Here is an 81,826-nt window from a genome sequence, read left to right on the forward strand (position 1 = left end):
GGCCTTCGTCACTGCTTACAACTTCGCCAAACACCTCAAGGCGCTCCGATGGCGAACGCCCTATCAAGCAATCTGCAACGCCTGGACAAGGGACCCGTCAATCTTCAAAATCAATCCGCACCATCTCATTCCGGGACCACACACCTAGCCCTTGCGAAAGCGCGCGATCGCGCTGCGCTCGATGGCGGCGCAAGTGAGCTTATCGAGGCCGAGGCGGTCGCGAAGCAGGCTGAGAAGGCGCAGCTCTTCCGCTTTCACCGAGAGATCGGCGGAAGCAATTTCGACCGCGAGCGCATAGGCCGTGTCGTAGAGGCGCGACGGCAGCGTGTCCTTGACGGTTTCGAGCACGATGTCGAGCCCTTCGGGACCAGCCAGCAGTCCCGCGCAATCGCGTGCGATGGAAATCAGCTTTTCGTCGTCGAAATCACGGAAGACCGGCAGGAATCCGATCAGTTGGCCGATGCGCTCCATCTCGCGATCGTTCATCGTGCTGTCGACGGCGGATGCCATCACCATCACGTAGATCAAGGCGTCATGGGCGGAAAGCGGCTTGTTCATGTCTCGATGATCCCTTCGAAGTGAGGCCAGAGTCTAGGAGTTGCCCAGCGACATTACAAGCCGTCGGGCGGCAGATCGGAAGGCAGATCCTCAGGACCGCTGGTTTCTGCGAGGCTGCGAGGGTCGTTGCCATGGATGCCTTTGCCCGCCTGTTTTGCCTTCTCGCCGGCCTCGGCGAGCGCAGATCCCTTCGCCGCCTCTGTCCAGCCGTTTTCGACGAGCCACTGTGAAATGTCCTGCGTGCCGATCCTGCAGGCGGCCGTGACGGTACCGGTCCATTCCGCACTGTCGAGATCGCAGCGGACGGCCCTGAGGCGCAGCAGCAGCCGCAGATTGGTCTTTGCCAGCATCCCGCATGGCCACTCACGGCCCCCGCTGTCGATGCATGTCTTGTCCGCCGGCGTGGGGTCGATGCCGGCAAGCTGCAGGCGACGGTCGCCAAACGCCAGGACACCGGCGCTTTCCGCGATCGGGCGAACAAGGTTCACGCCCCTGTCTTTGGCAGGGTTTGCCGGTTGCTCCGACACAACGGGCGCGATGCGCTCGAGTGGCTTGCCGTCGATGACCGCAGGGTAGAACTGGCTGGCCTCGTCGACACGCCGCGCATTCATGCTGGCTTCGGGATTTGAGGTCGGTTGAGCCGTCGGAGCGGGGGGCGGCACTTGCGCTTCCATCGGCGCTGCCGTTTCCGCCGGATCAATGGCCGAGCTAAGCCGCTGTCCGCCGGCCGCAATCAGGTCGGCAACAATTCCGATCCCTGCAACAGCGGTCAGAATTGCCGCAGGACGCATGGAATATCTTCCTACTGGCTGGCCCAGATGATGCGGGCGATCCAATCCACGTCGGAAAGTTCAATTGTTCGGTTGGGATGCTCCGGGTTGAGCGACATCAATTCGATCGATCGCGGGCTCTGGCGCAACAGTACCTTCGCCATCACTTCGCCTTCGCGCGTCTTGACGACGACGCGATCATTGCGTCGAACCTGCGCGCCAGGCTCGACGATCAAGACGTCGCCGTCGCGGTAGAGCGGCATCATGCTCTCGCCCTGGACTTCGAGCGCATAGACGCCTGCCTTCTGCGAGGGTGCGGCCGGGAACTCCACAACGTCCCAGCCTTGCCCAGCCGGAAAGCCGCCATCATCGAAGAAGCCGCCGGCACCGGCCTGCGCAAAGCCGAGCAGCGGAATCGAGCTGCCCTGCCGCGGGAAGCCGCCTTCCGGAAGACTGGAAAAGCTCCCTGCCGGCCGCATGAACGTCAGGAACTGCTCCATGCTGGCGCCCGTTGCATCCAGCACCTTGGCGATCGATTCCGTCGACGGCCAGCGCAACCGCCCATCGGCGGAGAGCCGCTTGGACTTGTTGAAGGAGGTTGGATCGAGCCCCGCGCGCCGGGCAAGACCTGAAGGCGTCAGGTCATGCCGTTCGGCAAGCCTGTCGATCGCCCCCCAAATCTGCTCGTGTGACAGCATGTCGCCTGATTCCTGCGCGCCTGCGCCATCGTTCAACGACGAAATATTAACCGCAAGCCCAGCGGGAGTAAAGAGAGGAAAGGAATAAAATCCTGTCCCGCCTCAGGCGACCATGGCCATGTTGATCTTGCCGAGCTGGATCACCGCCTGCGTACGGCTGTCGACATCGAGCTTGAGCAGGATCGCCGAGACATGCGCCTTGATCGTCGCCTCGGAAACGCCGAGCTCATAGGCGATCTGCTTGTTGAGAAGACCTTCCGCCAGCATCGTCAGCACACGGCTCTGCTGCGGTGTCAGCGTGTGCAGCCGGTGGATCAGGTCGGCGACGTCAGGATCCTGTTCCTGCCCGTCCCGATAAGTCTCGGGGGTCGCGATGTCGCCGGCAAGGACCGTCTGGATACCGCGGCGAATGTCGTCGATCCCGGAGGATTTGGAGATGAAGCCGGATGCGCCGAGTTCGAGCGCGCGACGGATCGTCGTGGCGTCATCCGTCGCGGAAATGATGACGATCGGCAGCCCGGCGAATTCGGAGCGAAGCGCCATCAGGCCGGAAAAGCCGCTGACACCAGGCATCGATAGATCGAGCAGCATCAGGTCCGCTTCGGGATGTGCTCCAGCCGCCATGCGCGCTGCGGCAAAATCGCCGGCCTCGACGATCTCGGGATGGCCTTCCATACCAATCACTGCCTGGCGCAGCGCATCCCGGAAAAGCGGGTGGTCGTCGGCAATGATGATTGTCTGTTCCTGCATCGATAGCTCCCTCCCAAGAGCTCGATCGCCGAGACATGCCTCGTGCCTCCGCACGACACATGCCTCCATTCGGAGGTGACTATATCAAATCATGTCTTTTGCGGAAGGGCGTTGCGCTCCTCCTCGCTTCGGAATTCCTTGACTATCCCCATGAAGCTCCGCATCCAGCGCTCCATGATGCCGATCGAACGGTTGATCTCCTCGTCGGAGGGAAGCGCCTTGTTGACGATGCTTTTGTTCTCCAGCGCCGTGACGCGGGCCGAAAGCCGGTCGAGTTCCTGCTCATAGGCCGCCCGCTCATCGGCGGCCATCCTGCAGACGAGCGCGCCGTCCTTCTCCTCGCAAAGCGACATGGCGCCGGTCTGCTTGTCGAGCCGCACGAAGTGGTCGCCGCTACGCTCCAATTGAAAGCGCAATGCGTCGGTTTCAGCGGCATGAACGCCGAGCGGCAGGAGAAGCGCGAAAAGGCCGATTGCGATATTTCTCATGGTTTCCTCCGGAAATCTCGGTGGCCACCGCATTTTTCGCGGCGAGGCGTGGACATCGCCGCCGCTTTGCGGCAAAGCCCGGGAAAGACCAGCCATTCTGAGGTTATCATGACCCTGACATCCACGCTTTACAAGATCGTGACGGAAACGCTCTGGCAGGAGGCGAGGGCAGCCGGCGTTTTTCGTGGCGCGCCGATCGACCTTACGGACGGCTACATCCACTTCTCGACAGCCGCCCAGGTCAGGCAGACGGCGGCGCTTCACTTCGCCGGCCAGGCGGGGCTTCTGCTCGTTGCCGTCGATAGCAGCAAGTTCGGCGACGAACTCGTCTTCGAACCCTCGCGCGGCGGCGCTCTCTTTCCACACCTCTATGCGGAATTGCCGATGTCGGCCGTGTTATGGGAGGCGCCGCTGCCGCTCGATGTCGCCGGCCAGCACGTCTTTCCGGATCTTGCGCCATGATCGAGCTTTTCAAGCACGCCGCCCGCAAGGGTCTCTTCCTCTTCGACCCCGAAACCGCTCATGGCATGTCGATTGCCGCACTGAAGGCAGGCGCCGTGCCGGCCTGCCGGATCGCCCCCGATCCGCGCCTGCGGCAGAGCGTTGCCGGGCTCGATTTCGTCAATCCGATCGGCATGGCGGCCGGCTACGACAAGAACGCCGAGGTTCCGGAAGCGTTGCTGAAGATCGGCTTCGGTTTCACCGAGATCGGCACCGTGACGCCGAAGCCGCAGCCCGGCAACCCGCGCCCACGCATCTTCCGGCTGGTCGAGGATGAAGGCGTCATCAATCGCCTCGGCTTCAACAACGAAGGCCACGATGCCGCCTTCGCACGCCTGTCGGTCATTCGCGGCAACGGCATGATCGGCGTCAACATCGGCGCCAACAAGGACAGCGAGGACCGCATTGTCGACTATGTCCTCGGCATCCGCCGGTTCTATTCGGTCGCTGGCTATTTCACCGCCAATATCTCATCACCGAACACGCCGGGCCTGCGCGATTTGCAGGCGCGCGAAAGCCTCGCCGCGCTCTTGTCGGCAGTGCTTGCTGCCCGCGATGCCGAAGCCGAAAAGGCAGGCAGAAAGATCCCCGTCTTCCTGAAGATCGCGCCTGATCTGACGGAAGAGGGGCTGGACGATATCGCCGCCGAAGCGCTGTCGCATGCCCTGGACGGCCTGATTGTTTCGAACACCACGCTTTCCCGCGAGGGCCTCAGGGACCAGCGTCAGGCGAAGGAGACCGGCGGGCTTTCCGGCAAGCCGCTGTTCGACAAATCGACCGCCGTTCTCGCCAAAATGCGCAAACGCGTCGGCCCAGGCCTGCCGATCATCGGCGTCGGCGGCGTCTCGTCCGCCGAAACCGCGCTCGAGAAGATCAAGGCCGGTGCCGATCTCGTGCAGCTCTATTCCTGCATGGTTTATGAGGGGCCGGGCCTCCCGGGCACGATCGTTCGCGGCCTGTCGAAGCTGCTCGATCGCGAGCAGGTCAGATCCATCCGCGACCTCAGGGATACGAGAACGGACTACTGGGCAGGACGGAACGTCTGATCCGCCCGCGGCCGCACGAGCATCGCCAGGAAGACACCGCGAAACAGCAGGAAGCCGTTCATCGCCAGCCATAGGCCATGATTGCCGAACAGCGGCACGAAAACGGCCAGCGCTATGAGATAGCCGGCAAACGACATGAGCATCCGGTTGCGCATGTCGGTCGACCAGGTGGCGCCGATGAAGACACCGTCCATCAGGAAGGCCAGCGCCCCCGTAAGTCCGGTGACGGCGGCCCAGGGCAGGTAGGTTTCGGCCGCCTGTTGCACCTCCGGCGAGGTGGTTAGCACCGAAATCAACCATGGACCGGCCAGCAGGAAGAACAGGGAAATGAGGCCGGCAAGCCCGAAGGACCAGAGCGCCGTCAGCTTCAGGCCACGCTCGAAGGCCGGCCGGTATCGCGCGCCGATCGCCCGTCCGGTGATCTGCTCTGCCGCGTTGGCCAGTCCGTCGAGATAATATCCGGAGAGCAGGAAGAAGTTCATCAGCACGGCGTTGGCGGCCAGCGTGACCGCTCCGAAGCTCGTGCCGATCCGCGTCATCAGAGTGAAAGCGGCGAGCAGCACGAAGGTGCGGATCAGGATGTCGCGGTTCAGCGCGAAAAGCTCGGCGAGGCGATGCCGGGAGAAGATCTCCGTGCGTGTCGGCCGATGCGCGCGATCGAAGCCGCGAAGGACAATCAGCAAGCCGACGACAGCACCGGCTGTCTCGCCGACCATCGTACCCCAGGCGACGCCCGCCACGCCCCAGTCAAGCCAGAGGCCGAGATAGATCGCCAGTATGATGTTGATGCCGTTGATGATCGTCTGCAGCAACAGGCCAACGGTGCCCTGGCCGCGGCCGAGCACGAAGCCGAGGATCGCGTAATTGGCAAGCGCTGCCGGGCCGGCAAGGATGCGGATGGAGAAATAGGTGCTGGTGGCGGCCGCAACGGCGCTCTCCGGTCCCATCAGCTTCAGCCCGGCTGCGAGTAGCAGTGGCGAAAGACAGAGAAGCGCTATGCCGCAGCCGAGCGCGGAGATCAGCGCTCGCCAGAAGACGCCCTGCTGGGCGTGCCGGTCGTGCCGTCCGAAGGCCTGCGCCGTCAGTCCGGTCGTGGAGGCGCGCAGGAAGTTGAAGCTGCCGAGGATAAGGTCGAAGAGCATGGCGCCGATCGCAAGCCCTGCCAGCGCATCCGGCTGACCCATGTGGCCGACGACGCCGGTGTCGACGAGGCCAAGGAGCGGCGTCGTCATGAAGCCGAGCGTCATCGGAATTGCAATCGACAGCACCAGTCGGTGCGTCACGTCGAATGCCAGCCTGTTCTCGTGACCGTGCGTATCCATGTCTGCCTCTGAGGAAGGAGGCAGAATCGCCTCAGCCGGAAAGCACCATTGCCCAATAGGGCACGCTTTTGGAAGCAGAATTGCGTGCTACCGCAACGCCGAGACCATTGTAACGACCGAGCATGTTCTCCAGATGGTGCGGAGAGTTGATCCAGGCGGTCACAACGGCCGGCACCGACTGTTGGCCGGCCGCGATGTTTTCGGCGGCCGGCATCTGTACGCCGCTTGCCTTGACGCGCGGGCCGAAGCCGTCGCCGATCCCCATCACGTGCTTCATCTTGCCTGCCGATGCCATGCGCTTGGCCTGGAACATCGCGGCATCCTTGGCAGCAGGATCCGCCGAAAGCGGCGGCAATCCGTTCTTGGCGCGCAACTGATTGACTAGCGGTAGAGCGTCCGCCGTTTCGTCTTCGCCATCAGAAGGCGTGGAAGCGAACTTGGGCGCGGTCGTGCAGCTTGCAACACCGGCGACCAGCACGAGGCCGGATATGTGTAGTAGCCCACGCCGCGAGAGGATGAGAGAGGTCATATTAGCGCCGATAGCTGAAGAGACGGATGAGGACGAAGACCGGGATCACGACGGTCGCACCAAGCAACAAATAATCGCCGACGCGTCCCAAAGCGGCAAAGCCGCGATGCCAGACTTCCAGAACGAAATTGCGGAAGCCGTAGACGAAATCCAGCGGCGCCCAGCCGAACACGGCCATGATGAAGCCGACGATCAGCGATACGACCAAAAGCTTGACCAATGTGCGGCCGAGGGAATCGCCGAGAAACTTGTTCACCTGATCGGACATGCGCCATCTCCTGTTTGTCCCTGAAATACGGGCGCGGAACGCCGCTCGCAAGCCTTTTTCAGGTCTGGCGTCTCCGCCTCTGAAATAGGACTTGAGTTTTTTTGTGACCGCAGCCAAATGCGGGCCGATCCCAATAGGTCTTCACCATGCAGCCCAACCAACTCACTTCAGGCGACGTGATCGCCGATCGCCGCGCCGACTACGCCAAGATGCTCGACGAAAGCGGCGAACCGGACGCCGCCGCCGAATTGATGGAGCAGGCGTTGGAACTCGTGCCCGGCTGGGCGGCCGGCTGGTATCGGCTGGCCGGCTACCGCGAAAAGGCCGGCGATAAGTCAGGCGCGATCGACGCCTACCGGCGCACTTTGGAGGTCAGTCCGGCCGATATTTTCGGAGCCGAGCTCAAGCTCGCTTTGCTTGGCGACGTCGAGATGCCGGACCAGCCGCCGAGCAGCTATGTCGAGCGATTGTTCGACGACTATGCCGATCGCTTCGAGACGTCACTGGTGGAGAAGCTCGATTACAGCGTTCCCGCCAAGCTTGCGGCGCTCGTCGCGACGACCGGCAGGAACTATGCGTTGGCCGTGGACCTCGGCTGCGGCACCGGCTTGCTCGGACCGGAGATCCGTGATCGCGTTGCGCGCCTCGAGGGATTCGATCTGTCGCAGAACATGCTCGCCAAGGCTGCCGAGAAGCATATCTACGATCACTTGGCGCAAGCCGATCTGTCGCTGGCTCCGGAAGCGACGGGCCTCTTTGTCGAGGGAGCGACGCATCGTGCCGACCTCGTCACTGCCGCGGATGTGTTGATGTATCTCGGCAATCTCGAGAGTGTGTTCGAGGCGGTTTCAGCGCTTGTCTTGCCGGGCGCCGATTTCGCATTTTCGGTCGAGGACGCGGGTGAGGGCGATGGCTTTCATCTCGCGCCGTCGCTGCGCTACGCCCATTCCGAAAGCTATATACGCGCGCTCTGCGCCCGCCACGGTCTCGAGGTCATCGCCGTCAGCAAGACGCCCATTCGCAAAGATGGCTCAAACATCATTTCAGGTATCCTGTTCCTTACGCGCAAGGCGGGATAGCGGAACGATTCTTGCGAAGTCAATAATAGGTCAGCATTGCTTACGTATTTCGCTTGATTGCACTGCGAAAACGCCTGATAATCCCGGCTAATTCGGTAGGGTTCTTTCAGGATTTCGAGGCACCCGGGACCATTCATCACCTACATTTCGTCACGCTCGGGTCTCGCCCTGGCGCATATGAACATGTCTGCCGTTTGGGGATCAACGACAATGGCACAGCTCTTCAATGCCCTCGGTTTCTGGAATACCAGCGCCACTCGCCATACACCGGTCGAAGACGTCCAGGGGATTTTCTCCGGCAGCCTTATTGCGGCGCTCGGGCTTTATGTTCTGGCCAGCGCCGGCCTTCTGACCGGCAGCACCGCCGGCGTCGCGTTTCTGCTCCACTACGCCTTCGGCGTGAACTTCGGTCTCGCCTTCTTCCTGCTCAACCTGCCTTTCTTTTATCTTTCGTGGACGCGGCTCGGCATGGCCTTCACGGTCAAGACATTTATCGCGATCGGCCTGACATCGCTCATGACCAGCCTGCAGCCGAAGGTCATGGACATTTCCGCCATCCATCCGGCCTGGGCGGCTCTTCTCGGCGGTCTGCTGCTGGGTTTCGGCCTTCTGGCGCTCTATCGCCACCGCGCCAGCCTCGGTGGGGTCGGCATCCTGGGCGTCTATATGCAGGAGCGTTTCGGCATCCGCGCCGGCCTCGTGCAGATGGCGATCGACCTTTGCGTGCTGGCCGCAGCCTTCTTTGTCACCATGCCACCGGTGGTTTTCTATTCCGTTCTAGGCGCGGTGGTGCTGAACCTCTTCGTGGCCGTCAACCACCGCGCCGATCGCTACATCGCGCTTTAGGCAGCCCGTGCCGGCTTGTCGATCGGGTGCTGCGAGCGGAAGCCGACTGCCAGCCGGTTCCAGACATTGATCGTGCCGATCGCGACCGTGATCTTGGTGATCTCTTCTTCCGTGAAGTGGGCCTTCAGGGCTTCGAAATCGGCGTCCGGTGCGCCGGTTTCGGCGATACGGGTCACGGCATCGACCCAGCCGAGAAGGGCGCGTTCCTTGGCGTCATAGATCGGCGATTCCCGCCAGACGCACATCAGGTTGATCCACTGTTCGCTAAGCCCGTCATGCCGGGATTCCTTCACGTGCATGTCGACGCAATAGGCGCAGCCGTTGATCTGCGAGGCGCGCAGCTTGATCAGATGGATGAAGCGGCGTTCAAGGCCCGATTCCTGAACATACTGCTCGAGGGCGGCGACCGCCTTGTAAGCGTCCGGCGCGGCCTTGGCGAAGTTGAAACGTGCTTGCATGGTTCATTCTCCTTTTAGGGTTCTGCGGCTCAGCGAGCCGCTCTGCGTTCATTGATCTCAAGGAAGGCGCAGCCGCGGGCGGCGATCCCGCCGTCGTCATCAGCGGCGAGCTGCACCAGGATGTCGGCGATGCTGGTCTTGGCGAGTTCGGCGCGGTAGACGCGCTCGGCCCTCAGCATCGCCGCGCTGATCTGGCACGGTTTGGTGAAATAGCGCCCTGGAAGCTGGTTCGGCCCGCGCTGGCGGATCTCGCCGCAGCGGAAAGCCGGCTCCGGCCCTTCGACAGCAAGGACGATGTCGAGAAGGCTGATCTCCTCTGTCGGCTTCGCCAACTTGTATCCGCCCTTCGGCCCCGGAACCGTGCTCACGATACCTGCGCCGGAAAGCGCCTGCAGATGCTTCAGAAGATAGCTCGTCGAAACGCCATGGAACTCTGCGAGTGCCGCGGCCGAGAGCACCCCGCCTTCGGAAAGGCCGGCCAGCATGGAAACGCTGTGTATCGCCTGCTCGACTCCATCACCCAGTTTCATCAGACCATCCTCAATTCGTGGATAAAAAATATCTATGATTATTGCACCTGTCAAGCGGCTATATGCGAAGGATCGGATAGACGTGCGCATTTTGGTCGTCCGGGGTTGTGAAGCGGGACGGATTCGCTAAAGTCGGCCCCGTTGGGCAAAAACAATTCCAATAAGGGAACAGCAATGAGAAAGACGATTTTCCTGGCGGCCGCTGCCTTGCTTGCGGCGACGCACCTCGCATCCGCCGAGGACACGATCCGCATCGCAACGGAAGGGGCCTATCCTCCATTCAACTATGTCGAATCCGACGGCAGCCTGAAGGGCCTCGACGTCGACATGGCCAATGCGCTCTGCGACGAGATGAAGGCCAAGTGCACGATCGTAGCGCAGGATTGGGATGGCATCATCCCCGGGCTCCTGGCCAAGAAATATGACGCCATCATCGCGTCGATGAGCATCACCGAGGAACGCAAGAAGCAGATCGACTTCACGAACAAATACTACACGACGCCGCTTGCGGTTGCCGTGCCGAAGGACAGCCCGCTCAAGGGCGTTTCGGTCGATGACATGAAGGGCAAGACCGTTGGCGCCCAGGCTTCGACCACGCAGGCCGACTACCTGAACGACGTCTACGCCAAGGGCGGCGCCGAAGCGAAGATGTATCCGACGCAGGATGAAGCCGTCGCCGACTTGCAGAACGGTCGTATGGACGCCCTGATCTCCGACAAGTTCGTGGTGGTCGACTGGCTGAAGAAGGCAGGCAAGGATTGCTGCAAGTTGCTCGGCGACGTCCCCGGTACGGAAACGCAGGCCGGCATCGGCATCCGCCAGGGCGAGACCGAGCTGAAGGAGCGCTTCAACAAGGCGATCGACGCGCTCGTTGCGAACGGGAAGTACAAGGAAATCACCAAGAAGTACTTCCCCTTCGACATCTACTGATCGCTTGCCGATCCAATCGCGCGGAGGCCAAAAGCCTCCGCGCCCTCTGATCAAGTCCATCCTATGAAAACAGATATCCTCGTCCTCGGTGCCGGCATTGTCGGCGTCAGTGCGGCCATTCATTTGCAGGATCGCGGCCGCTCCGTCGTGCTTGCCGACCGCGGCGAACCGGGCGGCGGCACCAGCTACGGCAATGCCGGACTGATCGAGCGTTCCTCCGTCGTTCCCTACGCCTTCCCACGACAGCTCGGCGCGATTGCCAAGTATGCGCTGAACAATTCATCGGATGTCCGTTACGATCCGGCCTACCTGCCGCGCATCGCGAAATGGCTGGCGCGCTACTGGTGGCATTCCTCGCCGACCAATCTGGAAAAGGCGACACGGGCGCTGCTGCCATTGATCGAAGCCAGTGTCACCGAACACGACAAGCTGATTGGCCGCGCCGGCGCCTCCGACCTCATCCGCGAGCGCGGCTGGATGTCGTTCTACAAGAACCCGCGCCGTTTCGAGGCTGCCCGTGCGGAAGCCGAGGGCCTGTCCGCCCATGGTCTGGCGATCCGTATTCTCGATGCCAGCGAGTTTCTGGCGATGGAGCCTGCCTTCGCCGCGCGCGGTGGAAGCATCGCCGGCGCCGTCCACTGGCTCGACCCGAAGACCGTAACCGATCCACAGGCGCTGACGGCAGCCTATGCCAACCTCTTCACGGCAGCCGGCGGCACGGTCGTCCGAGCTGACGCCTCCGCTCTTCGCGAGGAGAAGAACGGCTGGTCGATCACGACAGCCGAAGGCGAGATCATCGAAGCCGGCGAGGTCGTCGTTGCCCTCGGCCCGCAATCCGGCCTGATCTTCCGCAAGCTCGGCTATTCCTTGCCGCTGGCGGTCAAGCGCGGCTACCACCGGCATTATGCGCAGCGCGAAGGCCAGCCGCTCGGCCACTCCGTCGTCGACGAGGAAGCCGGCTACGTGCTGGCGCCGATGGCGCGCGGTATCCGGTTGACGACGGGCATCGAATTTGCTGCGCCCGATGCGCCGCCGAATACCATCCAGCTCCGCCGCGACGAGGCTCAGGCCCGCGCGCTCTTCCCGCTCGGTGAGCCAGTGGAGGCCACGCCCTGGCTCGGCCTGCGTCCCTGCCTGCCCGACATGCGCCCGGTGATCGGACCGGCGCCGCGCCATCGCGGCGTTTGGTTCAATTTCGGCCACGCCCATCACGGCCTGACGCTCGGCCCGGCAAGTGGCCGGCTGCTGGCCGAGCAGATGGCCGGCAACGACACGTTTGCCGACCCGAAGCCCTTCCACCCGCATCGCTTCCTGTAGTTACAAGGTCTGCCATTCTATTTCTGCAGCCGCTGCACTACCTTTAGGGCCGTGGACCAGATCGATTCCGAAGCCCGCGTTGTCCTGCCTCAGCCTTTCACCCGCTGGTTCGCGGACAAGGGATGGCGTCCACGCGCCCATCAGCTGGAATTGCTGGCCCGCGCCGAGGCTGGTGACAGCACGCTGCTGATCGCGCCAACCGGCGCCGGCAAGACGCTCGCCGGCTTTCTGCCATCGCTGACCGACCTGACGCGTCGCGGCAAGATCCTCCCGGGCTCCGCCTTCACCGGTATCCACACGCTTTACATCTCGCCACTGAAGGCGCTTGCCGTCGACATCGAGAGAAACCTGATGAAGCCAGTGGAGGAAATGGTCCTGCCGGTGACGGTCGAAAACCGCACCGGCGACACGCCAGTTGCCAAGCGCCAGCGCCAGAGATTGAGCCCGCCCGACATTCTGCTGACCACCCCCGAGCAAGTGGCCTTGCTGCTCGCCAGCCGCGAGGCAGAGCGCTTTTTCAAGGACCTCAAATACGTCGTTTTCGACGAACTGCATTCGCTCGTCACCTCGAAGCGGGGACACATGCTTTCGCTCGGCCTTGCCCGCCTGCGCCGGCTGGCACCCGCCCTGCAGACGATCGGCCTTTCGGCTACCGTCTCCGACCCGATGGACCTGCAGAAATGGCTAGTCGCGCAGCGGGAAGGCGAGGATCACCACGCCGGATTGGTCATCGTCGAAGGCGGCGCCAAGCCCGACATTTCGATCCTGTCGACCGAGGAGCACATTCCCTGGTCGGGCCATTCGGCGAAATACGCGATCCCCGACGTCTACAAGCAGCTCCTCGACCACCGCACGACGCTGCTCTTCGTCAATACCAGGTCGCAGGCCGAGATGCTGTTCCAGGAACTCTGGACGGTGAACGAGGAAAACCTGCCGATCGCGCTGCATCACGGCTCGCTCGATGTCGGCCAGCGCCGCAAGGTGGAGGCCGCGATGGCGGCAAACCGGCTGCGGGCGGTTGTCGCCACCTCGACGCTCGACCTCGGCATCGACTGGGGCGATGTCGATCTTGTCGTCCATGTCGGCGCGCCAAAGGGAGCCTCGCGGCTTGCCCAGCGCATCGGCCGCGCCAACCACCGCATGGACGAGCCGTCGAAGGCGATCCTCGTGCCCGCCAACCGCTTCGAGGTGATGGAATGCCAGGCAGCACTCGACGCGAACTATATCGGCGCGCAGGACACGCCGCCGGTCGGGAAGGGCGCGCTTGATGCTCTGGCGCAGCATGTGCTCGGCATGGCCTGCGCCGAACCTTTCGATATGCTGGAACTCTTCGACGAGATATTGAGCGCCTCGCCATACGCCGATCTCTCGTGGGAGACCTTCGAGCGCGTCGTTGATTTCGTCGCGACGGGCGGCTATGCGCTGCGCACCTATGAGCGCTATGCCCGGATCCGCAAGACTAAGGAAGGACGCTGGCGCGTCTCAAATCCCCAGGTCGCCCAGCAATACCGGCTGAACCTCGGCACCATCGTTGAAAGCCCGATGCTCAACCTGCGCATGGTCAAGCGCGGCGAAGGCGGCAGGATCGGCCGCGGCGGTGCGACGCTGGGCAAGGTCGAGGAATACTTCCTCGAGCAGCTTTCGCCCGGCGACACCTTCATCTTCGCGGGCAAGGTGCTACGTTTCGAGGGCATCCGCGAGAACGAGGCTGTTGCCTCGCAGGCCTTCTCGATGGATCCGAAGATCCCATCCTATGCCGGCGGCAAGTTTCCTCTTTCCACCTATCTGGCGGACCAGGTGCGCTCGATGATAGCAGATCCCGACCGCTGGCGCCGCCTGCCGGACCAGGTGCGCGACTGGCTGGCGATCCAGCAGGAAAAGTCGATGCTGCCGAAGCGCGACGAGCTCTTGATCGAGACCTTTCCGCGCGGAAGCCGCTGCTACATGGTGATCTACCCCTTCGAGGGACGACTGGCGCACCAGACGCTCGGCATGCTGCTGACCCGGCGCCTCGAGCGAGCCGGCGCCAAGCCTCTCGGCTTCGTCGCGACGGATTATTCGCTCGGCATCTGGGGCTTCGAGGACATGGGGCTGATGATCCGCAACGGCCGGCTCAGCCTTGCCGATCTCTTCGACGAGGACATGCTGGGCGACGATCTCGAAAGCTGGCTCGACGAATCTTTCCTTTTGAAGCGAACCTTCCGCAATTGTGCCGTGGTTGCAGGTTTGATCGAGCGCCGTCACCCGGGCAAGGAAAAGACCGGGCGCCAGGTCACGGTCTCGGCCGATCTGATCTATGATGTGCTGAGAACCCACGAGCCGGATCACATTCTGCTGCAGGCGACGCGGCAGGATGCGGCAAGCGGGCTTTTGGATATTTCCCGGCTTGGCGATATGCTGAGGCGAATCAAGGGCCATATCACGCATCGCGCGCTCGACCACATCTCGCCGCTGGCGGTCCCCGTCATGCTGGAGATCGGCAAGGAGCCAGTGCATGGCGAGGCGCATGATGCCGTGCTGGCGGAAGCCGCCGACGACCTGATCGCCGAGGCGCTGGCTTAGAATAAGTCCCGGATAGGTTTGCGCCGGCTTACCATCCGGAATGCCCGATACGGAGATAGGGAGCGACCCGAAAAGGAGCTTCCGAGACCAAGGACTGACCCGAGTGATGAACCGCCTGGCGCTTGCGCGTGAACTGAACGGACTGGCCGCGCGACCGGGCGTCGAGACTTCGGTCCACGGCGTTGCCGCCGTCTGCGATCCGCTCGGCGCGCTCTACATGCCCGATGCCGGCATTCTCGTCGTGTCCGACCTGCATCTCGAAAAGGGTGCGGCCTTCGCCCGTCGCGGCATGATGCTGCCGCCCTACGATACGCTGGCGACGCTGACTGTGCTTTCGGCCGTCATCACCCGCTACGACCCGAAGCTGGTGGTCTCGCTCGGCGACAATTTCCACGACCGCGTCGGCTCGGCGCATCTGCCCGAGTCGTTCCGCAGCCTGATTGCGGAAATGGCGCGCGGCCGCGAATGGATCTGGATCAACGGCAATCATGATCCTGACGGCACTGTCGATCTGCCGGGTGCTTCCGTCGATGAGATGCATTACGGCGGTCTGACCTTCCGCCACGAGCCGAGAGGCGGGCTGCAGCAGGGCGAGATCGCCGGGCACCTGCATCCGGCCGCAACCGTCCGCCGCCGCGAAAAATCCGTCCGCCGGCCGTGCTTTGCCACCGACGGCGCCCGCCTGCTGATGCCGGCCTTCGGCGTCTTGACCGGCGGCCTCGACCTTCGCCACAAGGCGATGAAGGGCCTGTTCGATCACACTGCGCTCATCGCCCACCTCCTTGGGCGTGACCGGATCTACTCAGTCAGGTTTGGCAACCTGGTGGGTTAAGCGCGCGATAGGCGACAGGCGTGCAAACCGCCGTCGCGCTAGTCGCCGAAATAGTAGAGCGGCTGGCGAGTGAGCTCACCACGGCCGAGATGGCCGTACACATCGTTTCCCAGAATCCAGAAGGCAATCGCCTGCGTCTTCGTGTTGAAGATGTAGTCGCCGGAGATCCAGTGTTCCGCTTTGTTGCCAGAAAGCGCATACAGATAGTCGCCAACCTCATACATGACCGCCCGGTGCGAGTTGTAATCGTATAAGTAGCGCTCGGCCATCTATTCTCCTGATTCTATTTCGGAAAGAATCCCATGGTCCCGAATGTATTGTCAAACAATACTGTAGATGTACGAAGATCGACCCAATTTTGTTTGGTTCGTGTTGTATAGTGTTTCTATTGGACGTTCCCAGTGAAGGCCTTAATTGCACTCCTGCAATTGCCGTTGATAGGTCACTGCCATGTTGTTGAACCGCTGCGCCGTCTTCTGCAGCTGTGCATTCGAGCGCCAGTCGCCGCGCACGTAACCCTTCGGGCCGGAATAGTAGGCGAGATAGAGGTTGTAGGCATCGTTCAGGGGAATGCCGGTCACCTGGCTGTTTTGCGCGTGGTACCAGCCGATGAAGTCGATCGCATCGGCGAAGTTGGTGCGGCGCGCGGCCCAGCTGCCGGTGGCGGATTGGTAGTGATCCCAGGTGCCGTCGAGCGCTTGCGAATAGCCGTAAGCCGTCGAAGGTCGCGTCCACGGAATGAAGCCGAACAGCTTGGTGCGCGGTGGTCGCGCATAGGGCTGGAAGCCGGACTCGGTATACATGGTCGCCATCAGGATCGGAACCGGAACGCCATACTTGCGCTCCGTCTTTTCCGCCGCGCGCTGCCAGCTCGTGAACATCCCGTCGCGCTGCTCGAAGACCGCGCAGATGTTTCGGGTCTGTTTGGGAGCGGTCGCACAGCCGGCAACAAGTGCCAGAAGCACGAGAGCGGGGAGGGCACGGATACGCATTACAAGAACCTCTCGTTTCCGAGAGATTACTAACTCGTAAATATTAACGAGCGGTTTTTAGCGGAATGCGAGTTGCCACCTGCAAATGGCGGCAGTGCCGCTTAGGAGAGCAGCTTTTCCAATCCGGAATTTTGTCAGCGCCCGCCTGCGCTTTTCGACGCTTTGCTGCGTTAAAACGACGAAACCTCGCCGCTCGAAGAACAGTTTGGCCGTCAGGCCCGCTTCCCTTGCCAAACTGCCTGGCCCTGTGAGGCCGCACGAGCGTTGGTTCAAGTGTACTTTGCGCGTGGCCCAAAGGCATTTATTGTCGAAGAATGCCGGGCGCGGTTGGGAGTGTCTGATGTCGGCAGTGCCTTTCTCGAAGATTTCGACGCCGATCAACGCGCTGTTCGCCGCAATTGGTCTCCTGATCGTTGCTGCGCTGACGACGCCCAATCTCGCCGCGGAAGAGCAATTGGCCTTTGAGTTGCTGCTTGCGGCAATTTGGGTGGTCTATGTGCTCCAATTGGTTGGGACGTTGCTCTCACGTCGACAACGCCCGTCGAGCGGGGTGACGGCCCTTGTGATCGATTTGCTTGCCGTTCTGGTTCCGGTCGTTGCATTCCTGTTCGTTGGATCTCGCGATCGGAGCCTGTATTGCGCCATTTGGCTTCTCAAGCCGCTGCGGGACTCGAGCTTCTTCAGGCTGATGGCAAAGGTGGTTGCGAACGAATCGCGCAATCTGCTTGGCGTCACGTCGGTCTTCGGCATCGTTCTCTTTGGTGCCGCGCTGGCCGGTTATGTCATCGAGCGCGACGTCCAGCCAGACAAGTTCGGCAGCATCCCGCAGGCGATGTGGTGGGCCGTCGTGACGTTGTCGACGACCGGCTACGGCGACGAGATCCCGCAGAGCCTCGGAGGGCGGATACTGGCTGGCCTGGTGATGATGAGCGGTATCGGCATTTTTGCGCTTTGGGCCGGTATCCTCGCCACCGGTTTCTACGAAGAGGTTCGCCGTCAGGACTTTGTTCGCAACTGGCAACTGGTCGCCGCCGTACCTCTATTCCAGAAGCTCGGCGCTGCCGCACTCGTCGAGATCGTGCGGGCGCTGCGACCGCGCGTCGTCCCTGCCGGTAGCGTGATCTGTCGCAAGGGTGATATTGGCGATCAGATGTTCTTCATCGTCGAGGGGCGGGTCAGCGTGGCAACCCCCGATCATGCGGTGGAACTTGGCAGCGGAAGCTTTTTCGGCGAGATGGCGCTGATCACGGGCGAGCCGCGATCAGCAACTGTCAGTGCCGCAACTGAGGTGTCGCTGCTGTCGCTCTATGCGGTGGAGTTCCAGATGCTGTCGAGCAGCAGCCCCGAGATCGCAGAGACCATCCGCAAGACTGCGCTTGAGCGACGGGGCGGGCTGCCGAATGCTTGATCCAATCCCGCTGTGGCTGCGGCAGGGCCGCAGCCATTGACGCTCATGCTTGGACCGGCTCGTAGCGAAGGATCACTGCGCCGTTCTTCGTCGTCGTGCTGTCCAGTAGCCTCAGCGGAAGCTGCCAGTCTCCCGGTTTGAAATGTGGGTTGCCGCCGCCGAGGATGACAGGCACAAGGCACATGCGGATCTCATCCACCAGGCCTTCCTTCAGGAGCGAATCCGCCAGTTCGGCGCTGCCGAAAATGAAGATCGACTTGCCGGTTTCGGCCTTCAGCTTCTTGGGTTCCGAGACGGGTTCACTCACGACGCGGGTTGTTCCAGTCGGCCGTCGGCATCGACCTCGATACGGCTATCTTGGCAATGCCGTTCATATAGGCCTTGATCTTCTCGCCTTCCTCGTCCGTGGCGGTCGGCCAATAGGCGGCCATGCCCTCATATGTCTTGCGGCGAAGACGAGCAGGTCGCCCTCTTCGCCAAGACGCTCGGAGTACTGTTGCAGTTCGGGACCCCAGACAAGAGTGTGAAAATCGATATCCCACGGCTTCGTCCCTTCGAAATAGCCGTCAAGCGTCATCAGATTCCAAACGATAAGCTTTCTCATCCCTTCGTCCTCCTCGAAACTGGTTGCGACTCGTAACTGGTTGAACGCTTGGTTGACTGATGGCAAAATGCAAGCAGTTTTTGGAGGTGCTAATGGACGACGCTCATCGCTCCGGCTGCCCGATCAATCTGACGCTCGAGGTCCTCGGCGATCGCTGGAGCCTCATTGTCATCCGCGACATCATGTTCGGCAATCGGCGCCATTTTCGCGAACTGCTGCAGAATTCGCAGGAGAAAATTGCCTCGAACATTCTTGCCGACCGCCTCCGCCGCCTAGTCGACAGGGGATTGCTGACGCGTGAGGATGATCCGACGCACAAGCAGAAGGCAATCTATAGCCTGACCGAAATGGCGATCCAACTCGTGCCCATCTTCGCGCACATGGGTGCGTGGGGTCGCAGGCATCTTCCGGTTACCGAGGAACTCTCCATTCGGGCGGAGCTTCTGGAGGAGGGGGGCACCGAACTCTGGGAGGAATTCATGGACGAGCTACGCGCCAAGCATCTCGGCAAGAAGCTACCTGCCGGAACGCCGTCCGTCCTCGCGCGCCTCACCGAAGCCTATCTCGGCGTCGTCGCCCGCAAGACGAAATCCGCCTGATCAATCCTTGCGGAACACCACGCTGGCACCCCAGCCGGTAATGAGCGCCAGGAAGACAGAAACCAGGCCGTAGGCAATCGGCTGCGAGTGCGCCGCGTCGGTAATCATCTGCTCGATGCCCGTCTTGATGACACGCAACGGCACCGACTTCTCAGTGATGAAATTGCCGCTCTTGAAGAGATAGGCTCGCACGGTATGCACGCCGTTCGGAATGTTTGCCGGCAACCGCAGGCTGGCTTTGAAAAGGCTGGAACTGACGAAACGCACGCCGCTCGGGTCGCGATCRTAGAGGCCGCCGTTTTCCTGCAGTCGGCGAAAGGCCTGCCGGAATTCGCCGAGATTGCTGGCGTTGCCGACGAAGCCGACCGGCGTCAGCGGGATGTGGTCGATGCCGATCCCCCTATCGGTGAGGTCGAGCGGCGTGGTGATGTCGTCAAGCATGCGCGAACTCGACATCGAATAGGAGTGCGGCACCGCCTCGAAGGTCATCGATCGCGTATTCATCCAGACGCCGAACACGCGCTCCTTCCGGCGCACGGTCGCGTTTTCTCGCGGCCCCTCGAGAACGACGACCACGTCATATTGGCCGATTGCCAACAGAAGACTGTCAGTGTTGGTCACGGCTCCAAAGATCGTCAGGTCCGCGCCCCGAAAATCCGAAGTGATGGCGATTTCGCTGGTGGAGGTGCCGATCTCCAGCCCTTCGGTCTTGCTCTGCGCGGCCTGGCCCGGGAGCAGCATCTGCGCCATTGCTGCGGTGGGCAGCAAGAGAACGATAGATAGAAGAGCAGCGAGGAAGCGGCGCATCAATTCGCTCCCATGACGACGGAGTAGACGTCCGCTGGGGTTACGACGAGCGCAACGGCAAGACGAAGGCCGACGGCAAGCACCAGCAGTCCGAGAAGCGCGCGAAGCTGCTCACCGCGCAGCTTCTGTCCGACACGCACGCCATACTGCGCGCCGATCACGCCGGCAATCATTAGGAAAAAGGCGAGCACGATGTCGACCGAGAAGTTCGTCGCCGCCTGCACGACCGTCGTGTAGGCGGTCACGAAGATGATCTGGAACAGCGACGTGCCGACGACCACGTTGGTCGGAATGCGCAGGAGATAGATCATCGCCGGCACCATGATGAAGCCGCCGCCGACGCCCATGACCGATGTCAGGATGCCGATGCCGAAGCCGAGCGCGACGACCGGGATCACACTGAGGAAGATCTTCGACTTCTTGAACCGCATCTTCAGCGGCAGCTTGTGCACCCAATGGTGATGACCGGGGCGCCGCGGTGTCGGCGGCACGTTCTTCGCCGCACGGCGCATGGCACTGACGCTCTCGACCAGCATCAGTCCACCGACCGTGCCGAGAAAGACGACGTAAAGCAAGGAGATGATGAGATCGAGCTGACCGATCCGCCTGAGCAGCGAGAAGATCCAGATGCCGATTGTCGCACCGGTGAGACCCCCAATCAGCAGTACGGTTCCGAGCTTCAGGTCGAGCGATCCACGCCGAAAATGCGTGATGGCGCCGGATATGGAGGAGGCCACGACCTGATTGGCGCCGGTGGCGACGGCAACGACCGGCGGGATGTTGTAGAAGATCAGGAGCGGCGTGATCAGGAAGCCGCCGCCGACACCGAACATTCCGGAGAGAAAGCCGACGGCTGCTCCCATGCCGAGAATGATGAAGATGTTCACCGACAATTCTGCGATAGGCAGATAGATTGTCACAGCAGACCCCAATCTATGAACTGCCCCCACAGGCAGGCGTCTTACATCTTGTTCGAATGGTGCATCATACGGTGAAATCGTTGCCAGAGGATTTCGATTAGCGACACGCGATCCACTCGATAGCGTGATCACTCTCGAATATTCAGGCTTTTTTTGGGTTTTATGACAGACCTTTAGGGGTCGATCCCGACAAAGCGTGCCTAGTGCCGCATCCGGATCGCCGGTTGAATGCGAGACGCCTGCCGACTAGGGTCGGAGCAGGATTGTCCGGGGGATTCGCGTGAAGGCAGGATTGGTTCGTTGGTTGCTGATGGCGTGCGTCCTTCAGCCGGTTGCGGCGAAGGCGGAATGGCAGCCGATCGAAGAGGTGCGGACCTACGCGGTGACGGGCAGTTCCGGCGCAGCCTTGTACGATTCCATCGGCGAGCACGGTCCCGAGCTTGCCGGCGGTCGGGTGGTGGCGCACACGACTTTCAAGCTGACCTGGACCAGAAAATACGAGCGCCGGGGCGATGCCTGCGTGCTAGCCGTGGCGCGGCCGAAGCTGATCATCACCTACACGCTGCCGAAGCCGACCGGCAAGCTTCCCGCTGCCACCCAGGCAAGCTGGGCGACCTTCATTGCCGGCATCGAAACGCATGAGCGGGTGCACGGGGACTATATCGAGCAGATGGTCCGGGACATCGAGGCGATGAGCGTCGGCTTTTCCGCCGACAATGACCCGGATTGCCGCAAGATCCGGGTCGAACTCACCAAGCGGCTCGGCGAACTCTCGGCGCGACAGCGACAGCAGGGCCGCGATTTCGACAAGGCGGAGATGAGCGAGGGCGGCAATATTCGCCGCCTCGTCCTGCAGCTCGTGAACGGCCCCTGAGGGCCGTTCGAACCTATGGCGGTTCAGCCCAAAGCGGCAGCGGCCACCGGCGCGAGGTGCGGCCAGACCTCGAGGGCGCCGCGATAGATCATGCTCAGCGCCACGTAGACGATGATGGCAAGGCCGAGATAGGCGATCCAGTGGTAGCGGTTGAGCAGGCGCGCGATGAAGTTCGCCGCAATACCCATCATCGCAATCGACAGGATGAGGCCGATGACGAGGATCGTCGGATGTTCGCGGGCAGCCCCCGCAACGGCGAGCACGTTGTCGAGCGACATCGACACGTCGGCAATGACGATCTGGCTGGCTGCCTGGAAGAAGGTCTTCTTCGGCGCCGCCGCGTCGCCTTCGGCACCCTCCACTTCGCCGCTGCCGTTGCGCAGATCGCGCCACATCTTCCAGCAGACCCAGAGCAGGAGAATACCGCCGGCCAGCAGCAGGCCGATGATCTCGAGAAGCTGGACGGTAACGCTGGCGAGCGCGATACGCAGCACGGTGGCAGCAAGAATACCGACGAGGATCGCCTTCTTGCGTTGGTCGGCCGGCAATCCGGCGGCGGCAAGACCGATGACGACGGCGTTGTCGCCGGCAAGCACGAGGTCGATGAGAATGACCTGCAAGAGCGCCAGCAAGCCGGCCGAGGTGAAAATTTCCATAATCTGATAATCCCTGACATATGCGAAACGCCCGCCGGCGCGCCGATAACGCATAAATGATCGCTGATCGGCTGATCAAGGGGCGAGGACCTATTGTGGAAAAGTTCTGTCGCCCGTTGCAGTTCCGCCCGGTCGACAAACGACCTTCATTTTCCTGACGTAGAGTTCTTTGCATGGCCTGGGATTGGCCATTGCGCCGCGAACGTGCTAGCGAGAGCCGCAAAAAGCCCCGGCCGGCATGATCGAGGGGCGCAGCAACGCTTTCGGACTCCACGCAGACATGATTCGCATCGAGAATATCAGCAAGCAGAACAGCCACCGCATCCTCTTCATCGAAGCCTCCGCAGCCCTCAACAGAGGCGAGAAGATCGGCCTCGTCGGCCCGAATGGCGCCGGCAAGACGACGCTCTTTCGCATGATCACCGGGCAGGAGCAGCCCGATGAAGGCCAGGTCGCGGCCGAAAAGGGCGTGACGATCGGCTATTTCAATCAGGATGTCGGCGAGATGGCCGGCCGTAGCGCCGTGGCCGAGGTCATGGAAGGTGCTGGGCCTGTCAGCGTCGTCGCGGCCGAGTTGCGTGAACTCGAAGTGGAAATGGTCGATCCCGACAAGCTCGACGAAATGGACCGGATCATCGAGCGCTATGGCGAAGTCCAGGCACGGTACGAGGAACTGGACGGCTACGCTCTGGAAGGGCGTGCGCGCGAAGTGCTGGCAGGCCTGAGCTTCACCCAGGAAATGATGGACGGTGATGTCGGCGGACTGTCGGGCGGTTGGAAAATGCGCGTGGCGCTCGCCCGCATTCTTCTGATGCGTCCGGATGTCATGCTGCTCGACGAGCCGAGCAACCACCTGGACCTGGAAAGCCTGATCTGGCTGGAAGAATTCCTGAAGACCTATGACGGGGCGCTTCTGATGACCTCGCACGACCGCGAGTTCATGAACCGCATCGTTGGCAAGATCATCGAGATCGACGCCGGCTCGTTGAACAGCTACTCCGGCGATTACGGGTTCTACGAACAGCAGCGGGCGCAGAACGAGAAACAGCAGCAGGCGCAGTTCGAGCGCCAGCAGGCGATGCTTGCCAAGGAAATCAAGTTCATCGAGCGTTTCAAGGCGCGCGCATCGCACGCCTCGCAGGTGCAGAGCCGCGTCAAGAAGCTGGAGAAGATCGACCGGGTCGAGCCACCGAAGCGCCGCCAGACGGTCGCCTTCGACTTCCTGCCGGCCCCGCGCTCCGGCGAAGACGTGATCAACCTCAAGAACGTCCACAAGAAGTACGGCAGCCGAACCATTTACGAAGGCCTGGACTTCATGGTCCGCCGCAAGGAGCGTTGGTGCATCATGGGCATCAACGGTGCCGGCAAGTCGACCCTGCTGAAGCTGGTTGCTGGTTCCGCCGAGCCGGACCAGGGCAGCGTTGCCCTCGGCGCCAGCGTCAAGATGGGCTATTTCGCCCAGCACGCCATGGATATCCTCGATGGCGAGCGGACAGTGCTGGAATGGCTGGAGGATTCCTTCCCGCAGGCAGGGCAGGCGCCGCTGAGAGCGCTGGCCGGCTGCTTCGGCTTCTCCGGCGACGACGTCGAAAAGAAGTGCCGCGTGCTGTCGGGTGGCGAAAAGGCGCGGCTTGTCATGGCCAAGATGCTCTTCGATCCGCCGAACCTGCTGGTGCTCGATGAGCCGACCAACCACCTGGACCTCGACACCAAGGAAATGCTGATCAAGGCGCTGTCGCAATACGAGGGCACGATGCTGTTTGTCTCGCACGACCGGCATTTCCTCGCGGCGCTTTCCAACCGCGTGCTGGAACTGACGCCTGACGGCATCCACCAATATGGCGGCGGCTACACGGAATACGTCGAGCGCACCGGTTACGAGGCACCTGGCCTGCGGGGCTGAGGGTAGCGGGGCGCCGGTCGACCTGCAGGTTCGATGCGAGCCGCTATCGTGACGGCCACTGCACGGGCCTCGCCGGGGTCCTTCAAAGGTCGCCGTTACGATCGGCAATTCGGCGCTGCCGGGCAGGCCGTAGCGACCGGGGAAGGCGGCGAGCCGCGGCCGGAGTTCCGGTTGCCGCAGCGCCGCCTCAGCCAGGCGACGTTCCAGATCGCGGAACTCCTCCGTGTCGTCAGCAGTCGTCTGTTGCATCGTTCCCATCATTCGAAGGATGGTGTGGCGCCGGTCCTCATTGGCGCGCGTTCAAGGCGGGAAGTAAGGGTGATAGCCGGCATCGTGGTGCATCTGTGCCGCCGTCAGCCTGCCCCTGCAGGCCCGGGCACGACGGCAGGTGGCGATGGAGCAATCTTTCCAGAAGCCGCACTCGCTGGCGGCCAGCCGTGTGATGACGCATCCGCCGGATCGCGCCTTTTCCTCGCCATCGACCAGTCCGCCATCCTCGAAATTCATGGCCTCGACGACGGCGAGCACGTCGACAACGGGCAGGGCGAGAAGTCTTTTCAGGAACAGGCTGCTTCGCATGCGTCTCCTCCACGGCAGCTCCGCCGCCATGTTTTCGACCATCGATCCGGAGAGCCCACGCAAATGCGGAACCTCACTGGTTAGATTTATTGTGGCTCCGCATTTGCGTGGCCTTCGGCGTTCTTCGGGATATCCCTACCCCTTCAGGCGATCGCCTCGTCTCGCTGCGTCCGAGCAGATCGGCCCGAACTTGCATGGCTGAACCAAACCGGATGCTGGAACATCCGGGGGAGACTTGTGATGGCAGCGGTCTAATGCCGATGCCCGGCTTTCGCCTCCCTGCCTTCGACTACACGTTACAGCCTCCGGCAGGGCGCCGGCTCCCGCCTGCCCGCGAAAGTCTCGCGAAACACCCCGGCGACGGAAGCGGGAGGATTTTAGGCACGGGGCCGGGGAGCGAGGATGAGAGATCGGATAAGTGATTGATATGGCTTAACTCGGCGCTGTTTTGCTCCGTTGAGGCACCATGCACTCGATCGGATATTGCATCAGCATATCCCGATTTCGCATGGTCGGACCCGCCTCTAGTCTGCAGATGGGATACTGGTCACATTTACCGTAACGTACTTCCGTATTGAGCCCCGCAAGCATTCACTCCGGATGACGCATCAAGATCGGAGGAGGCCTGCCATGAGGTCTATCGCGCTACTATGCATGCTGCTGCTCGCCGGTCCGGCACTTTCGGCAGATAGGACCGCACGGCAGGTGTTCGACCAGGAGATCGAGCGGAATGCAGTCCAGGCGGCAGTTTGGGGCATACCCGTCGTCAACTACGATCTGATGCGGCAGGAGATGCTTGAGAAGACGCCCGGCAAGGTCGGACAGGTCATCTATTGGGGCCGCCCGCTCGACTGGATGAACCAGACGCTGACGCCCAATCCGGACGCTCTCTACTTCATGGTTTTCTTCAGCACGAAGGACGGCCCCGTCGTTCTCGATCTGCCGCCGGCGGAGGAAAAGGCCTCCTTCAACGGCAATATCGTCACCGCATGGCAATTGCCGCTCGAGGATGCCGGTCTGCTCGGATACGACAAGGGCAAAGGCGGCAAGTTCGTGGTCCTGCCGCCGGGTTACACGGACAAGCTGCCGGACGGGTTCATTCCGCTGCGGTCCGAGGTCTACGGCGGCTACATGCTGTTTCGTTCGAACCTTGCGAGCCATGGTGATGCCGATGTCCAGGCCTCCATCGACTACGGCAAGAAGCTGAAAATCTATCCGCTGTCGGCCGCCGCCAATCCGACGGAGACCGTTTTCTCCGACGTGAAGGATGTTCTGTTCGATTCCACGATCAGATGGGACGCGAGCTTCTTCGACAATCTGAACCGTGTCGTACAGGAAGAGCCGTGGATCTCCCGCGACCGCGTGATGATCGACCAGCTGAAATCGATCGGCATAGAGAAAGACAAGCCGTTTGAGCCCGATCGCCACACCAAATCCCTGCTGACCAAGGGCATCAAGGAGGCCGAGACCCTACTGGAGGCGAAATACGATGCCGGTCTGCCGCCCTTCTTCAGCGAGAAGAGCCGCTGGACCTTCCCGGCCTATCCCGATCTCATCAAGGCCATGCAATCTGATTTCGTCGAACAGGACGCCTATCCGGTCGATCATCGCGGCGTTGCCTACAGCTATGCCTATATCGGCATCAAGAGGCTCGGGGCCGGTCAGTTCTATGCGATCTCGATCCGCGACAAGGATGGCAATGCCTTCGACGGCGGCAAGACCTATCGTCTCCATGTGCCTGGCAATGTTCCCGTCCAGCAATATTGGTCGGTGACGGCCTATGACCGGCAGACGCACGCGCTGATCAAGAATGTTGCGCGTGCCAGCCGTTCGTCGCAGATTCCGGAACTGGTGAAGAACGGAGACGGATCCGTCGATCTCTATTTCGGTCCCAAGGCCCCCAAGGGCAAGGACACCAATTGGGTGCCGACCGATCCGAAGCGGCAGTTCGAACTGATGTTCCGCGCCTACGGCCCGACGAAGGAGTTTTTTGACAAGAAGTGGGTGTTGTCGGATGTCGTCAGGGTCGCCGCGCCCTAGGTGTCAGCACGAGGGTCCATTTATGACTGGCATCGTGAGCCAAGAGCTCCCATGACGGATACAGAAACGATCATCATCGGTGCGGGACCGGCAGGATTGGCCTGCGCCGTGGCGCTGCAGGCGCGTGGACGCCCGTTTCTGGTGCTTGAGAAAGGCGACACGCTGGCTGCCTCCTGGCATCGCCACTACGACCGCCTTCGGCTGCATACCCACAAGATGCACTCGGCTCTGCCGGGAATGCCAATGCCACGGCGGTTTCCGAAGTATCCCTCGCGGCAGCAGGTGATCGAGTATCTCGAAACCTATAGCTCCTCGAACGACATCGAGGTCAGGTTCGGCGTGCGCGCGACGACGATCCGCAAGGACAAGGCGTGGATTGTCGAGAGCTTCGAGGGGGCATTCGAGGCGAGCAATGTCATCCTCGCGACCGGGCTTTCGAACGCGCCGATAAGGCCGTCCTGGGAGGGGCAGGAGCTGTTTTCGGGCAAGCTTCTGCACTCCTCGGAGTTCCGGAATGCCGCGGAGCTTGCAGCCGAGCGGGTCCTCGTCGTCGGCTTCGGCAACTCCGCCGGCGAGATCGCTCTCGAATGCGCCGAGGCCGGCCTTCATGTCGCCATGTCCGTGCGTGGTCCGGTCAACGTCGTGCCGCTCGAGCTGTTCGGCGTGACGACCGCCAGCATTGCCATCGCCCAGCGGTTCCTTCCCTATCGCCTAGTCGACGCGGTGAACGCGCCGATCCTCAGCCTGCGTTTTGGGGACCTCGGGGCGTTCGGAGTGGAAAGGGCAAAAGGCGGGCCGCTGGCCGGCATTATAGAAAGGGGCCGCACGCCGATGATCAACATCGGCACGATCGAGCGGATCAGGTCGGGGGATATCAAGGTGTTCCCTGCCGTCACGAGTTCCGACGATCGCCAGGTGCAATTCGCGGATGGCCGCTCCGGCATTTTTGACGCGATCGTCCTTGCGACCGGCTATCGGCCGGGGCTCGAGGCGCTGCTGGCCGACTTCAAACAACGATTTGGCGGCGCCGACGGTCCCGCGCGCGGAGATCTCCAGCCGGCGAATGATGGCCTCTACTTTTGCGGCTTCACCGCCGTTCCAACCGGCCTTCTCCGGGAAATCGGACTTGAGGCCGAGAAGATCGCGGCCTCCATCGCCGGCCAATGATGTGTCGTCCATCGCCCGGGGCCGGCTTTGTGTTGCCGAGCCTGCGACGGTTGGACCAGCCGTTCAGGCTGGCGTCAGACGTGCTGCCTACATGAAGCGCGGGCTGCAACGGAAAGGCTGATTTGATGAACAGGTACGCATGGTACGCTCTCGCCGCATCTGCCGCGATCGCAACCGCTTCGCCGTCATGGGCGGCTACGACTGTGAAAGTGACCGAAGGCGGCGAGGGCGGCGGGCCGATGACCCTGACGCTCGACCAGGCCACGATCAAGGCAGGGGAAACGATCTTCGCGGTTCACAACGACGCGATGACCGAGGAGCACGAGATGGTGCTCGTCAAGCTGAAGTCCCCGGACCAGAAGGTTCCGTTGATTGCATCCAGGCATAGGGTCGATGAAAAGCAGCTCAAGAGCATCGGCGAAGTCTCGGACCTAAAGCCGGGAGCGGACGGGCAGTTGAAAACGAAGCTCGCTCCCGGCGCCTACCTGCTTCTGTGCAATATCAAGGGGCATTACGAGGCGGGCATGCAGGCCAGCCTTACCGTGACCAAGTAGCCGCGAGATCGAAAGCCAGCCGAAAGCACCGCTGGCTTTGATGACAGGTGCCAGAGGCGGCTTACGCCGCCTCCTTATCCTTTGCGTAAGGGTCGAAGCGGCCGTAGAAGGTCTCGCCCTTGGCCGCCATGTCCTCAAGCAGCGCCGTCGGCTTGAAGTGTGCACCGTAAGCTACGGCTAACGTTTCACATAGCTCCACGAAGGCCTTCACGCCCATCCCGTCGACGTAGGAGAGCACGCCGCCGGTATAAGGCGCGAAGCCGAAGCCGAGGATGGAGCCGACGTCGGCCTCGCGCGGATCGGTGACGATGCCTTCCTCGATGGTGCGGGCTGCCTCCAGTGCGATGGTGACGAGGAAGCGCTGCTTCAGCACCTCGACATCGACGTCTTCCGCCTTCATCTGCGGGTAGAAGGTCTTCAGCTCGGGCCAAAGCGACTTCTTGGCCGGTTTCGCCGGATAGTCGTAGAAGCCCTTGCCGTTCTTGCGGCCGCGGCGGTCGAGCTCGTCGACCATCTTGTTGATCAGCGCCATATGTTCAGGATCGACGGCGGCTTCGCCGAGATCGGCGACGGTGGCCTTGAGGATTTTCTGCGACAGATCGATCGCCACCTCGTCGTTCAATGAGAGCGGGCCGACCGGCATGCCGGCCATCTTGGCAGCATTCTCGATCATCGCGGGCGGGACGCCCTCGATCAGCATGTCGTAGGCTTCGTGGATATAGCGGAAGACGCAGCGGTTAACGAAGAAGCCGCGGGTGTCGTTGACGACGATGGGCGTCTTCTTGATTGCGGCGACGTAATCGAGTGCCACCGCCAGCGCCTTGTCGCCGGTCTGCTTGCCAAGAATGACCTCGGTCAGCATCATCTTCTCGACCGGCGAGAAGAAATGCACGCCGATGAAATCGGCAGGGCGCTTGGAGTTCTTGGCAAGGCCTGAAATCGGCAGGGTCGAGGTGTTGGAAGCGAAGATGGCGCCTTCCGGCAGCACGGCTTCAACCGCCTCGATCACGGCCTTCTTGACCTCACGGTCTTCGAACACGGCTTCAATGACGAGATCAGCATCCTTGAGGTCGGCATAGTCCGCGGACGGGACGATGCGCGAAAGCAGCGCCGCACCGTCATCCTGCGTAAGGCGTCCCTTACTGATCGAGTCCTTCACCAGGCCTTCACCGACGCCCTTGCCCTTGGCCGCCGCTTCGATGTCGCGGTCGATGAGGGTGACGGGGATGCCGGCGGCGGCGGTTACATAGGCGATCGAGGCTCCCATGAAACCGGCGCCGACGACACCCACTTTCTTCAACTCCGTTTTCGGGATTCCGGCGGGGCGGCGGGCCCCTTTGCCGAGCTCCTGCATGGAGATGAAGAGCGAACGGATCATCGAGAAGGCTTCGCTGGTCTGCAGGATCTCGGTGAAATAGCGCTGTTCGATCTTGAGGCCGGTGTCGAAAGGCACCTGTAGGCCTTCATAGACGCATTTGAGGATTGCGAGTGCTGCCGGGTAGTTGCCCGCCGTTTCGCGGCGCAGGATCGCCGGTGCGGCCGGCCAGAGCTGCGCTGCCGCAGGCGTCCAGATACCGCCGCCGGGCGCCTTGAAACCCTTTTCGTCCCAAGGCGCGACTGGCTTGAGGCCGTCCTTGATCATCTGCTTGGCAGCCGGGATCAGCTGATCCGGCTCGACCACCTGATGCACGAGGTTCATCGCCTTGGCGCGTGCTGCTGTCAGCGACTGGCCTGTCGTCATCATCTGCAGGGCCGACTGGGCGTCCGCCAGGCGCGAGACACGCTGCGTGCCGCCGGCACCGGGGAAGATGCCGACCTTGACCTCGGGCAGCGCGATCTTCACCGACTTGGCATTCGAGGCGACGCGGCCATGGCAGGCGAGCGACATTTCGAAGGCGCCGCCCATGCAGGTGCCGTTGATCGCCGAAACCCAGGGCTTGCCGGAGGTTTCGACTTTGCGGAAGAGGCCGGTCATGCGGCCGACGAGATCGAACAGCTTCTGCGCAGCGCCATCGGGATTGGCGGCCTTCTCCTGCTGATAGAGCGAGAACATCGACTTGATCATCGAGAGGTCCGCGCCGCCCGAGAAGCTCGACTTGCCCGAGGTGATAACCGCGCCCTTGACGGCGCTATCGGCAACGACGGCATCAACGATGGCGTTCAACTCGTCCATCACCTCTTCGGTGAAGACGTTCATGGATTTGCCGGGCATGTCCCAGGTGACGAGAGCGATGCCGTCCGCGTCGGTTTCGACGGTGAAGTTCTTGTAGGTCATCGTCTCTCTCCCTTAGACGCGTTCGATGACGGTTGCGGTGCCCATGCCGGCGCCGATGCAGAGCGTGACGAGCGCGGTGTTGAGGTCGCGCCGCTCCAGTTCGTCCAGCACGGTGCCCAGGATCATCGCGCCGGTGGCGCCGAGCGGATGGCCCATGGCGATGGCGCCGCCGTTGACGTTGATCTTGTCGTGCGGGATCTCGAAGGCCTGCATGTAGCGCAGCACGACGGCGGCGAAGGCTTCGTTGAGCTCGAAGAGATCGATGTCGGCGAGCGACATGCCTGATCGTTTCAGAAGCTTTTCGGTGACGTCGACAGGGCCGGTCAGCATCAGCGCCGGGTCGGAGCCGATATTGGCAAAGGCCTTGATGCGGCCGCGGGGCTTGACGCCCATGCCTTCGCCGCCGGCCTTCGAGCCGAGCAGCACGGCGGCCGCGCCATCGACGATGCCGGAGGAATTGCCGGCGTGGTGAACGTAGTTGAGGCGCTCGACCTCCGGATGCGCCTGGATGGCGACGGCTTCGAAGCCGCCCATCTCGCCCGGCATCTGGAAGGAGGGGTTGAGCGCCGCCAGCGCCTGCATGTCGGTGCCTGGGCGCATGTGCTCGTCATGGGCAAGGATAACAAGGCCGTTCTGGTCCTTCACAGGAATGACGGAGTTCTTGAAGTAGCCCTTCTCCCAGGCATTCGCAGCGCGCTTCTGGCTCTCGACGGCATAGGCATCGACGTCGTCGCGCGAGAAGCCGTATTTGGTGGCAATCAGATCGGCGGAGACGCCCTGCGGCATGAAATAGGCCGGGAAGTTCACCGACGGATCCATGAACCAGGCGCCGCCGGACATGCCGAGGCCGACGCGAGACATGCTTTCGACGCCGCCTGCGATGACGATGTCATCGGCGCCCTGGGCGATCTTCGCCGCGCCGAAATTCACTGCGTCGAGGCCGGAAGCGCAGAAGCGGGAGATCTGCATGCCGGGCGCCTTGGTGGAGTAGCCTGCCTCGAAGGCGGCCCCACGCGGGATGACCGCGCCTGCTTCCATCACTGGATCGACGCAGCCCATGACGATGTCATCGACCGTTGCCGTATCGAGCCCGTTGCGGTCGCGGATCGCCTCCAGCGTCTTGGCGGCAAGCCGCACCGACGGCACCTCGTGCAGCGAGCCATCCTTCTTGCCGCGGCCGCGTGGCGTGCGCACGTGGTCGTAAATGAAAACCTCGGTCATTCCTCTATCTCCCTATCGGCGGCAAGCGCCGTTGAACTCAAAAGGCCTCGGCGGCCAACGTCATCATCGTTTCCGCGCCGGTCTCGATGCGGGCCTTGCGCAGTGCCGTTTCCGGCATGATCCGCTCCATGAAGAAACGGGCTGATATCAGCTTGTTGCGCAGGAATGTTTCGCGTTCGGTTTCTCCAGCGGCAAGGCCATCATTGGCAGCCTTGGCCATCTTTGCCCACATGTAACCGAGCACGACGAGGCCGAAGAGATGCATGTAGTCGGTGGAGCCGGCGCCGGCATTGTCGGGCTTGGCCATGGCGTGCTGCATGAACCACATGGTCGCCGCCTGCACGTCGTTCAACCCCTTCTTCAGGTTCTTGGTGAAGAAGGCCATCTGTTCTTCGTTGCGGTTCTCCTCGCAGAAATCGCCGATTTCCTTGAACAGCGCCATGACGGCGCGGCCGCCGTTCTGGCCGAGCTTGCGGCCGACCAGGTCGAGCGCCTGAATGCCGTTGGCGCCCTCGTAGATCATGGCGATGCGCGCGTCGCGCACATACTGGCTCATGCCGTGCTCTTCGATGTAGCCGTGACCGCCGAAGACCTGCTGTGCCATGACCGCGTGGTCGAAGCCCTTGTCGGTCAGGACGCCCTTCAGGATCGGCGTGACGAGGCCGAGAATGTCGTCGGCGGTCTGGCGCTCCTTCTCGTCCGCCGAACGGTGGGCGATGTCGGATTTCAGGGCCGTCCACAGCAGGAAGGCGCGGCCTGCCTCATTGAAGGCGCGGATCGTCATCAGCGAGCGGCGGATATCCGGATGCACGATGATCGGGTCGGCTTTATTGTCCGGCGCCTTCGGGCCTGACAGTGAACGGCCCTGGATGCGCTCGCGGGCATAGTTGACGGCGTTCTGATAGGCGACTTCGGAGATCGCCAGTCCCTGCAGGCCGACGCTGAGACGCGCCTCGTTCATCATCACGAACATGGCGCTGAGACCCTTGTTCTCGGCACCGATGAGGAAGCCGGTTGCCCCGTCATAATTCATGACGCAGGTGGCGTTGCCGTGAATGCCCATCTTGTGCTCGATCGCACCGCAGGAAACCTGGTTGCGCGCACCGACCGTGCCGTCCGCCTTGACCAGGTACTTCGGCACGATGAACAGCGAAATGCCCTTCGTGCCTTCAGGTGCGCCCTCGATGCGCGCCAACACCAGATGCACGATGTTGTCGGTCATGTCGTGCTCGCCGGCCGAGATGAAGATCTTCTGGCCTGACAGCTTGTAGCTGCCGTCTGCCTGCGCCACCGCCTTGGTGCGCAGCAGGCCGAGATCGGTGCCGCAATGCGGCTCGGTGAGGTTCATGGTGCCGGACCATTCGCCGGAAACCATCTTCGGCAGATAGGTCTGCTTCTGCTCCTCCGAGCCATGCACGAAGATCGCCGCGATCGCGCCCTGGGTGAGCCCCGGGTACATCATCAGCGACATGTTGGCGGAGGAGGTGTATTCGCCGACGGCGGCATGCAGTGCGTAGGGAAGACCCTGGCCGCCGAATTGCTCGGGAACCGCAAGGCCAGTCCAGCCGCCATGGCAATAGGCGTCATAGCCGCCCTTGAAACCATCGGGCACCGAGACCGAGCCGTCTTCATGGCGCACGCAGCCTTGCTGATCGCCGGAATAGTTCAGCGGGAAAAGCACTTCCTCGGCAAGCTTTGCCGATTCTCCGAGAATCGCCTCGATCATGTCAGGCGTCGCGTCGGCAAACCCCGGAAGATTGTTGTAGCGTTCCAGGCCGAGCACGTCGTTCAGCACGAAAAGCGTGTCGTTTACCGGGGCCTTATAGACTGGCATCGTTCGAATTCCTCCAATTCGGCACGCCGGACGAAGCCGGCATTTGAGAGTCTCTTACAAAATATTGACGTTTGCGTAAACGTCAAATTTCGCGCTTGCTCGAATTTGTGATGCGATTGTGTGGTGCGGTGTCGGGAAGGGCCGATCGGGAACGTCCTTGGGGTGTCGAACCTTTCATCAGAGCAACAACGAGGAGGACAATCCATGCTCAAGGTCAGTTCGAATCTCTGGTTTGAGAAGGACGTCCAGCAGGCCGTCGAATTCTATGTGGCAACGATCCCGAATGCGTCCATGGGGCGCACGACCGTGCTTCCGGCCGAGACGCCGAGCGGCCCGCCCGGCAGTGTCATCATCATCGAGTTCAAGCTCGGGCATCAGGATTTCGTGGCCATGCAAGCCGGTCCGCTTGATGCGTTCAACCATGCATTCTCGATCTCGGTACAATGCGAGACGCAGCAGGAGATCGACCGGATCTGGAGCACCTTCCTGGAGAACGGCGGCGTGGAGGAGCAGTGCGGCTGGCTGCGGGACCGATGGGGCCTATGTTGGCAGATCGTTCCGCGCGTGCTGAGTGAGATGATTGCCGATCCCGACCGGGAGCGCGCCAAGCGTGTCACCGAAGTCCTGCTCGGCATGGTGAAGCTCGATATCGCGAAGCTCGAAGCAGCCTACCGGTAGCTCTTGATGGCAGTTTTCGGTCGTGGCGGTGCGGGAACGGCAATCTTGTGGGTCGTGTGCGGGCATTGAAAACGCCTGCAACTCTAGCCGTGCGGATGCGGTTTGCGGCCTCTCGCAGAACCTCATCGCCGGCGTGACGGCCGAGCCTGTCATTGATGCCATTGAAGCCATCCATATCGAGATAGAGCGCCCCAAAGGTCTCGTTCGCCGTCAGCGCGGCTGTTTCTCCGTCATCGATGCGTCGGCACATACAATGATGCGATGGGGGCTGAGGGCAAGTGCATAGCGGCGTTCCTAAATGTGGACAACGCCCACACTGCGCGTGAGGCTTTCGTCTAAGCTTTGCCGGAACTGTTTGCTTCCGGGGGAAGACGGGCTAGATTTCACAAGGCAGACTGATGAAAGAGCTTTGGAGGAGCGATTTTATGAGACGGATGTGGCCGGAGGAGTTCAATTCCATTCTCGATGGAGCCGAGGAAGTCACGCTGGAGCTGCCGGCGGTGGAGCACGAAGACGGCTCACGCAGCGAGGCGGTGAGCCGCAAGGCCCTGAAGGTCCGCATGTCCATGGAGGACTACGAGCGCATCTGGCCGCTGGCCGAAATGCGCTACCGTCTCGATGGCAAGATGGCCGGCAAGGCGATCACCTTGATCACCACCAATCCGCACTATCATCGGTGGCACCCCGCCGATGGCGGCAGCGTCGACAATGTTTCCGACAGCGGCCGCCACTACACGACGAAGTACGTCGTCGTGCATTTCCTGCTCGACGATGTGAGGGAAACGGCGGCGGCCTGAGCCGCCGCTAGGCTCCAGGTTCACGCGGCGTCCAATGCCTGTTGCAGGTCGGCGACGAGATCGTCCGGATGCTCGATGCCGATCGACAGGCGGATGGTCGATTCCAGGACGCCGATCCGCTGGCGGACGTCGGCCGGCACACCCGAATGCGTCATCGTTGCCGGATGGCTGGCGAGCGATTCCGTGCCGCCGAGGCTGACCGCGAGCTTGAAGATCTGCAGGGCGTTCAGGAACTTGAACGAGGCCGGCTGGCCGCCAACGATATCGAACGAAAAGGTCGATCCCGCACCGCTGCACTGCGCCGCGAAGGTCCGCCCGACCGGCGAATTGGCGTCGTGATAGGGCAGGTAGTGGATCCCCTCGACCTTTGGATGCTCGCGCAGGAAGTCGGCAACGACGCGGGCGTTGTTGTTGGCCCGCTCCATGCGGATCTGCAGGGTCTCCAGCGAGCGGCCGAGCATCCAGCAGGAGTGCGGGTCAAGCTGCGTGCCGATCGCGCCGCGCAGTGCCTTGACCTGCTTCATGACGGCCTTCGAGCCGAGGGCAGCACCCGCGATCAGGTCCGAGTGGCCGCCGACATACTTGGTCAGCGAGTAGAGCGAGATATCGGCGCCGTGCTCGATCGGCCGCTGGAAGACAGGGCCAAGCAGCGTGTTGTCGCAAGCAATAACAGGCGTGTGTCCCTGTTTCCTGCCGATCGCGTCTGCGACACGGCGGATCATTGCGACGTCGACGAGGCTGTTTGTCGGATTGGCTGGCGTCTCGACAAGGATGACAGACACCCGGCCCTTGGCCATGGCTTGTTCCGCAGCCGCTTGCACCGATGCCTCGCTGACGCCATCGGCAAAGCCCACCGCCGCAACGCCGAGATTGAGGAAGGTCTTGGCCAGCAGGGTTTCCGTTCCACCGTAGAGCGGCTGGGAGTGGAGCACGGCATCGCCGGGACGAACGAAGGCCAAGAGCGTCGTGGCGATCGCCGACATACCTGACGAAAATAGGGCGCAGCTTTCTGTTCGCTCGTACACGGCAAGCCGGTCCTCGACGATCTCGCTGTTGGGGTGATTGAAGCGCGAATAGACGAGCCCCGCGCCTTTGCCTTCTGGCGGTTCCTTGCGGCCGGAGACGTAGTCGAAGAAGTCGCGGCCGTCCTCGGCGGACTTGAAGACGAAGGTCGACGTCAGGAACACCGGTGGCTTTACCGCCCCTTCCGACAATTCCGGATCGTAGCCATAGTTCAGCATCTGCGTTTCGGGATACAGGGCGTGGTTGCCGATATGAGTCTTGGAAGGATGCGGTGCGGTCATTGTCGTCTCCTCGCGAGATGCCGTGATGCTCGCAAATTATATCAGAACGCGCGGACTGTTCTTGCTATTTGCCGCGCGGCTATGCTCTATAAAGCAACTTATTGCGGAGAATGGCGAATTGTGACGCAGAAAATTGCTGACGATATGGATCGGAAAATCCTCAAGGAGCTGATGAGCGACGCTCGCCTTCCCAACAACGAGCTTGCCGAGCGTGTCGGGCTTTCTGCGTCCGCCTGCCTGCGCCGTCTGCGCCGGCTGGAGGATGCTGACATCATTCAGGGCTACACGACACTCGTCGATCCCACCATTGACGGCTGGACGATGACGGCGCTGGCTTCGGTTCGGCTCAGCCGCCAGCACGAGGACGAAATCCAGATGTTCGAGAGCGCGGTTCGCGGGTGGGACGAGGTACTGGAGTGCCATCTCGTCACCGGATCGCGCGACTACGTGCTGAAGGTGATGAGTTCAGGCCTCGAGGACTACGAACGGTTCATCAAGGGAAAGATCGCCCGGCTGAAATGCGTCGATACGATCGAAACCAGCTTCGTGATGAATACGATCAAGGCGCGGCGGGTGTAGTATCCGCAAGCTTGTCACGATCCGGGCATCTATTTCGTTAGGCGCCGCATGCTGGGGCGGATGGCTGACATCGGTGCCCGCAGTGCCGGCGTGTTTCAACGCGATCATTGCGGCGCAGGCTGCATGTGGTGGATCGGGCTACCGTCCACAGCCACCGCCTGCGCATCCTCGAGTTTCTTGATGTCGTCCTCGCTCAAGGTCGGGCGATCCACCTTGATCGTCAGCTTGTTGAGCTTGGCAGTCAGCGCGAAGGGCGGCGAGTAGTCGGCATCGTTGACGCCCGTTAGCGTGTCGGAACCGACGTCGAAAGCCTCATCCCACTGCAGGATCATCGGAAGGGTGTGTTCCATCTTCTGGGTATCCACGACCTTGCCGTCCACCTTGAGTGTGCCCGTGCCCGATCGGCCGACGCCGCTCATGTTGTTGAAGGCGAGCGTTCCGATGCCGAGGCCATCATACTGGAAGTCGAATTCGAGCATGTGCTTGCCGGCAGTGAGCGCATCCGGCCCTTGCCATTTCACCCGCTTCAGATCGACCAGGTTCCAGAGGAACACCGGCTTGCCCTTGAGAAGATAGAAGCCGTAACCGGCGAAGCGGCCTCCCGAAGTCAGGATCATGCCTTCAGCGTCCCCCTGTGGCACGTCGATGTCGGCGGTGATCGTGTAGGAGCTGTTGAGCAGGGACGGCGAGTCGCCCTGCGGCAGGCCCGTCATCGGATGCGTGTAGGTGAACTCGGTGCGGCCGGCCGTGATGTTCGGGCGCGGGGCGACGATGCGTGCGGCGACCGAGGCGTCCATCGGGAAGACCTCGTATTTCTTCGCCTCGGCGAGGAAGAGATCCTTCATCGCCTTGACCTTGTCGGGATTCTCAGCGGCGACGTCCTGCGACTGGCTGAAATCCTTGCTCAGATCATAGAGCTGAAGGACCTGGTTGTTTAGCGGGTCCGGGTTGGCGGTGCCGAAGGCTTCCCAGGGCGCACGGTTTACCTTGGTGCTGAGCAGCCAGCCGTCATTGTAAAGGGCCCATTGGCCGAACATCTCGAAATACTGCGTCTTGTGGCGAGTCGGCGCCTTGGCATTCACCTTGTCGAAAGTATAGGCGAAACTCGTTCCCTCGATCGGCGCCTGCTTGATGCCGTCCACCATGTCCGGCGCCGGAATGCCTGTTACCTCAAGCAGCGTCGGGACGATATCGATCACGTGCATGAATTGCTCGCGCAAGCCACCCTTGTCGGTAATCCGTGCCGGCCAGGAGACTGCCATGTTCTGCCCGACGCCGCCGAGCCGCGAGGCGTTCTGCTTGAACCAGGAGAAGGGCGTATCGAAGGCCCAGGACCAGCCCGCCGACATGTGGTTGTAGGTCTGTTCGGTACCCCAGACGTCATACCATTTCATCTGTACATCGGTCGGCATTTCATTGATGCCGTTGAAGAACGCCACCTCATTGGGTGTGCCGAGAGGGCCGCCTTCCGCGCTCGTACCGTTGTCGCCGTTGATGTAGATGACGAGCGTGTTGTCGAGCTTGCCCATGTCCTCGATCGCCTGGACGACGCGCCCGATCTCGTGGTCGCTGTAGGCGGCGTAGGCGGCATAGATTTCCGCCTGCCTGATGAAGAGTTTCTGGTCCTCTGGTTTCAGATCGTCCCAGTTCTTGAGGATACTGGAGGGCCAGGGCTCCAGCTGCGTGTCCTGCGGGATCACGCCCAGCTTCTTCTGGTTCTCGAAGATCTGCTCGCGCAGCTTGTTCCAGCCTTGGTCGAAGAGATGCATGGCGCTGATCTTCTCTACCCACTCCTTCGTCGGGTGATGAGGCGCGTGTGTTGCGCCGGGCGCGTATTTCATGAAGAAAGGCTTGTCAGGCGCCGTCTGGTTGAGGCGAGTGAGATAATCAATGGCGTCATCGGCCATGCCGGTCACGAGGTTCCAGCCTGGCTTGCCCTCGAAGGGATAGATCTGGGTGGTGTTGCGGAACAGGTTCGGCTGCCACTGGTTCGCGTCGCCGCCGACGAAACCGTAGAAATATTCGAATCCCATGCCAGTCGGCCATTTGTCGAACGGCCCGATCGAGCTGGCGGCGAAGGCCGGGGTGTTATGGTCCTTGCCGAACCAGGAGGTGGCGTAACCATTGTCGCGCAGGATCCGGCCGATGGTGGCCTTGTCCTCGGGGATGATACTATTATAGCCGGGGAAACCCGTCGACTGCTCGGAGATCACGCCGAACCCGACCGAATGATGGTTCCGTCCGGTGATGAGAGCCGCGCGGGTCGGCGAGCACAAGGCAGTCGAGTGGACATTGTTGTACCGAAGGCCATTGGCGGCGACGCGATCCATGGTTGGTGTCGGAATAACGCCGCCGAACGTGCTCGGCACACCGAAGCCTGCGTCATCCGTGATGACCAGCAGGATGTTCGGCGCTCCTTTCGGCGGCACGATACGGGGCGCCCACCAGGGTTTCGAACTGAGAGCATCGTTGGTGATGGTACCGCCGAAACTCGGGTCCGGCGCCGGCAGCTGCCTGCCATCGATGGTTGTCGTAGCACCCGGCGCACCCAGTGTTCCGGTGACTTGTTGTGCATATGCCGCTCCTGTAGCAAGAGCCAATGTTGCTACGGCGGAAGCCAGGGACATCAGTCTCGTCAGTTTCATGACGGTTCCCTCCAACTAGCCCAAATTCGAACTCCCATTCATTCCAAGCGGTTCGTTTACTTCTGGTAGAAGATATCACGAGAGCGAGGCCAAAACCATGCGCGTGGGGCATTAGCACAATGGTGGAGTGGTCTAGGCCGGCCTCGAGGAGCGGCGGTTTATCATGGAAAGATCGCCCGCTTGAAATGCGTCGATACGATCGAGACCAGCTTTGAGATGAATACCATCCAGGCGCGGTGGGTGTAGTATCCGCAGGCAAGCTTGATGCTCACCTGCGCCGCAGGTTTCTTCGACAACGACCGGAGGACAGCTATGACCGAGTTTCCTTACAGTTCCGCTCTCATCGTCGGTGCAGGCCCGGGCCTCAGCGCGTCGCTTGCGCGTCAACTGACCGGGCGCGGCGTCAGGGTCGCGCTGGCGGCGCGCAACACCGACAAGCTGAGCAAACTCGCTGGCGAAACCGGCGCGCTGATGTTTGCGGCGGATGCCGCCCAGCCGGCGTCCGTCGCCGCCCTTTTCGACAAGGTCGCGGCGGAAATCGGGGATCCGGAGGTTGTAGTCTATAACGCCAGCGGGCGCCTGCGCGGACCGTTGACCGAACTCGATCCGGCAGCGGTCGAACAGGCAATTGCGGTCAGCGCCTATGGCGGCTTTCTCGTTTGCCAGCAGGCTGCAAGGCGCATGATCCCCCAAGGGCGCGGAGCGATCCTGTTTACCGGGGCGACGGCGAGCGTGAAGGGATATGCCCAGTCGGCCGCGTTTGCCATGGGCAAGTTCGCCCTTCGCGGCCTTGCCCAGAGCGCTGCCCGTGAATTGGGGCCGAAGGGAATTCACGTCGCCCATTTCATCATCGATGGCGGAATCCGATCGGAGGTGCGCCGGGAAGACCCGGCCAAGCCGGATGCGACGCTCGACCCGGATGCCATCGCGCAGACCTACATCGATGTCTTACTGCAGCACCGAAGCGCCTGGTCACAGGAAATCGAGGTTCGGCCATGGACGGAATCGTTCTGATTTCCGTCTTGAGCCTTTCAGGGGACTGGCCGATTTCAGCACGCAAAGTGCTGAAAATCCTGAAAAGTTAAAAAAATCTCACGTCGGTTAACGGGTTATTTACCACGTTTCGTGAAAGGTGCTGTTTGAGCATTGGCGACTTGCATTCCTTTTTTCAGTCTCGCGTTTCATGGGAATGCCGCTACGCCGTACAGGTTGAGGAAAGTCTAATTGATTACCCCTTCATGAACGGTGCTCACGCCCGCATTCCGATGCGGCGGTGACGGAAGCCAATGATCGGCCCTGACGAGGGTTCGGACAGATGAAGCGAGCAAGAAGATGAACGGATCGCGATCAAATTCCCCACGGCATTCCGACAGGGCTTCGCTCGATGCGCTGAACCGCACCATCGAAGGCCTGGAGGCGAGGATCGAGGGTCTGATGGGTGCGGGTGCTCGCGACCAGCGCCAACGCGCTCCGGCGCCGGAGCGCGACGTCTACTCTGATCCTTACGCCGCCCGCGCATCCCATGCCGCCGAGGCGCGGCCGGATCCTTTCGCAGAAATTCGCCAGCGCCAGCGCATCCTGGAAGCAAGCCGGGAACGTCCTGCTGCGCGCGAACCCGCCGCCTACACGCGCGAGCAGCCAGCTCCGTCGCGTGCGCCGCTCCCTGTTGCCGAACGCGCGCCGCGTCCCGCCGCTGCGCAACCGGCCTCGGCACAGCCGGCCTATCGTCCGGCGGAAGACACGATGACCGAGATCGCGCAAGCGCTCGTCAATCTTCGCCAGGACCTGAAGCGTGACATCTCCGATGGCGTGACGCGCGAAATGAACGCATTGCGAGAAGAGATCCGCAGCATCAAGGTCGGCGCGGAAGACAACCGGTTCGCCGATGACATCCGTGCCGATATGACCCGCCTCGCAAGCAGCATCGATCAGCTTGCCAGCCGCTCCAGCGCGCCTGAGGCGCAAGGGCTGCGTGGCGAGTTCGAAGAGCTCCGCTCGTTGATGGACGGGCTCGCCCGCGAGGATTCCATTCGCCACATGGAGACCCGCTGGGACGGCGTCGAGAACCAGCTGCATGCGCTCGACACCGCCGGCCTGCAGGAGGAGCTTGTGGCGCTTGCCTACCGGCTCGACGATATCAAGCGCCATATCGGCGGCATGGGGGAAAGCCCGGCCGTTCGCGCGCTGGAGGACAAGCTTATTTCCATCGCCACGGCGATGGAGCAGTTCGGCAGCATGATCCAGCCGCACGATCGGGCGATGGCCGAGCAGTTTGCGGCAATGGATAGCCGTCTCGACGAAATCAGCCGTGCTATCGCGGCAACCGGCCGCGCTGCCGCCAGCGGCGATCCGGCCATGATGCATCGTCTCGAAGGCCGCCTGAACGCCCTGGGCGAGCAGATCGATCTAATGGGTCATAGCGTCGCGAGCCGCGCGGCCCCGACCGATGCCCTGGCGGATCGGTTGGAAACCCTGACGTTGCGCGTCGAGGAACTCGCCAACGCCGAGGCGACCTCGCGCCTCGACGAGCGCCTGGAACATCTGTCCTACCTGCTCGAGCGGAGCCACAAGGCTGCGCCACAGCCGGAACTGACCGGCGCACTCGCAGATATCTCGCGCAAGATCGACGCACTCGAAGTCGGCTCGGTCAACGATGCGCTTGCGCAGCGCCTCGACTATCTCGCGCGCCGCATCGACGAGATGGACTTCCAGCCGCTTCAGCCCGTCGTTGCTTCCGTGGACGACAGTGCTATCAGGCGCATCGAAGGGCGGCTCGGCGATATCGTCGCACGCCTGGAGGAAAGCACCGCGGCACCGGCGGCTGATACGCATGCGCTACGCAACCTCGAGGACCAGATCGCAAACCTTTCGGCGCTTATGAGCGAGCCGCGGCCGGCTGCCGAACTGCCGGCGGAATTCGACCGCCGCATGGGCGCGATCGAAGACTACATGGCGACCAGCGACGAATACATCATCGAGGCTGCCCGCCAGGCGGCGGAAGCGGTGGTCGAAGCCTATGCAAGAAACGGTGCCCTGCAAGGTGGCGCGCCGGCTGCGGCTGATATGTCGGCGCTCCATGCGCTTGCCGAAGACTTGCGTCAGCTCGAAGACCTGAGCCGCAGCAGCGAAGAGCGCACGCACAAGACCTTCCAGGCCCTGCACGAAACGCTGGTCCAGATCGCCGAGCGACTGGACACCATGGAAGACCGCGCGGTCGCAAGGCCGGCAGCGAGAATGCCGGCGGCCGATGTCGATTTTGCCGTCGATACTTTTACGATGATGCAGGCCGGCGCCGAGGAAGCACAGAAGCCGGTGGTTTTCGGAACCCGCGCCTCGGCAAGCAGTCAGCCCGAGGTCGCCGACGAAGCGCCCGCCCTACCGGTCATGGCGACGACCGACACCAGTGTGGTCGCGATCGAAGCGGCAATGAAGCCCGTATCATCCGCAGCTCCCTCCAAGGGTAGCCTGCTTGCTGGCCTCGGCAAGCGCCTGCTGCCCGGCAAGAAGGCCAAGGCTGAGGCCGCCACCGCTGAACGCACGCTCATCGACCCGGCTCCTTCCATCGATCCGGTCGATGTGATGCCGCCGGAAGCTGCCAATGAGCCACTGGAGCCCGGCTCCGGCGCGCCTGACGTCAAGAAGATCCTCGAGCGCGTGCGCGCCAGCCAGAACGCCGCCCGCGTGAATGCGAAGCCGGCAACGGAAAACGAGCGCGCGGACTACATCGCCGCAGCCCGCCGCGCCGCGCAGGCTGCTGCGATGGAGACAGAGCCGAGCGCCAAGCCACAGCCAGCCAAGGCCGACAGGAAGGCAAAGGACAAGGATGCGGTGAAGGGGAGCGCCTTCTCGCGCTTCCGCCGTCCGATCCTGCTGGCCGTCGGTGCCGTATTGCTGGCCATCATGGCGTTCCCGCTTGCCCGCACGCTGACGACCGGCCAGCCGGCGCCGTCCGCCGAAGTGGCGGTGCTGACCGATTCATCCAGCAATGCCCTGCCGGTGGACAGCGAGACGGCGCCCGACCAGGCCGTGGTAGCCGCTCCGGAGGTTCCGGCCACTGAAGCCCCGGCCGTGGACGCACTGGCCGCGCCGCTTGCGAGCAGCGATACGGCACCGGCGCCGGCAGCACCCGACCATCTGACGGCCGCCGCACCGCTGACCGGCGACGCGGTTGCCCCGCTCGCGCCCTCCGGCGCTCCCCAGGACGCCTCCGGTTTCGTTGCCAAGGAAACGACGCCGGCTGCTGCCGGCATGGCGACGACGCCTGCCGCTCCGGTGGCGGAAACAGCCGGCATTGCCATTCCCGACGCGGTACAGCCGAAGTCGCTCGCGGATGCCGCCAGGAGCGGCGATCCGCTGGCGCTGTTTGAAATCGGCGCCCGCTACAGCGAAGGCCGGGCCGGCGTCGCCGCCGATCCGAAGGAAGCGATAAGCTGGTATCAGCTCGCCGCCGACAAGGGCTTCGGCCCGGCGGAGTATCGCCTCGGAAACATCTACGAGAAGGGCACAGGCGTCGACCGCGACATCGCCAAGGCGAAGCAGTATTACGAGCAGGCGGCAAACCGCGGCAACGCCAGCGCGATGCACAATCTCGCCGTGCTCTATGCCTCCGGCGCGCTCGGCCAGCAGGATTACAAGGCAGCCGCGGACTGGTTCGTCAAGGCAGCTGACCTCGGCATCACCGACAGCCAGTTCAACCTGGCGATCCTCTGTGCCCGCGGCAATGGGATCACGCAGGATCTGACCGAGTCCTACAAGTGGTTTGCGATTGCCGCCAAGGGCGGTGACAAGGACGCGGCACAGAAGCGCGAGGAAGTTGCGAAAGCCATGAAGCCGGACCAGCTTGAGAAGGCGCGTGCCAAGGTTGACCAGTGGAAGGCCGTGCCGCTCGACAGCAAGGCGAATGGCGTGGACCTTCCCGACGAGTGGGTCGGCAATGCCACCAAGACCTCGACCGTCGATATGAAGAAGGCGATCCGCAACATCCAGGCGATCCTCAACAACAACGGCTTCGACGCTGGCCAGCCGGACGGCGAGATGGGCGCGAAGACGGTTGCGGCGATCAAGAACTTCCAGAAATCGATCGGCCAGGAGCCGAGCGGGAAGATCAACGACGATACGGTGAAGGCCCTGCTGGCGCGCAACAAGGGTCCTGCCACCAAGGTCTGACCAAACGTTCGCCCGATCTCCCAGGCCGCGCATGAGAGATCGGCACGTATGCGCGCTTGGCGTGCAGGTCCGTGCAAGCTTCGCGGAATACCTATGAGCACAGGCCTTGATGCAGTTGATCGACCCGCGAATGGCACGATTGTATTTTATCGTGGCTCAGGCGGAGTAATTTCGCATTCGACGTGTATTTCTTTGGCAAATGCTATTTGCAAAATATTGCAACTATGATTCTTCTTGCTGCGTAAGTGCTCTGCGTATCGTGATTCGTGAATATCTTTGATGCTGAATGATTTGGCGGAGATTCCGAATGATAGGTCTGGATATTGAGAGTTGGGCGCTGACGCGAGCTCATCATATTGTCCTGAACGAGGGATTGAATCTTGCGAAGGCGGCGCAAGATCTGGATCGCAAGCGGTCGCGTACGCTGGTATACGAGCTTCAGAAAGTTATCGCCGCCGCCATTCTTGAAGCGCATGCAGCCTCGATCAATTCCAATAGACTGCAGGCGGGGCAGGAAGCCTGATTTTGTCTTGCCTGGACGCGGTGGCCATCGACTGAACTCGGCGACTCCGGCCGTTGCAAAGGGCGGAGGAGGAACCCCATGAAGAGAACCTACACGGGCAGCTGCCATTGCGGCAAAATCCGCTATGAGGTCGATGCCGATCTCCAGGCCGGCACCGGTCGCTGCAATTGCTCGGTCTGCGGCAAGCGGCGCTATTGGGGCGCGATCGTCAAGCCTGAGGATTTCCGCCTGCTGTGCGAGGAGACAGCGGCGGGCGACTACCAGTTCGCATCGATGAGCGGCCATCACCGCTTCTGCCGGATCTGCGGCCTGCATGCCTACGGGCATGGCCATATTCCCGAGATCGGTGGCGACTACGTTTCGATCAATATCGCCTGCCTCGACGACATAACGCCGGAGGAGCTCGCCGCGCTGCCCATCCGCTACATGGATGGGCGCCACGACAACTGGTGGAATGAGCCGGCGGTGACGAGTTACCTCTAGGCCCTTTCAGGGTTCTAGTCTCAGGCAGGCAGCCTGGCAGCCCTGCTGCGATCGGCGCGCAGGCCGAGAAGCCCGGCGCCGGTTACCAGAATGATCGCCGTTGCGTAGAGATCGGTGGTCAGCTGGTAGCCGAGAGACTTGGCGAGGAAGCCGGCGAGAATGGCCGGAAGGCTAAACGCCAGATAGCTCTGGATATAGAAGGCCGACAACAGGCCGGCGCGCTCGTCGGCCTTGGCGAGCGGCATGATCGTGCCGATCGACCCGAGGAAGTTTGTGCCGAATCCGGCGCCGGTAAAGAAGGTGCCGACGAGCAGCAGCGGCACGTTGCCGAGGTGGACGCCGGCGACAACAGTCAGAATTCCAAGCGTGGTCGCCGCCGTGCCGAAGCCGAGATTGGCCGCGCCGGACTTGGCGCGCCTGAGATAGACCACAACCGCCCCCGACACCATCAGCGCCGTCACGATCAACCCGCCCGTGAGCGGCGCCCGGCTGCCCGTCGTGCTGGCGACCAATGACGGCACCAGCGAGAGGTAGAAGCCGCCAAGCGTCCAATTGGCGATGTTGATCGGCGTCACCAAGGCGAGCGGCCGTTTGACCTGCGGCGGAATCGAAATTGTCGGCTTCAACGAATTCCAGAAACCCGGCCGACGGCCGCCAGTCTCCCGGGTCGCCCAGATGGCGCCGGCTTGCCCGGCGAAAGCCGCGAGCAGGATGGCATAGACGAGGTGGAGCGGGAAGGGACCATACTGGATCAGGGCGCTCGTGCCGACTGCACCGACCGCCATGCCTGACAGCGGTGCGATGGAGTTGACGATCTGGCCCTTCGCCCGGTCGACGTCGACCAATGCTGCCCCAATCGAGGCGCCGGCAATTCCGGTTGCCAGGCCTTGCACGATCCGCGCCGCGATCAGCCAGTCTGGGCCGCTTGCCACGACGAACAACGCCATGGCGACGATCTCCAACATCAGGGCGGTGAAGATCACCGGCTTGCGGCCGAGGTGGTCGGAGATCGAGCCCGCTATCAGCAGTGCAGTCAGGAGCGCGAAGGCATAAACCGCGAAGATCACGGTGATCAGCACCGGCGAGACCGCAAAGCTTTCCTGATAGATTCGATAGAGCGGCGTCGGCGCTGCGGAAGCGCCGAAGAAGGTTGCCAGCGTAATTGCATGGAAGGGGATCGGATTACGGGAGGTCGGTGTGGATTTGGCGGCGCCGAACATATATAAGCCTCTTAAAGCTAATTTGTTGCGTTAGCCATGTAGGTCGACCTGCCACTAAAAGCAAATAATTTGCGTTAATAGCTCGATCAAAGATGTTGAACCATGCGCCGGCGCAGGAAACAGGACGTTAGAAATGGCAGCAAAAGAAAATCCCCGGCCGGGCGGCCGCAGCGCCAGGGTGCAGGCTTCAGTGCATCAGGCAGTCCGCGAACTGCTGGCCGACATGGACCGGGCAGACGTGACAATCCCGCTGATTGCAACAAAGGCCGGCGTTACCCCGTCGACCATCTACCGTCGCTGGGGCGACCTGCAGGAATTGCTGGCCGACGTCGCCGTCGAGCGCCTGCTCCCGGACATGCAGCCGATCGACACCGGCAGCGGCCGAAGCGATCTTGAAGCCTGGGCGGAACAGTATGCCGAGGAGATGTCCTCCGGCGTTGGGCGCGAGATTATCCGCGACGTGCTGGCCGCGCAGGACAATGCCAATGCCGCCAAGTGCTGCGCCTTCACCCGCGAGCAGGTGGAGCTGCTGAGCGATCGGGCGCTCGCGCGCGGCGAGAGCTTTCCGCTGGTCGATAGCGTGATGGATCAGGTCGTTGCGCCGATCATCTACCGCATACTTTTCGGCGACGAGCCAACCGCCGAGCGTGTGCGCGGCCTCGTGTCCGGCGTGATGGCGAAGGATGCGGCGGTCACTCCGCCGCCGCCCGCTTCTGAGCGGAAATCTGCGTAATGTAGGCCCTCAACGCTGCCGGGCGCACCGGTTTGTGTTGGAGCCCAATGCCGTGCCGCTCGACTTCGGCGCGGACCTCCGGCGTGCGGTCGGCCGTGACGATCAGCGCCGGAATGAACGCCATGAAACGCTCCCTGAGCGTCAGGATGGCGGAAACGCCGGTGCCGTCGCCGAGGTGATAGTCCGCGATCACGAGATCCGGCGGCGGCTGGCGTGTATCGAGCGCGCCGACATCGGCCAGCGAACCCAGGCATCGCACCTCGCAGCCCCAGCCGCTGATCAGCAGCTGCATGCCTTCCAGAATATGCGGCTCGTTGTCGACGCAGAGGACCTTCAATCCCTGCAGGCTCTGCGCCGAATGCTCCACCGGCTGGGCTGCACCCAAGCGCTCGAGTAGTCGCGACGCGTCGCGCGGCATGACGATGCGGAAATCCGTGCCCTTGCCGTGTGTCGAGTGGAGTTCCACCGGGTGATTGAGGACACGCGCGATGCGATCGACGATCGAGAGGCCGAGGCCCAGTCCGGAAGCCGTCCTGGCGCCTTCGTCGAGACGGGCGAATTCCTTGAAGACCGTCCGGAACTTCGAAGGGGGAATGCCGATCCCGGAATCCATCACCTGGATGACGACCTGATGTCCGCGCCGACGCGCACCAACCAGCACCTTTCCGTCGATCGTGTATTTGATCGCGTTGGAAACAAGATTCTGCACGAGGCGGCGAAGCAGGTTGGGATCGGAGCGGACCCGAAGCGAGGTTGGCATCACCACCAGCTTCAGGTTTTTCTCACGGGCGATCGGCTCGAAGTCCGTTTGGATCCGCTCCAGCAGGTCGGAAAGTGGCACGGAGGCGAGGCGCGGCCGCATCGCCCCGGTGTCCAGCCGCGAAATATCGAGAACCGCGCCAAGGATGGTTTCGACCGATTCCAGCGCGGAATCGATGTTGCGAACGATCGCACTGCTTTCGGACTTTCCCATGCGCTCGACAAGCGCCGAGGAATAGAGCCGGGCCGCATTGAGCGGCTGCAGGATGTCGTGCCCGGCAGCGGCGAAGAAGCGTGTCTTTCCTAGATTGGCTTCGTCAGCGGCGGCTCTCGCTTCGCCGAGTTCGCGATTGACACGGGTCAGTTCCGCCGTCCGCTCGGCAACGCGCTGTTCCAGCGTTTCGTTCGCCTGCTTGAGCGCTCGGTCGGCGGCGACGCGTTGGGTGATGTCGGTAAAGGTTGCGACGATGCCCTTGTCCGGCATCGCGTTGGAGCACACTTCGATGATGCGTTCGCCGCCGCCGAGCACCAGCGCGAAGGGTTTGTCCAGCGTCAGGAAGTGCCGGACGGTCTGGTTGACGTCGCCGGCTGGCACATCGCCGCGCTGGCTGAGGATCGCCACGATGTCGGCGAGCGGGAAGCCCACCTGTCCGGTATTCTCCGGAAGGTCCAGCAACTGCCGGAAACGGCGGTTCCAGATCGTCAGGTTGTTCGAGCTGTCGAAGACAGCGATGCCCTGGTCCATCTGAGACAGCGCCGTCTGCAGCATGTCCTGGTTATATTGCAGGGCCTCGCTCGCCTGGTCGAGCAGCCAGGCGGTGTCGGCCGAGGCGTCCTCCACTTTCTGAAGGATCAGCGACAGCACAAGTCGAGCGGAGGAAGAGCCGATGGCGCTGCCGAGCAGCTGTTCCGTAAAATGAATGAGCGCCATGTCGGCTGGTTGGTCGTCCTCCAGCTTGCGGCCCGAATTCTGCTGGTAGGTCTGGAACGAACGCTCCATGCGCTCCTCGCCGAGATAACGCGAGACCGTCGCCTTGAGATCGGCGATACTGATGCGGGTCTTCCAGCCGCGCGTGGCAAACTGCGAGCGGGACTGCCGCTTGACGAAGATGCCGGCCTGGATGCGTTCGAGCGGCCGCGCATTGCGTGTCACCGATCCGACGACGAAGAAGGCGGTGTTGACGAGCAGGCTCATGACCGTGGCATTGACCAGCGGATCGGCATCGGGTGCCGAAAAGATCGTCGTGCCGGGAAAGATGAAACCGAGGACTGCGCTTGCGACACCCGAATAGTCCGGTCCGCCAAGCGAAGGCAGGAACAGCAGGTAGACCCAGATCACGAAGCCCGACGTCAGCCCAAGAATGGCACCGCGCGCATTGGCTCGCCGCCAGACAAGGCCACCGAACAAGGAAGGGGCCATCTGCGCAATCGCGGCGAAGGAGAGGAGGCCGATCGAGGCCAGCCCCGTCGTGCTGTCGGTTGAACGATAATAGGCGTAGCCGAGCAGCAGTACGGCGAAGATCGCGCTGCGCCTTATGTTGAGCAGCGTCTTGGCGAAATCGCTGCGCTGACCCGAGCGGTCGACGAGCTTCCGGTGCAGGAAGATCGGCATGATGATGTCGTTCGACACCATGATCGACAGCGCCACCGAAGCGACGATCACCATGGCGGTGGCGGCGGAAAAGCCGCCGATGAAGGTAATCAGCGAGACAAAGGGCATCTGCCCGGTAAGCGGTAGCGAAAGCACGTAGAGATCGGCATTGCCGCTGCCGCCAAACGTCAGCAGGCCACCGATCGCCACCGGCAGCACGAAGAGATTGATGGCAACGAGATAGAGAGGGAAGAGGAAACCGGCCAGCCGAAGCTCCCGGGCGGTCCTGTTCTCGACAACGGTGACGTGGAATTGTCGCGGCAGCATGATGATCGCAAACGCGGACAACAGCGTCAGCGTGATCCAGCGGCTGATCGGTGTCTGGTAGTTCAGGGCCGAGAGCACGAGCTGGTTTTCGCTGGCCTTCTGCCAGAGATCGGAGGGACCGTCGAAAAGGAACCAGACCACGCAGACGCCGGCGGTGAGGAAGGCAAACAGCTTGACCACCGACTCCATGGCGACGGCAAGGATCAACCCGTCCTGGTGCTCGGTCGCATCCGTGTGGCGCGTGCCGAACATGATCGCGAAGCAGGCGAGCACTAGCGTTACGAGCAGTGGCAGGTCGAGAAAATAGAGGTTGCCGCTGCCGATGCCGTAATCCGACGGGTTGAGCATGGCCGTCACGGTGCTCGACACCGATTTGAGCTGCAGGGCGATATAGGGGATGGCGCCGACGAGGGAGATCAATGCCACGATTGTCGCGACCGCCGGATTCTTGCCGTAGCGCGCGGAGATGAAATCGGCGACGGATGTCAGCTTCTCGGCCTTCGCGAGCTCGATGATCCGCCGCAGCACCGGCATCCCGAGCGTGAAGACGAGGATTGGGCCGATATAGATGCCGAGGAATTCCAGCCCGCGTTGCGATGCCAGTCCGACACCACCGAAATACGTCCAGGAGGTGCAGTAGATCGCGAGGCTGAGCGCATAGACCGCCGGGCGGCCGCCCACGGGCGTTCCGAACATCCGACGCCTGCGGTCGCCATGGCTCGCGACCGCAAAGAGCAGCAGCAGATAGCCGAAAGCAGATGCAAGTATGACCCAGCCTGGCAGCATTGAACCTCCACCGATGCACCATGCACCGGTTCTCCCGGACTATTGGAGATTACGGGAATTTGGCGTCCTTGAACATCAGGGGGTGTATAGGTCTTAAGTCAAAGACCGCACGCCGGCCCAATAATTTGTAATTGGCAATTGAATAATTGCATTGAACATGTAGCTAATAAAAACAATGACCTGTCAGTGCGACTGCATCAGAGGGAGACGGATCGGATGCTCAATGAGTTCAAAGCATTTATCGCCCGCGGCAATGTCATGGACCTTGCTGTCGGTGTTATCATCGGCGGCGCTTTCGGGGGGATCGTCAGGTCGCTGGTGGACGATATCATCATGCCGATCGTCGGTGCCATTTTCGGCGGCTTCGACTTTTCCAACTATTTCATCGGCCTGTCGTCCAACGTGAACGCGCCGACACTGACTGCTGCCCGCCAGCAGGGCGCGGTCCTGGCCTATGGCAGCTTCATCACGGTTTTGATCAACTTCATGATTCTCGCATGGATTATCTTCCTGATGGTCAAGGGCGTGAATACGCTCCAGAAGCAGGTGGACAAGCAGATGAAGATCAAGGAGGCCAAGGACGAGGCCGCCGCGCCGCCGGCCGATGTGGCGCTGCTGACGGAAATTCGCGACCTGCTGGCCAAGCGTCCGGCCGTCTGATGAGATTATGAGCCTTCGCCGACGGGCGCGGGGCTCATCCATCACGAAAATCGATATCGCATCACCGAATGTCATGGGATTTGCCGCCTTATTTGCTTTATATGGGCGCAAACCGGAGTGATGCATGTCGATAGTCAGCAGTCTTAGCCCGCGCGCCCTCCTGGCGCCAGAAAGCGGGATCGTCGAAGTCGTCAACTATGCCCGTGGCCGTGACGGCCTCCTGCCGCTTTGGGTCGGCGAGGGAGATCTGTCGACGCCGGATTTCATCAACAAGGCGGCGATCGAAGCGCTGTCGGGCGGCGAGACGTTCTATACCTATCAGCGCGGCATCCCGGAACTGCGTCAGGCGCTTTCCGACTACTATGCCAGACATTTCGACGTCTCTCTGCCGGTCGAGCATTTCTATGTCACTGGTTCCGGCATGCAGGCGATCCAGATCGCCGTGCAGGCGCTGACCTCGCCGGGCGACGAGCTTGTCTACCTGACGCCTGCCTGGCCGAACATCGCCGCCGCCCTGGAAATTGCCGGCGCCCGATCGGTCGGCGTGCAGCTGACCTTCGAGGGCGGCAAGTGGGCGGTCGATCTCGACCGCATCGCGGCAGCCATCACCCCGAAGACCAGGGGGCTGTTCATCAACACGCCGTCCAATCCGACCGGCTGGACCGCAACCAAGCATGATCTCGCAGCCATCCTGGCGCTCGCGCGCAAGCACGATCTCTGGATCATGGCCGACGAGATCTACGCGCGCTATTACTTTGCCGGCGGTCGCGCGCCGTCCTTCCTCGATGTGATGGAGCCCGACGACAAGGTGATGTTCGTCAACTCCTTCTCCAAGAACTGGTCGATGACCGGCTGGCGTGTCGGCTGGATCGTTGCCCCGCCGCAAACCGGCCAGGTGATCGAGAACCTCATCCAGTATTCGACCTCGGGCGTGGCGCAGTTCATGCAGCGTGGTGCGGTCGCGGCCCTGAATGAGGGCGACAGCTTCGTGCAGTCGAACATCGACAAGGCCAGACGCTCCCGCGACATCCTGTGCGACGCGCTGATTGCAACGAACCGCGTCGAGACGCTGAAGCCGGACGGCGCCCTCTATGCATTCCTGAAGATCGACGGCGTGACCGACACCCGCGAGGCAGCGATCGACATCGTCGACAAGACGGGTGTCGGGCTGGCACCCGGCGCGGCGTTCGGCGCTGGCGGCGAGCTCTTTCTGCGCGCCTGCTTCCTGCGCGACCCGGCCCAGATCCAGATGGCGGCCGACAGGCTGTGCGACTACATCCTCAAGCTCTAGGAGTGTGGAGCCGGCTCGACCCGGGCGATTATCCTTCCCAGACCATAGCTAGATTGCTCCGAGCGTCTCGTCGAGCCAGTTGAACACGCGCAGGTCCCTCAGCCCATATGCCGCCGGCTCGCAGATCAGGTCCGCGCCGTCGGATGCCGAGAAGGGGATCAGCGTCTTGGGACAGCTCAAGAGGTCGTATAGCTGGCGCGACTGCCCTGGCCAGAATGCTTCGTTGGCCGGCTCGGTAATCAGCATCGGGCACTCGATCTTCCCGGCAACGTCCATGAGGTTGTACGCCATCGTCGCTTTGAAGGCGTCGAAATACGACGTCACGCCATAAGGTCTCATCCGGAAGGCCACGGATTTCTTGGTGGCCGGGTCCAGCATCTTGTTCAGATTGCCGTCGAACTCATCCTTGCGGCCTGCCTTCAGGAGTTCGATCATCGGAGGCGGCAGCGTGGCCGTCCATGATTTGGAAACATCGCAGACACCGGGATCAACGATGGCGGCGGCGATCCGCTTCTCAAACGCAACCGCGCGCGGAACCCAGTATCCGGCCTGGCTGATGCCCTGGATCGCGATCCTCTTCGGTCGACACCGGGACGGCCCAGGGCAAAGTCGACCACCGGCGTGACAACATGCTCCCAATCCGGCCTGAAGGTGAGTTGCTGCTTCCACAGGGCGTAACCTTGTCCGGGCCCGTCGAACGTCAGGCAGTCGTAACCTCGCGCCGTTGCTCCGGCTGCGCCAAGCATCCACATGTCGAGCGCTGAGCCGTCGCTGCCGTTGACGAGGATCAGCAGGGGGCGCTTTTCCCGGGCGCTCTTGCCCCGGAAATAGAAGCCACGCAGGCCTACGCCCTCATAAGGAATGCTGATCTGTTCAACTGGGGGATCGAATAGATCGATCGACTTCAGCCAGCAATCGTCCATCATCTGCCAGGCTGCCGCAACCCGCATTGGATCACCGGTGCCGTCCGCGAAGTAGATGGCGCTGTCACAGAAACTCTGCGCCCAGAGATAGGCCTGCCGCGCGCTTTCCGTGTGACCGCCATCTGCCGAGTTTTCGGCCAGGAGGCGGGCTTCATCGCCAGCGGCGATCATCGCCTGGTACGCGCTGTCGAAGTTGCCGTCTTCGATCTGCCGGATGGTGAACAGGACCTTGCCGATGTTTGCGCCCTGGTAGTAGGCGCGACCGAGGCTCGCCAGGAGGACGAATTCGAAGGCGGAGTTCTTGAAGAAATAGGTTGTCTGATGGGCGGCCAACGGCGTTGTCGGCAGATTGGTCGTTTGGTGCGCAAGGCCTTGCGCCTCTCCGGCGGAGGGTTCGGTCGTTGCTCCCGCGCCCGTCCCCACTCCTCAGCGCTCTTTCCAAGGCCGGACTGCTTCCTCGTCATCCTCATGGATCCCCCTCCGGATGCCTGCCCACGGATGCTAAAGCGTGGGGACTATAACATCTTCGCGGCCCGATGGTTAGAGGCATTGCAACCGCAGAGGTTAGACTGGCGCTCGAAGGAAACTATTTATCGTTGTCACTAGTCGATTGGCGCTTCGTGCGCGACCCGGCGCAGATCGAGTTCGCTGCCCAACGGTGCTGCGACGACATCCTCAAGCTTTAATGGGATCAAAAGCTGACAGACGAAGGTGCGCCTGCGGCTCCCTCACGGCAATAGCCTGGAGGAGCGAGGCGGCTTCAGCCGCCAAGCTCCACTTTCGCTTAGGATTGCCTAGCTCCTCAATCGTTGATTTCGGGCTCGACGAGCTTTGCCAGATTGCGCAGCGATTCCTGCCAACCGAGATAGCATGCCTCCGGGGGAATAAGGTCCGGTACGCCCGCCTGGACAACATTCAGTTCGGTGCCGACAGAGACCTTCTTCAAGGTTACCGTGACCTCCATTTCACCGGGAAGGTTCGGGTCGTCGAACTTGTCCGTGTAACGGAGCTTCTCGTTCGGAACCAATTCCAGATAGCTGCCTCCAAAGGAGTGGCTATTTCCAGTCGTAAAGTTCCGGAAGGACATCCTGTGTGTTCCGCCGACCGCTGGCTCCAGATGATGCACTGTGCAGGTAAACCCATTTGGCGGAAGCCATTTGGCTAGCGCATCCGCCTCCAGGAATGCGCGATAGACTTTCTCAGGGCTGGCCGCCAGGACGCGGTGAAGACGTATCGTGTTGGGCATGATGATCCTCCTTTGAATGCAGCATGGGAATGCCCGAGGACGAACCTATCTTTGTCACTCCGACAATGGATTGAAAATATTCGCTCTCAGCCTATGTCGGTTCCGTGTCCAGTAGGGCTGGCATTGTTGCTCCTGCCAGTCCAGTTGTCTTTACGACTGGCATGCCAGCTATACAGCTTGGGCATGTTTGGTGTAGCAATTCCCTTAGAGGTTTAGCGGGGAGAGTGGGACCGTGGTGAGGAAGATAATTTCTCTCTTATTGGGAACGGTGCTCGTCATCTCCGGAATCTATGGCGTCCTGTACCTGCTGTATTTCACCGTTTATCCCGTCAGGACCCTGTATTATCTGGTGCCCGGCGGGCTGTTCGTCATTGGGATAGTGATCCTGTGGGAAGATCTTACCAAATTCCTTCGGCGGCATTGAAAGTCAGGACCTGTGAGCTGCCGCAGAAAAGAGCCCTCGAAATAGTACATCGATAAAATTGTAGCGGAGCCCGAAATCGGCCTCTAACCACGCCATCAAACTTACCCGCGAGGAAGCCCCGCAGCGCGCTTTCGATAGGAAATTCTGAAAGGAAAGCAACGTCAGATGCCCCCGCGTGAATGAAGCGGGGATGCGGGATATGGCAATTTTGGTCACGGGTGGCGCGGGCTACATCGGCAGCCACATGGTCTGGACATTGCTGGATGCGGGCGAAGACGTCGTTGTCCTGGACAATCTTTCGACCGGCTTTCGCTGGGCGGTCTCTCCGCGTGCGCGCTTCTATCTCGGCGATGTCGCCGATGCCCAGCTTCTGAAGACGATCTTCATCGAGAACGACGTCGACGCCATTATCCATTTTGCCGGCTCCGCGATCGTGCCTGCATCCGTCGCCGATCCGCTTGCCTATTACGACAACAATTCCGGCAAGACGCGGGCGCTGTTGAGCGCTGCGATCAATGCCAACATCCGCCATTTCGTCTTTTCCTCCACCGCCGCCGTCTACGGGCCGCAGAAGACGTCCGAGCCGGTCAGGGAGACCGCGCCGCTCAATCCCGAGAATCCTTACGGCCAGTCCAAGCTGATGACGGAATTCATGCTGCGGGACGCGGCGGCAGCCTACGACTTCAACTATGTCGCGCTGCGCTACTTCAACGTCGCCGGCGCCGACCCGTTGGGGCGCAGCGGTCAATCGACATCAGGCGCCACCCACCTGATCAAGGTCGCCTGCGAGGCGGCACTCGGCAAACGCACCGGCGTTCATGTCTACGGCATCGATTACCCGACTCATGACGGTACCGGCGTGCGCGATTACATCCATGTCAGCGATCTCGCCGCGGTTCACCTGAAGGCGCTGCAGCATCTGCGTCGTGGGAGCAGCTCGCTGGTTGCCAATTGCGGCTACGGCGCCGGCTATTCGGTGCTCGACGTGCTCAACATGGTCACGCGCCTGCACGGACACTCCTTCAAGATCCACATGGCGCCGAGGCGTCCGGGCGATGCCGCAAGTGTTGTTGCGGACTCAAGCCTTGCCCAACGCGTTCTGGATTGGAAGCCGACACACGATTCATTGGAGACAATCGTCCAAAGCGCGCTCGACTGGGAACAGTTCCTGATGGATCGCAACGTCGACGATCTTCAGAGCCTCCATCGAGCGCTCGCCGCCGCCTCGTTCTGAGAAACGAAATCAATCCCAGCCCGGCCATCGACTATGCCGTCGAGTGCGCTAAGGTGGCATGACGGTTGATGGCACCGGTTCGCTTGACGCCGGATTGCGACGCGAAGGATGCAACGAGCGAGGAGGTCAGCATGCGAGACGAGGTTCACCAGAGTGAGGTGATTGTCGAACGGCGCGGCTCGGCCGGCATCATCCGCCTCAATCGACCGCGTGCGCTGAACAGCCTGACACTCGATATGGTCCGCGCCTTTGCCGCCGCAATGGGCGACTTCGCGGCAGACGCCAGCATCGCCATGGTGATCGTTTCGGGCGAGGGGGAGCGCGGCTTCTGCGCCGGCGGCGACATTCGCGCGCTGCACGAGAGCGGCCGCGCCGGCACCGACCTAGCCACGACCTTCTGGCGCGAAGAATTCCGCCTGAATCACCGGATCGCGACCTACCCAAAGCCCTATGTGGCGCTGATGGACGGCATCACCATGGGCGGCGGCGTAGGCCTGTCATCGCACGGCCGCCACCGCGTCGTAACGGAGCGAACCAAGCTTGCCATGCCGGAAACGGGGATCGGCTATTTTCCGGATGTCGGGGCGACCTGGCTGCTGCCGCGCGCGCCCGGCGAGGCCGGCACCTGGATGGGGCTGACGGGACTGACCGTCGACGCGGCCGACATCGTCTATGCCGGACTGGCCGATCACCACATCGCTTCCTTCCGGCTGCCTGACATCGTCGATACGCTGGCGGAACTGCCGCGAAACGCGACGCCCCGTGACGTCGAGGTGGTGTTGAAGAATCTCTCCAGCGATCCGGGGACGAGCGCCGTCAAAAGCAACCGCGACCTGATCGAACGTTGCTTTCATTTCGGCACCGTCGAGGAAGTCATCGATGCGCTTGGGAAGGAGCCCGGCGATTTTGCCGCCGAAACGCTGCGGATCATCCGGACCCGCTCCCCGACCAGCCTGAAACTTGCGCTTCGTCTGCTGCGCCAGGGCCGGCAAAGCAGGAACCTTGCCGAATGCCTGAACCGCGAACTCGGCGCCTGCCAGCAGATATTGAAAAGCCCGGATTTCTACGAGGGCATCCGCGCCGCCATTATCGACAAGGATCGCAATCCGCAGTGGATGCCGGCGACACCAGAGGCGGTCGACCAGGCGGCCATCGACGCCTTCTTCAAGCCCGCGGAGCCGCCGCTGGCGCTCTAGCGCCACATCCCGCGCATGCGTGCTCCGACATCGACGCGCACCTGTCGCGCCTGATGCGACGCGCCGCCATCGGCTCTGGATTGCGGCCAGCCGACCACCTCGAAGAACTGCAGCAAGGTTGCCGGAATGAAGCGCGTGCGCGACGCATAGACGTGCCGGTCGCCCTGCGCGTTCTGGCCGTGCGTGAAGAAGCGTTGCGGCACGACGAGGTCGAGATTGTCCTTGGCGCGGGTCATCGCGACGTAGAGCAGTCGCCGTTCCTCCTCGATCTCGGCGCTGGTGCCGACGGCGAGGTCGGACGGGATGCAGCCGTCGACGACGTTCAGCATGAACACCCGCGTCCATTCCTGCCCCTTGGCGGAATGGATCGTGGAGAGGATCAGATAATCCTCGTCGAGCAGCGGCACACCGGCCTGGTCGCTGGTCGCATCCGGCGGGTCGAGCGTCAACTCTGTCAGGAAACGCTCACGGGAAGGATAGCCGCTGGCGATCTGCTCGAGTTGCAGAAGGTCGGCTTGGCGCGTCGATGCGTCCTCGTGCAGGCGCTCGAGATGCGGCGAATACCATTCGCGGACGAGGCCGATTTCTGCCGGCCAGCCGGCCTTGCCGGTCTTCACCTCCTGCAGCATCGCAACGAAGGCCGTCCAATCCTCGCCCGAGCGGGGAGGGGCCGGCAGGTCGGCAAGGGCCTGCATCGGGCTGGCATCCGCGGCCATCTGGTCGATGACGCGCTGCGCCGTCGACGGCCCGACACCCGGGAGCAGCTGCATCAACCGGAAGCCGGCGACGCGGTCGCGCGGGTTCTGAGCAAAGCGGAGAGCCGCGAGCATGTCCTTCACGTGCGCGCTGTCGAGGAACTTCAGCCCGCCGAACTTCACGAACGGAATGTTGCGCCGGGTCAGCTCGACCTCCAGCGCTCCGCTATGATGCGAGGCGCGGAAAAGCACCGACTGCTGCTTGAGCTTCACGCCTTCTTCGCGGTTCTCCAGCACCTTGTCCGCCACGTATCGCGCCTGGTAGGCTTCGTCGCGCACGGTGACGAGCCTTGGACGTTGGGCCGATTGACGCTCGGTCCAGAGGTTCTTGGTGAAGCGCTCCGAGGCGAGGTCGATGACGGCGTTCGCCGCCGCGAGGATCGTCTGCGTCGAACGGTAGTTGCGATCGAGCGTGATGATGTTTGCCGAGGGGCTGAACGCGGCGGGAAAGTCGAGAATGTTGCGCACGGTGGCCGCGCGAAACGAATAGATCGACTGCGCATCGTCGCCGACGACGGTCAAGCCTTGTCCGCCAGGCTTCAAAGCGAGCAGGATCGAGGCCTGCAGCCGGTTCGTATCCTGGTATTCGTCGACAAGCACGTGGTCGAAGCGGCTGCCGATATCGTCGGCGATGATCGGTTCGCTGACCATCTGCGCCCAGTAGAGGAGCAGATCGTCATAATCGAGAATGTTCTGGCTCTGCTTGGCCTCGACATAGGCGCCGAAGAGGTCTCGCAACTGGTTTTCCCAGGCCGAGCACCAGGGGAACGCGTCGCGCAGAACGAGGCCGAGTTCGCTTTCCGAATTGACCGCGCGCGAATAGATCGCAAGGCAGGTGCCCTTTGTCGGAAATCGGCTCTCCATTTTCGAGAAGCCGAGCTCGTGCCGGATGAGATTCATCAGATCGGCGCTGTCTTCCCGGTCATGGATCGTAAAGGCGGGGTCGATGCCGATCTGTTCCGCGTAATCGCGCAACAGCCGTGCCCCGATGCCGTGAAAGGTTCCGCTCCAGGCAAGCGCGTCCGCCATGATGCCGGATTTGCCGCCGAGCACCTGGACACAGATACGCTCGACACGACGCGCCATCTCGGCGGCCGCGCGGCGGGAAAATGTCATCAGCAGGATCCGGCGAGGATCGGCGCCCTTGACGATCAGGTGCGCAACGCGATGCGCGAGCGTGTTCGTCTTGCCCGAGCCGGCACCGGCGATGACGAGCAAGGGACCGGCAACGTGGGTGCCGTCAGTGAGCGTGCCGTATTCGACGGCCGCGCGCTGCTGGGGATTGAGCTTTTCAAGATACATTCAGCCGTCCGGTTGCTTCGGCGGAGAATCGCACCGCGGAAATATTCGACGTTCCTTGAATGTTCTCGAACGCTGCGGCTGTCAAGCGTGAGCGCATCAGGGGAAATCGGGCACGATGACGCGCCTCGTCAGTTTCAGCGTGCGATCCGGCTGGAGGATATAGGTTTCCTTAACCCTCTGGCCGCGGGAGTCGTAGAAGGAATTGTAGATGACACTGCCGGGCGGCGATTTGGTCAGTTTCGTGCGCGGTTGCCCGCCATAGGTGATGCTCCCCGGAATGGGCTGAACCTCGGTGGAGCTGTCCGTCGTGCAGCCCGATAGTATGACGAGCGATAGAAACGTCGGAAGCAGAACCTTCATCGCGGTAACCCTTAACTAAACCTATGGTATATATGGCGCCTCAGATCAGGGCGCCAAGTAGCGTGGGCTGGGCTCCGCGAGATTCTTTCGAGTATAGATTGGTGCGGCGCAACTAAAACTCCCCTCCGGCGTTACCCTGTAACAGACTTTGCCATTTGGAGGCGATGATGGTGCTTCGATTTCAGACGACGGAAGGTCACGGTGGTGCTTGCGGGCAGGGCCACAGCCTCGCGTCAACACGCGCCTCGGTCGAAAGCGCTCTCAGTGCCGCCTATGACGTCGATAGTAGCGAAATCGTCGTCTCGATCCTGGGGCTCTATGTCGTCCTGGAAGGATTCGTCCGGCAGAAAGGCCATGTCGAGCGGGCGGTCGAGATTGCCGAAGACGTGGTCGGGAAGGGTTATGTCCGCAGCCGGATGCTGCGGCGTTAGCCAGCCTACTCACATGTAATACTGTAAGTTCATCAGATTTGACGCACGCATACGGCATGTTGCTGCGCACCCGGAAATATCCGCCTATCTTCATATAAAATAATACAATTTAGCTCGACCGAAAATACGAAGAATTAACTGTGCGAAAGTAGTAGCGGCGACACTGGAACTAAAAGCGTGTTTCATTAGTTAATGCTTGTAATCAAAACACGGGAGAAGGGCATGCGAAGACTTCTTCGACTGGGAGCGCCGGCTTTTGCGCTGGCATTAGGGACTTTCATCACGCCAGCTTCGGCTTCACTCGAGATTACGAGCGACTATTCCGCCCTGCCGCAGGACGAGATGGCGATGAACGAATATACCGGTTCGGTGTCCTGCACCGCGCCGACGACGCAATATGTGCCATCCTTCATCCGGTCTTTTGACGGCACCATTATCGGCGTCGGGTACCTCGAGGTGCAGAGCGACGGTCGCTGCTGATCGTTTGCTCGTCCGTCTCGGAATCCGATGAAATAGGGTAGGAAGATCGCGCTCCCCAGGCCGGAGACCGATCAACTTTTCTGGTTGTGAGTTGTGCGTTGCAGCACATTGCGTTAGCTTCCGCGAAGCTGAGCCTCAACCAGAAGGATACCCTATGATCATTGAGAGCAAGCGGATCGGATGCCTCGACGGGCTGCGCGGACTGGCCGCACTCTGGGTCCTCCTAGGTCACAGCCTGCAACTGACGGGTTGGCACCTTCCGATCCTGTCGTCGCCGGATTTGGGCGTCGACCTCTTCATTATGCTGTCCGGCTTTCTGATGGTCTTTCACTATCGGTTACGCGAGAGCGCCAACCCCTGGGAGAAGCCATCCACCTGGTTCGGCTTCTGGCTGAAGCGCTTTTTCCGAATTGCGCCACTCTACTACGTGATGCTGTGCATCGCCCTGTTGCTGGGGCCGCAGCTCTATGCGAGCCGCATGGTCATTGACACCTTCCTATCCCACGGTCCGCAATTGCCGGAGCGCTATCTGGACGGTAGCCTGCGCAACCTTCTCATCCACGCGAGCTTCCTCTTCGGACTGCATCCGGCCTATGCGTTCCGCACACCACTGCCCGATTGGAGTCTTGGTTTGGAGATGCAGTTCTATGCGGTCTTTCCGCTGGCGATGCTGCTCTTGAGGAAAGCCAGATGGCTGCCCGGCGCCGCCCTGATTGCGCTTGGCGGTTTCGTAGTCGCCAAGGCCGTGCAGGCCGCCCACATCGATTTTCCGATGCCGTCTTTCCTGCCGCTGAAGATGCATGTCTTCCTGTGCGGCATGCTGATCGCCAACGGATTGTTCGTGACGCCGCGGCAAACCGTCATGAATGGCCTGCTTGCCGTCATGCTGGTCATGATTCCGATCGGCGGCGACATGACCTCGACGAAGGTCGCCGTCCGCCTGCTTCTGGTCGTCGGCTTCTTCGTGCTGGTGCATTATCATTTGTTGCCAGGTCTGGTCGGAAAGCTCGGCGATCGCGTCTCATCGCTGATGGGAAATCACTTCTGCCATTGGCTCGGCGAGCTCTCGTTCGGCGTCTATCTGATTCACCTGCTTTTGCTCCAGCCGCTCGCAGCATTCGTCATAACGCATTTCGGGGCTGAGATTTCCGCGCCGGCGCGCTTTGCGATCTTGGTCGCCGCCCTGCTGCCATTGGCCTATGCGCTGGCATATCTCGGCTTCACCCGCATCGAGGGGCCGGGCCAGACGCTTGGGCGCAAGGTGCTGGAAATAATCCGGAGACGGCGCCTGAAGCCGGCCTGACGCATCGGCTTATCGCAATCGAGGCTCGTCTGCTTTCGCTGAGGGTGACGAGCCTCTGACCATCATCATGATGGCTGCACACTTTCTATTGAGGGACGTGCCTTGATGGCAATGAGGTTAATCGCGCTCCCAACAGCAAGCGCTGCCGAGGGTTAAACAAAAATAAACCATTGCCCTGTTCCGGGACAGGTTGTCGACGATCTGCCGGCGATTGGCGGATCAAGGCCCGATCAGTTGACCTTCAGCTTGGCTTCTTCCGCGGCCGCTACGAATTCCGCGCGTGCCTCCTCGATCGTCTTTCGACCATCAAGGGCGGCTCTGCAAGTGCTTCTTGCCTTCAGATAATGCAACCCGCGACTGCTCGGCCACAGGTCTGCCAGGCATTTCAGCGCGTCCATAGGGCCGACGATCGTGCGTGCGCCCGTATTTTCAAACCCCACATGAATAGGATTATTCCACTTCTCGCTGGCCATAGGCGCATTCTCCGTTGCTTACGCCAAAATGTGCAAGTCAGCCTTCGCGTTCCCCCAGAAGGCCCGTACTGAGTGTATTTTAGCGATATTTTCGGAGCCCGCAAACAGGAAAACCGGGTGCTGGTTGATCTCGGTATCCACCGGCACCGTCCCCCAGACCGCAGATCTTTTGAGTGCCGTGGGAGGTTGTCTCTTTTTTAGCCGGCAGATCGGCTAAGCGCACTTTTAACTGGCTGAAAACAACGCTTTGTGCAACCATGGAAAGCTCAACGTCAGTCGCCCTCTGTTAGCGTTGGAGATCGGTGATGCAGGACCTCAAGAACGTTCTGAATGCTGAATGCCAGAAGTATGTTTCTATGGTCATATCCATGCGGCGCGGCAACCAGCGATGGCTCGAACGGGATGCTGCCACGGGCTCGAACGTAGACGTGACCGATGCAAAGCTAGCGGCCTTTGAGGAAACCGTCCGGACGCTGAGGCAGATGATCCAGGACCTCGATGAGTCCGACTATACGCTGTGCCGTCCGACGAAGGATTGGCACTTCGACGCCTGAGGCCGGACCAGGGCATTCTCTTCGAGCCGATGACTCGGCAGTGCTTTCCCGCGAGTCCTATCGGAAATTCTAAAGCGATTGCGGATCATAGACGCAGGCATAGTCGAGAACGCACTGTTTTCCGGTGGCATCTGGCAGGTTGGTTGTGTCCCGTTGGTCGCCGGGGCCACATTTGGCCGGCGGATAACGGAAGCTCCGGCCTCCGATGCCGACGCGCACGAAAAGCTTTTTCTCCTGGCGAATGATTTGCGTGATCTCAGAGCAGGTATGCTCACGGGCATTGATCTGCGTCACCGCGCCGGCAAAGGAGACAGCAAAAGCGCAGCCCCTAGGACCACATTTTTCATGAACGCCTCCTGGTTGCTGACAGTTAAACAGCGCACGCAGAGCGATTCAATTGAAATCTCAGGGCATTGCGTAGCTCCGCTGGCGGGAGAGGCGTTCTTTCGCAGCCGAGATTCACAGGTTGCCGAGGCGCGGCAATAATGAGTGTCCAGTCACACGCTACCCGTCTTGTTTTTGTTGAGTTTCCGTGTGCCGGCTCTGGACACCACCGTTAAGATGCACTTAAGCCTACTTGTTCTTCAGTAGCCATACCTTCCCGGCCATTGTTATCCCGTAGACGTCTTTCGAAGCGTTATCGTCGAGATGCCGCCGCTCCAGCAAGCCAGGCGCCTTTAGCTCATCCAGAACTTTGGCTGTTACGGACTTCACTTTCAGAGGCCGTTCCTTCCAGCGGTCCGTCTTTGCGTAGGTTACCGTCGCATTCTGGTGCGTCCATTTGTTCGATGGCTGAAGATACAGGTCTCCGTCCCGAGCGAGTTTCAGTGCGGCAATCTGCGATGGCGTAAGCTCGATCATGTTAGGAAACCTATTTGTCTTCTGTCTCGTGAGAACGTGACGGGAACATGCCGCACGGATTTTCTGTGCAATTCGTGGTCTGTTCCACACTTTCACGTCGTTTCGCGCGCCTCTCGGTCGCTGACGTCCACGCTCTTCTATCTGATTTTCCTAGAGAAAACTGGTGCTGCCGAGTGGGATTGAACCACCGACCTCACCCTTACCAAGGGTGTGCTCTACCACTGAGCTACGGCAGCAAGGACCAGACGCGCAACCGAACCGGCTGCATTGCGTGAACGGGGGGCCTATTGCCACAGCTTCATGATAAGCGCAAGCCGCAATTTCCATCTTTGTAGAGATTGAGGCCGGCCCACTTTTGGATTGGCGCGAATTCGGCTAAGTCTGGGCGATGACCGAAAACACCAAAAAAGGCCAGAAGAGCCGCAAGACCGAGATCGAACGCCAGGCAAAACTGCGTCGCGAGCGGGCCGCCGAAAAGCTCCGAGAAAATTTGTCCCGCCGCAAACAGCAGACCCGTGCGCGTCGATCGGGGCAGGCGGATGAGACGGATGGCCTGCCTGCCGCAAAAATGGACGAATCATAATGTTCGGTTCACGGCGAATTGAAGCCCCCGCTAATTTCGTCTAAACACCCGCATCTTTTTATAGACAGCCTTTCAGAAAGGCGGGCATCGCCCGTAAGCGCACATGGATCGTATTAGAATTGTCGGCGGTAATGAGCTTAACGGCATCATTCCGATTTCCGGCGCCAAGAATGCCGCCCTGCCGCTGATGATCGCCTCGCTGCTTACCAGCGATACACTGACGCTTGAGAACGTACCGCATCTGGCCGATGTCGAGCTGCTGATGCGCATCCTCGGCAATCACGGCGTCGATGTTGCCGTCAACGGCCGTCGCGAGCGTCAGGAAGACGCGTACTCGCGCACCATCCACTTCACCTGCCGCACCATTGTCGATACCACCGCTCCCTATGAGCTGGTGTCCAAGATGCGCGCCTCCTTCTGGGTCATCGGCCCGCTGCTGGCGCGCGAAGGCCAGTGCCGCGTCTCGCTGCCGGGCGGCTGCGCCATCGGCACGCGTCCGGTCGACCTGTTCCTCGACGGCCTGACCGCGCTCGGCGCGAACCTCGAGATCGACGGCGGCTATATCAATGCGACGGCGCCGAAGGGCGGTCTGATCGGCGCCCGCTACACCTTCCCGAAGGTATCCGTCGGTGCGACTCACGTCATGATGATGGCCGCAACGCTTGCCCGCGGCACGACCGTCATTGGCAACGCCGCCCGCGAACCGGAGGTCGTCGACCTCGCCAACTGCCTCATTGCCATGGGCGCCAAGATCTCCGGCGCCGGCACCAGCACGATTACGATCGAGGGCGTCTCGTCGCTTTCCGGCGCGCGCCATCGCGTCCTGCCCGATCGCATCGAGACCGGCACTTATGCCATGGCCGTCGCCATGGCCGGCGGCGATGTCACTCTTGAGCACACGGATATCGCGCTTCTCGACACGGCCCTTGAAACGCTCCGCCGCGCCGGTGCCCAAATCTCGCCGACCAGCAACGGAATGCGCATCCGCCGCAATGGCGTCGGCATCAAGCCGGTGGATATCGTCACCGATCCCTTCCCGGGCTTCCCCACCGACCTGCAGGCGCAATTCATGGCGCTAATGACGCGTTCGACCGGCATCTCGCATGTCACCGAGACGATTTTCGAAAACCGCTTCATGCATGTGCAGGAACTAGCGCGCCTGGGCGCGAAGATCTCGCTGTCTGGCCAGACGGCGAAGATCGAAGGCGTTCCGCGGCTGAAGGGTGCGCCCGTCATGGCGACCGACCTGCGCGCCTCCGTCTCGCTCGTCATCGCCGGCCTTGCCGCCGAAGGCGAGACGATGGTGTCCCGTGTCTATCACCTCGATCGCGGCTTTGAGCGCCTGGAAGAAAAGCTCACCCGCTGCGGCGCCATCGTCGAGCGTGTGAGCGAATAACGAAAGGGCGCTTCTTAGCCCTTCGATATGGTTGCGCATTGTCCTGTCGCGCCTTATGTCCGTTGTCTGACGCATCGCCATTCCGGCGATGTATTGGCGATGGGGTATTGCCTGAATGACCGACCTGAAGCTGGTAGCGCTCGATAGCGAAGATCTTGCCGTCGTCTCCGCGCATTTGCAGGATAGCGTCTTCAAGGTCGCCGATCTGGCCTGGTCGCCGCGCGAAGGTCAGTTCTCGGTCGCCGTCAACCGCTTCGTGTGGGAAGAAGCCGGCAAGAAGCGCAGGGGGTTCGAACGCCGCCGCGCAGCTGTCGTCTTCAAGCGTGTACTTGCGGTTCGCTCCACCGGCATCGATCGCGAGAACCGCGACGCGGTACTGTCGCTGCTTGCTATCCGCTTCGAGCAGAAGGGCGAGGGGCCGGAGGGAACGGTCGAGCTGGCGCTGTCAGGCACGGCAAGTGTTGCGCTCGATGTCGAATGCATCGAGGTTCAGCTTGCGGATATCGGCGGAGCGTGGGAAACCGCATCCAAGCCGCGCCATCCCGGCGCCTGAGAACTGGTTGTTCTGTAATCAAAGAGGAATATCGCATTGGCAATCTGGCTGGATCAGGCATCGGAAGGCTTCGAGCAACGGTTTGCCACCTTCCTGACGACCAAGCGCGAAGTCTCCGAGGATGTGAATACGGCAGTCCGCGCCATCATCGATGACGTCAGGGCGCGCGGCGACGCGGCGCTTGCCGAATATTCGAAGAAGTTCGACGGGATCGATTTTGCCGTAACGCCCATGCGTGTGACGGAAGCCGAGATCGATGCAGCGGTCGAAGCTGTGCCGGCCGAAGTGCTTGGCGCGCTGAAGGTCGCGGCCGTGCGGATCGAATCGCATCATCGCCGCCAGTTGCCGAAGGACGATATCTATGAGGACGACATGGGCGTCGGCCTCGGGTCTCGCTGGACGGCGATCGAGGCGGTCGGCCTTTATGTGCCTGGCGGCACGGCTAGCTATCCGAGTTCGGTGCTGATGAATGCCGTGCCGGCCAAAGTTGCCGGCGTCGACCGCATCGTCATTGTCGTTCCCGCAACCGGCGGCGTGGTCAATCCGGCCGTGCTTGCAGCCGCCAAACTCGCGGGCGTCACCGAGATCTACCGGCTCGGCGGTGCGCAGGCCGTCGCTGCCCTTGCCTACGGCACCGAAACCATTGCGCCGGTCGCCAAGATCACCGGCCCGGGCAACGCCTATGTGGCAGCCGCCAAGCGCCAGGTTTTCGGCACCGTCGGCATCGACATGATCGCCGGTCCCTCGGAAGTGCTTGTCATCGCCGACAAGGATAACAATCCGGACTGGGTGGCGGCCGATCTTCTGGCGCAAGCCGAGCACGATGCGAGCGCGCAGGCGATCCTCGCGACTGAGGATGCCGAGTTCGCACGGTCCGTGGAAGCAGCGGTCGAGCGGCAGTTGAAACTGCTCAATCGGGCCGAAACCGCTGCCGCAAGCTGGCGCGACTTTGGAGCGATCATTCTCGTGAAGTCGCTCAAGGACGCGATTCCGCTGTCAAACCGGATCGCGCCCGAACACCTGGAGCTCGCCGTTGCCGATCCGGACGCGCTGCTGCCTCGCATCCGCAATGCCGGCGCGATCTTCATGGGCGCCCATACGCCTGAAGTGATCGGTGACTATGTCGGCGGCTCGAACCACGTTCTGCCGACGGCCCGCTCGGCCCGGTTCTCCTCCGGTCTCTCAGTGCTCGATTTCGTCAAGCGCACCTCGATCCTGCGCCTCGGCCCCGAGCAACTTCGCACGCTCGGTCCCGCCGCCATCGCACTGGCCGTTTCCGAAGGACTGGACGCACACGCACGGTCGGTAGCGATCCGCCTGAACCTGGAAGGGTGACAGATGGCAACGGGCGACTTTCGGCTTTGCGACGTCGTCCTTGACGACAGCATCGGCAGAGCGACGCCCGACGTCGAACACGAGCGCGCGGTCGCCATCTTCGATCTTGTCGAGGAAAACAGCTTTACGCCCGTGGGGCATTCCGGTGGGCCGTACCGGCTGAATATCTCGCTGGTCGACTCCAAGCTGGTTTTCGCGATCACGACGGAGGACGGAGGCGCCGTCGCCACCCACATCCTGTCCTTGACCCCGTTTCGCCGCATCGTGAAGGATTATTTCCTGATCTGTGAAAGCTACTACGAGGCAATCCGCTCAGCCTCGCCGAGCCGCATCGAGGCGATCGACATGGGGCGGCGCGGCATTCACAATGAGGGCTCGCAGACGCTGAGGGACCGCCTGAACGGCAAGATCGAGATCGATTTCGATACCGCACGCCGGCTGTTCACGCTGGTTTGCGTGCTCTACTGGCGCGGTTGAGGCCGATGGAAGCGCCAGTCGACGCAGGCGAAGGAAAAAGGCCGGGCGCCATCCTGTTCATGTGCGGCATGAACTGCATTCGCTCCCCCATGGCCGAGGTGATCGCCCGCAGCATGCTGCCTGCGAACGTCTATATCAGATCCGCCGGCGTCCGTTCGGGGGAGCGGGACCCCTTCGTCGATGTTGCGCTTGAGGAGATCGGCCTTTCTCTTGGTCGGCATCATCCGCATACGCTGGAAGAACTGGAAGATGATTACTTCGACCTGATCATCTCGCTCTCGCCGCAAGCGCACCATGCAGCGCTAGAACTGACCCGGTCGAAAGCCATCGAAGTCGTCTATTGGCCGACCATCGATCCGACCGTTGTTCAGGGCACGCGAGAGCAGATTCTGAACAGCTACCGGCAAGTCCGCGATCATCTGACCGAACTGATCGAGAGCCGGCTGGTTAGAAGAAACATCATTGCCGCGCACTCGGCGTGAAACAAATGACGGAAACGCGATCAATTAGGTTCACAAACCCTCGTTGATTGTGTAGTTTCCGCCCAAAATTTTGGGCGGCCGCCGCCGTCATCTCAACCCACAGGAAGAAAACCTCTATATGCCTAAAGAAGAAGTCCTCGAATTTCCGGGTATTGTGACCGAGCTTCTGCCGAACGCAACGTTCCGCGTAAAGCTCGAAAACGAACACGAGATCATCGCTCACACTGCTGGCCGCATGCGCAAGAACCGCATCCGCGTTCTGGCCGGCGACAAGGTTCTCGTTGAAATGACGCCCTACGACCTGACCAAGGGCCGCATCACCTACCGCTTCAAGTAGGCCTGCATACAAGGCTTGAAAGGCCGCTTTCTCCGTCTTCCGGTGGTCGAGGTTCCATGGCGCTGAAATACAAGCTCATTCTGGCTTCCGGCTCGCCCCGCCGCGTTGATCTGCTCAATCAGGCAGGGATCGAGCCTTCGCGTCTCATGCCGATGGATATCGACGAGACGCCGAAAAAGTCTGAGCACCCGCGCTCACTCGCCCGGCGCCTGTCGACGGAAAAGGCCGAGGCAGCACTTGCCGCCATCAAGGGCGACATGACGTGGAAGGGCAGTTACATCCTGTCAGCCGATACCGTCGTCGCTGTCGGACGCCGCATTCTTGGCAAGGCCGAGTTCGCGGATGAGGCGTCAGCCTCATTGTATCTCTTGTCCGGGCGCAGCCACTGGGTCTATACCGGCGTCTGCCTGGTGACGCCCGACCGCAAGATCCGCCAGAAGATTGTCGAGACGAAGGTTCGCTTCAAGCGCCTTTCCGGTTTCGAGATCGAGAACTACCTTGCATCGGGGCAGTGGCGCGGCAAGGCTGGCGCCTACGGTATCCAGGGCCTGGCCGGAACATTTGTGCAGAAGATGGTCGGCTCCTACACCAACGTTGTTGGGTTGCCGCTTTATGAAACCATCCTTTTGCTGACCGGCGAAGGCTTTGACGTGCATAGCCGGTGGGCCGAGGGCTGATCCTCGAAGGAACCGCTGATGTCTGACGAAAACAAGACCGCCAAGGTCGAGCCGCTGCGCAAGACGCGGCCCTGCCCGGAATGCGGCAAGCCGTCCAACCGCGAACACTACCCGTTTTGCTCGAACCGCTGCCGCGACCTCGATCTTTCGCGCTGGCTCTCCGGCTCATACGCCATCCCCGTTGCCGACGACGAGGCGAAGGCGGATTACAATGATGAGGAATAGGTCCGTTTTTCCACGGGCGAAGCCATTAAATTCGTTGATGAATTTGGAAAATTCCAAGGCTTCTCAAAAAACTGTCATTTGGCGCTTGCCATGTCCGGACAAGATGCTATAACCCCGCTCGCTTCCGGGGCGAACCAAGGCCCCTCGGTTCTTTCCCAGGAAAGAATGTCTGCGAAGCGGGTTAGCCCAGATAGCTCAGTTGGTAGAGCAGCGGATTGAAAATCCGCGTGTCGCTGGTTCGATTCCGGCTCTGGGCACCATTTTAAGCCATTGTTACACCTAGTGTTTTTCATGTTTTCTCACCTTTTGCTTATTTGAGTTTGACACTTTCAGACTCCGGATTTGACAACTTTCGTTTTTCGTTTGTTCAGTTCGGCCTCAAAATCGGCGACGGCGGATGTCGTGCGCGTCGTCATGTTGGCACGCCGGGAATAGTGCTTCGCCATTGCTTCCGTGGCGTGGCCGAGCACCAGGGCGATTGTTCCATGGTCCTTGCCCATCTCCGCGAGAATGGTTGCAACTGTGTGCCGAAGACCCTTCAACGTTAGCCCGGGCTGGATCAAACCTTCCGCCTCAAGCTTTCCTTTAAGTCTGCTCCAGTTCGTGCTGAACCCATTGTAGGTCCAGGGTTGGCCTCTGCTATTGGCACACAGCGTCAAGGCATCATGCTTCGGTGCACGCGCAATCGCCTCAGCGACAGGCTCGAAGAGAGGCAGGTAGATTGGCTGGCCAGTCTTGTTGCGGCGTGTATCGAGCCCGGCTTGCGTAATGGCCATCCTCGGCAGTTCCAGCGCGTCCTGCGGATCGAGCGCATAAAACATCATGAGGGCGACCGGCAGCAGCATGTGAGGTGGCAGCGCTGCGAGAACGGTTTCACGCTCAGCGTCGGTCCATGGTCGGTTAGCGTCGGGAAGGGCCTTGGGGCGTCGGGCGGGCTTTACCTTGGCCGCAGGATTGTCCTTTGTGAAGCCATACTCAATTCCCCAGTCGAAGATCACTGAAAGGACGGAGCGTACGTAATTAGCAAAGCGAAACTTGCGTTTCTCCAAGGCCTTGTCCCGGATCTTTGCTATAAATGGAGGCCTGAACCGGTCCAGTGGCGTGTCGTTAATCGCCTGAAGATAGTCGAAACATTTCTGATAGTCGGCGCGCGTTCGAGGAGCCAGCTCGGCGCGGAACCTGACGCTTTCGCGGTATTTCTTAATCAGCATTCCCAGTGTACCGGGTTTGGCCTCCTTTTCATTCCGCAGTTCGTTGATGCGGTGAATCTCCATGTCGAACGCCAAGGTGTATGGCTCGAACCTTCGGCAGTCGATCTTCTCCCGTGTCTTGCGGTGATAACAGCGCCAGTCGCCGTCGTGGTCCCTGAAAATCTGCCAACCCGCGTATTTGTTCGGGCGTCGAACCCGAGGCTTCCTCATCCGAGGCGCTCCAGGATTTCTGCGTCTGTATCCGCGTTTCCGGCTTTGATCAGGTCGAGCCACCGATCAAGGTCGTGGATGTCGTAACGCTCTTCGCTTTCGGGCATAGCGACCGGCTTGACGGAGCAAATCCTCGGGAAACGCCTCAAAGGTAAGCCGACATAGTCCGCTGCCTGTTTTATGGACATCATTCGCGGCTGAACGACGCGAATATTCAACATAGCATTCGCCATTGTCCTGCTCCTACCACTGACACGGGAAAACTGGGAAATGTGTTCTGGAGGCCTTGAGAACCGCGCGATCGAACCGGCCGGAGGTTGGACTGCCCACCGCTCGTGCGTGCCTTTTCCCATTCCGAGGCCAGCAACGCTTCGCCGACTAGAGCCCGACCATCAGATGCCTGTATTTAATTTCATTCTGAATTTGGCTGGCACGATTGCACCTTTCTCAATTTGACCGTGCTGCGGATCCGAGGCAATTTGCGCCGCGGCTCTTCAAGCGTTTTCATAGGTTTCAAAGAAGATTGATTTCGGAGCCGAGTAAACTGACAAGTCTGCGAGTCGAAGTTGGGGTCGAATTCGATGTGAATCCTTGATTGGGGCTGCACGAGAACGAATGGGCGAAGCATGCGCGACGAAGATGCCGGCAATACCGCCGAATTGAAAACAACGTTGACGCGCGCAGAAATGCATCAACTTGTTTGGTCCGTGCCAATGAACATTCTTGCGGAGCGACACCTGGTCCTTGGTGTCGCTCGTCTCGGCCGGGCTTGGCATCGGCTTTGTCCCGGAATGGACGCGTGAATTTCCGAACCGCGCCTTCGAGCTGAAGAAGGTCAGAGGCATCGACTTCCGGATCGGGCTGGGGGTTGCCTGGAACCGAGAAGATCCGACCGCCTCGCGCGACGACATCGTCGATATCGCCCGTTCGCCGATCCTTGGTTGGCCTGCCTGCTGTTGAACATCCCTTCTGCCGCCCGCGCCTCGCGTCCTGCGCCGGCTTTTGGTCCTGCCGGGCTCGCGCTGGCCCGCAACAGCGTTGCCGTCCTCCACTCCGTTGCGGCCCTATCGGGTGCGTGCCAGCGCTGAAGGCCCGGCATTCGGACCGCCGTAGCAGGTCGCGATGGTCGCGACCTCGAACGGAGGTTTAAACATGACGAGGCAGCCGACAAAGCAACGATCCGATCTCTACAGAAGCATCACCGACAAGATCATCGCCGAACTCGAACAGGGTGTCAGACCCTGGATGCAGCCCTGGAGCACGGCTTGTGCGAGCGACCGGATCACCCGGCCGCTGCGCCACAATGGCGAGCCCTATTCCGGAATCAACGTCCTCATCCTCTGGTCGGAAGCGATTGCCCGTGGCTTTACCTCGGCCACCTGGATGACATTTCGTCAGGCCCGCGAATTCGGGGCGGCGGTGCGTAAGGGCGAGACCGGCACGACCGTCGTCTTTGCCAGCTCCTTCCTGCGGGCCGAAACCAGCGAGACCGGCGAGGCGGTTGCGCACAGCATCCCGTTTCTGAAAGCCTACACCGTCTTCAACACCGACCAGATCGACGGACTGGGCGAGCGCTTCCGACCAGTTGTGCCGGCTCCAGATCCGATTGCCCGCATCGGCCATGCCGACCGCTTCTTTGCCAATACCGGCGCCCTGATCCGGCACGGCGGCTCGTCAGCCTACTATGCGCCGGCCCGCGATCATATCCAGATGCCGGCCTTCGAAGCCTTCCGGGACGCACAATCCTACGTCGCCATCTTAAGTCATGAGCTGACCCACTGGACGGCAGCCCCGCATCGTCTCGCTCGTGACCTCAGCCGTTATGCCAAGGACAACAGCGAACGTGCCCGCGAGGAACTGATCGCCGAGCTCGGCAGTTGCTTCCTCTGCGCCGATCTCGGCGTTGTTCCGGAACTCGAACCACGGCCCGACCATGCGAGCTATCTCGCCTCCTGGCTCAAAGTGCTCTCAAGCGAACCGCAGGCGATCTTTACCGCCGCCAGTCAGGCGCAGCGCGCCGTCAGCTACCTGCACTATCTCCAGCCTGAAGGGGAGGCGGCGTGAGCCGTCTTCTCCTCTCAATGGAACCACTCGCCGCAAAAGGCCGGCACCGGGTCAGCCTCAGGCTCTAACGTTGGGTCGATAGCCACGAGAACGCTTTTGGGCAAGAAGAGTCAGAAGGAGAGCGACGGCTTCTTTCTCGCTGTTGAAGAGGTGCACCCTCTGCTGGCCGCGTCTTCCGATGCGCCCCCAACTGCGGGTAAGCGACACATCACCAAAGAGGGTCGGCTCGATCGACAACTGATAGAATCGAGCCATGTTTCTCTTGAAGTCGGTGATCTCAATATGGAGGTGGTAGGGCTGTGCGATCATGACGGAAGGATCGCAAAGTCCTGTCAGAGGCGTCCAACGACTTTTCTGAATCGGTCGGTCCTGACCGATTCATGTTGGTTATGGCCGTCGCTGTTACCGCTTCTTTCGACCGGGCAGGGAAGCGAACTTCGTCGGGCGTCAGGAGATGGAAAGGTCGGACTTTTCGGAATCAAGAGCACGGGCTGCCGAATGGAAGACCACGGTCGCCCGGCCACTGCGCATCATATTGGCGGCGGCGTTTTTGATTTGACGGGCATAGATCATAACGCCGTGCCGCCATCCTTCAGCGATTGGTCTTCACCGTGTGGCTTCAGAAGATCGTCGACAATTCCCGGTCGCCCTCGCGACTGAGGAACTTCGGTAACGCGCGTTGGACCCATTCGAGAAGGGGTCGCGAAGATGATGCGCGGTCGCCATTCTCCAATCGATGCAGCACCAGTGCTCCGATCAGGACCTTTCGGCGTGTATCGATCGCCCGCTCCTCTTTGCTGAGGCGCAACAGTAACGTCTTCTTTCTAGCCTCGAGCTGGGCAAGTCGTTCGCTAATTGTCGTGCCTGTCACGATGATCATCTCCGCTTGCGCTTTCACCCGAGCGTTTGGGCCAACTGGCCCTCGCAGGTTGCACGGCAACGAAGCTGGCTTAGGGGGTGTGCTCCGGCAACTCGCATATGTGCGGGTAGCAGCACGCGGTCGAAAGCCTAAAAATAGAACGCGGACGTTGCCGCATGGTCCCACCGGGACCCGAAGAGACCAAGGCGATGAGGGTACAAGGGCGCACTTACGGGTTGCTTCACAACCCACGGCGCAGATGCCGGATCTGGATGGGCAATAGATCGAATGGCGATCTATCATTTGAGCATGAAACCTGTGGCACGCAGCGGTGGTCGCAGCGCCGTGGCTGCTGCCGCCTACCGATCCGCGACAAGGATTGAAAATCAGCGTGACGGGCTCGTTCATGATTTCCGCGCCAAGCAGGGTGTTGAGCACACGGAGATCGTCATTCCGGAGGGTGTGGCTGCCGCATGGGCGAGGGACCGTTCGGTATTGTGGAACGCGGCGGAGTTCGCCGAGACACGCAAAGACGCGCGTGTTGCCCGCGAATTTGAGATTGCACTTCCGCATGAGCTGTCTTCGACCCAGCGTGTCGATCTGGCGCGAGAGTTCGCGCAAGGGCTCGCCAATCGCTATGGCACCGCAGTGGATTTCGCGGTGCATCAGCCGCATGTTGATGGTGACGTCCGCAACTACCATGCGCATGTACTGATGACTACGCGACTGGTTGGGTCAGAGGGGCTTGAAAGCAAGACGCATATCGAGCGGGCCAACAAGGAACTTTTACCGAAGGGGCTGCCAACCTCGCAAATGCAGCTACGCGATATCCGCCAATCTTTCGAGCAGACGGCGAACGAGCATCTGGCGCGAGCCGGTCTGGACGTCAGGATTGATCATCATAGCCATTTAGAACGCGGGCTTGAGATCGAGCCGACTGAACACATGGGCGTGCATGCAACGCAGATGGAGCGGCAGGGCAAGCCGGTCAATCGGCGGCGGCTGGATGAGGAGCCTGCCGGGCGTAACGCCGAGCTCATCCGGGAAAAGCCGGAGCAGGTGCTTTCGCTCATCAGCAATGAGAAGAGCGTGTTCGACCGGCGCGATATCGCCCGGACGCTGCATCGCTACGTCAACGACGATATTCGGGAGTTCCAGAGCGCTTTTGCCAAGGTCATGGCCTCGCCCTCGCTGGTGGTATTGCAGCCTGAGCGGATCGATGCAGCCACCGGCGAGACTGAGCTGGCGCGGTATTCGACCCGTGAAATGGTCGAGATTGAAAGCGCCGTGGCCGATCGCGCGGAGGTCATGAAGAATGCACGGAGCCATGGCGTCGATCGTCGTCACGTCGATCGGTCGATAGAGAAGCAGGATGCGGCGATACGTGCAAGCGTCTCCAAAGACACTGCCGGAAAGGTGAAGCGCGGCGAGCAGGACGGATTGGAGCGGGAACGGCAGATTGCGGCGGCGCGGCTGTCCCACGAGCAGCGGGCGGCGATCGAGCATATCACCGGGGCAGGGCGGATTGCGGCGGTCGTCGGTTTCGCCGGAGTTGGCAAGTCCACCATGCTTGCGGCCGCGCGCGAGGCGTGGGAGGCCCAGGGCTACACCGTCCACGGCGCGGCACTGTCGGGGAAGGCGGCCGAGGGCCTGGAGGAAGCATCCGGCATCCAGAGCCGGACGCTGGCGTCGTGGGAATATCGCTGGCAGTCACAGGGTGACGGCAACGTCAGCTGCGACCAACCCGGCCGTAGCGACGTCTTTGTGATCGACGAGGCGGGGATGATCGGGAGCCGGCAGCTTGCTCGCTTCATCAAGGCGGTGGACGAGCGCGGGGCGAAGATCGTACTTGTTGGCGATCATGAGCAGCTGCAGGCGATCGGAGCCGGTGCACCGTTCCGGGCCATTGCCGAGCAGATCGGTCACGCCGAACTCTCCGAAATCCGTCGTCAGCGTGTCGATTGGCAGCGGGAGGCGTCGGTGGCCTTTGCGACGCACCGGACGACCGAGGGGCTTTCCGCCTACCGCGACCATGGCGACATTCGGCTGAGTGAGACGCGGGACGAGGCACGAGCCGAAATGGTGAGCGATTACCTGGCCGATCGCGAAGCGCGACCGGCGGGAACGCGTGTGGCGATGGCGCATCGGCGGGCCGATGTTCGGGCTATCAATGACGCGATCAGATCTGCTCTGAGGGAGCGTGGCGAGTTGGCAAACAGCTGCGGGCTGACCCAGGGCGAACAGGGCAACGTGCCTGACGAAGGGCATGGGCCCTTCGGACGCGAGCTGACGTTCCAGACCAATGACGGCAAACGATCGTTCGCGCCGGGTGACCGCATAGTGTTTCTTGAGAACAGCCGTGATCTTGGTGTCAAGAACGGGATGCTTGGCACAGTCGACAGTGTTGAAGCCGGCCAGATCGTGGCAACACTCGACGGGACTGGCGACAGAATCGGCGTGGCGACGGACGAATACCGAGCATTCGACCATGGCTATGCAACGACGATTCACAAGAACCAGGGTGCGACTGTGGACCGTGCCTATGTAATGGCGTCGGGGTCGATGGACCGGCACCTGACCTATGTCGCCATGACCCGCCATCGCGACAGTGTACGGCTCTATGCCGACAGGCAAGAGTTTGGCGCTCGCAACGCCGGCCGGCTGGTCGAGCACGGCCACGCTCCGTATCAACACGATGCCAAGAACCGGGCCAGCTATTTCGGGACAGTGGAAAACGACAAAGGCCAGAAACACACGGTTTGGGGCGTGGACCTTGAGCGGGCGATGGCCGAAGCTCAAGCTGAACTCGGCACGAACATCGGCCTTGAACATCGCGGATCGGATACGGTGCGGCTTCCGCATGGTATGCTCGTTGAGCGGAACGCGTGGAAGATTCATAGCGCCGATGAGCTGACCTACGCCCAACTGGAACACCGCCTCAGCCGGTCGGGGGTGAAGGAAACGACCCTTGACTACACGCGCGACTTTGCCGAGCGGCGAGGGATCGCGGAGCAATTGGGGGCCCGGAGTGAGATCGAAATTCGGGGCGAGTGTGCCGAGCTACGTCCGGAGTGGGAGTCGAAGGCCGAGGATCACAGGTTTCTGCGCGGATCCGCATACAAAGTTGGCACGGATATTAAACGAGAAGAATCTGCACGAAATCTGGTGCGCGATCACAAGAATCATGACGTGGCCAGGGAAGGTCTGCAGAAAGCCCCAACTCAGAAGCGCAGCATATTCGCCGGCCTCAAGCTCAGTGTAGGCCGAGGAGCAGCTTTAGAGCGCGGGACAGCCTCGAAAACGCAGCGGCCGGAAAGGGAAGAGGGCTTGCGCTCTTCTGGTCGCGATCAGGAAGCTTCGGCGGCGCATCGGCTGGCGGACCGGGCGCGGCCCTTGTCGGCCTTCGAACAGGCCGTTGACCATTATGCGCAGGCCTTTAGCGCGGCCGACAAGCAGATACGCGAGAACTTGCCCGTCCTTGAAACCCAGAAGCAGGAACTGCGCATCGCGGGCCAGCAGCTCGACCGGGCGCGGCCTGGATCGCACGAACTGATCCGGTCCGCCCTACAACATGATCCGAAGACGGTTGAGGCGATAACGGAGCTTTCCGGCCGCGCGCGTGTCGGTGAGCTTGTCGGCGGTATGGATCGGGAGCGATTGGCATTGGCCGATCCGAGCGTCCGGGCCGAACGGTTCGTGCAGCGCTGGCACGAACTGCAGGGCGAGCGCCGGCAACTTCAAGGTTGGCAGCATGATGAGGCCCGCCAGAAGGTCGAGGGCGAGATGCGCGGCATGGTGAAGGGCCTTGAGCGCGACGCGCAGGTAGAATCCGTCCTGCGCAATCGAAGCCAGGACCTTGGAATTCGCCATATGCGGCAGGATCAGACCATTGCCCGTGAGATGGAACGGCAGCTGTCCCAGAGCCGCAGCCGGGGCCTCGGGCTGGAACGATAGGAAGGAGACGGCATGGCCGATCGACTGGAGGGCGCCAAGCCCGATGAACAAGACGAAGCCGGCGATCCGGCCCAGGCGTTCGATACGCTACGGCGGACGGTCGAAGATCTCCTTGGCGATCTCACGCGCGAAATGACGACGATTCGAAAGGGTGTGGAGGCTGCCTTCGAGAAATTCCAGCAGCCGATCGATTACGGTCCTGATCTTGGTCGCATCGTCCAGCAGCTCGCCGTTGTCGGGCAGCATCTAGAAGCGGTCGAAAAGACGCCGGCGCTAAGGAATGATCCCGATCACTATGCGCGTGCGCTCGAGAACGCCGCGGAGCGGGTTTCGGGCAATGCGGCGCGGATGATCGAAGCGCGAGGACAGAGCCTCGAGCGCGTGTCGAGCGCGCTTGGGGGCTACGTCAGGAATGCCCGCCTGCGCCGGGATCAAAATTGGTGGGTATGTAGTGCGGGTGTCGCCGGCCTGGTCGCCGGCATGCTGTTGACGCTGTTCCTGCCGCGCGCGCTTCCCGGATCGGTCGATATGGCCGTTGCGTCGACAGTGATGAACGCTGATCGTTGGCACGCCGGCATCTCTTTAACGCAGTCGGCGAACGCCAGAGGATGGCGCAGCATTGTCGATGCGAGCAACCTTGTGAGCGCCAACCGGGAAGTGCTAACCGCGTGTACGGAGATGGCTGCCAAGGCAAAGAAAGATCAGCGTTGCACGATCACGGTGGCCGTGCCGGAGAAATAGAGCACGCGAACAAGTTTCCGTTCGGCGCGTCTAAGCTCCGCGCCTGAACCAGTCTACTTGAAGGCCGCCACCGCCGCGTAGGCTCCAGATCATATCCGCCGTTGTTGCCTATCCAGGTGGTTAGAAGGTTATGCGATAAACTCTTTAAAACGTGCCCTTAGAATTTGGTCCCGTTTCCGAATGCTGTAGGCGTCGTTGCTGGTACGGGCCATCAGCTCATATTCGGGCGTGACCTCTTGCATTCGCACAGAAAGGGCATCGGACGGAGGTTCATTCGAAAGGCTACCGTGTCGAGTTTGGATTGCAACTGAACGCCGATCAGCAGGCGGTCCGTCAAAGCCGGTCCGGTCGTGCCACAGGATATAGGTCAATGAGACTGACCCAAAGGCAACGTATTGGCCAAAAAGGCAAAATAGTATGGCAATCGACAGCTGACCGCCATCTAGGAGCCGGGGAAAGCCCGTGCCCTTGCGGTATGGCTGGCGATAAAGTGGCATAGGGTGGTCTTCCCGGCCCAGCAGACCTTCTTTGATGTCGCCAGCTATTCATGACGCCCTCCGAACGTTGTTATCTCGAGGGTCTTCATTTGCGATGCGGCCTCGACGGCGGCCGAAGAAGGCTATCCAATTGAGAGTGTCGGGGCTTGCATCATCCGGCGGCCAATAGCCGGGCAACGCGTAGCCTGCTTTCCCGGTTCTCACCGTCCGGACACCCAAGTCTTCAAGCGATGGGATGCCGTGATGACGTAACCAAATGCGCCATTGTTGAACCTGAACCGCCTTTGTTTCTGCAACGAAAACGAGCGGGATGGCTCGCCGCGTCTCGACGCGCGGCGGGGCGTCCTCGCGCGGGTTAGGTTTATTTATTTTTTCTTTCTCTGGGTTTGGCGGACATATCTGTCTCCCTTTGCCGGACACATCTGACCGCCTTGCTGGACCAATCTGACCGCCTTTGCCAGAGCAAAGGGTGACAATCTTGTCCGTCTTTTCGCGGGCCTCCGATGCGCGTAAAATCGACGCCGCTGAGGGACGATATTCCGTGTTGTGCCCGATGCCATTTCCGCGCTGGACCTCGAACCATCCTTTAGTCTCAAGTTCACGGACGGCGCGCTGAATGGTTTTGACGCTCCGGCCGGTCGCGTCGGCAATCGTTTGATAGGACGGCCACGCCTTTTCGGTGTGGCCGTTTAAATGCGTGGTGACGACGTAGAGCGCCACGGACCGCGCATTGTCGCTCACGTCCTTGTCGCAGCTCAAATGCTGAAGCCATTGCAGCTTCACATCTCGAAACGGCAGCGCTCCACTCATCCGCGCCTCCCGACATATGGCAAGCGCGCGGTGCATAACTGGCGACGCTCGGACCTACTCCTCGGTCGCTTACCGCACCGACCTGTCACCAATGAATCCCCAGAAGGTTGGGCAGGAGGGTTTGACAGGGTTGCCATAAGTAGTTGATTTGGGGGAGACGGTTTGACCTCATTTTTAAAGTAAGCCATTGAAGTCGCGACAATAAATGCGGATTGAAAATCCGCGTGTCGCTGGTTCGATTCCGGCTCTGGGCACCACTTTTTAACGGTCCGTTCTGGACACATAGGTTACGTTTTATTCCTGAGACATAGGTGACACTTTTGGACCGAAAGGGTTCGGCAAAGGTTCAAGCCTGCATGTCTCATCATCGAAGTATCCCAGATCGTAGTCCATAAAGCTTGTCAGCGAGATATG

General features: G+C 61.4%; 79 protein-coding genes, 3 tRNA genes and 5 pseudogenes. 48 read left to right on the forward strand and 39 right to left on the reverse strand.

Annotation, left to right across the window (positions count from 1 at the left end; genetic code table 11):
- A pseudogene (locus tag AC1DPR_RS21725) lies at positions 1-148 on the forward strand (IS481 family transposase); the annotation flags it as partial.
- Here the strand turns inward: AC1DPR_RS21725 and AC1DPR_RS21730 are convergent.
- From AC1DPR_RS21730 to AC1DPR_RS21750, 5 genes are all read right to left on the reverse strand, one after another.
- Positions 145-558, reverse strand: a complete 414-nt coding sequence (locus AC1DPR_RS21730) for a tellurite resistance TerB family protein (RefSeq protein WP_018858613.1) — start codon at positions 556-558, stop codon at positions 145-147. The pseudogene AC1DPR_RS21725 and the gene AC1DPR_RS21730 sit on opposite strands and share 4 nt — an antisense overlap.
- Before the next feature lie 53 nt (positions 559-611).
- On the reverse strand, positions 612-1,349 hold the full coding sequence (locus AC1DPR_RS21735; protein WP_113471935.1) for a thermonuclease family protein: 738 nt from the start codon (positions 1,347-1,349) through the stop codon (positions 612-614).
- A gap of 11 nt (positions 1,350-1,360) precedes the next feature.
- The gene (locus AC1DPR_RS21740; RefSeq protein ID WP_018858611.1) at positions 1,361-2,026 is read right to left on the reverse strand and encodes a S24 family peptidase; all 666 of its coding nucleotides are present in this window, start codon (positions 2,024-2,026) and stop codon (positions 1,361-1,363) included.
- A 102-nt stretch (positions 2,027-2,128) separates the two neighbouring features.
- Positions 2,129-2,776: a response regulator gene (locus tag AC1DPR_RS21745; RefSeq protein WP_018858610.1), complete on the reverse strand. Its 648-nt coding sequence runs from the start codon at positions 2,774-2,776 to the stop codon at positions 2,129-2,131.
- Positions 2,777-2,865: 89 nt separating this feature from the next.
- Entirely contained in the window at positions 2,866-3,264 is a 399-nt protein-coding gene (locus tag AC1DPR_RS21750) for a hypothetical protein (RefSeq protein WP_018858609.1), read from the reverse strand.
- A gap of 108 nt (positions 3,265-3,372) precedes the next feature.
- Between AC1DPR_RS21750 and AC1DPR_RS21755 the strand changes: the two genes are divergently transcribed.
- Both AC1DPR_RS21755 and AC1DPR_RS21760 read left to right on the forward strand, forming a co-directional pair.
- On the forward strand, positions 3,373-3,726 hold the full coding sequence (locus AC1DPR_RS21755; RefSeq protein WP_198011829.1) for a DUF952 domain-containing protein: 354 nt from the start codon (positions 3,373-3,375) through the stop codon (positions 3,724-3,726).
- Positions 3,723-4,811: a quinone-dependent dihydroorotate dehydrogenase gene (locus AC1DPR_RS21760; RefSeq protein WP_113471934.1), complete on the forward strand. Its 1,089-nt coding sequence runs from the start codon at positions 3,723-3,725 to the stop codon at positions 4,809-4,811. Before AC1DPR_RS21755 ends, AC1DPR_RS21760 begins: the two co-directional genes overlap by 4 nt.
- Here the strand turns inward: AC1DPR_RS21760 and AC1DPR_RS21765 are convergent.
- From AC1DPR_RS21765 to AC1DPR_RS21775, 3 genes are read right to left on the reverse strand one after another with little or no spacing between them, the layout of a single operon-like run.
- Positions 4,787-6,133, reverse strand: a complete 1,347-nt coding sequence (locus AC1DPR_RS21765; RefSeq protein ID WP_113471933.1) for an MATE family efflux transporter — start codon at positions 6,131-6,133, stop codon at positions 4,787-4,789. The two genes, AC1DPR_RS21760 and AC1DPR_RS21765, sit on opposite strands and share 25 nt — an antisense overlap.
- A gap of 31 nt (positions 6,134-6,164) precedes the next feature.
- Entirely contained in the window at positions 6,165-6,662 is a 498-nt protein-coding gene (locus tag AC1DPR_RS21770) for a CAP domain-containing protein (protein ID WP_026371973.1), read from the reverse strand.
- Between the two features lies 1 nt (position 6,663).
- Positions 6,664-6,930 carry a DUF6460 domain-containing protein gene (locus AC1DPR_RS21775; protein WP_018858604.1) on the reverse strand — a complete coding sequence of 89 codons (267 nt, stop codon included), beginning with the start codon at positions 6,928-6,930 and terminating at the stop codon, positions 6,664-6,666.
- A gap of 146 nt (positions 6,931-7,076) precedes the next feature.
- On the opposite strand from AC1DPR_RS21775, the gene AC1DPR_RS21780 reads away from it, so the two are divergent.
- Positions 7,077-8,009 carry a class I SAM-dependent methyltransferase gene (locus AC1DPR_RS21780; protein WP_477817155.1) on the forward strand — a complete coding sequence of 311 codons (933 nt, stop codon included), beginning with the start codon at positions 7,077-7,079 and terminating at the stop codon, positions 8,007-8,009.
- Between the two features lie 210 nt (positions 8,010-8,219).
- Positions 8,220-8,855, forward strand: a complete 636-nt coding sequence (locus tag AC1DPR_RS21785) for a YitT family protein (protein ID WP_113471931.1) — start codon at positions 8,220-8,222, stop codon at positions 8,853-8,855.
- On the opposite strand, the gene AC1DPR_RS21790 is transcribed toward AC1DPR_RS21785, so the two are convergent.
- On the reverse strand, positions 8,852-9,313 hold the full coding sequence (locus AC1DPR_RS21790; protein WP_018858601.1) for a carboxymuconolactone decarboxylase family protein: 462 nt from the start codon (positions 9,311-9,313) through the stop codon (positions 8,852-8,854). The two genes, AC1DPR_RS21785 and AC1DPR_RS21790, sit on opposite strands and share 4 nt — an antisense overlap.
- A 29-nt stretch (positions 9,314-9,342) precedes the next feature.
- Positions 9,343-9,843, reverse strand: coding sequence for an RrF2 family transcriptional regulator (locus tag AC1DPR_RS21795; RefSeq protein WP_018858600.1), 501 nt, complete (start codon positions 9,841-9,843; stop codon positions 9,343-9,345).
- Positions 9,844-10,017: 174 nt separating this feature from the next.
- Between AC1DPR_RS21795 and AC1DPR_RS21800 the strand changes: the two genes are divergently transcribed.
- The 4 genes from AC1DPR_RS21800 (at position 10,018) to pdeM (ending at position 15,484) form a co-directional block, all read left to right on the forward strand.
- Positions 10,018-10,773 (forward strand): ABC transporter substrate-binding protein, encoded by a 756-nt coding sequence (locus AC1DPR_RS21800; protein WP_113471930.1) that lies wholly within the window; start codon positions 10,018-10,020, stop codon positions 10,771-10,773.
- Positions 10,774-10,836: 63 nt separating this feature from the next.
- Positions 10,837-12,090: an NAD(P)/FAD-dependent oxidoreductase gene (locus tag AC1DPR_RS21805; RefSeq protein WP_018858598.1), complete on the forward strand. Its 1,254-nt coding sequence runs from the start codon at positions 10,837-10,839 to the stop codon at positions 12,088-12,090.
- 51 nt (positions 12,091-12,141) lie between these two features.
- Positions 12,142-14,652, forward strand: coding sequence for a ligase-associated DNA damage response DEXH box helicase (locus AC1DPR_RS21810; RefSeq protein ID WP_018858597.1), 2,511 nt, complete (start codon positions 12,142-12,144; stop codon positions 14,650-14,652).
- A gap of 106 nt (positions 14,653-14,758) precedes the next feature.
- Positions 14,759-15,484, forward strand: a complete 726-nt coding sequence (pdeM, locus tag AC1DPR_RS21815; protein ID WP_018858596.1) for a ligase-associated DNA damage response endonuclease PdeM — start codon at positions 14,759-14,761, stop codon at positions 15,482-15,484.
- Positions 15,485-15,522: 38 nt separating this feature from the next.
- Here the strand turns inward: pdeM and AC1DPR_RS21820 are convergent, their stop codons facing one another.
- A complete protein-coding gene (locus AC1DPR_RS21820; RefSeq protein ID WP_025660367.1) occupies positions 15,523-15,753 on the reverse strand; it encodes a hypothetical protein in 231 nt (76 codons plus the stop codon).
- A 141-nt stretch (positions 15,754-15,894) separates the two neighbouring features.
- Positions 15,895-16,476, reverse strand: coding sequence for a transglycosylase SLT domain-containing protein (locus AC1DPR_RS21825; protein WP_018858594.1), 582 nt, complete (start codon positions 16,474-16,476; stop codon positions 15,895-15,897).
- 340 nt (positions 16,477-16,816) lie between these two features.
- Here AC1DPR_RS21825 and AC1DPR_RS21830 point away from each other — a divergent pair, with 340 nt between their 5' ends.
- Positions 16,817-17,884 (forward strand): cyclic nucleotide-gated ion channel, encoded by a 1,068-nt coding sequence (locus tag AC1DPR_RS21830; protein WP_018858593.1) that lies wholly within the window; start codon positions 16,817-16,819, stop codon positions 17,882-17,884.
- Between the two features lie 43 nt (positions 17,885-17,927).
- On the opposite strand, the pseudogene AC1DPR_RS21835 reads toward AC1DPR_RS21830, so the two are convergent.
- Positions 17,928-18,488, reverse strand: a pseudogene (locus AC1DPR_RS21835) (dihydrofolate reductase family protein).
- Positions 18,489-18,580: 92 nt separating this feature from the next.
- On the opposite strand from AC1DPR_RS21835, the gene AC1DPR_RS21840 reads away from it, so the two are divergent.
- On the forward strand, positions 18,581-19,087 hold the full coding sequence (locus AC1DPR_RS21840; protein ID WP_169683767.1) for a winged helix-turn-helix transcriptional regulator: 507 nt from the start codon (positions 18,581-18,583) through the stop codon (positions 19,085-19,087).
- On the opposite strand, the gene AC1DPR_RS21845 is transcribed toward AC1DPR_RS21840, so the two are convergent.
- The gene (locus AC1DPR_RS21845) at positions 19,088-19,894 is read right to left on the reverse strand and encodes a TIGR02186 family protein (RefSeq protein WP_018858590.1); all 807 of its coding nucleotides are present in this window, start codon (positions 19,892-19,894) and stop codon (positions 19,088-19,090) included.
- Complete coding sequence (locus tag AC1DPR_RS21850; protein ID WP_018858589.1) at positions 19,894-20,814, reverse strand: sulfite exporter TauE/SafE family protein; 921 nt, start codon at positions 20,812-20,814, stop codon at positions 19,894-19,896. Before AC1DPR_RS21850 ends, AC1DPR_RS21845 begins: the two co-directional genes overlap by 1 nt.
- A 310-nt stretch (positions 20,815-21,124) precedes the next feature.
- On the opposite strand from AC1DPR_RS21850, the gene AC1DPR_RS21855 reads away from it, so the two are divergent.
- Complete coding sequence (locus AC1DPR_RS21855; RefSeq protein WP_113471936.1) at positions 21,125-21,688, forward strand: DUF922 domain-containing Zn-dependent protease; 564 nt, start codon at positions 21,125-21,127, stop codon at positions 21,686-21,688.
- Between the two features lie 23 nt (positions 21,689-21,711).
- On the opposite strand, the gene AC1DPR_RS21860 is transcribed toward AC1DPR_RS21855, so the two are convergent.
- Complete coding sequence (locus tag AC1DPR_RS21860; protein ID WP_062373483.1) at positions 21,712-22,344, reverse strand: TerC family protein; 633 nt, start codon at positions 22,342-22,344, stop codon at positions 21,712-21,714.
- 280 nt (positions 22,345-22,624) lie between these two features.
- Between AC1DPR_RS21860 and AC1DPR_RS21865 the strand changes: the two genes are divergently transcribed.
- Positions 22,625-24,247, forward strand: coding sequence for an ABC-F family ATP-binding cassette domain-containing protein (locus AC1DPR_RS21865; RefSeq protein WP_025660360.1), 1,623 nt, complete (start codon positions 22,625-22,627; stop codon positions 24,245-24,247).
- Positions 24,248-24,547: 300 nt separating this feature from the next.
- Here AC1DPR_RS21865 and AC1DPR_RS21870 read toward each other — a convergent pair whose 3' ends face one another.
- A complete protein-coding gene (locus AC1DPR_RS21870; protein ID WP_156828782.1) occupies positions 24,548-24,826 on the reverse strand; it encodes a hypothetical protein in 279 nt (92 codons plus the stop codon).
- Positions 24,827-25,456: 630 nt separating this feature from the next.
- Between AC1DPR_RS21870 and AC1DPR_RS21875 the strand changes: the two genes are divergently transcribed.
- From AC1DPR_RS21875 to AC1DPR_RS21885, 3 genes are all read left to right on the forward strand, one after another.
- Positions 25,457-26,866, forward strand: a complete 1,410-nt coding sequence (locus tag AC1DPR_RS21875) for a DUF1254 domain-containing protein (RefSeq protein ID WP_113471928.1) — start codon at positions 25,457-25,459, stop codon at positions 26,864-26,866.
- A gap of 51 nt (positions 26,867-26,917) precedes the next feature.
- Positions 26,918-28,033 (forward strand): flavin-containing monooxygenase, encoded by a 1,116-nt coding sequence (locus AC1DPR_RS21880; RefSeq protein ID WP_113471927.1) that lies wholly within the window; start codon positions 26,918-26,920, stop codon positions 28,031-28,033.
- A 125-nt stretch (positions 28,034-28,158) separates the two neighbouring features.
- A complete protein-coding gene (locus AC1DPR_RS21885; RefSeq protein ID WP_018858582.1) occupies positions 28,159-28,587 on the forward strand; it encodes a plastocyanin/azurin family copper-binding protein in 429 nt (142 codons plus the stop codon).
- 61 nt (positions 28,588-28,648) lie between these two features.
- Here AC1DPR_RS21885 and AC1DPR_RS21890 read toward each other — a convergent pair whose 3' ends face one another.
- From AC1DPR_RS21890 to AC1DPR_RS21900, 3 genes are read right to left on the reverse strand one after another with little or no spacing between them, the layout of a single operon-like run.
- Positions 28,649-30,862, reverse strand: coding sequence for a 3-hydroxyacyl-CoA dehydrogenase NAD-binding domain-containing protein (locus AC1DPR_RS21890; protein WP_018858581.1), 2,214 nt, complete (start codon positions 30,860-30,862; stop codon positions 28,649-28,651).
- Between the two features lie 12 nt (positions 30,863-30,874).
- Positions 30,875-32,083, reverse strand: a complete 1,209-nt coding sequence (locus tag AC1DPR_RS21895) for an acetyl-CoA C-acetyltransferase (protein WP_018116981.1) — start codon at positions 32,081-32,083, stop codon at positions 30,875-30,877.
- 37 nt (positions 32,084-32,120) lie between these two features.
- On the reverse strand, positions 32,121-33,917 hold the full coding sequence (locus AC1DPR_RS21900; RefSeq protein WP_018858580.1) for an acyl-CoA dehydrogenase C-terminal domain-containing protein: 1,797 nt from the start codon (positions 33,915-33,917) through the stop codon (positions 32,121-32,123).
- 204 nt (positions 33,918-34,121) lie between these two features.
- Here AC1DPR_RS21900 and AC1DPR_RS21905 point away from each other — a divergent pair, with 204 nt between their 5' ends.
- Positions 34,122-34,595 (forward strand): VOC family protein, encoded by a 474-nt coding sequence (locus AC1DPR_RS21905; RefSeq protein ID WP_018858579.1) that lies wholly within the window; start codon positions 34,122-34,124, stop codon positions 34,593-34,595.
- A gap of 73 nt (positions 34,596-34,668) precedes the next feature.
- On the opposite strand, the pseudogene AC1DPR_RS21910 reads toward AC1DPR_RS21905, so the two are convergent.
- Positions 34,669-34,845, reverse strand: a pseudogene (locus AC1DPR_RS21910) (diguanylate cyclase domain-containing protein); the annotation flags it as partial.
- Positions 34,846-35,020: 175 nt separating this feature from the next.
- Here AC1DPR_RS21910 and AC1DPR_RS21915 point away from each other — a divergent pair.
- Complete coding sequence (locus AC1DPR_RS21915) at positions 35,021-35,392, forward strand: hypothetical protein (RefSeq protein ID WP_037090126.1); 372 nt, start codon at positions 35,021-35,023, stop codon at positions 35,390-35,392.
- Between the two features lie 20 nt (positions 35,393-35,412).
- On the opposite strand, the gene AC1DPR_RS21920 is transcribed toward AC1DPR_RS21915, so the two are convergent.
- A complete protein-coding gene (locus AC1DPR_RS21920; protein WP_477817156.1) occupies positions 35,413-36,696 on the reverse strand; it encodes a cystathionine gamma-synthase family protein in 1,284 nt (427 codons plus the stop codon).
- 120 nt (positions 36,697-36,816) lie between these two features.
- Between AC1DPR_RS21920 and AC1DPR_RS21925 the strand changes: the two genes are divergently transcribed.
- The gene (locus tag AC1DPR_RS21925; RefSeq protein WP_018858578.1) at positions 36,817-37,275 is read left to right on the forward strand and encodes an Lrp/AsnC family transcriptional regulator; all 459 of its coding nucleotides are present in this window, start codon (positions 36,817-36,819) and stop codon (positions 37,273-37,275) included.
- Positions 37,276-37,379: 104 nt separating this feature from the next.
- On the opposite strand, the gene AC1DPR_RS21930 is transcribed toward AC1DPR_RS21925, so the two are convergent.
- Complete coding sequence (locus AC1DPR_RS21930; protein ID WP_477817157.1) at positions 37,380-39,920, reverse strand: arylsulfatase; 2,541 nt, start codon at positions 39,918-39,920, stop codon at positions 37,380-37,382.
- Between the two features lie 168 nt (positions 39,921-40,088).
- On the opposite strand from AC1DPR_RS21930, the pseudogene AC1DPR_RS21935 reads away from it, so the two are divergent.
- The 5 genes and pseudogenes from AC1DPR_RS21935 to AC1DPR_RS21955 all read left to right on the forward strand — a co-directional run.
- A pseudogene (locus tag AC1DPR_RS21935) lies at positions 40,089-40,166 on the forward strand (Lrp/AsnC family transcriptional regulator); the annotation flags it as partial.
- A gap of 66 nt (positions 40,167-40,232) precedes the next feature.
- Positions 40,233-40,934, forward strand: a complete 702-nt coding sequence (locus tag AC1DPR_RS21940; protein ID WP_477817158.1) for an SDR family NAD(P)-dependent oxidoreductase — start codon at positions 40,233-40,235, stop codon at positions 40,932-40,934.
- 318 nt (positions 40,935-41,252) lie between these two features.
- Positions 41,253-45,086, forward strand: coding sequence for a peptidoglycan-binding protein (locus tag AC1DPR_RS21945; RefSeq protein ID WP_477817159.1), 3,834 nt, complete (start codon positions 41,253-41,255; stop codon positions 45,084-45,086).
- 307 nt (positions 45,087-45,393) lie between these two features.
- A complete protein-coding gene (locus AC1DPR_RS21950; RefSeq protein WP_018116992.1) occupies positions 45,394-45,609 on the forward strand; it encodes a hypothetical protein in 216 nt (71 codons plus the stop codon).
- A gap of 78 nt (positions 45,610-45,687) precedes the next feature.
- Positions 45,688-46,092 carry a GFA family protein gene (locus AC1DPR_RS21955; protein WP_018116993.1) on the forward strand — a complete coding sequence of 135 codons (405 nt, stop codon included), beginning with the start codon at positions 45,688-45,690 and terminating at the stop codon, positions 46,090-46,092.
- Positions 46,093-46,112: 20 nt separating this feature from the next.
- Here AC1DPR_RS21955 and AC1DPR_RS21960 read toward each other — a convergent pair whose 3' ends face one another.
- Positions 46,113-47,312 (reverse strand): MFS transporter, encoded by a 1,200-nt coding sequence (locus AC1DPR_RS21960; RefSeq protein ID WP_018858574.1) that lies wholly within the window; start codon positions 47,310-47,312, stop codon positions 46,113-46,115.
- Positions 47,313-47,445: 133 nt separating this feature from the next.
- Here AC1DPR_RS21960 and AC1DPR_RS21965 point away from each other — a divergent pair, with 133 nt between their 5' ends.
- Positions 47,446-48,045 (forward strand): TetR/AcrR family transcriptional regulator, encoded by a 600-nt coding sequence (locus tag AC1DPR_RS21965; RefSeq protein WP_477817160.1) that lies wholly within the window; start codon positions 47,446-47,448, stop codon positions 48,043-48,045.
- Here the strand turns inward: AC1DPR_RS21965 and AC1DPR_RS21970 are convergent.
- On the reverse strand, positions 48,005-51,508 hold the full coding sequence (locus tag AC1DPR_RS21970) for a PAS domain-containing hybrid sensor histidine kinase/response regulator (RefSeq protein WP_477817161.1): 3,504 nt from the start codon (positions 51,506-51,508) through the stop codon (positions 48,005-48,007). The two genes, AC1DPR_RS21965 and AC1DPR_RS21970, sit on opposite strands and share 41 nt — an antisense overlap.
- Positions 51,509-51,724: 216 nt before the next feature.
- Between AC1DPR_RS21970 and mscL the strand changes: the two genes are divergently transcribed.
- Positions 51,725-52,168, forward strand: a complete 444-nt coding sequence (mscL, locus tag AC1DPR_RS21975) for a large conductance mechanosensitive channel protein MscL (protein ID WP_018858571.1) — start codon at positions 51,725-51,727, stop codon at positions 52,166-52,168.
- A gap of 124 nt (positions 52,169-52,292) precedes the next feature.
- Complete coding sequence (locus AC1DPR_RS21980) at positions 52,293-53,459, forward strand: pyridoxal phosphate-dependent aminotransferase (RefSeq protein ID WP_477817162.1); 1,167 nt, start codon at positions 52,293-52,295, stop codon at positions 53,457-53,459.
- 48 nt (positions 53,460-53,507) lie between these two features.
- On the opposite strand, the gene AC1DPR_RS21985 is transcribed toward AC1DPR_RS21980, so the two are convergent.
- From AC1DPR_RS21985 to AC1DPR_RS21995, 3 genes are all read right to left on the reverse strand, one after another.
- Entirely contained in the window at positions 53,508-53,894 is a 387-nt protein-coding gene (locus AC1DPR_RS21985; protein WP_477817163.1) for a hypothetical protein, read from the reverse strand.
- The gene (locus AC1DPR_RS21990) at positions 53,891-54,805 is read right to left on the reverse strand and encodes an alpha/beta hydrolase family protein (protein WP_477817164.1); all 915 of its coding nucleotides are present in this window, start codon (positions 54,803-54,805) and stop codon (positions 53,891-53,893) included. Before AC1DPR_RS21990 ends, AC1DPR_RS21985 begins: the two co-directional genes overlap by 4 nt.
- Positions 54,806-55,184: 379 nt before the next feature.
- A complete protein-coding gene (locus AC1DPR_RS21995; protein WP_112661309.1) occupies positions 55,185-55,628 on the reverse strand; it encodes an SRPBCC family protein in 444 nt (147 codons plus the stop codon).
- Between the two features lie 623 nt (positions 55,629-56,251).
- On the opposite strand from AC1DPR_RS21995, the gene galE reads away from it, so the two are divergent.
- Both galE and AC1DPR_RS22005 read left to right on the forward strand, forming a co-directional pair.
- Positions 56,252-57,286: a UDP-glucose 4-epimerase GalE gene (gene galE / locus AC1DPR_RS22000; RefSeq protein ID WP_026371969.1), complete on the forward strand. Its 1,035-nt coding sequence runs from the start codon at positions 56,252-56,254 to the stop codon at positions 57,284-57,286.
- Between the two features lie 131 nt (positions 57,287-57,417).
- The gene (locus AC1DPR_RS22005) at positions 57,418-58,482 is read left to right on the forward strand and encodes an enoyl-CoA hydratase/isomerase family protein (RefSeq protein ID WP_026371968.1); all 1,065 of its coding nucleotides are present in this window, start codon (positions 57,418-57,420) and stop codon (positions 58,480-58,482) included.
- Here AC1DPR_RS22005 and AC1DPR_RS22010 read toward each other — a convergent pair.
- Positions 58,479-60,539 carry an ATP-dependent helicase gene (locus AC1DPR_RS22010; RefSeq protein WP_477817165.1) on the reverse strand — a complete coding sequence of 687 codons (2,061 nt, stop codon included), beginning with the start codon at positions 60,537-60,539 and terminating at the stop codon, positions 58,479-58,481. The genes AC1DPR_RS22005 and AC1DPR_RS22010 overlap by 4 nt on opposite strands.
- Positions 60,540-60,635: 96 nt before the next feature.
- Positions 60,636-60,899 (reverse strand): hypothetical protein, encoded by a 264-nt coding sequence (locus AC1DPR_RS22015; protein ID WP_018858561.1) that lies wholly within the window; start codon positions 60,897-60,899, stop codon positions 60,636-60,638.
- 167 nt (positions 60,900-61,066) lie between these two features.
- Here AC1DPR_RS22015 and AC1DPR_RS22020 point away from each other — a divergent pair, with 167 nt between their 5' ends.
- From AC1DPR_RS22020 to AC1DPR_RS22030, 3 genes are all read left to right on the forward strand, one after another.
- On the forward strand, positions 61,067-61,330 hold the full coding sequence (locus AC1DPR_RS22020; protein ID WP_018858560.1) for a BON domain-containing protein: 264 nt from the start codon (positions 61,067-61,069) through the stop codon (positions 61,328-61,330).
- 222 nt (positions 61,331-61,552) lie between these two features.
- Positions 61,553-61,810 (forward strand): hypothetical protein, encoded by a 258-nt coding sequence (locus AC1DPR_RS22025; RefSeq protein WP_477817166.1) that lies wholly within the window; start codon positions 61,553-61,555, stop codon positions 61,808-61,810.
- Between the two features lie 154 nt (positions 61,811-61,964).
- Entirely contained in the window at positions 61,965-63,113 is a 1,149-nt protein-coding gene (locus AC1DPR_RS22030) for an acyltransferase family protein (protein ID WP_477817167.1), read from the forward strand.
- Positions 63,114-63,343: 230 nt separating this feature from the next.
- Here the strand turns inward: AC1DPR_RS22030 and AC1DPR_RS22035 are convergent, their stop codons facing one another.
- The gene (locus AC1DPR_RS22035; protein ID WP_018858558.1) at positions 63,344-63,586 is read right to left on the reverse strand and encodes a DUF982 domain-containing protein; all 243 of its coding nucleotides are present in this window, start codon (positions 63,584-63,586) and stop codon (positions 63,344-63,346) included.
- Between the two features lie 305 nt (positions 63,587-63,891).
- On the opposite strand from AC1DPR_RS22035, the gene AC1DPR_RS22040 reads away from it, so the two are divergent.
- A complete protein-coding gene (locus AC1DPR_RS22040) occupies positions 63,892-64,140 on the forward strand; it encodes a hypothetical protein (protein WP_018858557.1) in 249 nt (82 codons plus the stop codon).
- A 69-nt stretch (positions 64,141-64,209) separates the two neighbouring features.
- On the opposite strand, the gene AC1DPR_RS22045 is transcribed toward AC1DPR_RS22040, so the two are convergent.
- The 3 genes from AC1DPR_RS22045 to AC1DPR_RS22055 form a co-directional block, all read right to left on the reverse strand.
- Complete coding sequence (locus AC1DPR_RS22045) at positions 64,210-64,434, reverse strand: hypothetical protein (RefSeq protein ID WP_409564087.1); 225 nt, start codon at positions 64,432-64,434, stop codon at positions 64,210-64,212.
- A gap of 279 nt (positions 64,435-64,713) precedes the next feature.
- Positions 64,714-65,001, reverse strand: coding sequence for a hypothetical protein (locus tag AC1DPR_RS22050; protein WP_477817168.1), 288 nt, complete (start codon positions 64,999-65,001; stop codon positions 64,714-64,716).
- Between the two features lie 161 nt (positions 65,002-65,162).
- Positions 65,163-65,237 (reverse strand) — tRNA-Thr (locus tag AC1DPR_RS22055).
- A gap of 152 nt (positions 65,238-65,389) precedes the next feature.
- On the opposite strand from AC1DPR_RS22055, the gene AC1DPR_RS22060 reads away from it, so the two are divergent.
- The 10 genes from AC1DPR_RS22060 to AC1DPR_RS22105 all read left to right on the forward strand — a co-directional run bounded on the left by AC1DPR_RS22060 (position 65,390) and on the right by AC1DPR_RS22105 (position 71,326).
- Complete coding sequence (locus AC1DPR_RS22060; protein WP_018858554.1) at positions 65,390-65,584, forward strand: hypothetical protein; 195 nt, start codon at positions 65,390-65,392, stop codon at positions 65,582-65,584.
- A gap of 103 nt (positions 65,585-65,687) precedes the next feature.
- On the forward strand, positions 65,688-66,980 hold the full coding sequence (gene murA, locus AC1DPR_RS22065; protein WP_477817169.1) for a UDP-N-acetylglucosamine 1-carboxyvinyltransferase: 1,293 nt from the start codon (positions 65,688-65,690) through the stop codon (positions 66,978-66,980).
- Between the two features lie 115 nt (positions 66,981-67,095).
- On the forward strand, positions 67,096-67,533 hold the full coding sequence (locus AC1DPR_RS22070) for a DUF2948 family protein (RefSeq protein WP_018858552.1): 438 nt from the start codon (positions 67,096-67,098) through the stop codon (positions 67,531-67,533).
- A 36-nt stretch (positions 67,534-67,569) separates the two neighbouring features.
- A complete protein-coding gene (hisD, locus tag AC1DPR_RS22075; protein WP_477817170.1) occupies positions 67,570-68,868 on the forward strand; it encodes a histidinol dehydrogenase in 1,299 nt (432 codons plus the stop codon).
- A 3-nt stretch (positions 68,869-68,871) separates the two neighbouring features.
- Positions 68,872-69,345, forward strand: a complete 474-nt coding sequence (locus AC1DPR_RS22080; RefSeq protein ID WP_018858550.1) for a UPF0262 family protein — start codon at positions 68,872-68,874, stop codon at positions 69,343-69,345.
- Between the two features lie 5 nt (positions 69,346-69,350).
- Positions 69,351-69,827 carry an arsenate-mycothiol transferase ArsC gene (locus AC1DPR_RS22085; RefSeq protein ID WP_018858549.1) on the forward strand — a complete coding sequence of 159 codons (477 nt, stop codon included), beginning with the start codon at positions 69,351-69,353 and terminating at the stop codon, positions 69,825-69,827.
- Between the two features lie 118 nt (positions 69,828-69,945).
- Positions 69,946-70,164: a translation initiation factor IF-1 gene (gene infA / locus AC1DPR_RS22090; RefSeq protein WP_003545338.1), complete on the forward strand. Its 219-nt coding sequence runs from the start codon at positions 69,946-69,948 to the stop codon at positions 70,162-70,164.
- Between the two features lie 56 nt (positions 70,165-70,220).
- Positions 70,221-70,841, forward strand: a complete 621-nt coding sequence (locus AC1DPR_RS22095) for a Maf-like protein (RefSeq protein ID WP_018858548.1) — start codon at positions 70,221-70,223, stop codon at positions 70,839-70,841.
- 18 nt (positions 70,842-70,859) lie between these two features.
- Positions 70,860-71,066 carry a DNA gyrase inhibitor YacG gene (gene yacG, locus AC1DPR_RS22100; protein ID WP_018858547.1) on the forward strand — a complete coding sequence of 69 codons (207 nt, stop codon included), beginning with the start codon at positions 70,860-70,862 and terminating at the stop codon, positions 71,064-71,066.
- Between the two features lie 184 nt (positions 71,067-71,250).
- Positions 71,251-71,326 (forward strand) — tRNA-Phe (locus AC1DPR_RS22105).
- A 69-nt stretch (positions 71,327-71,395) separates the two neighbouring features.
- Here the strand turns inward: AC1DPR_RS22105 and AC1DPR_RS22110 are convergent.
- The gene (locus tag AC1DPR_RS22110) at positions 71,396-72,487 is read right to left on the reverse strand and encodes a tyrosine-type recombinase/integrase (RefSeq protein WP_477817171.1); all 1,092 of its coding nucleotides are present in this window, start codon (positions 72,485-72,487) and stop codon (positions 71,396-71,398) included.
- On the reverse strand, positions 72,484-72,720 hold the full coding sequence (locus AC1DPR_RS22115) for a hypothetical protein (protein ID WP_018858545.1): 237 nt from the start codon (positions 72,718-72,720) through the stop codon (positions 72,484-72,486). The genes AC1DPR_RS22110 and AC1DPR_RS22115 overlap by 4 nt, the downstream gene beginning before the upstream one ends.
- Positions 72,721-73,219: 499 nt before the next feature.
- Here AC1DPR_RS22115 and AC1DPR_RS22120 point away from each other — a divergent pair.
- Together AC1DPR_RS22120 and AC1DPR_RS22125 are read left to right on the forward strand one after the other, a co-directional pair.
- Positions 73,220-73,447 (forward strand): annotated as a pseudogene (locus AC1DPR_RS22120) (hypothetical protein); the annotation flags it as partial.
- 192 nt (positions 73,448-73,639) lie between these two features.
- Positions 73,640-74,551, forward strand: coding sequence for a zincin-like metallopeptidase domain-containing protein (locus AC1DPR_RS22125; RefSeq protein ID WP_113113395.1), 912 nt, complete (start codon positions 73,640-73,642; stop codon positions 74,549-74,551).
- A gap of 57 nt (positions 74,552-74,608) precedes the next feature.
- On the opposite strand, the gene AC1DPR_RS22130 is transcribed toward AC1DPR_RS22125, so the two are convergent.
- Positions 74,609-74,860 carry a WGR domain-containing protein gene (locus AC1DPR_RS22130; RefSeq protein ID WP_018858542.1) on the reverse strand — a complete coding sequence of 84 codons (252 nt, stop codon included), beginning with the start codon at positions 74,858-74,860 and terminating at the stop codon, positions 74,609-74,611.
- 310 nt (positions 74,861-75,170) lie between these two features.
- Positions 75,171-75,431, reverse strand: coding sequence for a mobilization protein (locus AC1DPR_RS22135; protein WP_477817172.1), 261 nt, complete (start codon positions 75,429-75,431; stop codon positions 75,171-75,173).
- Positions 75,432-75,698: 267 nt separating this feature from the next.
- On the opposite strand from AC1DPR_RS22135, the gene traA reads away from it, so the two are divergent.
- The gene (traA, locus tag AC1DPR_RS22140) at positions 75,699-79,364 is read left to right on the forward strand and encodes a Ti-type conjugative transfer relaxase TraA (protein WP_477817173.1); all 3,666 of its coding nucleotides are present in this window, start codon (positions 75,699-75,701) and stop codon (positions 79,362-79,364) included.
- 12 nt (positions 79,365-79,376) lie between these two features.
- Positions 79,377-80,105: a DUF6118 family protein gene (locus AC1DPR_RS22145; protein WP_477817174.1), complete on the forward strand. Its 729-nt coding sequence runs from the start codon at positions 79,377-79,379 to the stop codon at positions 80,103-80,105.
- A gap of 545 nt (positions 80,106-80,650) precedes the next feature.
- Here AC1DPR_RS22145 and AC1DPR_RS22150 read toward each other — a convergent pair.
- Complete coding sequence (locus AC1DPR_RS22150; RefSeq protein ID WP_477817175.1) at positions 80,651-81,412, reverse strand: helix-turn-helix domain-containing protein; 762 nt, start codon at positions 81,410-81,412, stop codon at positions 80,651-80,653.
- A gap of 139 nt (positions 81,413-81,551) precedes the next feature.
- On the opposite strand from AC1DPR_RS22150, the gene AC1DPR_RS22155 reads away from it, so the two are divergent.
- Positions 81,552-81,669, forward strand: a tRNA-OTHER gene (locus tag AC1DPR_RS22155).
- Positions 81,670-81,826: the final 157 nt, after the last annotated feature.

The sequence above is a fragment of the Rhizobium sp. 01T417 genome, from assembly GCF_056398905.1.

Coding starts and splice junctions, on each gene's coding strand:
- AC1DPR_RS21730 (WP_018858613.1), bottom strand. CDS start 558: ATGAACAAGCCGCTTTCCGCCCATGACGCCTTGATCTACGTGATGGTG.
- AC1DPR_RS21735 (WP_113471935.1), bottom strand. CDS start 1,349: ATGCGTCCTGCGGCAATTCTGACCGCTGTTGCAGGGATCGGAATTGTT.
- AC1DPR_RS21740 (WP_018858611.1), bottom strand. CDS start 2,026: ATGCTGTCACACGAGCAGATTTGGGGGGCGATCGACAGGCTTGCCGAA.
- AC1DPR_RS21745 (WP_018858610.1), bottom strand. CDS start 2,776: ATGCAGGAACAGACAATCATCATTGCCGACGACCACCCGCTTTTCCGG.
- AC1DPR_RS21750 (WP_018858609.1), bottom strand. CDS start 3,264: ATGAGAAATATCGCAATCGGCCTTTTCGCGCTTCTCCTGCCGCTCGGC.
- AC1DPR_RS21755 (WP_198011829.1), top strand. CDS start 3,373: ATGACCCTGACATCCACGCTTTACAAGATCGTGACGGAAACGCTCTGG.
- AC1DPR_RS21760 (WP_113471934.1), top strand. CDS start 3,723: ATGATCGAGCTTTTCAAGCACGCCGCCCGCAAGGGTCTCTTCCTCTTC.
- AC1DPR_RS21765 (WP_113471933.1), bottom strand. CDS start 6,133: ATGGATACGCACGGTCACGAGAACAGGCTGGCATTCGACGTGACGCAC.
- AC1DPR_RS21770 (WP_026371973.1), bottom strand. CDS start 6,662: ATGACCTCTCTCATCCTCTCGCGGCGTGGGCTACTACACATATCCGGC.
- AC1DPR_RS21775 (WP_018858604.1), bottom strand. CDS start 6,930: ATGTCCGATCAGGTGAACAAGTTTCTCGGCGATTCCCTCGGCCGCACA.
- AC1DPR_RS21780 (WP_477817155.1), top strand. CDS start 7,077: ATGCAGCCCAACCAACTCACTTCAGGCGACGTGATCGCCGATCGCCGC.
- AC1DPR_RS21785 (WP_113471931.1), top strand. CDS start 8,220: ATGGCACAGCTCTTCAATGCCCTCGGTTTCTGGAATACCAGCGCCACT.
- AC1DPR_RS21790 (WP_018858601.1), bottom strand. CDS start 9,313: ATGCAAGCACGTTTCAACTTCGCCAAGGCCGCGCCGGACGCTTACAAG.
- AC1DPR_RS21795 (WP_018858600.1), bottom strand. CDS start 9,843: ATGAAACTGGGTGATGGAGTCGAGCAGGCGATACACAGCGTTTCCATG.
- AC1DPR_RS21800 (WP_113471930.1), top strand. CDS start 10,018: ATGAGAAAGACGATTTTCCTGGCGGCCGCTGCCTTGCTTGCGGCGACG.
- AC1DPR_RS21805 (WP_018858598.1), top strand. CDS start 10,837: ATGAAAACAGATATCCTCGTCCTCGGTGCCGGCATTGTCGGCGTCAGT.
- pdeM (WP_018858596.1), top strand. CDS start 14,759: ATGAACCGCCTGGCGCTTGCGCGTGAACTGAACGGACTGGCCGCGCGA.
- AC1DPR_RS21820 (WP_025660367.1), bottom strand. CDS start 15,753: ATGGCCGAGCGCTACTTATACGATTACAACTCGCACCGGGCGGTCATG.
- AC1DPR_RS21825 (WP_018858594.1), bottom strand. CDS start 16,476: ATGCGTATCCGTGCCCTCCCCGCTCTCGTGCTTCTGGCACTTGTTGCC.
- AC1DPR_RS21830 (WP_018858593.1), top strand. CDS start 16,817: ATGTCGGCAGTGCCTTTCTCGAAGATTTCGACGCCGATCAACGCGCTG.
- AC1DPR_RS21840 (WP_169683767.1), top strand. CDS start 18,581: ATGGACGACGCTCATCGCTCCGGCTGCCCGATCAATCTGACGCTCGAG.
- AC1DPR_RS21855 (WP_113471936.1), top strand. CDS start 21,125: ATGGCGTGCGTCCTTCAGCCGGTTGCGGCGAAGGCGGAATGGCAGCCG.
- AC1DPR_RS21860 (WP_062373483.1), bottom strand. CDS start 22,344: ATGGAAATTTTCACCTCGGCCGGCTTGCTGGCGCTCTTGCAGGTCATT.
- AC1DPR_RS21865 (WP_025660360.1), top strand. CDS start 22,625: ATGATTCGCATCGAGAATATCAGCAAGCAGAACAGCCACCGCATCCTC.
- AC1DPR_RS21870 (WP_156828782.1), bottom strand. CDS start 24,826: ATGCGAAGCAGCCTGTTCCTGAAAAGACTTCTCGCCCTGCCCGTTGTC.
- AC1DPR_RS21875 (WP_113471928.1), top strand. CDS start 25,457: ATGAGGTCTATCGCGCTACTATGCATGCTGCTGCTCGCCGGTCCGGCA.
- AC1DPR_RS21880 (WP_113471927.1), top strand. CDS start 26,918: ATGACGGATACAGAAACGATCATCATCGGTGCGGGACCGGCAGGATTG.
- AC1DPR_RS21885 (WP_018858582.1), top strand. CDS start 28,159: ATGAACAGGTACGCATGGTACGCTCTCGCCGCATCTGCCGCGATCGCA.
- AC1DPR_RS21890 (WP_018858581.1), bottom strand. CDS start 30,862: ATGACCTACAAGAACTTCACCGTCGAAACCGACGCGGACGGCATCGCT.
- AC1DPR_RS21895 (WP_018116981.1), bottom strand. CDS start 32,083: ATGACCGAGGTTTTCATTTACGACCACGTGCGCACGCCACGCGGCCGC.
- AC1DPR_RS21900 (WP_018858580.1), bottom strand. CDS start 33,917: ATGCCAGTCTATAAGGCCCCGGTAAACGACACGCTTTTCGTGCTGAAC.
- AC1DPR_RS21905 (WP_018858579.1), top strand. CDS start 34,122: ATGCTCAAGGTCAGTTCGAATCTCTGGTTTGAGAAGGACGTCCAGCAG.
- AC1DPR_RS21915 (WP_037090126.1), top strand. CDS start 35,021: ATGAGACGGATGTGGCCGGAGGAGTTCAATTCCATTCTCGATGGAGCC.
- AC1DPR_RS21920 (WP_477817156.1), bottom strand. CDS start 36,696: ATGACCGCACCGCATCCTTCCAAGACTCATATCGGCAACCACGCCCTG.
- AC1DPR_RS21930 (WP_477817157.1), bottom strand. CDS start 39,920: ATGAAACTGACGAGACTGATGTCCCTGGCTTCCGCCGTAGCAACATTG.
- AC1DPR_RS21940 (WP_477817158.1), top strand. CDS start 40,233: ATGACCGAGTTTCCTTACAGTTCCGCTCTCATCGTCGGTGCAGGCCCG.
- AC1DPR_RS21945 (WP_477817159.1), top strand. CDS start 41,253: ATGAACGGATCGCGATCAAATTCCCCACGGCATTCCGACAGGGCTTCG.
- AC1DPR_RS21950 (WP_018116992.1), top strand. CDS start 45,394: ATGATAGGTCTGGATATTGAGAGTTGGGCGCTGACGCGAGCTCATCAT.
- AC1DPR_RS21955 (WP_018116993.1), top strand. CDS start 45,688: ATGAAGAGAACCTACACGGGCAGCTGCCATTGCGGCAAAATCCGCTAT.
- AC1DPR_RS21960 (WP_018858574.1), bottom strand. CDS start 47,312: ATGTTCGGCGCCGCCAAATCCACACCGACCTCCCGTAATCCGATCCCC.
- AC1DPR_RS21965 (WP_477817160.1), top strand. CDS start 47,446: ATGGCAGCAAAAGAAAATCCCCGGCCGGGCGGCCGCAGCGCCAGGGTG.
- AC1DPR_RS21970 (WP_477817161.1), bottom strand. CDS start 51,508: ATGCTGCCAGGCTGGGTCATACTTGCATCTGCTTTCGGCTATCTGCTG.
- mscL (WP_018858571.1), top strand. CDS start 51,725: ATGCTCAATGAGTTCAAAGCATTTATCGCCCGCGGCAATGTCATGGAC.
- AC1DPR_RS21980 (WP_477817162.1), top strand. CDS start 52,293: ATGTCGATAGTCAGCAGTCTTAGCCCGCGCGCCCTCCTGGCGCCAGAA.
- AC1DPR_RS21985 (WP_477817163.1), bottom strand. CDS start 53,894: ATGATCGAACTCCTGAAGGCAGGCCGCAAGGATGAGTTCGACGGCAAT.
- AC1DPR_RS21995 (WP_112661309.1), bottom strand. CDS start 55,628: ATGCCCAACACGATACGTCTTCACCGCGTCCTGGCGGCCAGCCCTGAG.
- galE (WP_026371969.1), top strand. CDS start 56,252: ATGGCAATTTTGGTCACGGGTGGCGCGGGCTACATCGGCAGCCACATG.
- AC1DPR_RS22005 (WP_026371968.1), top strand. CDS start 57,418: ATGCGAGACGAGGTTCACCAGAGTGAGGTGATTGTCGAACGGCGCGGC.
- AC1DPR_RS22010 (WP_477817165.1), bottom strand. CDS start 60,539: ATGTATCTTGAAAAGCTCAATCCCCAGCAGCGCGCGGCCGTCGAATAC.
- AC1DPR_RS22015 (WP_018858561.1), bottom strand. CDS start 60,899: ATGAAGGTTCTGCTTCCGACGTTTCTATCGCTCGTCATACTATCGGGC.
- AC1DPR_RS22020 (WP_018858560.1), top strand. CDS start 61,067: ATGGTGCTTCGATTTCAGACGACGGAAGGTCACGGTGGTGCTTGCGGG.
- AC1DPR_RS22025 (WP_477817166.1), top strand. CDS start 61,553: ATGCGAAGACTTCTTCGACTGGGAGCGCCGGCTTTTGCGCTGGCATTA.
- AC1DPR_RS22030 (WP_477817167.1), top strand. CDS start 61,965: ATGATCATTGAGAGCAAGCGGATCGGATGCCTCGACGGGCTGCGCGGA.
- AC1DPR_RS22035 (WP_018858558.1), bottom strand. CDS start 63,586: ATGGCCAGCGAGAAGTGGAATAATCCTATTCATGTGGGGTTTGAAAAT.
- AC1DPR_RS22040 (WP_018858557.1), top strand. CDS start 63,892: ATGCAGGACCTCAAGAACGTTCTGAATGCTGAATGCCAGAAGTATGTT.
- AC1DPR_RS22050 (WP_477817168.1), bottom strand. CDS start 65,001: ATGATCGAGCTTACGCCATCGCAGATTGCCGCACTGAAACTCGCTCGG.
- AC1DPR_RS22060 (WP_018858554.1), top strand. CDS start 65,390: ATGACCGAAAACACCAAAAAAGGCCAGAAGAGCCGCAAGACCGAGATC.
- murA (WP_477817169.1), top strand. CDS start 65,688: ATGGATCGTATTAGAATTGTCGGCGGTAATGAGCTTAACGGCATCATT.
- AC1DPR_RS22070 (WP_018858552.1), top strand. CDS start 67,096: ATGACCGACCTGAAGCTGGTAGCGCTCGATAGCGAAGATCTTGCCGTC.
- AC1DPR_RS22080 (WP_018858550.1), top strand. CDS start 68,872: ATGGCAACGGGCGACTTTCGGCTTTGCGACGTCGTCCTTGACGACAGC.
- AC1DPR_RS22085 (WP_018858549.1), top strand. CDS start 69,351: ATGGAAGCGCCAGTCGACGCAGGCGAAGGAAAAAGGCCGGGCGCCATC.
- infA (WP_003545338.1), top strand. CDS start 69,946: ATGCCTAAAGAAGAAGTCCTCGAATTTCCGGGTATTGTGACCGAGCTT.
- AC1DPR_RS22095 (WP_018858548.1), top strand. CDS start 70,221: ATGGCGCTGAAATACAAGCTCATTCTGGCTTCCGGCTCGCCCCGCCGC.
- yacG (WP_018858547.1), top strand. CDS start 70,860: ATGTCTGACGAAAACAAGACCGCCAAGGTCGAGCCGCTGCGCAAGACG.
- AC1DPR_RS22110 (WP_477817171.1), bottom strand. CDS start 72,487: ATGAGGAAGCCTCGGGTTCGACGCCCGAACAAATACGCGGGTTGGCAG.
- AC1DPR_RS22115 (WP_018858545.1), bottom strand. CDS start 72,720: ATGGCGAATGCTATGTTGAATATTCGCGTCGTTCAGCCGCGAATGATG.
- AC1DPR_RS22125 (WP_113113395.1), top strand. CDS start 73,640: ATGACGAGGCAGCCGACAAAGCAACGATCCGATCTCTACAGAAGCATC.
- AC1DPR_RS22130 (WP_018858542.1), bottom strand. CDS start 74,860: ATGATCGCACAGCCCTACCACCTCCATATTGAGATCACCGACTTCAAG.
- AC1DPR_RS22135 (WP_477817172.1), bottom strand. CDS start 75,431: ATGATCATCGTGACAGGCACGACAATTAGCGAACGACTTGCCCAGCTC.
- traA (WP_477817173.1), top strand. CDS start 75,699: ATGGCGATCTATCATTTGAGCATGAAACCTGTGGCACGCAGCGGTGGT.
- AC1DPR_RS22145 (WP_477817174.1), top strand. CDS start 79,377: ATGGCCGATCGACTGGAGGGCGCCAAGCCCGATGAACAAGACGAAGCC.
- AC1DPR_RS22150 (WP_477817175.1), bottom strand. CDS start 81,412: ATGAGTGGAGCGCTGCCGTTTCGAGATGTGAAGCTGCAATGGCTTCAG.